General features: G+C 71.3%; 106 protein-coding genes (1 of these 106 running past the window's edge). 52 read left to right on the forward strand and 54 right to left on the reverse strand.

Annotated features, from left to right (window positions below; translation table 11 throughout):
* Positions 1 to 133: 133 nt before the first annotated feature.
* Together sucD and sucC are read right to left on the reverse strand one after the other, a co-directional pair.
* A complete protein-coding gene (gene sucD / locus IEZ27_RS39845) occupies positions 134 to 1,009 on the reverse strand; it encodes a succinate--CoA ligase subunit alpha (protein ID WP_189652018.1) in 876 nt (291 codons plus the stop codon).
* 3 nt (positions 1,010 to 1,012) lie between these two features.
* Entirely contained in the window at positions 1,013 to 2,194 is a 1,182-nt protein-coding gene (gene sucC, locus IEZ27_RS39850) for an ADP-forming succinate--CoA ligase subunit beta (RefSeq protein WP_125644470.1), read from the reverse strand.
* Between the two features lie 276 nt (positions 2,195 to 2,470).
* On the opposite strand from sucC, the gene IEZ27_RS39855 reads away from it, so the two are divergent.
* Genes IEZ27_RS39855 through IEZ27_RS39865 form a run of 3 tightly spaced genes read left to right on the forward strand, consistent with a single transcriptional unit; the run spans position 2,471 to position 5,036 of the window.
* Positions 2,471 to 3,286, forward strand: coding sequence for a hypothetical protein (locus IEZ27_RS39855; protein ID WP_189652019.1), 816 nt, complete (start codon positions 2,471 to 2,473; stop codon positions 3,284 to 3,286).
* A 35-nt stretch (positions 3,287 to 3,321) separates the two neighbouring features.
* The gene (locus tag IEZ27_RS39860; RefSeq protein WP_189652020.1) at positions 3,322 to 4,101 is read left to right on the forward strand and encodes a hypothetical protein; all 780 of its coding nucleotides are present in this window, start codon (positions 3,322 to 3,324) and stop codon (positions 4,099 to 4,101) included.
* A gap of 47 nt (positions 4,102 to 4,148) precedes the next feature.
* Positions 4,149 to 5,036 carry a hypothetical protein gene (locus IEZ27_RS39865; protein WP_189652021.1) on the forward strand — a complete coding sequence of 296 codons (888 nt, stop codon included), beginning with the start codon at positions 4,149 to 4,151 and terminating at the stop codon, positions 5,034 to 5,036.
* A 103-nt stretch (positions 5,037 to 5,139) separates the two neighbouring features.
* Here IEZ27_RS39865 and galE read toward each other — a convergent pair whose 3' ends face one another.
* Positions 5,140 to 6,117: a UDP-glucose 4-epimerase GalE gene (galE, locus tag IEZ27_RS39870; RefSeq protein WP_189652022.1), complete on the reverse strand. Its 978-nt coding sequence runs from the start codon at positions 6,115 to 6,117 to the stop codon at positions 5,140 to 5,142.
* Positions 6,118 to 6,263: 146 nt separating this feature from the next.
* On the opposite strand from galE, the gene IEZ27_RS39875 reads away from it, so the two are divergent.
* The 6 genes from IEZ27_RS39875 (at position 6,264) to IEZ27_RS39900 (ending at position 10,176) form a co-directional block, all read left to right on the forward strand.
* Positions 6,264 to 7,664 (forward strand): glutamate--cysteine ligase, encoded by a 1,401-nt coding sequence (locus IEZ27_RS39875; protein WP_229824771.1) that lies wholly within the window; start codon positions 6,264 to 6,266, stop codon positions 7,662 to 7,664.
* A complete protein-coding gene (locus tag IEZ27_RS39880) occupies positions 7,661 to 8,308 on the forward strand; it encodes a neutral zinc metallopeptidase (protein ID WP_229824772.1) in 648 nt (215 codons plus the stop codon). Before IEZ27_RS39875 ends, IEZ27_RS39880 begins: the two co-directional genes overlap by 4 nt.
* 66 nt (positions 8,309 to 8,374) lie before the next feature.
* On the forward strand, positions 8,375 to 8,632 hold the full coding sequence (locus IEZ27_RS39885) for a WhiB family transcriptional regulator (protein WP_189652024.1): 258 nt from the start codon (positions 8,375 to 8,377) through the stop codon (positions 8,630 to 8,632).
* Between the two features lie 19 nt (positions 8,633 to 8,651).
* Positions 8,652 to 9,332: a CPBP family intramembrane glutamic endopeptidase gene (locus IEZ27_RS39890; RefSeq protein WP_189652025.1), complete on the forward strand. Its 681-nt coding sequence runs from the start codon at positions 8,652 to 8,654 to the stop codon at positions 9,330 to 9,332.
* A gap of 218 nt (positions 9,333 to 9,550) precedes the next feature.
* Positions 9,551 to 9,751, forward strand: coding sequence for a type II toxin-antitoxin system VapB family antitoxin (locus IEZ27_RS39895; protein WP_125644486.1), 201 nt, complete (start codon positions 9,551 to 9,553; stop codon positions 9,749 to 9,751).
* Complete coding sequence (locus tag IEZ27_RS39900) at positions 9,745 to 10,176, forward strand: PIN domain nuclease (RefSeq protein WP_125644488.1); 432 nt, start codon at positions 9,745 to 9,747, stop codon at positions 10,174 to 10,176. The genes IEZ27_RS39895 and IEZ27_RS39900 overlap by 7 nt, the downstream gene beginning before the upstream one ends.
* 40 nt (positions 10,177 to 10,216) lie before the next feature.
* Here IEZ27_RS39900 and IEZ27_RS39905 read toward each other — a convergent pair whose 3' ends face one another.
* Positions 10,217 to 10,936: a PIG-L deacetylase family protein gene (locus tag IEZ27_RS39905; RefSeq protein ID WP_189652026.1), complete on the reverse strand. Its 720-nt coding sequence runs from the start codon at positions 10,934 to 10,936 to the stop codon at positions 10,217 to 10,219.
* Between the two features lie 95 nt (positions 10,937 to 11,031).
* Between IEZ27_RS39905 and pcrA the strand changes: the two genes are divergently transcribed.
* Entirely contained in the window at positions 11,032 to 13,284 is a 2,253-nt protein-coding gene (pcrA, locus tag IEZ27_RS39910) for a DNA helicase PcrA (RefSeq protein WP_446686190.1), read from the forward strand.
* Positions 13,285 to 13,478: 194 nt separating this feature from the next.
* On the opposite strand, the gene IEZ27_RS39915 is transcribed toward pcrA, so the two are convergent.
* The 3 genes from IEZ27_RS39915 to IEZ27_RS39925 form a co-directional block, all read right to left on the reverse strand.
* Complete coding sequence (locus tag IEZ27_RS39915; protein WP_189652027.1) at positions 13,479 to 14,453, reverse strand: L,D-transpeptidase; 975 nt, start codon at positions 14,451 to 14,453, stop codon at positions 13,479 to 13,481.
* A gap of 116 nt (positions 14,454 to 14,569) precedes the next feature.
* Positions 14,570 to 15,202, reverse strand: a complete 633-nt coding sequence (locus tag IEZ27_RS39920) for a response regulator (protein ID WP_189652028.1) — start codon at positions 15,200 to 15,202, stop codon at positions 14,570 to 14,572.
* A complete protein-coding gene (locus IEZ27_RS39925) occupies positions 15,199 to 16,407 on the reverse strand; it encodes an ATP-binding protein (protein WP_189652029.1) in 1,209 nt (402 codons plus the stop codon). The genes IEZ27_RS39920 and IEZ27_RS39925 overlap by 4 nt, the downstream gene beginning before the upstream one ends.
* Before the next feature lie 114 nt (positions 16,408 to 16,521).
* Here IEZ27_RS39925 and IEZ27_RS39930 point away from each other — a divergent pair, with 114 nt between their 5' ends.
* The 8 genes from IEZ27_RS39930 (at position 16,522) to IEZ27_RS39965 (ending at position 26,874) form a co-directional block, all read left to right on the forward strand.
* Positions 16,522 to 18,243, forward strand: a complete 1,722-nt coding sequence (locus tag IEZ27_RS39930; RefSeq protein ID WP_189652030.1) for a PspC domain-containing protein — start codon at positions 16,522 to 16,524, stop codon at positions 18,241 to 18,243.
* On the forward strand, positions 18,233 to 18,436 hold the full coding sequence (locus tag IEZ27_RS39935) for a hypothetical protein (protein ID WP_125644500.1): 204 nt from the start codon (positions 18,233 to 18,235) through the stop codon (positions 18,434 to 18,436). Before IEZ27_RS39930 ends, IEZ27_RS39935 begins: the two co-directional genes overlap by 11 nt.
* A 72-nt stretch (positions 18,437 to 18,508) precedes the next feature.
* Positions 18,509 to 18,991 (forward strand): (2Fe-2S)-binding protein, encoded by a 483-nt coding sequence (locus tag IEZ27_RS39940; RefSeq protein WP_125644501.1) that lies wholly within the window; start codon positions 18,509 to 18,511, stop codon positions 18,989 to 18,991.
* 107 nt (positions 18,992 to 19,098) lie between these two features.
* On the forward strand, positions 19,099 to 21,447 hold the full coding sequence (locus IEZ27_RS39945) for a xanthine dehydrogenase family protein molybdopterin-binding subunit (protein ID WP_229824777.1): 2,349 nt from the start codon (positions 19,099 to 19,101) through the stop codon (positions 21,445 to 21,447).
* Complete coding sequence (locus IEZ27_RS39950) at positions 21,444 to 22,298, forward strand: FAD binding domain-containing protein (protein ID WP_189652032.1); 855 nt, start codon at positions 21,444 to 21,446, stop codon at positions 22,296 to 22,298. Before IEZ27_RS39945 ends, IEZ27_RS39950 begins: the two co-directional genes overlap by 4 nt.
* Before the next feature lie 76 nt (positions 22,299 to 22,374).
* Positions 22,375 to 23,094, forward strand: a complete 720-nt coding sequence (locus IEZ27_RS39955; protein ID WP_189652033.1) for an SRPBCC family protein — start codon at positions 22,375 to 22,377, stop codon at positions 23,092 to 23,094.
* An 88-nt stretch (positions 23,095 to 23,182) separates the two neighbouring features.
* Positions 23,183 to 25,816, forward strand: a complete 2,634-nt coding sequence (locus IEZ27_RS39960) for a bifunctional glycosyltransferase/CDP-glycerol:glycerophosphate glycerophosphotransferase (RefSeq protein WP_189652034.1) — start codon at positions 23,183 to 23,185, stop codon at positions 25,814 to 25,816.
* The gene (locus IEZ27_RS39965) at positions 25,813 to 26,874 is read left to right on the forward strand and encodes a glycosyltransferase (protein WP_189652035.1); all 1,062 of its coding nucleotides are present in this window, start codon (positions 25,813 to 25,815) and stop codon (positions 26,872 to 26,874) included. The genes IEZ27_RS39960 and IEZ27_RS39965 overlap by 4 nt, the downstream gene beginning before the upstream one ends.
* On the opposite strand, the gene IEZ27_RS39970 is transcribed toward IEZ27_RS39965, so the two are convergent.
* The 3 genes from IEZ27_RS39970 to IEZ27_RS39980 are packed head-to-tail and all read right to left on the reverse strand — an operon-like array spanning position 26,871 to position 30,286.
* On the reverse strand, positions 26,871 to 27,902 hold the full coding sequence (locus tag IEZ27_RS39970; protein ID WP_125644511.1) for a sulfotransferase family protein: 1,032 nt from the start codon (positions 27,900 to 27,902) through the stop codon (positions 26,871 to 26,873). The two genes, IEZ27_RS39965 and IEZ27_RS39970, sit on opposite strands and share 4 nt — an antisense overlap.
* A 21-nt stretch (positions 27,903 to 27,923) precedes the next feature.
* Positions 27,924 to 28,781, reverse strand: a complete 858-nt coding sequence (locus IEZ27_RS39975) for a CDP-alcohol phosphatidyltransferase family protein (RefSeq protein WP_189652036.1) — start codon at positions 28,779 to 28,781, stop codon at positions 27,924 to 27,926.
* A gap of 47 nt (positions 28,782 to 28,828) precedes the next feature.
* Positions 28,829 to 30,286, reverse strand: coding sequence for a glycosyltransferase family 2 protein (locus tag IEZ27_RS39980; protein WP_189652037.1), 1,458 nt, complete (start codon positions 30,284 to 30,286; stop codon positions 28,829 to 28,831).
* Between the two features lie 154 nt (positions 30,287 to 30,440).
* Here IEZ27_RS39980 and IEZ27_RS39985 point away from each other — a divergent pair, with 154 nt between their 5' ends.
* Together IEZ27_RS39985 and pseI are read left to right on the forward strand one after the other, a co-directional pair.
* Complete coding sequence (locus tag IEZ27_RS39985) at positions 30,441 to 30,935, forward strand: GNAT family N-acetyltransferase (RefSeq protein ID WP_189652038.1); 495 nt, start codon at positions 30,441 to 30,443, stop codon at positions 30,933 to 30,935.
* Positions 30,932 to 31,975: a pseudaminic acid synthase gene (pseI, locus tag IEZ27_RS39990; protein ID WP_189652039.1), complete on the forward strand. Its 1,044-nt coding sequence runs from the start codon at positions 30,932 to 30,934 to the stop codon at positions 31,973 to 31,975. Before IEZ27_RS39985 ends, pseI begins: the two co-directional genes overlap by 4 nt.
* Here the strand turns inward: pseI and IEZ27_RS39995 are convergent.
* A complete protein-coding gene (locus tag IEZ27_RS39995) occupies positions 31,968 to 32,942 on the reverse strand; it encodes a PseG/SpsG family protein (protein ID WP_125644518.1) in 975 nt (324 codons plus the stop codon). The two genes, pseI and IEZ27_RS39995, sit on opposite strands and share 8 nt — an antisense overlap.
* Positions 32,939 to 33,667 carry a cytidylyltransferase domain-containing protein gene (locus tag IEZ27_RS40000; RefSeq protein ID WP_229824773.1) on the reverse strand — a complete coding sequence of 243 codons (729 nt, stop codon included), beginning with the start codon at positions 33,665 to 33,667 and terminating at the stop codon, positions 32,939 to 32,941. Before IEZ27_RS40000 ends, IEZ27_RS39995 begins: the two co-directional genes overlap by 4 nt.
* A 104-nt stretch (positions 33,668 to 33,771) precedes the next feature.
* Between IEZ27_RS40000 and pseB the strand changes: the two genes are divergently transcribed.
* Both pseB and IEZ27_RS40010 read left to right on the forward strand, forming a co-directional pair.
* Positions 33,772 to 34,749: a UDP-N-acetylglucosamine 4,6-dehydratase (inverting) gene (gene pseB / locus IEZ27_RS40005; protein WP_189652041.1), complete on the forward strand. Its 978-nt coding sequence runs from the start codon at positions 33,772 to 33,774 to the stop codon at positions 34,747 to 34,749.
* Positions 34,749 to 35,873, forward strand: a complete 1,125-nt coding sequence (locus tag IEZ27_RS40010; RefSeq protein ID WP_189652042.1) for a DegT/DnrJ/EryC1/StrS family aminotransferase — start codon at positions 34,749 to 34,751, stop codon at positions 35,871 to 35,873. The genes pseB and IEZ27_RS40010 overlap by 1 nt, the downstream gene beginning before the upstream one ends.
* Before the next feature lie 10 nt (positions 35,874 to 35,883).
* Here the strand turns inward: IEZ27_RS40010 and IEZ27_RS40015 are convergent, their stop codons facing one another.
* Genes IEZ27_RS40015 through IEZ27_RS40025 form a run of 3 tightly spaced genes read right to left on the reverse strand, consistent with a single transcriptional unit; the run spans position 35,884 to position 40,441 of the window.
* Positions 35,884 to 37,764 carry a glycosyltransferase family 2 protein gene (locus tag IEZ27_RS40015; protein ID WP_189652043.1) on the reverse strand — a complete coding sequence of 627 codons (1,881 nt, stop codon included), beginning with the start codon at positions 37,762 to 37,764 and terminating at the stop codon, positions 35,884 to 35,886.
* 29 nt (positions 37,765 to 37,793) lie between these two features.
* On the reverse strand, positions 37,794 to 39,509 hold the full coding sequence (locus tag IEZ27_RS40020; protein WP_189652044.1) for a methyltransferase domain-containing protein: 1,716 nt from the start codon (positions 39,507 to 39,509) through the stop codon (positions 37,794 to 37,796).
* Positions 39,506 to 40,441: a hypothetical protein gene (locus IEZ27_RS40025; RefSeq protein WP_229824774.1), complete on the reverse strand. Its 936-nt coding sequence runs from the start codon at positions 40,439 to 40,441 to the stop codon at positions 39,506 to 39,508. The genes IEZ27_RS40020 and IEZ27_RS40025 overlap by 4 nt, the downstream gene beginning before the upstream one ends.
* A gap of 162 nt (positions 40,442 to 40,603) precedes the next feature.
* On the opposite strand from IEZ27_RS40025, the gene IEZ27_RS40030 reads away from it, so the two are divergent.
* The 10 genes from IEZ27_RS40030 (at position 40,604) to IEZ27_RS40075 (ending at position 51,800) form a co-directional block, all read left to right on the forward strand.
* Positions 40,604 to 40,852, forward strand: a complete 249-nt coding sequence (locus IEZ27_RS40030) for an acyl carrier protein (RefSeq protein ID WP_125644530.1) — start codon at positions 40,604 to 40,606, stop codon at positions 40,850 to 40,852.
* On the forward strand, positions 40,827 to 41,585 hold the full coding sequence (locus IEZ27_RS40035; RefSeq protein WP_189652045.1) for an SDR family NAD(P)-dependent oxidoreductase: 759 nt from the start codon (positions 40,827 to 40,829) through the stop codon (positions 41,583 to 41,585). Before IEZ27_RS40030 ends, IEZ27_RS40035 begins: the two co-directional genes overlap by 26 nt.
* A complete protein-coding gene (locus IEZ27_RS40040) occupies positions 41,585 to 42,901 on the forward strand; it encodes an AMP-binding protein (RefSeq protein ID WP_189652046.1) in 1,317 nt (438 codons plus the stop codon). Before IEZ27_RS40035 ends, IEZ27_RS40040 begins: the two co-directional genes overlap by 1 nt.
* Positions 42,901 to 43,932: a LuxE/PaaK family acyltransferase gene (locus IEZ27_RS40045; RefSeq protein WP_189652047.1), complete on the forward strand. Its 1,032-nt coding sequence runs from the start codon at positions 42,901 to 42,903 to the stop codon at positions 43,930 to 43,932. The genes IEZ27_RS40040 and IEZ27_RS40045 overlap by 1 nt, the downstream gene beginning before the upstream one ends.
* A complete protein-coding gene (locus IEZ27_RS40050) occupies positions 43,929 to 45,197 on the forward strand; it encodes an acyl-CoA reductase (protein WP_189652048.1) in 1,269 nt (422 codons plus the stop codon). Before IEZ27_RS40045 ends, IEZ27_RS40050 begins: the two co-directional genes overlap by 4 nt.
* Positions 45,198 to 45,320: 123 nt before the next feature.
* A complete protein-coding gene (locus IEZ27_RS40055) occupies positions 45,321 to 47,492 on the forward strand; it encodes a hypothetical protein (RefSeq protein WP_189652049.1) in 2,172 nt (723 codons plus the stop codon).
* A gap of 106 nt (positions 47,493 to 47,598) precedes the next feature.
* The gene (locus IEZ27_RS40060; protein WP_189652050.1) at positions 47,599 to 48,831 is read left to right on the forward strand and encodes a glycosyltransferase; all 1,233 of its coding nucleotides are present in this window, start codon (positions 47,599 to 47,601) and stop codon (positions 48,829 to 48,831) included.
* Positions 48,832 to 48,836: 5 nt separating this feature from the next.
* Complete coding sequence (locus IEZ27_RS40065; protein WP_189652051.1) at positions 48,837 to 49,535, forward strand: class I SAM-dependent methyltransferase; 699 nt, start codon at positions 48,837 to 48,839, stop codon at positions 49,533 to 49,535.
* A gap of 86 nt (positions 49,536 to 49,621) precedes the next feature.
* Positions 49,622 to 50,311, forward strand: coding sequence for a polysaccharide deacetylase family protein (locus IEZ27_RS40070; protein ID WP_189652052.1), 690 nt, complete (start codon positions 49,622 to 49,624; stop codon positions 50,309 to 50,311).
* A 28-nt stretch (positions 50,312 to 50,339) separates the two neighbouring features.
* The gene (locus IEZ27_RS40075) at positions 50,340 to 51,800 is read left to right on the forward strand and encodes a hypothetical protein (RefSeq protein WP_189652053.1); all 1,461 of its coding nucleotides are present in this window, start codon (positions 50,340 to 50,342) and stop codon (positions 51,798 to 51,800) included.
* Here IEZ27_RS40075 and IEZ27_RS40080 read toward each other — a convergent pair.
* The 4 genes from IEZ27_RS40080 to guaA all read right to left on the reverse strand — a co-directional run bounded on the left by IEZ27_RS40080 (position 51,797) and on the right by guaA (position 56,869).
* On the reverse strand, positions 51,797 to 52,261 hold the full coding sequence (locus IEZ27_RS40080; protein WP_125644550.1) for a response regulator: 465 nt from the start codon (positions 52,259 to 52,261) through the stop codon (positions 51,797 to 51,799). The two genes, IEZ27_RS40075 and IEZ27_RS40080, sit on opposite strands and share 4 nt — an antisense overlap.
* The gene (locus IEZ27_RS40085; protein ID WP_229824775.1) at positions 52,258 to 53,862 is read right to left on the reverse strand and encodes a sensor histidine kinase; all 1,605 of its coding nucleotides are present in this window, start codon (positions 53,860 to 53,862) and stop codon (positions 52,258 to 52,260) included. Before IEZ27_RS40085 ends, IEZ27_RS40080 begins: the two co-directional genes overlap by 4 nt.
* The gene (locus IEZ27_RS40090; protein ID WP_189652054.1) at positions 53,859 to 55,034 is read right to left on the reverse strand and encodes a PP2C family protein-serine/threonine phosphatase; all 1,176 of its coding nucleotides are present in this window, start codon (positions 55,032 to 55,034) and stop codon (positions 53,859 to 53,861) included. The genes IEZ27_RS40085 and IEZ27_RS40090 overlap by 4 nt, the downstream gene beginning before the upstream one ends.
* Positions 55,035 to 55,321: 287 nt before the next feature.
* On the reverse strand, positions 55,322 to 56,869 hold the full coding sequence (gene guaA, locus IEZ27_RS40095; protein ID WP_125644554.1) for a glutamine-hydrolyzing GMP synthase: 1,548 nt from the start codon (positions 56,867 to 56,869) through the stop codon (positions 55,322 to 55,324).
* Positions 56,870 to 56,966: 97 nt separating this feature from the next.
* Between guaA and IEZ27_RS40100 the strand changes: the two genes are divergently transcribed.
* Positions 56,967 to 57,920: a hypothetical protein gene (locus tag IEZ27_RS40100; RefSeq protein WP_189652055.1), complete on the forward strand. Its 954-nt coding sequence runs from the start codon at positions 56,967 to 56,969 to the stop codon at positions 57,918 to 57,920.
* Here IEZ27_RS40100 and IEZ27_RS40105 read toward each other — a convergent pair.
* The 4 genes from IEZ27_RS40105 to IEZ27_RS40120 form a co-directional block, all read right to left on the reverse strand.
* Positions 57,865 to 58,749, reverse strand: a complete 885-nt coding sequence (locus tag IEZ27_RS40105; RefSeq protein WP_189652056.1) for an SDR family NAD(P)-dependent oxidoreductase — start codon at positions 58,747 to 58,749, stop codon at positions 57,865 to 57,867. The two genes, IEZ27_RS40100 and IEZ27_RS40105, sit on opposite strands and share 56 nt — an antisense overlap.
* A 39-nt stretch (positions 58,750 to 58,788) precedes the next feature.
* Positions 58,789 to 60,279, reverse strand: a complete 1,491-nt coding sequence (locus IEZ27_RS40110; protein ID WP_189652057.1) for a DUF885 family protein — start codon at positions 60,277 to 60,279, stop codon at positions 58,789 to 58,791.
* A gap of 10 nt (positions 60,280 to 60,289) precedes the next feature.
* Positions 60,290 to 61,531, reverse strand: coding sequence for an MFS transporter (locus IEZ27_RS40115; protein ID WP_189652058.1), 1,242 nt, complete (start codon positions 61,529 to 61,531; stop codon positions 60,290 to 60,292).
* Positions 61,532 to 61,648: 117 nt separating this feature from the next.
* A complete protein-coding gene (locus IEZ27_RS40120; protein WP_189652059.1) occupies positions 61,649 to 62,647 on the reverse strand; it encodes a LacI family DNA-binding transcriptional regulator in 999 nt (332 codons plus the stop codon).
* A 50-nt stretch (positions 62,648 to 62,697) separates the two neighbouring features.
* On the opposite strand from IEZ27_RS40120, the gene IEZ27_RS40125 reads away from it, so the two are divergent.
* Positions 62,698 to 63,411, forward strand: a complete 714-nt coding sequence (locus IEZ27_RS40125; protein ID WP_189652060.1) for an alpha/beta fold hydrolase — start codon at positions 62,698 to 62,700, stop codon at positions 63,409 to 63,411.
* Here IEZ27_RS40125 and IEZ27_RS40130 read toward each other — a convergent pair.
* Genes IEZ27_RS40130 through IEZ27_RS40150 form a run of 5 tightly spaced genes read right to left on the reverse strand, consistent with a single transcriptional unit; the run spans position 63,386 to position 68,754 of the window.
* Entirely contained in the window at positions 63,386 to 64,216 is an 831-nt protein-coding gene (locus IEZ27_RS40130) for a pyridoxal-phosphate dependent enzyme (protein WP_189652061.1), read from the reverse strand. The genes IEZ27_RS40125 and IEZ27_RS40130 overlap by 26 nt on opposite strands.
* A 23-nt stretch (positions 64,217 to 64,239) precedes the next feature.
* Complete coding sequence (locus tag IEZ27_RS40135) at positions 64,240 to 64,980, reverse strand: MBL fold metallo-hydrolase (RefSeq protein ID WP_125644568.1); 741 nt, start codon at positions 64,978 to 64,980, stop codon at positions 64,240 to 64,242.
* 5 nt (positions 64,981 to 64,985) lie between these two features.
* Positions 64,986 to 65,591 (reverse strand): TetR/AcrR family transcriptional regulator, encoded by a 606-nt coding sequence (locus IEZ27_RS40140; protein WP_189652062.1) that lies wholly within the window; start codon positions 65,589 to 65,591, stop codon positions 64,986 to 64,988.
* A gap of 2 nt (positions 65,592 to 65,593) precedes the next feature.
* A complete protein-coding gene (locus tag IEZ27_RS40145; protein ID WP_189652063.1) occupies positions 65,594 to 67,252 on the reverse strand; it encodes a GMC oxidoreductase in 1,659 nt (552 codons plus the stop codon).
* Complete coding sequence (locus tag IEZ27_RS40150) at positions 67,249 to 68,754, reverse strand: succinic semialdehyde dehydrogenase (RefSeq protein WP_189652064.1); 1,506 nt, start codon at positions 68,752 to 68,754, stop codon at positions 67,249 to 67,251. The genes IEZ27_RS40145 and IEZ27_RS40150 overlap by 4 nt, the downstream gene beginning before the upstream one ends.
* A 73-nt stretch (positions 68,755 to 68,827) precedes the next feature.
* Between IEZ27_RS40150 and IEZ27_RS40155 the strand changes: the two genes are divergently transcribed.
* Both IEZ27_RS40155 and IEZ27_RS40160 read left to right on the forward strand, forming a co-directional pair.
* Complete coding sequence (locus IEZ27_RS40155; RefSeq protein ID WP_189652065.1) at positions 68,828 to 71,050, forward strand: serine/threonine protein kinase; 2,223 nt, start codon at positions 68,828 to 68,830, stop codon at positions 71,048 to 71,050.
* Positions 71,051 to 71,082: 32 nt separating this feature from the next.
* The gene (locus tag IEZ27_RS40160) at positions 71,083 to 73,098 is read left to right on the forward strand and encodes a beta-propeller domain-containing protein (RefSeq protein ID WP_189652066.1); all 2,016 of its coding nucleotides are present in this window, start codon (positions 71,083 to 71,085) and stop codon (positions 73,096 to 73,098) included.
* A gap of 39 nt (positions 73,099 to 73,137) precedes the next feature.
* Here the strand turns inward: IEZ27_RS40160 and IEZ27_RS40165 are convergent, their stop codons facing one another.
* Positions 73,138 to 74,874, reverse strand: coding sequence for a glycerol-3-phosphate dehydrogenase/oxidase (locus tag IEZ27_RS40165; protein ID WP_189652067.1), 1,737 nt, complete (start codon positions 74,872 to 74,874; stop codon positions 73,138 to 73,140).
* A 68-nt stretch (positions 74,875 to 74,942) separates the two neighbouring features.
* Complete coding sequence (locus IEZ27_RS40170; RefSeq protein WP_189652068.1) at positions 74,943 to 75,713, reverse strand: DeoR/GlpR family DNA-binding transcription regulator; 771 nt, start codon at positions 75,711 to 75,713, stop codon at positions 74,943 to 74,945.
* A 130-nt stretch (positions 75,714 to 75,843) separates the two neighbouring features.
* Here IEZ27_RS40170 and IEZ27_RS40175 point away from each other — a divergent pair, with 130 nt between their 5' ends.
* Genes IEZ27_RS40175 through IEZ27_RS40190 form a run of 4 tightly spaced genes read left to right on the forward strand, consistent with a single transcriptional unit; the run spans position 75,844 to position 79,583 of the window.
* Entirely contained in the window at positions 75,844 to 76,716 is an 873-nt protein-coding gene (locus IEZ27_RS40175) for an SIS domain-containing protein (protein WP_189652069.1), read from the forward strand.
* A complete protein-coding gene (gene nagA / locus IEZ27_RS40180) occupies positions 76,713 to 77,846 on the forward strand; it encodes an N-acetylglucosamine-6-phosphate deacetylase (protein WP_189652070.1) in 1,134 nt (377 codons plus the stop codon). Before IEZ27_RS40175 ends, nagA begins: the two co-directional genes overlap by 4 nt.
* A complete protein-coding gene (locus IEZ27_RS40185; RefSeq protein ID WP_189652071.1) occupies positions 77,846 to 78,748 on the forward strand; it encodes a 1-phosphofructokinase family hexose kinase in 903 nt (300 codons plus the stop codon). The genes nagA and IEZ27_RS40185 overlap by 1 nt, the downstream gene beginning before the upstream one ends.
* 10 nt (positions 78,749 to 78,758) lie before the next feature.
* Positions 78,759 to 79,583 (forward strand): class II fructose-bisphosphate aldolase, encoded by an 825-nt coding sequence (locus tag IEZ27_RS40190; protein ID WP_189652072.1) that lies wholly within the window; start codon positions 78,759 to 78,761, stop codon positions 79,581 to 79,583.
* On the opposite strand, the gene IEZ27_RS40195 is transcribed toward IEZ27_RS40190, so the two are convergent.
* Together IEZ27_RS40195 and IEZ27_RS40200 are read right to left on the reverse strand one after the other, a co-directional pair.
* Positions 79,573 to 80,007, reverse strand: coding sequence for a GNAT family N-acetyltransferase (locus IEZ27_RS40195; RefSeq protein ID WP_125644592.1), 435 nt, complete (start codon positions 80,005 to 80,007; stop codon positions 79,573 to 79,575). The genes IEZ27_RS40190 and IEZ27_RS40195 overlap by 11 nt on opposite strands.
* Before the next feature lie 69 nt (positions 80,008 to 80,076).
* Positions 80,077 to 80,649, reverse strand: coding sequence for a TetR/AcrR family transcriptional regulator (locus IEZ27_RS40200; RefSeq protein WP_125644594.1), 573 nt, complete (start codon positions 80,647 to 80,649; stop codon positions 80,077 to 80,079).
* A gap of 70 nt (positions 80,650 to 80,719) precedes the next feature.
* Between IEZ27_RS40200 and IEZ27_RS40205 the strand changes: the two genes are divergently transcribed.
* On the forward strand, positions 80,720 to 81,286 hold the full coding sequence (locus IEZ27_RS40205; RefSeq protein WP_189652073.1) for a dihydrofolate reductase family protein: 567 nt from the start codon (positions 80,720 to 80,722) through the stop codon (positions 81,284 to 81,286).
* Positions 81,287 to 81,332: 46 nt separating this feature from the next.
* On the opposite strand, the gene IEZ27_RS40210 is transcribed toward IEZ27_RS40205, so the two are convergent.
* The 4 genes from IEZ27_RS40210 to guaB all read right to left on the reverse strand — a co-directional run bounded on the left by IEZ27_RS40210 (position 81,333) and on the right by guaB (position 85,953).
* Positions 81,333 to 82,025 (reverse strand): SDR family oxidoreductase, encoded by a 693-nt coding sequence (locus IEZ27_RS40210; RefSeq protein ID WP_189652074.1) that lies wholly within the window; start codon positions 82,023 to 82,025, stop codon positions 81,333 to 81,335.
* On the reverse strand, positions 82,022 to 83,236 hold the full coding sequence (locus IEZ27_RS40215; RefSeq protein WP_189652075.1) for an RNA polymerase sigma factor: 1,215 nt from the start codon (positions 83,234 to 83,236) through the stop codon (positions 82,022 to 82,024). The genes IEZ27_RS40210 and IEZ27_RS40215 overlap by 4 nt, the downstream gene beginning before the upstream one ends.
* Positions 83,237 to 83,345: 109 nt before the next feature.
* Positions 83,346 to 84,467 carry a GuaB3 family IMP dehydrogenase-related protein gene (locus IEZ27_RS40220; RefSeq protein ID WP_185845133.1) on the reverse strand — a complete coding sequence of 374 codons (1,122 nt, stop codon included), beginning with the start codon at positions 84,465 to 84,467 and terminating at the stop codon, positions 83,346 to 83,348.
* Positions 84,468 to 84,471: 4 nt separating this feature from the next.
* On the reverse strand, positions 84,472 to 85,953 hold the full coding sequence (gene guaB / locus IEZ27_RS40225; RefSeq protein ID WP_189652076.1) for an IMP dehydrogenase: 1,482 nt from the start codon (positions 85,951 to 85,953) through the stop codon (positions 84,472 to 84,474).
* A gap of 449 nt (positions 85,954 to 86,402) precedes the next feature.
* Here guaB and IEZ27_RS40230 point away from each other — a divergent pair, with 449 nt between their 5' ends.
* Both IEZ27_RS40230 and IEZ27_RS40235 read left to right on the forward strand, forming a co-directional pair.
* The gene (locus IEZ27_RS40230; protein WP_189652077.1) at positions 86,403 to 87,413 is read left to right on the forward strand and encodes a helix-turn-helix transcriptional regulator; all 1,011 of its coding nucleotides are present in this window, start codon (positions 86,403 to 86,405) and stop codon (positions 87,411 to 87,413) included.
* 39 nt (positions 87,414 to 87,452) lie between these two features.
* A complete protein-coding gene (locus IEZ27_RS40235; RefSeq protein WP_090930411.1) occupies positions 87,453 to 87,830 on the forward strand; it encodes a DUF5319 domain-containing protein in 378 nt (125 codons plus the stop codon).
* Positions 87,831 to 87,990: 160 nt separating this feature from the next.
* Here IEZ27_RS40235 and IEZ27_RS40240 read toward each other — a convergent pair whose 3' ends face one another.
* The 4 genes from IEZ27_RS40240 to IEZ27_RS40255 form a co-directional block, all read right to left on the reverse strand.
* The gene (locus IEZ27_RS40240) at positions 87,991 to 88,626 is read right to left on the reverse strand and encodes a sigma-70 family RNA polymerase sigma factor (protein ID WP_090930520.1); all 636 of its coding nucleotides are present in this window, start codon (positions 88,624 to 88,626) and stop codon (positions 87,991 to 87,993) included.
* Positions 88,627 to 89,203: 577 nt separating this feature from the next.
* Positions 89,204 to 90,823: a chaperonin GroEL gene (gene groL / locus IEZ27_RS40245; protein ID WP_189652078.1), complete on the reverse strand. Its 1,620-nt coding sequence runs from the start codon at positions 90,821 to 90,823 to the stop codon at positions 89,204 to 89,206.
* Positions 90,824 to 90,898: 75 nt separating this feature from the next.
* Positions 90,899 to 91,210, reverse strand: a complete 312-nt coding sequence (gene groES, locus IEZ27_RS40250) for a co-chaperone GroES (protein WP_043623565.1) — start codon at positions 91,208 to 91,210, stop codon at positions 90,899 to 90,901.
* 174 nt (positions 91,211 to 91,384) lie between these two features.
* Positions 91,385 to 92,239 carry an NAD-dependent epimerase/dehydratase family protein gene (locus tag IEZ27_RS40255; RefSeq protein ID WP_189652079.1) on the reverse strand — a complete coding sequence of 285 codons (855 nt, stop codon included), beginning with the start codon at positions 92,237 to 92,239 and terminating at the stop codon, positions 91,385 to 91,387.
* 104 nt (positions 92,240 to 92,343) lie between these two features.
* On the opposite strand from IEZ27_RS40255, the gene IEZ27_RS40260 reads away from it, so the two are divergent.
* The 3 genes from IEZ27_RS40260 to IEZ27_RS40270 all read left to right on the forward strand — a co-directional run bounded on the left by IEZ27_RS40260 (position 92,344) and on the right by IEZ27_RS40270 (position 95,887).
* The gene (locus IEZ27_RS40260; RefSeq protein WP_229824776.1) at positions 92,344 to 92,841 is read left to right on the forward strand and encodes a MarR family winged helix-turn-helix transcriptional regulator; all 498 of its coding nucleotides are present in this window, start codon (positions 92,344 to 92,346) and stop codon (positions 92,839 to 92,841) included.
* 13 nt (positions 92,842 to 92,854) lie between these two features.
* Positions 92,855 to 94,021 (forward strand): class I SAM-dependent methyltransferase, encoded by a 1,167-nt coding sequence (locus tag IEZ27_RS40265; RefSeq protein ID WP_189652080.1) that lies wholly within the window; start codon positions 92,855 to 92,857, stop codon positions 94,019 to 94,021.
* A gap of 195 nt (positions 94,022 to 94,216) precedes the next feature.
* On the forward strand, positions 94,217 to 95,887 hold the full coding sequence (locus tag IEZ27_RS40270; protein WP_189652081.1) for a hypothetical protein: 1,671 nt from the start codon (positions 94,217 to 94,219) through the stop codon (positions 95,885 to 95,887).
* Between the two features lie 39 nt (positions 95,888 to 95,926).
* Here IEZ27_RS40270 and tsaD read toward each other — a convergent pair whose 3' ends face one another.
* The 12 genes from tsaD to IEZ27_RS40330 form a co-directional block, all read right to left on the reverse strand.
* Entirely contained in the window at positions 95,927 to 96,958 is a 1,032-nt protein-coding gene (gene tsaD, locus IEZ27_RS40275; protein ID WP_125644610.1) for a tRNA (adenosine(37)-N6)-threonylcarbamoyltransferase complex transferase subunit TsaD, read from the reverse strand.
* Positions 96,951 to 97,382, reverse strand: coding sequence for a ribosomal protein S18-alanine N-acetyltransferase (gene rimI / locus IEZ27_RS40280; RefSeq protein ID WP_125644612.1), 432 nt, complete (start codon positions 97,380 to 97,382; stop codon positions 96,951 to 96,953). Before rimI ends, tsaD begins: the two co-directional genes overlap by 8 nt.
* An 11-nt stretch (positions 97,383 to 97,393) precedes the next feature.
* Positions 97,394 to 98,038, reverse strand: coding sequence for a tRNA (adenosine(37)-N6)-threonylcarbamoyltransferase complex dimerization subunit type 1 TsaB (tsaB, locus tag IEZ27_RS40285; protein WP_189652082.1), 645 nt, complete (start codon positions 98,036 to 98,038; stop codon positions 97,394 to 97,396).
* Positions 98,039 to 98,065: 27 nt separating this feature from the next.
* Entirely contained in the window at positions 98,066 to 98,995 is a 930-nt protein-coding gene (locus IEZ27_RS40290; RefSeq protein WP_189652083.1) for a phosphotransferase, read from the reverse strand.
* Between the two features lie 13 nt (positions 98,996 to 99,008).
* Positions 99,009 to 99,545, reverse strand: a complete 537-nt coding sequence (locus tag IEZ27_RS40295; RefSeq protein WP_189652084.1) for a class F sortase — start codon at positions 99,543 to 99,545, stop codon at positions 99,009 to 99,011.
* Positions 99,546 to 99,548: 3 nt separating this feature from the next.
* On the reverse strand, positions 99,549 to 100,223 hold the full coding sequence (locus IEZ27_RS40300) for a hypothetical protein (protein WP_189652085.1): 675 nt from the start codon (positions 100,221 to 100,223) through the stop codon (positions 99,549 to 99,551).
* 166 nt (positions 100,224 to 100,389) lie between these two features.
* Positions 100,390 to 100,848, reverse strand: coding sequence for a tRNA (adenosine(37)-N6)-threonylcarbamoyltransferase complex ATPase subunit type 1 TsaE (gene tsaE / locus IEZ27_RS40305; protein WP_268246115.1), 459 nt, complete (start codon positions 100,846 to 100,848; stop codon positions 100,390 to 100,392).
* Entirely contained in the window at positions 100,848 to 101,897 is a 1,050-nt protein-coding gene (locus tag IEZ27_RS40310) for an alpha/beta fold hydrolase (protein ID WP_189652086.1), read from the reverse strand. The genes tsaE and IEZ27_RS40310 overlap by 1 nt, the downstream gene beginning before the upstream one ends.
* Before the next feature lie 19 nt (positions 101,898 to 101,916).
* On the reverse strand, positions 101,917 to 103,065 hold the full coding sequence (gene alr, locus IEZ27_RS40315; RefSeq protein ID WP_189652116.1) for an alanine racemase: 1,149 nt from the start codon (positions 103,063 to 103,065) through the stop codon (positions 101,917 to 101,919).
* Between the two features lie 61 nt (positions 103,066 to 103,126).
* Entirely contained in the window at positions 103,127 to 104,581 is a 1,455-nt protein-coding gene (locus IEZ27_RS40320) for an NAD(P)H-hydrate dehydratase (RefSeq protein WP_189652087.1), read from the reverse strand.
* Between the two features lie 44 nt (positions 104,582 to 104,625).
* The gene (locus IEZ27_RS40325) at positions 104,626 to 104,976 is read right to left on the reverse strand and encodes a holo-ACP synthase (protein WP_125644622.1); all 351 of its coding nucleotides are present in this window, start codon (positions 104,974 to 104,976) and stop codon (positions 104,626 to 104,628) included.
* Positions 104,977 to 104,989: 13 nt separating this feature from the next.
* Positions 104,990 to 106,399, reverse strand: a complete 1,410-nt coding sequence (locus IEZ27_RS40330; protein ID WP_189652088.1) for an alkaline phosphatase PhoX — start codon at positions 106,397 to 106,399, stop codon at positions 104,990 to 104,992.
* 206 nt (positions 106,400 to 106,605) lie between these two features.
* Here IEZ27_RS40330 and coaA point away from each other — a divergent pair, with 206 nt between their 5' ends.
* A complete protein-coding gene (gene coaA, locus IEZ27_RS40335; RefSeq protein WP_189652117.1) occupies positions 106,606 to 107,508 on the forward strand; it encodes a type I pantothenate kinase in 903 nt (300 codons plus the stop codon).
* Here coaA and IEZ27_RS55155 read toward each other — a convergent pair.
* Complete coding sequence (locus IEZ27_RS55155; RefSeq protein WP_260478245.1) at positions 107,480 to 107,614, reverse strand: hypothetical protein; 135 nt, start codon at positions 107,612 to 107,614, stop codon at positions 107,480 to 107,482. The two genes, coaA and IEZ27_RS55155, sit on opposite strands and share 29 nt — an antisense overlap.
* A gap of 63 nt (positions 107,615 to 107,677) precedes the next feature.
* On the opposite strand from IEZ27_RS55155, the gene IEZ27_RS40340 reads away from it, so the two are divergent.
* Genes IEZ27_RS40340 through IEZ27_RS40360 form a run of 5 tightly spaced genes read left to right on the forward strand, consistent with a single transcriptional unit; the run spans position 107,678 to position 112,028 of the window.
* On the forward strand, positions 107,678 to 108,604 hold the full coding sequence (locus IEZ27_RS40340; protein ID WP_125644628.1) for a DUF389 domain-containing protein: 927 nt from the start codon (positions 107,678 to 107,680) through the stop codon (positions 108,602 to 108,604).
* Between the two features lie 40 nt (positions 108,605 to 108,644).
* A complete protein-coding gene (locus IEZ27_RS40345) occupies positions 108,645 to 109,553 on the forward strand; it encodes an ABC transporter ATP-binding protein (RefSeq protein ID WP_189652089.1) in 909 nt (302 codons plus the stop codon).
* Positions 109,546 to 110,400, forward strand: a complete 855-nt coding sequence (locus IEZ27_RS40350) for an ABC transporter permease (protein ID WP_125644631.1) — start codon at positions 109,546 to 109,548, stop codon at positions 110,398 to 110,400. The genes IEZ27_RS40345 and IEZ27_RS40350 overlap by 8 nt, the downstream gene beginning before the upstream one ends.
* The gene (locus tag IEZ27_RS40355; protein ID WP_189652090.1) at positions 110,397 to 111,311 is read left to right on the forward strand and encodes an ABC transporter ATP-binding protein; all 915 of its coding nucleotides are present in this window, start codon (positions 110,397 to 110,399) and stop codon (positions 111,309 to 111,311) included. Before IEZ27_RS40350 ends, IEZ27_RS40355 begins: the two co-directional genes overlap by 4 nt.
* A complete protein-coding gene (locus IEZ27_RS40360) occupies positions 111,312 to 112,028 on the forward strand; it encodes an ABC transporter permease (protein ID WP_189652091.1) in 717 nt (238 codons plus the stop codon).
* 56 nt (positions 112,029 to 112,084) lie between these two features.
* Here IEZ27_RS40360 and glmM read toward each other — a convergent pair whose 3' ends face one another.
* Positions 112,085 to 112,946, reverse strand: the 3' portion of a protein-coding gene (gene glmM, locus IEZ27_RS40365; RefSeq protein WP_189652092.1) for a phosphoglucosamine mutase. The gene runs 488 nt beyond the window's last position; 862 of the gene's 1,350 nt are visible here — the last part of the coding sequence; its start codon lies off the right edge, out of view — the gene reads right to left on this strand; the stop codon is at positions 112,085 to 112,087.

Consider the following 112,946-nt stretch of genomic DNA (forward strand, 5'->3'; position numbering starts at 1 on the left):
CGGCCCGGAGCTTCTTCGGCCCCTGCGCCTTGCGCACCTTGCGGATCTCGAAGTCCATCGCATCCCCAGAGCTGGGGTGTTGCAACGAACCCTAGAACCCAAGCGGCGGCCAGGCGGGGCTTTTCCGGCATGACTAGCGGGACTGCATGGTCTCGCGCATCAGGCGGGCCGTCTCGGAGGGGGTCTTGCCGACGCGGACGCCGACCTTCTCCAGGGCCTCCTTCTTGGCCTGGGCGGTGCCGGCCGAGCCGGAGACGATGGCGCCGGCGTGGCCCATCGTCTTGCCCTCGGGGGCGGTGAAGCCCGCGACGTAGGCCACGACCGGCTTGGTGACGTGCTGCTCGATGTAGGCCGCGGCCCGCTCCTCGGCGTCGCCGCCGATCTCACCGATCATCACGATGGCGTCGGTGTCGGGGTCGTCCTGGAACGCCTGGAGCGCGTCGATGTGCGTGGTGCCGATGACCGGGTCGCCGCCGATGCCGACCGCGGTGGAGAAACCGAAGTCGCGCAGCTCGTACATGAGCTGGTAGGTCAGCGTGCCGGACTTCGAGACCAGGCCGATGCGGCCGGCGGTGGTGATGTCGGCGGGGATGATGCCGGCGTTGGAGGCGCCGGGCGAGGCGATGCCGGGGCAGTTGGGGCCGATGATGCGGGTCTTGTTGCCCTTGGCCACCGCGTACGCCCAGAACTCGGTCGAGTCGTGGACCGGGATGCCCTCGGTGATCACGACGCAGAGCGGGATCTCGGCGTCGACGGCCTCCTTGACGGCGGCCTTGGTGTGGGCCGGCGGCACGAAGACGACCGACACGTCGGCGCCCGTCTGCTCCATGGCCTCCTTGACCGTGCCGAACACGGGCAGGCCCTCGTGCGTGATGCCCGCCTTGCGGGCGTTGACGCCGCCGACGACCTTCGCGCCGGAGGCGAGCATGCGGCGGGTGTGCTTGGTGCCCTCACCGCCGGTCATGCCCTGAACGATGATCTTGCTGTTCTCGGTCAGCCAGATAGCCATGACTCACGCACCTACCGCAGCGAGCTCGGCGGCCCGCTTGGCCGCGTCGTCCATCGTGTCAACCAGCTCGACCCGCGGGAGCGCGGCGTCGGCCAGGATCTGCCGCCCGAGCAGGGCGTTGTTGCCGTCGAGGCGGACCACCAGCGGGTGGGTCACGGCCTCGCCGCGGCTCTCCAGCAGCTTGAACGCCGAGACGATGCCGTTGGCGACGGCGTCGCAGGCGGTGATGCCGCCGAAGACGTTCACGAAGATCGACTTCACGCTGGGGTCGGAGAGGATGATCTCCAGGCCCGCGGCCATGACCTCGGCCGAGGCGCCGCCGCCGATGTCGAGGAAGTTCGCGGGGGACGGCTTGCCGGGGAACGCCTCGCCGGCGTAGGCCACCACGTCGAGGGTGGACATGACCAGGCCCGCGCCGTTGCCGATGATGCCGACGTTGCCGTCGAGCTTGACGTAGTTGAGGTCCTTCTCCTTGGCCTTGGCCTCGAGCGGGTCCTCGGCGGCCTTGTCGGCCAGCGCCTCGTGGTCGGCCTGGCGGAAGCCGGCGTTCTCGTCGAGGGTGACCTTGCCGTCGAGCGCCTTCACCTGGCCGTCGGCCGACAGGATCATCGGGTTGACCTCGACCAGCGTGGCGTCCTCGTCGACGAAGCAGCACCAGAGCTTCTCGATGAGCTCGGCGGCGCCGTCGAGGGCCTTCTCGGGCAGGCCGCCGGCGACCGCGATCTCGCGGGCCGTGGCGCGGTCGATGCCGTCGAGCGCCGAGACCGGCACCTTGGCGACCTTCTCGGGCGTGCTGTGGGCGACCTCTTCGATGTCCATGCCGCCGGCGGCGGAGCAGATCGCGAGGAAGGTGCGGTTGGCGCGGTCGAGCAGGAAGGAGAAGTAGTACTCCTCCGCGATCGCGCTGGCCTCCTCCACGAGCACCTTGTGGACCGTGTGGCCCTTGATGTCCATGCCGAGGATGGCGGTGGCCTTCTCGACGGCGTCGGCGGCGTCGTCGGCCACCTTCACGCCGCCGGCCTTGCCGCGGCCGCCGGTCTTGACCTGGGCCTTGACGACAACGCGGCCGGTCAGCTCCTCAGCCGCCGCCCGCACCTCCTCCACGGTGTTGGCGACGATGCCGCGTGGCACCGGGATGCCGTAGTCAGCGAAGAGCTCCTTCGCCTGATGTTCGAACAGGTCCACGAGGGTCCGTCCTTGCTTATCCGACTGATGTTCGACGGCCCGGGCAACCCCGTGCGTGCCGGGCGTTTCCGCCAGTGAAGCCTAGCCCCAAGCTTGACCTGCCCAGGTCATCGGGGCATGGTTCTTCCGCTATGTGACGGTGATCTCACTTCGCCATGTCCCGTTCTGCACCGAAATTGCACCGATTCGCAGCCTTAAGCGGTGTCGGTCGATATATGGTCGTGATCTTCAATTGGCAGGATTCCTGCTCCCCTCGATTTGATCTGAAGGAAACACATGAAGCGAATTATCGCGGGTCTGGCCCTGGCCTCCGCGGCGGCGCTCGTGACCGCGGCTCCCGCCCAGGCCGCGCCCGTGGACCCGGCGAAGGCGCTGAAGAAGCAGTACGTCGCCGGGCACGGCGTTCGGTTCGCCGAGACGTCCCGTACCTCGGTGGACGGCAAGAGCACCGGCACCGCGAAGTCGTCCGGCGTTCTTGAGTTCGGCAAGTCCGGAATCGTCGCCTCGGACGTGAGAAATCGCACCGCGGGCAAGAACGCCGACATGTTCGCGTCACTGATGCCGACCCGGATGATCACCGTGGGCAAGCACGTCTACGCGCAGGGCGGTATTTACAGCGACGGCCTGCCCGAGGGCAAGAAGTGGGTCCGCTACCCCGACACCGGCATGCGGATGAGCAACTCCAGCCAGTTGCTCGACGTCTTCGAGCCCAAGGTGCTCAAGATCCTCGTCTCCCACGCCAAGAGCACCAAGGGCGGCGTCTACCGGGGCTCGGTCACGGTCAAGGAGCTCGGCAAGATCTACGACCAGCCGGTCGACAAGAAGGTCGCCAAGATCAAGGTGTCGTACCTGCTCGCGCTGAACTCCGCGGGCCTGGTCACCAGGGTCGTCAGCGACTGGACGCTCGACTTCGGCGTCCTCGGCGAGAGCCGCAGCACCACCGAGACCCGCTTCACCGGCTGGGGCGCGAAGGTCAAGGTCAAGGCCCCGCCGGCCGACGACGTGATCGACGTCGCCGACCTCACCGACGGCAGCGCGGTCCCGCAGGACATCCCGGACGGCTCGCTCAACTCCCTGGGCGGCGTCAAGTAGCCCCGCCTTCTCAGCCTTCCCAGCCGAGGAAACTCATGAAGCGATTGCTCGCGGCCGCGGTGACGGCCGCGGCCCTCGTACAGGCCGCCCCCGCACAGGCGGCCGCCGATCCGGCCACGGCGCTGAAGCGGCAGCTCGTCCCGGGCCACGGGGTCACGATCTCCGAGACCATGCGGATCACCTCGGACCACCCCGACGACGCCGAGGTCGTCCGCATCACCGGCTCCGTGGAGTTCGGCACGTCCGGGCCCGTCGCCTCCGACGTCGTGTTCAGGATGACCGACGGGACGAAGACCAGCCGGCTCCGCTGCCTCAGCGTCGGCGGCCGGTACTACCTCCGGACCACCGAGCTGTCCGGCACGCTGCCCATGGGCAAGACATGGGTGCTCATGGACGGCTTGGAGGGCGCCCCGATCGTCTCGGACCAGCCGGTCGACGTCCTGGCCCCCAAGGTGATCAGGACCCTGCTCGCGCACGCCTCCCTCAAGAACGGCCTCCACCGGGGATCGCTCACGATGGCGCAGGCGCGGACGATCGGCGGCACCGGGGCGTTCGGCTACCGGCTGGGGCTGAACTCCGCGGCACTGCCCGTCCGCGTCGACAGCGAGCAGAAGATCACGGCCGACAGGTACTGGATACGGTCCGTCGTCGAGACCCGGCTCTCGGGCTGGGGCGCGAAGGTCAGCGTCAAGGAGCCCCCGGCCGACGAGGTGATCTCCCTCAGCGAGCTGGCGGACGAGGAAGTCGCCAAGCTCGACCAGCTCTTCAAGGACATTCCCGACGGTTCCACCAGCTCGCTCGGCCAGTTCCGTTAGCCGGCGAGCTGTCGTCACTCCCCCTCACAACAAGGAACACATTCGCAATGAAGCGAACCCTCACCGGCCTCGCGCTGGCGACGACCGCCGCCCTCGTGGCCGCGACCCCTGCGCTGCTGGCGACCCCCGCCCAGGCCGCGGCGCCCAAGAACCCCGTGACCGCCGTCAAGAAGCAGCTCGTGCCCGGCAAGGGCCTGAAGTTCAGCGAGCGCATCATCCTCACCGCGGGCGACCGCGAGGACGTCTTCGTCCGGCGCACGGGGACCCTCCAGTTCGGCAAGTCCGGCATCGCCGCCTCGGACATCACCGGCAAGTTCGCCATCACCCTGTCCGACCTGGGCGGCGACGAGGCGCCGGAGGAGCTCAAGGCGCTGGCCAAGCCCGAGCGCACGATCCGGATCGGCACCACGTCGTACCTGTCCGGCGGCCTGTGGAGCTCGCTGCTGCCGGAGGGCGAGACCTGGTTCAAGGCCCCGCACGGCCCGACCGGCGGCCTCACCGGCACGTTCGGCCAGCCGGTGAACGTCGCCGAGCAGGGCACGCTCAAGACGCTGCTCAAGACGGCCAAGCCGGTGAGCGGCGGCTACGCGGGCACGATCACCGTCGGTGCCCTGCGGAAGGTCTCGCCCTGGTACCGGGCGAGCTCGATCGACACCGACCTGCCGGCGAAGGCGCTGAAGAGCGTCATCACCTGGAAGCTCACCGTGAACGCGGCCGGGCTGCCCGTCCGTCTGGTGTCGACGTTCCCGCAGACCGCGATCACGGGGTCCGGCTCCAAGAAGGACGGTTTGCGCGTCGACACCCGGTTCACCGGTTGGGGCGATGCCGTGTCGATCAAGGCTCCGACGGCTGAGGACGTCTCCAGCGAGTTCGAGAACGGCAAGGACGACCTCTCCTCGCTCGACCTGCCGTTCGGCGTCAGCGTCGCCAAGTAGTCGATGAACAGTCGCCATGTGGGACAGCCCGCATGACGTGAGCCCGCGTCTCCCCCGCCGCCGCTTGGCGGGGAGGGACGCGGGCCGCTCGTGGGGCCGTACGTCAGGCGAGGCGCGAATCGCGCAGGGCCGCCCAGTCCAGCGAGTGCCTGATGCCCTGCTCGACCGTGTACCGGGTCTCCCAGCCCAGCAGCCGGCGCGCCCGGTCGCTGCGTGTGTAGGCCCCGGCCACGTCGCCCGGCCGGGCGGGCGCCTCGACCACGTCGATCGGCCGGTCGGCCACCCGGTTGAACGCCTCGGCCAGTTCGCGGACCGTCGTGCCCGCGCCGGTGCCGAGGTTGATCACGTCGGCGTCCAGGGAGTCGAACCGCCACAACGCCGCCACGTGCGCGGCGGCCAGGTCCCAGACGTGCACGTAGTCGCGGATGCCGGTGCCGTCGCTCGTCGGGTAGTCGGTGCCGGTGATCCGGAACGGCACACCCTCCTCGTACGCCTCGATCATCTTGCCCAGGGCGTGGCTCGGGCGGCGCAGTTGCAGGCCCGTACGCATAGCGGGGTCGGCGCCGATCGGGTTGAAGTAGCGCAGGGACAGGATCCGGATCGGGCGGGTCGCGGCGACGTCGGCGAACATGGCCTCGCAGACCGCCTTGGTCCGCGCGTACGGGCTCTGCGGCGCGAGCGGTGAGTCCTCGTCCACGGTGTGGTCGGCGCCCGCCTGGTAGATCGACGCGGACGAGCTGAAGATCATCCGCTGGCAGCCGTTGCGCAGCAGGTGGTCGACGAACTCCAGACTCTTGGTGACGTTCGCGCGGTAGTAGCCGACCGGGTCGGCGACGGAGTCGGGTACGACGATCAGGGCCGCGCAGTGGACGACGGCCTCGATGCCGGGGTTCTCGGCGAAGATCTTGTCGATCAGCGGGCCGTCGGAGATGTCCCCTTCGTAGAAGACCCGTCCCTCGGCGAACTCCCTGCGGCCCGTCACGAGGTTGTCGAGGATCATGGGCTCGATCCCGGCGTCGAGGCACGCGGACGCGACCGTGCTGCCGATGTAGCCCGCCCCACCTGTAATCAATACGCGCATCCCCGAACCCTATGGCGATCACCGGAACCGCCGTGCCGATCTCCTGCTGGTCATGTCGGCCTCGGCGTGCGACATTTCCTGTTATGGGCAGGGACGTACCAGTCGTCGTGTTCAGCCGGGACGATCGCCGGAAATATCGGGAAAAGGTGCGTCGATGTCTCGACGTCTTCGCCCAGATGTTGCGCGAGTCCCGCTTCGAGTTCGAACGCCCTCGCGCCGGCCTGGAGATCGAGCTCAACATCGTGGACGCCCGCGGCGAGGCCGCCATGCGCAACGCCCAGGTGCTGGCCGCGATCGAACAGCCGGACTGGGCCACCGAGCTGGGCCAGTTCAACATCGAGATCAACGTCGAGCCACGCGAGCTGAGCGGCGACGGCCCACTCCACCTGGAGGAGGACGTACGAAGGCGGCTCAACCACGCCGAGGAGCGCGCCCGCTCCCAGGACGGGCACCTGATGCTGATCGGCATCCTGCCCACACTGCGCGAACAGGACATCGGCGAGGGCACCCTGTCGGCGAACCCCCGCTACCGCCTGCTCAACGAGCAGATCTTCGCCGCCCGCGGCGAAGATCTGCACCTGTGCATCGAAGGCGTCGAACGCCTCGACACCCACGCCGACAGCGTCGCGCCCGAGGCCGCGTGCACCAGCGTCCAGCTGCACCTCCAGGTCAGCCCGGAGGCGTTCGCGCCGCACTGGAACGCCGCCCAGGTCATCGCGGGCCCCCAGGTCGCGCTCGCGGCCAACTCCCCCTACCTGTTCGGCAAGGAACTGCACCGCGAGACCAGGATCGCGCTGTTCGAGCAGGCCACCGACACCCGCCCGGCCGAGCTGAAGACGCAGGGCGTGCGTCCCCGGGTGTGGTTCGGGGAACGCTGGATCACCAGCGTCTTCGACCTGTTCGAGGAGAACGTCAGCTACTACCCGGCACTGCTGCCCCTGTGCGAGGAGGAGGACCCGCGCGCCGAGCTCGACCAGGGACGCATCCCCCACCTGCACGAGCTGACCCTGCACAACGGCACCGTCTACCGCTGGAACCGGCCCGTCTACGCGGTCGTGGACGGCGTACCGCACCTGCGTGTGGAGAACCGCGTGCTGCCCGCCGGGCCCACGGTGGCCGACATCGCCGCGAACGCCGCCTTCTACTACGGCCTGATGCGCGTACTCCCATCGGCCGAGCGGCCGATCTGGAGCCAGATGTCCTTCCGCACCGCCGAGGACAACCTTGCCGCCGCGGCCCGCCACGGCCTGGACGCCCGGCTGTACTGGCCGGGCCTGGGCGAGGTGCCGGCCGCCGAGCTGATCCTGCGCAGGCTGCTGCCCATGGCACGCGAGGGCCTGGCCGAGTGGGGTGTGAACGCGCCGGTCGCCGACCGGCTGCTCGGCATCGTCGAGGGCCGCTGCCTGACGGGCCGTACGGGGGCGACGTGGCAGGTGGAACGGGTGCGCGCGCAGGGCGGCGACCGGCACGAGGCGCTACGGAGAATGACGTTGGACTACATAGAGCGCATGCACGGCAACGATCCGGTGCACACTTGGGACGTGTGAACATCGTGCGCACCGGCGTCCTCGCCATGGCCCTCGCCCTGCTGCTCGCCTCGTGCGGCCTGACCAGGCCCGCGTCGAGGGACGTCCAGGGGGCCGACACGTTCGAGGACGACCTGCGGACCGCGCGCACGCTCACCGAGTCCTTCTGGACGGATTTCTTCGACCAGCAGGGGATGACTTATCGCCCGATAGTCGATTTCATCCCCTATTCCGGGAAGTCCGGCCCTGTCTGCGGCGGCGAGCCTTCCGTACCGAACAACGCCTTCTACTGCCCCGAGGGCCACTTCATCGCCTACGACCGGTCGTGGATGGAGTCCCTGTGGAACGACATGGGCGACGGCGCGGTCTACGTGATCATCCCGCACGAGTTCGGCCACGCCGTCCAGTCCCAGCTCCGGACCGGTTTCGAGCTGAACGTCCAGGCCGAGCTCCAGGCCGACTGCTACGCCGGCGGCACGCTGTCGGCGCTGGTCCGCTCGGGTTCCCTGCGCGCCGACCCGGGTGACGAGGACGAACTGTTGCTCAGCCTGGAGGCCGCCGGCGACCCCACGGACGACTGGCTGAACCCCGCCGCCCACGGCACCGCCGAGCAACGCCAGTCCGCCTTCGCCGACGGCTACGACGACGGCGTGCCCGCCTGCTGAGGGAGTACACCCGGGTCAACCCAGAGGATGATGTGTGCGATCATGACCTCCCTCTACGGTGGAGACATGCCACAGGAGGAGATCCGCTGGCTGCGCAAAGGCGCGTGCAGATCCAGCGACCCTGACCTCTTCTTCCCCCTCGCGCCCTCACCGTTGCAGGAGGCCAGGGCGAAGGCGGTCTGCGCCCGCTGCCCGGTCATGGCCGAGTGCCGGTCCTACGCCTTACGCGCCGGCGAGACGGAGGGCATCTGGGGCGGCCTCACCCCGCAGGAACGCCGCCGCGCCCGCTTCCCCGCCGGCTGGCGCGACTCCGCCGCCTCCTGAGGCGACGTAGCCTGCAAGGGTGCTGCTGCGCTCGATCGCCGTCCTCACCGCCGCCAACGTCCTCAACAACAAGATCGCCCCCAGGCTCGCGCCCCTGACGTCCGCCGCCGCCACCGCCGCCCTCGTGGCGATGGCCCGCCGGCACGGCGTGTCCTGGCGGGAGCTCGGGTTCGAGCACGGGCGCCGGGGCGCGGCCGTCGGCGGCGCGCTGGCGGCGGCCGTCGCCGCGGTCTACACCGTGGGCGTCGCCGTCCCCCGCACCAGGCCGCTCTTCCACGACGAGCGCGCCCTGTCGCTCTCGCGCGCCCGCGCCCTGGAGGAGGCCCTGCTCCAGGTCCCCTTGGGCACGGTGTTGCTGGAGGAGGTCGGGTTCCGCGGCGCGCTGCACGCCATGCTGGCCAAGCGCCACGGCACGATCTCCGCGACGGCGGTCTCCTCGGCGCTGTTCGGCCTGTGGCACATCCTCCCGGCGATCGACATGGCCCGCGCCAACCCGGCGCTCGGGGCGCTGACGGCGGGCGAGTCGCCGGCCCACCTCGACGTCGCGCGGGTGGTGGCCGGCAGCGTGGTGTCCACGGCGGGGGCAGGTGTGCTCTTCTGCGAGCTGCGGCGGCGCGGCGGGCTGCTGGCGCCGTCCATGCTGCATCTGGCCACGAACTCGCTCGGCTACCTCTTCGCCAGGCTCTCCCCGAAACGCTGACCCACCCCGCCGGGTGGAGACTTTCCCCCGGGCCGGGATGAGGATTCCACCTCGGAAGATGAGGATCCTCCACCTCTCTTTGGAACGCTCCACGCGACCCGCCCTCGATGCTCTAGCGTCTGCGCCAAGCGCCCTCCCCGGAAGCGCACCACTCTGGGGAGCGCGTATATCAAGATCACGCATTCTGATATACGCCGGAGGTACGGAGGTGTTGTTGTATGCGGACGGTAGTCGACATCGACAAGCGACTTCTGGAGCTGGCCCAGCGGGAGTTGGGAACTTCGACCATGAAAGACACGGTCAACGCGGCCCTGGAGGAGATCGCCGAAAGAGCCAGACGGCGCGAAGCCTTCGAATACTGGCGTACCCGGGACAATACCGATCTCCTGGGTCAGGAGCGCCCGAACCATGCGTGGTGACCACGGGAGTGGTCTACCTCGTCGACAAGAGCGCGCTGGCCCGCATGCCGCACCCTGCGGTCCACCAGGCACTCCAGCCGCTCATGCTCGACAAGGCGCTGGCCGTCTGCGAGGTCACGCAACTGGAGGTGCTCTACAGCGCCCGTGACCAGCAGGGCTACGAGAGGGACGCCCACTACCTGCGGGAGAGCTTCCGGCTCCTGTCCATCACCCACAAGGAGGTCGGCCCCCGGGTGCTGGAGATGCAGGCGATGCTCGCCGGAAGGCCGCACCACCGGGCGGTCGGGCCGGGCGATCTGCTGATCGCCGCCTGTGCCGAGGCGCATCAGGCGACGATCCTGCACTACGACCGGGACTTCGACGTCATCTCCCAGGTCACCGGGCAACCCGCGCTCTGGGTGGTGCCGCCGGGCTCCGTTCCCTGAGCCCGTCTCAGCCCGTCTCGGCCCGTGGCGGGGAGGGCGGTCAGGCCGTGGGTACGACCTGGAAGCCCTCCGCGTAGTGGCCCTCGCCGAAGCCGGCCTGCTCGGCCCAGGCGGCGAACCGGCTCCGGACGAAGTCGACGAAGCCTTCGACGTGGGCGACCTGGCTGACATGCGACTGCAAGGCCGCGAGCTTGCGGTCCATGACCTCGGTCACGTCCACCCAGTGGTTGGGGGTCGGGCCGCCGTTCAGCCAGACCTCCCTGACCGTCCACGCCTCCAGGCCCTCCTCGCGCAGCAGCTCGGGGAAGGCGTAGGGGTTGCGGGCGTCGGGGTAGACCGCGTCGAGCGCGGCGCCGCCCACGGCCCGGTGGTCGGGGTGGCTGGGGGCGACGAACTGGTAGTTGCGGTCGGGGTGGTGGGTGACGACCAGGTCGGGGCGTACCTGGCGGATCACTCGGGCGATGTCGCGCCGCAGGTCGAGCGAGGGCACCACCCGGCCGTCGGAGTGGCCGAGGAAGCGTACGTCCGTCACGCCCACGGCCTTGGCGGCGGCGAGCTGCTCGGTCCTGCGGAGCTCGGCCATGCCGGAGTTGTCCAGAGTGCGCTCGTTGCCGCCGGCGTCACCGTCCGTGACCAGCAGGTACGTGACCTCCACGCCCCGCCCGACGAACAGCGCCACGCTTCCCGCCGCCGCAAAGTCGACGTCGTCGGGGTGTGCGGTCACGACAAGTACCCGGTTGATCTCGGCTTCCGGCAGCATGGCTTCCCTTCCTGGACCCTGTACGGAGGACAACCGGCACCCCGTCGAAGGCATTCCGGGCGCCGTTTGTCGGTGGCGCGTCTTAACCTAGGTGGGTGCCGACCCAAGTCTCTGTTGACCACCCCTTGCTCGACGGCCTCAACCCCCAGCAGCGCGAGGCCGTGATCCATCATGGCAGCCCGCTGCTCATCGTGGCGGGCGCGGGGTCGGGGAAGACGCGGGTGCTCACGCACCGCATCGCCTACCTGCTGGCCGAGCGCGACGCGCATCCGGGCGAGATCCTGGCCATCACCTTCACCAACAAGGCCGCCCGCGAGATGAAGGAGCGCATCGACAAGCTCGTCGGGCCGCGTTCCAAGGCGATGTGGGTGATGACCTTCCACAGCGCCTGCATGCGCATCCTGCGGCGCGAGGCCAAGCGGCTGGGGTTCCCGTCGAGCTTCTCGATCTACGACCAGGCCGACTCGCAGCGGCTGATGGCGATGGTCTGCAGGGAGATGGAGCTCGATCCGAAGCGCTACCCGCCGCGCTCGTTCTCGGCGCAGGTGAGCAACTTCAAGAACGAGCTGGTCGACTACGAGACCGCGCTGGACAAGGCGGGCTCGCACCTGGAGAAGACGCTCGCCCAGGCGTACAAGGCCTATCAGCTCAAGCTGACCGAGGCCGGGGCGATGGACTTCGACGACATCATCATGAACACGGTGACGTTGTTCCAGCTCTTCCCCGAGGTGGCCGAGCACTACCGGATGCGGTTCAGGCACGTGCTGGTCGACGAGTACCAGGACACCAACCACGCCCAGTACATCCTGATCCGTGAGCTGGTGGGCCACCCCGAGCTGCGCACCGCCGACGGTGACGTGGTGCGTTCGGGCAGCGACATGTCCGAGTTGTGCGTGGTGGGCGACGCCGACCAGTCGATCTACGCCTTCCGCGGCGCGACGATCCGCAACATCCTGGAGTTCGAGCGCGACTATCCCGACGCGCGCACGATCCTGCTGGAGCAGAACTACCGCTCCACCCAGAACATCCTGGCCGCGGCCAACGCCGTGATCGCCCGCAACGAGGGCCGCAAGCCGAAGAACCTCTGGTCCGACCAGGGCGACGGCCCCAAGATCGTGGGCTACGTCGCCGACAACGAGCACGACGAGGCCATGTTCGTGGCTCAAGAGGTCGACCGGCTGAGCGACGAGGACGACGTCAAACCGAGCGAGGTCGCGGTCTTCTACCGGACCAACGCCGCCTCCCGTGTGTTCGAGGAGATCTTCATCCGCACGGGGCTGCCCTACAAGGTGGTCGGGGGGGTGCGCTTCTACGAGCGCAAGGAGGTCAAGGACCTGCTGGCCTACCTGCGGGTGCTGGCCAACCCGGCCGACGTGGTGTCGATGCGGCGCATCCTCAACGTGCCCAAGCGCGGCATCGGCGACCGGGCCGAGGCGATGATCGAGGCGCTGTCCTCGCGCGAGCGCATCTCGTTCTGGGACGCGCTGCGCCGGGCCGACGAGGCGTACGGCATGGCGACGCGCTCGCTCAACGCGGTGCGCGAGTTCGTGGCGATGATCGAGGAGCTGATCGCCAAGGCCGAGGGCGTCCCGCCGTCGACGCTGGCGGAGGAGATCCTGGTCGCGACCGGCTACCGCGCCGAGCTGGAGGCCTCGGAGGATCCTCAGGACGAGTCCCGCCTGGAAAACCTCAACGAGCTCGTCTCGGTGGCCTCGGAGTTCGAGGAGGCCAACCCCGAGGGCACGCTGGTGGAGTTCCTGGAGCAGGTGTCGCTGGTGGCCGACGCCGACCAGATCCCCGAGGCCGACGGCGGGCAGGGGGTCGTCACGCTGATGACCCTGCACACCGCCAAGGGGCTGGAGTTCCCGGTCGTCTTCCTGACCGCGATGGAGGACGGCGTGTTCCCCCACATCCGGTCGCTCGGCGAGCCGAAGGAGCTGGAGGAGGAGCGGCGGCTGGCCTACGTGGGCATCACCCGGGCGCAGAAGCGGCTCTACCTCACGCGGGCGGCGGTGCGCAGCTCGTGGGGGGCGCCGTCGTTCAACCCGGCGTCGCGGTTCGTGAACGAGGTGCCGGGGCAGCTCATCGACTGGCGTACCGATCCGGAGAAGTCCGCCTGGAGCGCGGCGACGCGGCGGGAGCCCGCGGCGCGGCCGGCGCCCAAGAGCGGGGGGTCACGACAGGTGCCGTCGCTGGCGCCCGGCGACCGGGTCACCCACGACAAGTGGGGGCTCGGCACGGTGGTGTCCGTGGACGGGGTGGCGGAGAAGACCAAGGTCAAGATCGACTTCGGCGCCGACGGGGAGAAGACGCTGCTGCTGACGTACGCGCCCATAGAGAAGCTCTGACCTGCGCGACCGGGTGACCATCCGCCCGGGGCCCGGAACCGACCGTTTGCCCGCCCGGGGCCCGGAACCGACCGTTTGCCCGCCCGGGGCCCAGAACCGACCGTTGGAGGGCTCGAGCCCTGCCGGGCGGCAGGGCTCCGGGGTGGGAGCCCTGCCGGACGGGTGGGTCGTGGGCTTGAGGTGAGGCCAGGGGGTCAGGGCTTGAGGGCGCTGCCGGCCTTCCACTGGGTCCAGTTGAGCTGCCAGTAGCTCCAGCCGTTGCGCCAGTCGAGCTTGCGCTTGGTGCCGGTGATCTTGACGACGTCACCGCGCTGGGCGATGCCGTAGAACCACTTGGCGCCCTCGGGGGTGGCGCGCACGCAGCCGTGGCTCTGGTTGGAACGGCCGAGGTACTGGTAGTAGCCGGCGCTCTGGTGCACGTACTCGCCGCTGTCGGAGATGCGCACCGCCCAGGGGATCTCCTCCTTGTAGTAGCGCGGGTCCTTGGGGTCGGTCACCCCCATCCAGGACGACGTCATCGTCTCGACGGACTTCTTGCCCATGGTGAGGTGCACGCCGCTGGTGGTGAGGTAGACGTCCACGCCGTTGCGCAGCAGGCCGCCGCGGCCGGCGCTGATCGCGATCTTCTTGGCGATCTTGCCGTCCCGGTAGACCTTCATCTGGTGCTTGCGGGTGTCGACGACCGAGATGTTCGCGGTGCCGACGGCGAAGCGGCGGGTGACGTCCTCGGCCTTGTTGCCGGGGAGCTGGCTGAGGCGCGCGGTGAACAACACCTTCTGGTGCGGCTTCCAGTACGTCTTCGTCCGGTAGATGACCTTACGGGCCGACACCCAGCGCCAGGCGCCATCGACCGGTTTGTCGGCCTGGACCTCCAGCAGCGCCTCGACGGCGGCCTTGTCCTTCACGTCCCGGTCGAACGTGACGATGATCGGGAAACCTACGCCGACCTTCTCCGACGTCTCCGCCATGGGCGTGATGTCGGCGATGTCGAGCTTGACCTTCTTGGCCGGGGCCGCCTTGGCCGGAGCGGCGATGTGAGCGGTCGCGGCGGCTCCCGCGGCGGCGGTCGTCCGGACCGCCGAGGCCTGCAGGGCTGGTACGCCTTCTGCCGAACAGGCCGCAGCGGAGACCAGTGCGACCATGGCAAGCAACCGGGGGACGCGATTCAAGGGGATTACTCCTGGATTATGTGCTTCTCCTTCCATGTGTGACTGCTGAGGCGCACGATTCGTCTACGAATCGCCGTAACGACCTTGTAACGGTCCAGAGAGTAGACGTCCGGGGGTCAGACGAGGCGGCGCGCGGTGGCCCAGCGGGACAGCTCGTGCCGGTTGGAGAGCTGGAGCTTGCGCAACACGGACGAGACGTGGGTCTCCACGGTCTTCACCGAGATGAACAGCTCCTTGGCGATCTCCTTGTACGCGTAACCACGCGCGATCAGGCGCAGCACCTCGCGCTCGCGCTGGGTGAGCGAGTCGAGCTCCGGATCGATGGAGGGCGCCTCGGAGGAGGCGAACGCGTCGAGGACGAACCCGGCCAGCCGGGGCGAGAAGACCGCGTCGCCGTCGGCCACCCGGCGGATGGCGTCGGTGAGCTCCTTGCCGCTGATGTTCTTGGTCACGTAACCGCGGGCGCCGCCCCTGATGACGCCGATGACGTCCTCGGCGGCGTCGGAGACCGACAGGGCGAGGAAGCGTACCTGCGAGCCCGTGCTGAGGACGCGGCGCAGCACCTCCTGGCCGCCGCCGCCGGGCATGTGCACGTCGAGCAGGACCACGTCGGGCTGGTGCTCGGCGATGGCCTTGACCGCCGACTCGACGTCCTCGGCCTCGCCCACGACCTCGATCGACTCGCCCAGCTCCGCGCGTACGCCCGATCTGAACAGCCGGTGGTCATCGACGATCAACACGCGTGTCATTGCTTGTCCACCTTCATCGTCAGCATCACTTCCGTGCCCTCGCCGGGCTCGGTGCGGACCCTGGCCGTGCCGCCGTGACGTTCCATTCTCCCGATGATGGACTCCCTGATACCCATCCTGTCGAGTGGCACCGCCTCAAGGTCGAAGCCCTTGCCGCGGTCCTTGACGAAGATGGTCACCTCCGAGCCCTCCACCTCCGCGTACACGGAGATGGCCGGGCTCTCAGAATATTTGGCCGCGTTGACCATCGCCTGCCTGGACGCCTTGAGCATCGCGGCCAGCTTGCCCTGCGGGTCGAGGTCGAGGTCGCCGACGCACACGACCTCGATGGGCACGCCGTGGGAGTCCTCCTCCTCGGCCGCGATCCTGCGTACGGCGGCGGCCACGGTGGCGTCGGCGTCCTGGGCGGGCTGGTAGAGCCAGTTGCGCAGCTCGCGCTCCTGGGAACGGGCCAGCCTGGTGACCTCGCGGGGGTCGTGGGAGACACGCTGGATGAGGGTGAGCGTGTGCAGCACCGAGTCGTGCACCATGGCGGCCACCTCGGCGCGTTCCTCCTGCCGGATGCGCTCGCGGCGTTCGAGCTGGAGTTCCTTCCACAGCCCGGCCAGCCAGGGCGTGGCGATGACCGCGATGCCGCCGACCACGACGACCGTGAACATCAGGCCGGGTCTGGCCCTGGCCAGTTCGCCCTGGGCGTACAGGAAGCCGGCCGCGCCGACGACGACCAGCGCCACGCCGAGCAGCGTGCGCACGCGGTTGGTACGGATGCTCTTGGTGGCCCCGCTGACCCAGCTCTTACGGCGGTCGGGATCGGCCTGCTGCCACAGGATGAGCGCGCCGATCCCGCCGACGGCGAACGGCAACATGCCGATCCCGCCCTTCGAGGCCCCCGTCAGCCAGCCGAACGCGGCCAGCGCCACGCCGATCGCGCTGAACGCGGCGAGCTGGCTCCAGTCGCGCTGGGGCGGCGGCCCCTCGTACGGCTCCCGCGGAGTGATCATCCACAGCACGGCGTACGCCACCATGCCGACCCCGTCCACGACGCTGAGCAGCACGAACATCAGCCTGATCACGATGGGATCGAGGGAGAGCTGCGCCGCCAGCCCCTGGGCCACGCCGCCGAGCAGGCGGCCCTCCATGGGGCGGAGCATTCGGCGATAGGGTCGATCGCCGGCAGGCTCGGCAAGTGTCTTCTGGTCTGCCATAACATCGCCATCGTCACATGTCGGAGGCACTTCGGGCATCAGGGAACAACCCCCAGGGTCGAGTCAGGGGTCTCCCGGATGCGGGCACCGTACCCGACGGTCCACGATGGTCGTATGACAGAAGCTCCGCCCCGGGAACCCGCCGCCCCGCCCCGCGGGCTGCGTCGCAGCAGCGAAGGGCGCTTCCTCATGGGCGTCTGCGCCGGTCTCGGGCGGCACACCGGCATCGACCCCGTGGTGTTCCGCGTGGCGTTCGCCGTGCTCCTGCTCGGCTCCGGCATCGGGATCTTCCTCTACATCGCGGCGTTCCTGCTGATGAAGGAGCCCAACGGCGGGCCGGGGATCATCGAACAGTGGACCCGGCGCGACTTCGACGCCGAGGCGGTGATGGCGCTGCTCACGGCGGTGCTCGGGTTCGGCCTCGCGCTCAACCTCGCCACCGTGTGGCTCGACACCGGCACGCTGGTGGTCGGCGTGCTGCTGGCCGTCTCGCTGCTCGCGGCCCACGCCAGCGGTGTGGACCTGCTGGGGCTCGCCCGGTCGATGCCCGAGCGGCTCAGCCGCCGGCGTTCCCCCGACGCGGAGACGCCCCCGCCGTCGTACGCGCCGCCTGAGCCCGCTCCTCCGGTACGTCCGGCCGAGCCCACATGGTCGGGCCTCGGCGGCACCGCGACGGCCCACCCGGAGTCCGCGCCCCCGGCCGCTCCCCCGGCTCCGGCCCCGACGCCCAGGACGACGGCCGCCGCCCACGCCGAGGCCGTGGCCGCGCGGTTGCGGGCGATGTCGGCCTCACGGCAGCCCGACGCGGCCCGTACGGACGAGAACGAACCGCCACGGGACGACGCCGACCGGCCCGAGATGACCCGGATCGAGGCCGCGCAGGCGATGGAGGCCGCCTCGAAGGTGACGGCCCAGCACGAGATCCCCGAGGACGCCACCCGGCAGGCGCAGACCCCGCAGGCCCCGCAGGGCCCGCAGCCTGAGGCCCCGCGCACCGATGCTTCGCGGGCGGAGGCGACCGCTCGGCAGGCGGCGTCGCGGCAGGAGCCGCCCGCCTACCGCCCCCAGCCCAGGACGGCGGTCGACTACAGCGGCTACGGCGAGCCCTTCGCCCCGAAGGGCCCCTACCGCCCGCTCGACCCGGCCAGGCGGGGCGGCTACTCGCCCTACGACCCCGCGCTGTACGGCCGCCCGGTCCCCGGTCACACACCGCCGAAGCGACGCCCGAAGTCGTTCATCGGCGCCATCACCATCTTGCTCGCGATCATAGTTGGAGGGATCGTCGTGGCGGTCCAGGCCAGGTCGGCCGCGGGAGTGAGCCCGACCATCGTCGGCGGCGCCGTGCTCATCACCATCGGCGCCGGGCTGCTCATCGCCGCCTGGTGGGGCCGCGGCGCCGGTCTCGTCGCCCTCGGCACCACCGTCGCGCTGATGATCGGCGCGGGACTGATGCTGGGCGGCCTGCCGCGCAACATCGGCGACTCCACCTGGTACCTGACCACGCCCGCCGAGGCGAGCAAGGTCTACGACGTCGGCCTCGGCGACGGGAGACTCGACCTGACGGAGCTGAAGATGCAGCCGGGGACGAGACTGACGTTCGACGCCAGGGTCTCGGTGGGCGAGCTGACGGTGATCGTGCCGCCGACGGCCAGGGTCGAGGTGCACGCCGTGAACAAGATCGGCGACATCAAGATCGACCAGTCGACCAGGGGCGGCGTGGACATCAGGTTCGACAAGGTGCTGGAGCCCGAGATCAGGCCCGACGGCGAGGCGGCCACGATCGTGCTGAACCTGCGCGGCGGGCTCGGCGACATGGAGGTGCGGCGTGGCGCGTGACGTCGAGCGTGTACGGCGCCTGCACAGGACTGACTGGATGGCCCTGCTCAGCGGCACGTTGTTCGTGGTGCTCGGCATCCTCGTCGTGACACGCGGGATCACGGATGCGCTGGTCCTGATCGGGTTGACCGTGGTAGGGCTGGCCTTCGCGGGGATGGTGGCGATCATCGCGCGGGCGATCCGCGGCAAGTAACCCTTGACCGGGAAAAACCCCGGCGTAGGTTCGGGTGTGTCCGCCTTTCCCCCTGCTCCTGAGGGAGGACGTATGCCCCGAGTCACCGTCACCGTCGACGGGATCAAGTACGAGGAGGACGTCGAGCCGCGGCTCCTCCTCGTCCATCTACTACGAGAGCGGCTGGGCCGGACCGGCACCCCGGTCGGCTGCGACACCAGCAACTGCGGCGCGTGCACGGTCATGCTCGACGGCAAGAGCGTGAAGAGCTGCTCCGTGCTCGCCGTACAGGCCGACGGCTGCGACGTCGTCACCATCGAGGGCCTGAGCGCGAACGGGTCGATGCACCCGATGCAGCGGGCCTTCCACGAAGAACACGCGCTGCAGTGCGGCTACTGCACCCCCGGCATGGTCATGGCGGCGATCGACCTGCTCCGGGACGACCCCGACCCGTCGGAGGAGTCGATCAGGCACGGGCTGGAGGGCAACCTGTGCCGCTGCACCGGCTACTGCAACATCGTGCGCGCGGTGAAGCGCGGCGCGCAGGAGATGGGCCAGGCGGTGAGGACGCAGTGAGCGAGCCGAGCACCGAGGCCGTCGCCGAGCCGATCGCTGAGCCGATCACCGAGCCGATCACCGAGCCGATCACCGGGAGCGACCAGGCCGGCGACCCGACGGGCGACCTGACGGGCGACCAGGCCGGCGGGCACGAGGTGGGCCGGCCGCGCCGGCGGAAGGAGGACGCCAGGCTGCTGACGGGGCGTACGCGGTGGACCGACAACCTCTCCCGGCCCGGCGCGCTGCACGTGATGTTCCTGCGCAGCCCGATGGCCCACGCCCGGATCACCCGGGTGGACGTGTCGGCGGCCCGCGACCTGCCGGGCGTGGTGGCGGCGTTCAGCGGCCAGGACTTCGACGGCGAGCAGGGCAGCCTGCCGTGCGCGTGGCCGGTGACCGACGACATCGTCATCCCCGACCACCCGCCCATGGCGACCTCCGAGGTCCGGTACGTCGGCGAGGCCGTGGCCTGCGTGGTCGCGACCGACCGGTACCGGGCCGCCGACGCGCTGGACGCGATCGAGGTCGACTACGAGCCGCTGCCCGCGGTGCTGGACATGAACCAGGCGTTGTCGCCGGACAGCCCGAAGGTGCACGAGGCGGGCAACCAGGCGTTCTCCGTGAAGATCACCACCGGTGACCTCGACGCGGCGTTCGACGGCGCCGCCGTCGTCATCGACCGGACGTACGTGCAGCAGCGGCTCATCCCGACGGCGATGGAGCCGCGGGCGGTGCTGGCCGACACCGACGGCGAGTCGTTCACGATCTACACCTCCACCCAGATCCCGCACATCCTGCGCGTCATGCTGGCGGTGGTGACCGGCATCCCCGAGCACGACCTGCGGGTGATCGCGCCCGACGTGGGCGGCGGGTTCGGCTCCAAGTTGCAGGTCACCGCGGAAGAGGTGCTCTGCCTGCTGATGGCCCGCAAGCTGGGCAAGCCGGTCAAGTGGACGGAGTCCCGTTCCGAGGGCAACCTGACCGTGCACCACGGCCGCGACCAGATCCAGCACATCCGGCTCGCCGCCGACGCCGACGGGCGGATCCGGGGGCTCCAGGTGGACCTGCTGGCCGACATGGGCGCGTACCTGATGCTGGTGACGCCGGGGGTGCCGATGCTCGGGGCGTCGATGTTCAACGCGATCTACAAGATGGACGCGTACGAGTTCGGCTGCACGGGCGTGTTCACCACCAAGATGCCCACGGACGCCTACCGGGGCGCGGGCCGGCCGGAGGCGACGTTCGGCATCGAGCGGACGATGGACGAACTGGCCGCCGAGCTGGGCCTGGACCCGCTGGAGGTACGCCGGCGCAACTGGATCAGGCACGAGGAGTTCCCGTTCACCACGATCTCGGGGCTCACCTACGACTCGGGCAACTACGAGGCGGCCACGGACCGGGCGCTGTCGTTGTTCGGCTACGACAAGCTGCGGGCCGAACAGGCCGACCGGCGGGACCGGGGCGACCCGGTGCAGCTCGGGATCGGCGTCAGCACGTACACGGAGATGTGCGGGCTGGCCCCGTCGCGGCTGCTCGGGGCGGCCAACTACGGGGCGGGCGGCTGGGAGCACGGCTCGGTGCGCATGCTGCCGACGGGCAAGGTCGAGGTCATCACCGGCACGTCCCCGCACGGCCAGGGGCACGTGACGGCGTGGAGCCAGATCGTGGCCGACGCGCTCGGCGTGCCGTTCGAGGACGTACGGGTGCTGCACGGCGACACGGCGATCGCGCACAAGGGCATGGACACCTACGGCTCGCGCTCGCTGGTCGTGGGCGGCATGGCGGTGTTGCGGGCGTGCGAGAAGGTCAGGGAGAAGGCCCGTACGCTGGCCGCCCACATGCTGGAATGCTCGCCGGACGACCTGGAGTTCGGCGGCGGGGCGTTCACGGTGCGCGGCACCGGTTCGAGCAGGACGATCCAGGAGCTGGCCTACGCCGCGTTCGTGGCGCACGACCTGCCCGACGGCGTGGAGGCGCGGCTCGACTCCGAGGCCACGTTCGACCCGGACAACTACTCCTTCCCGCACGGCACCCACCTGTGCGCGATGGAGGTGGACACCGAGACGGGCATGACCCGGATCCGCTCGTACGTGGCCGTGGACGACGTCGGCAAGGTGATCAACCCGCTGATCGTCGAGGGCCAGGTGCACGGCGGCATCGCGCAGGGCGTGGCGCAGGCGCTGTACGAGGAGGCCGTGTACGACCCCGAGGGCAACCTGCTGACCACGACCATGGCCGACTACCTGCTGCCGTCGGCGGCGGACCTGCCCACGTTCACGACCGACCGGACCGAGACCCCCTCGACGGGCAACCCGCTGGGCGTCAAGGGCGTCGGCGAGGCCGGGACGATCGCCTCGACCCCGGCGGTCGTGAACGCGATCGTGGACGCGCTGCGGCCGTTCGGCATCCAGGACGTCCGGATGCCGTGCACGCCCGAGCGTGTCTGGCGAGCGCTGGAAGGAGCGCGGCGATGATCCCCGCCCAGTTCGACTACGTGCGTCCCGAGTCCCTGGCCGACGCCTGCCGGGAGCTCGCCTCGGACGAGGACGCCAAGGCCCTGGCCGGTGGGCAGTCGCTGCTCCCGCTGCTGCGGTTGCGGCTGGCGTACCCGTCCAAGCTGGTGGATCTCGGCCGGCTGCCCGGCCTCTCCGGCGTGCACGACCGGGGCGACCACGTCTTCATCGGCGCGCTGACCACGCACGACGAGGTCATGCGCGCGCCGGTGGTGACCTCCGGGGCCCCGCTGGTGGCGCTGGCCACGGCCACGGTGGCCGATCCGGCGATCAGGCACCGGGGCACGTTCGGCGGCTCGCTGGCGCACGCCGACCCGGCGGGCGACCTGCCGGCCGCGATCCTGGCGCTGGACGGCGTGATCGTGGCCGCGTCGGCGCAGGGCGAGCGGGAGATCCCGGCCGCCGAGTTCTTCGTCGACTACCTGGAGACGTCGTTGCGCGCCGGGGAGATCCTGGTCGGGGTGAAGATCCCGAAGCTGGGCGAGGGCTGGGGCTTCCACTACGAGAAGTTCCACCGGACCGCCCAGTCGTGGGCGATCGTCGGCGTGGCGGCCGCGGTCAGGCGTTCCAACGGCGCGATCGCCGAGGCCAGGATCGCGCTGACGAACATGGGCCCGACCCCGGTGCGCGCCCGCGCGACCGAGACCGCGTTGCAGGGCGTCGAGCTCGGCGACCAGGTACGGCAGGCGTGCGAGGAGGCCGCGGCCGGCGCCTCGCCCCCGGCCGACCTGCACGCCCAGCCCGACTACCGCCGCCACCTGGCCAGGGTCCTGACCCACCGGGCGGTGCGCACGGCGGCCGGGTCGCCCTGAGTACGGCGGGGGCGCCCCTTCCGGGGTGCCCCCGCCCCGACGTAGGGTCGCAACCAACCTGGGAAGGAGCGGATCAATGGCGATGCGGTTCGAGCACGAGTTCACTGTCCCGGTTCCGGTCGAGCAGGCGTGGGCGGTGCTGCTCGACGTCGAGCGGGTCGCGCCCTGCCTGCCCGGTGCGACGCTCGACATCTTCGAGGGCGACGAGTTCACCGGCCGGATGAAGGTCAAGGTCGGCCCGATCACGGTCACCTACCGCGGCTCGGCCAGGTTCGAGGACATGGACAAGGACGCTCACACGCTCACGATCCAGGCGTCGGGCAAGGAGGCCAGGGGCTCCGGCACGGCCTCGGCCACGGTCAGGGCGCGCATGACGCCGGCCGACGGCGGCACGTCGGTGGCCGTGGAGACGACGTTCAACGTGACCGGGCGGCCGGCGCAGTTCGGGCGCGGGGTCATGGCCGAGGTCGGGGCCAAGCTGATCGACCGGTTCGCCGGCAACCTCGCCCAGCTCCTGTCCGAGCCCATGGTGGAGCCGGTCGTCCCGCAGGTCGAGCAGCCGCAGGAGCAACCACAAGAGCAGCCGCAGGAGGAGCGGCGGCTGAGCGCGGTGCCCGCGCCCGAGCAGGACGTACGCCCGGCGGGCACGCTGCGGACCAGCCGCACGCCCGACGAGGAGGCGCTCGACCTGCTGGAGATCGCCGGGCAGCCGCTGATCAAACGGCTGGCGCCGATCGCGGGCGGCCTCGTGGTGCTCGCGCTGTTGATCTGGGTGGTTCGTCGCCTTATGCGCTGATTTTTAGCAAAATCCATATCAAGTCCGGACACTTCCCGCTCGTTGGGGGAAGTGCCATTCCCGCAGGTCATTACTGGGGGGACGTGGGATGCCGGACTGCACCGTTGTCGTGATCTCCTACAACGACGCGGCCCGCCTGCCCAGGGCCGTGCGTTCCGTGTTGCGGCAGTCGCTGCGCGACCTGGAGGTGATCATCTCCGACGACGCCAGCACGGACGGCACGCCCGAGGTGGCCGCCCGGCTCATGGCCGGCGACCCGCGGGTGCGCTACCTGCGCAGGGAGCGCAACAGCGGCGGCTGCGGGGCGCCGCGCAACGACGGGATCGACGCCGCGACCGCGCCGTACGTCATGTTCCTCGACAGCGACGACGAGCTGCCCAGACACGCGTGCAAGAGCCTGCTCGCCGAGATCGAGCGCACCGGGGCCGACTTCGTCTCCGGGCAGATCTCCCGGCTGTTCGAGCGGGACGGACGGCTGCGCCCGTACTATCCGTCGTTGTTCGCCCGGCGGCGGGTGGTCGAGGGCATCCGCGCCGAGCCCGAGCTGTTCCTCGACTCCTTCAGCACCAACAAGCTCTACAACCTCGCCTGGCTGCGCCACAACGTGCTGCGGTTCCCCGAGGACATCCACTACGAGGACCACGTCTTCGCCACCGAGCTGTACGCGCTGACCCGCCGGTTCGCGATCGTGCCGTGGGTGGTCTACCACTGGCACCGGGCCTGCTCGAACGAGTCCATCTCGCTCAGCATCGACGAGCTGGACAACGTACGGCAGCGGGTGATCGCGGCCCGGCTGAGCGACGACATCCTGCGCGGCTACGGCGCCGAGGACCTGGTGCCCCTCCGGCAGTACCGGTTCCTGCGGCAGGACCTGCGGGTCTACCTCAATCCGCTGCCGGCCCGCGACCTGGTGTGGGTGAAGGAGTTCGCCTCGATCGTGCGGCCGTACCTGGAGGAGATCCCGGACGAGGTGTTCCAGCGGATCGAGCCGATGGACCGGGTCTGCTGCCGGCTCATCCTGGACGACCGGATCGAGGACCTGCGCCTGGCGGCCGGCTCGCTGACCGGGCCGGGGGCCGCGCCGCGGGCGGCCGTCCAGGCGGACGGGCGCACGTACTGGGGCACGACGGTCGCGCCGGGGCTGGACATCACCGAACTGCGCCTGGCCGAGCTGCCCTACACCGACTCCCGGCTGCGGCACGAGGTGACCGCCCTGGCGACGAGCGGCGAACGGGTGCGGATGACCGTGCGCACGTACGACCCGTTCGGCGTGCTGCCGGCGGAATGGGAGGCGTTCCTCCAGGCGGGCCAGGAACGTGTGCCGATCGAGCCGGTCCCCGCGGGCGACGGCGGGTACGTCAGCGACGTCGTCTTCGCCCCCTGCGGCCGGAGCGACCCGCGCGTCGGCTTCCGGCGCCGCTCCGACGGGCACGTCACCACCGACCGGCTGATCGTCGACCCGAACCTCGAACCGATCGAGTTGTCCGGCTGCACGCTGAAGGCCGAGGGCTACGCCGCCTATCTGTCCGTGCGCACACACTCGCGCGCCCGCGCGGTGCTGCGTCGGGTCAAGCGGCTGCTGCTGCGGAAGCTCAACACGCCGGGCAACAAGCTGCGCGCGTACAAGCTGCTGATCAGGGTGGTGCCGCGCCGCGACGACCTCGCCCTGTTCGAGTCGGACGTCGGCAAGGGCTGCAACGGCAGCCCGCGGGCCATCTACGAGGAGGTGCGGCGGCGCGGACTGCCGATCGAGGTGGTCTGGTCGGTCGCCAAGGACCGCAAGAACTTCCCCCGGGACGCCCGGCTGGTCCGCCGGGGAAGCTGGCGCTACCTGTGGACGATGGCCCGCGCCGGGATCTGGGTGGACAGCCACGGCTTCCCGCTGGACTACCCGAAGCCGCCGGGCACCCGCTACCTGCAGACCTGGCACGGGCAGGGCATCAAGTCGATCGGCTTCGACGCCCCCGACCTGCGCGGCGACTTCGACCGGCCGCGCGCGCAGTGGCGGGCCGCCGTCGCCAGGTGGGACGCGCTGGTCTCGCCGAGCGCGGAGTTCTCCCGGTTGTTCCTGCCCTCCAACGGCTACGACGGCAAGGTCTACCGGTACGGCACGCCGCGCTGCGACGCGCTGGTGAAGGCGGAGCCTGCGGGCGACGTACGGGCCCGGCTGGAGATCCCGCCCGGACGGAAGGTGTTGCTCTACGCCCCCACCTACCGCGACCTGGACAGGACGAGCGGCCGCTCGGTACGGGCCGACCTGGAGCTCATGGCCCGGGAGCTGGCCGGCGACTGGGTGGTGGTCCTGCGTACGCATCCGGTGGAGAAGTACGACCCGCCCGAGCGTCTGAGGCACTTCGTCAGGCCGGCCTCGTCCTATCCGGAGATCAACGACCTCATGCTGGCCTCGGACGCGCTGCTGACCGACTACTCCTCGGTGATGTGCGACTACGCGCTGACCGGCAAGCCGATGGTGTTCCTCATCGACGACTGGGACGACTACCGGCTCACCGAGCGCGGCGTGTACCACGACCTGCCCGCCATCGCGCCGGGCCCCTGCGTGACGACCACGAGGGAGCTGGTGAACGTGCTGCGGGACCTTCCCGGTGCGCACGCCGCCTTCGCCGCCAGGTACGCCGCCTTCCGCGACCTGTGGTGCTCCGACGAACACGGGAACGCCTCCGCCCGGATCGTGGACGACTTCTTCGAGGGGCGTGCCCGATGACCGTCGTCTTCACCTGCCTGGACGCCGACACGCTCGGCGGCATCCAGCAGGTCACCCACACCCTGGCCCAGGGCCTGGCCGAACGCGGCCACGAGGTGCACGTCGTCGGCCTCTACCGCGCCGCCACGCCCTTCCGCTACGTCGAGCGTCCCCGCTACCGGCAACACGTGGTCGGCGGGCCGGCCGGCAGGGAGGGCGCGCTGACCAGGCGCCTGGCCGACCGCAGGATGAAGGACCTGCTCGGCGCGGTCGGGTCCGGCTACGCGGTGATGACCTCGCCGTCGGTGGTGATCAGGCTGTCGGGGCTGCTGCCCGCCGGATTCCGTTCGATCGGGCAGTACCACGGCTCCTACGACCACGCCCGCGGATCCTGGCACCTCGGCTCGATCAAGAAGCACTACCCCGACCTCGACCAGGCGCTCTTCCTCAGCGAGGACGACGCCTGGTCCTTCTCCGAGCACGCGCTGCTGCCCAACGCCTGCACGGTGCCCAACCCTCTGGGCGCCTGGCCGGAGGAGACGTCGGCGCTCGACGTGCCGCGCGTGCTGGGCGTGGGCCGGCTGGAGGGCGTCAAGCGGTTCGACCGGCTGATCAGCGCGTTCGCCCGTGCCGACGCGCCGCCGTCCTGGGAGCTGCACCTGATCGGCGACGGCCTCGAACGCGAGCGGCTGCGGGCGCACGCGGCGCGGGAGGGCGTCGCGGACCGGGTGGTCTTCCGGGGCCTGGTGCCCGCTCATCTGATGCGCGAGGAGTATCTGAACGCCTCGCTGGTGGCGCTGACCAGCGAGCACGAGGGATTGCCGGTCGTGCTGCTGGAGGCGTCCGCGCACGGGGTGCCGTCGGTGGCGTTCGACGTGTCGGGCGGCGTGCGCTCGGCGGGACCGGTACGTGTGCCACCTGGGGACGTGGACGCGTTCGCCGCCGAGTTGTCCGTACTGATGGGGTCGGCGCGGGAACGGCGGCGGCTGGGGGCCGCCGCGCGGGCACGGGCCGAGGCGTTCCGCCTCGACCACGTGCTGGACCGCTGGGAGAGCCTGTTCGCGCACATCGAGCGCTAGACGGTCACCTCAGGCCGCTGCTGCGGGATGCCGGCCAGCGACTGCTGCGTGGTGGTCAGCAGGGCGCCGACCGGGCTCGGTTCGCGCAGCCGGTTGAAGCGGTCGCGCATGGCCTTGCGGGAACGGCTGGCCTTGCGCTTCTGCATGGTCTTCTGGCAGGCCGTCACGTGCTCCTTGGCCGGCCTGGGCGCGCCGGTCAGCTCGTAGCCGTTGGCCAGGAGGCGCTCGCCGAGCACGTGCTCGCACAGCGCGATCTCCCACTCGTCCAGGCGGTTGGCCCAGCTTCCGACCCGGCTGCGGGTGACCTCGCGGTGGGTGTTGCTGTGCCAGACCTTGTGCTGCGGGACGGCCTGGCTGGCCGCCTCGCGGGGGGAGATCATCGACGGGGCGAAGTCCTCCTCCAGGAAATGGCAGAGCTTCTTCATCTCGGTCATCGGGTCGTCGGTGAGGTCTTCGTAGCGCAGCTCGTAGTAGGTGTCGTCGGGCAGCGTGCGCCGCAGCCGGTCGCCCGCGTCGATGGCCTCGGCCCAGGTGGAGACCGCGTGGAAGGAGTCCAGCGTGTACCAGGGCATCTCCTTCAGGGAGGCCACGCAGTCGCGGCCGTCCCTGATCAGGTGGATGAACTGGGCGTCGGGGAAGAGGCGCAGCAGCAGGTCGGTCTGCTTGACGTAGCTGGGCCTCTTGTCGCCCCAGCGGGCCTTGTCGAAGCGGTCGGCGTACATGCGGAAGGCCGTGCCGATGACCGAGCCGAGCGAGCCCGGCCCCTCCACGGCCTGCCGGATGAACTCGTCCTTGTCGATCTTGAGCTCGCGGAACTTCGTGCTGCGGTCGGTCGCGATCCACTGCGCCAGTGCCTTGCGCCGCTGGGGAACCCGCAGGTCACCCCATGTGCGGCGCCGGTAATAAGCGGGAACGAGGAAGCGCGTCTCCGGTGGCACCGCCATGCGCGGGTGCGAGTGGAGCATGAGCTGGAGCATCGTGGTGCCGGACCGCGGGCATCCAATGACGAAGACTGGCCGGTCGGACATTTCGTACTAACCCCCGAAAAACTAGACGAGAACGTGCTCTCGGCTCTCCTGGGAGGGCACGCTGTGCCTGCGCGTGAAGAGCCACATGCGGTAGACAAGGAAGATCTCGTTGGCGAGGAGCAGGACACCGGCCGTCACCGAGAGCGGGATCAGCGCCCATGCCCCGGCCAGCGGCGCGATCACGAAGACCGCCGCATGGAACTCGATGCCGCTGATCAGGTGCGAACGCACCCGGTGCCTGGCCAGGAACCTGTTGAGCCGCCTGAAGAAGGAAGGCAGCCGCCGCCCGCGACCGGCAGTGCGCGGCCCGTGGTCCGCGGGGATGCGCGGCCCGAGATCCACAGGAGCCCGGTCCAGGGGGACGGTGTCCTCGCCGGGCAACTCCGGCTCGCCCCGCTCCTCCCTGACCGCCTCGCGCACCCGCTTCATCTGCGGCGCGTTGACGTACCTGAACAGGTCCAGCACGGCCACCGACGCGCCGAGCAGCACGTAGCGGACATCCTCCGTCAGGATGTACTGCCCGTACGCCAGCCCCCCGGCGCACAGGACCACCCTGACCCGGTCCCCCACGTAGTCCAGCCAGAGTCCGAAGGGCGTCCCCGTGCCCTTGAGCCTGGCGATCTTGCCGTCCACGCAGTCGACCATGAAGCTCAGGTAGAACATCAGGGCGCCTGCGACAAGGTGGTCCAGCGCGAAACAGGTTGCCGACACCATGCCGAGGACCAGCGAGAACACCGTGAGCCCATTGGGGGTCATACGGGTGCGGTTGGCGACGGGAAGGGCGACCCGGCAGGCGACCGGATCCACGAAATACACGGTCCACCAGGAGTCTCTCCGCTTGCGTGTCTCGTAGACGTCATCCAGCGAATAGGTCCTCATGGATCCAGGATGGCCACGGAAGGCCGTCCGGCGATTACTGTCTGGAACTACTGGGGGATGTCCATGCCGCTTCTTGACCAACCCGGCACGGAAAACCGCCACGGCGCGTACGCGTCACCGTCCCGGAACCAGCCCTTGAGCACCAGTCCACGGGTCTCGGCCTTGACCTGGAGCCGCCAGTTCGGGCCGCCGCCTTCGAGCACCCGGGGGTCGATGCCGGCCACCACGCCGTGCCGGCCGACACGCCGCGCCTCCAGGGGCACCCGGCGGCGGCCGTCGCTCAGCCACACGCTCACCTTGCCGACCTTGCGCTCGACCCGGTGGATGGCCACCTGGCCCCGTACGCGGTACTCGGTGCCCGTCCAGGCGCAGTCGTCCACCTTGGCGATCAGCTTGAGCTCCTCGCGGGCGTCGTAGACCTCGTCGGGGATGCCGAGCCGGCGGCGGTCGCGGAAGTAGGGGTAGTCGCCGTACCAGTTGACGTTGCGGAAGCCGCGCGGGCGCACCCGCGTGCCGTCCGCGCGGCTGCGGCGGAAGTCGCGCACCGAGCGCAGTTCCCCGATCAGGCCGCGTCTGAGCAGGTGCAGCTCCAGGCGGCGCAGCGAGGGCGCGGTGGTCAGCGCCCGGGGGCTGAGCTCGTCCAGCCAGGCGTCGGACAGCGCCAGCAGCGGCACCAGGTCCTCGCCCGCCTCCTGCGCCGCCTCCAGCGCCTGGAACAGGAAGACGATGTCCTTCTCCAGCACCAGCGCGTCGAACTCGGGCAGCAGCTCGGGCGCGCCGTCCTCCAGGAAGGCGCGCACCGAGCGGATGGCGGCCAGGCGCTCGTGCAGGTTGGGCAGCTCGGAACGGCGCTGCGTGATCGAGGTCTCCCCCTCCTCGCGCCTGCGCCAGTGGTAGACGACGTCGTCGACCATGTCCACGCCCGTGGCCAGGACGTGGGCCTGCATGGCGACCGGCACGTCCTCGTAGATGCCGGCCGGGAACCGCAGCCCGTGCCGCCGCCAGAAGTCGGCGCGGTAGACCTTGTTCCACACCGTACGATCCCTGACCAGGACCTTCTTGTCGGTGATGTGGGTGCACAGCTGGGGTCGCCGGAAGACCCGCTCGTGCAGGATCGACTCCTCCAGCTCGCCGTCCACCAGGCGCAGGACCGCGCCGCACGCCAGGTCGGAGCCGGTCTCCCCCAGCTTGGCGATCAGCACCTCGTACGCGTGCGGCGGCACGACGTCGTCGCTGTCGGCGAAGGCGAGAAAGGTGCCCCTGGCCCGCCCGAGCCCCTCGTTGCGGGCCGGCCCCGGTCCCATGTTCTGCTGTTCGACCAGCCTGAAGCGGGAGTCGCGGGCCATGAAGTCCTCGGCGATCCGGCGGCTCCCGTCGATCGAGCCGTCGTCGACCAGGATGACCTCGAAGTCCTCCATGGTCTGCGCGGCCAGCGATTCCAGGCACTCCGACAGGTACGGCTCCACGTTGTGGACCGGTACCACGACACTGAGCAGGGGGATCATGACGCTCCTCGGCTTTCTTGGATGGCGTTCGAGGGCAGCATGCCGTGACCGCCCGTCCGGTTCCGCGCCCGATGCCCGTCCCTGATGAGCTCTTTACCCGGCACGGAATCCGCTACGTTGTGCAATGCATTAAGCACGAACAGTAGGGGGAGCGGTGCTGAGAGGCGTCCAGGACGATGATCTGCCCGTTATGCGCCGCTGGCGCAACCACCCGCGGGTGCGTGCCGCCAGCTTCACCGGCCACGAGATCGCCGAGGACGAGCACACCCGCTGGTGGACGACCGTCCGGGCGGACACGGCCAAGCGGGTGCTGATCTACGACCACGACGGGGTGGGCGCCGGGGTGGTGACGTACTCGGGGCTGGGTGGCGGGAGCGGCTACTGGGGCTTCTACCTCGACCTCGACGGCCTCGAACGCTCCGGGGCGCTGCTGCGGGCATGGGTGGGCCTGGAACGGGTCGCCATCGACCACGCCTTCGGCCCCCTCGGCCTGACGACCCTGCGCGGCGAGGTCCTGGCCGACAACGAGCCGGTACGGCGGCTGCACAAGCGGTTCGGGTTCGCCGAGATCGGCCTCTACCGGCGTCCGGTCGACGGGGTGCCGCGCGCGGTCGTGGTCACCGAGCTGAACAAGGAGGAACGAGCATGATCTCCATCGGAGGGCGGACGATCGGGGCCGAACGGCCGCCGTTCGTGATCGCCGAGATGTCCGGCAACCACAACGGGAGCCTGGAGCGGGCCCTCGCCATCGTCGACGCGGCGGCGGCCGGCGGGGCGCACGCGCTGAAGTTGCAGACCTACCGGCCCGACACGATCACCATCGACGCCGACGGCCCCGCCTTCCGCGTGGGCGACGGGCACGAGCTGTGGGGCGGAGCCAACCTCTACCGGCTGTTCGAACGTGCCCACACCCCCTGGGAGTGGCACGAGCCGATCTTCGACCGGGCCCGCGAGCACGGGCTCCTGGCCTTCTCCGCGCCCTTCGACCCGACCGCCGTCGAGCTGCTGGAGAAGCTCGACGCGCCGGCGTACAAGATCGCTTCGTCGGAGATCGTGGACCTGCCGCTGATCAGGCTGGCCGCCTCCACCGGCAAGCCGCTGATCATCTCCACCGGCATGGCCACGGCCGGCGAGATCGAGGCCGCGGTGACGGCCGCCCGCCAGGCCGGCTGCACGCAGCTCGCCGTACTGTCCTGCACCGCCTCGTACCCGGCCTCGCCGGCCGAGAGCAACCTGCGCTCGCTGCCGCTGCTGGCCGCGCTCACCGGCGCCGAGGTCGGCGTCTCCGACCACACCCCCGGCATCGGGGCCGCGCTGGCGGCGGTCGCGCTGGGCGCGTGCCTGATCGAGAAGCACGTGACCCTGTCGCGGGCCGACGGCGGCGTCGACGCCGCCTTCTCGCTGGAGCCGCCCGAGCTGGCGGCGCTGGTGGAGGAGAGCGAGCGGGCCTGGCAGTCGCTGGGCAGCCCGGTGCTCGGGCCGCGCGAGTCCGAGCGCGAGGGCCTGCGTTTCCGCCGATCCCTCTACGTGGTCCGCGACGTACGGGCGGGCGAGGCGGTGACCAGGGACAACGTCCGGTCGATCCGCCCCGCCGGCGGCCTGCTCCCCGACGCCATCGACGAGGTCGTCGGCCGCCGGTTCACCCGCGACGCGATGCTTGGCACGCCGCTGACCTGGGACCTCATCTGATCCACAGGTCGAGGAAGGCGTCGGCGACGCGCTCCCGGCCCTTGCCGTCGACCAGCCCGCCGCCCCGCCTGCCGTGCTCCTCGCGCAGCGCGGGGTCGGCGAGCAGGCGGGCGAGCACGCCGACGGCCTCGGCGTCGGCCGCCCGGCCCAGCCCGGCGGCCACGCCCCGGCCCACCAGCGCCCGGTAGCCGATGAGCTGGTTGTCGGCGACCCAGCTCAGCGCCGTGGGCACCCCGAGGTGGAGCAGCTCCCAGATGGCCGAGCCCGCGGCGGTGACCACGAGGTCGGCGGCGGCCATCAGCTCGGGCAGGCGGTCGGTGGGCGGGATGACCGTGATGTCCTCGCCCGCCTCGAACGGCTCCGGGCTGACCACGGTGGCCCGGAACGGCACCCGCGTGAACGTGAGCGCCTCGGCCCAGGCGGGGCCGACGCGGGCGCTGTCGGTGCCGCCGAAGAAGCACAACACCCGCGGCTCCGGCCTCGGCACCCGTACCCGCCGCCGCCCGCGGACGCTGTCGCGCAGCAGCGCGTACCGGGTGCCGGCGAGCCGCCAGGCGTCGCGGGGCAGCGGGAAGGGCCGGTCCTCGGCGCCGAGGTTCTGGTCGAGGTAGAGGTCGGCCTCCTGGCCGAGCGGGTCGCCGTCGACGATCGCCAGCACGGGGAAGCCCGCCGCCCTGAGCGCCGCGCCCGTGCCCTCCGGCAGCTCGTACGAGTCCAGCACCACCGCGTCGAGCCGCAGCTCACAGGCCAGCGCGGCCAGCCGGTCGGGCCCCGCCGGGGCGGTCACCAGCGGCAGGCCACGGCTGCTGAGCTGGGCCAGGGCCCATTCGGAGCCGGAGACCGTGCCGAGGAAGACCACCTCCACGCCCCGCGCGCCCAGCTCCTCGGCCAGCGCCACGCACCGCACCAGATGACCGGCCCCGCTCCCCGCCGCGGCGTCGCAGCGCACGCCCACCCGCCCGCTCATGCGTCCTGCAGCTCCTTCTGGCGTACGTGGGCGTTGAGCTCGCAGACCTCCGGCCGGGCCCGCAACCAGCTCACCAGCGTACGGACCGGGACGCAGCCGTCGCCCAGCTCCTCGACCACCCGCGTGATGAGCCGCCAGTCGTCCTCGGTGTCGAGCGTGACCCGCAGGTCGTCGGCGGCGGGCGGGTGGGCGAGGCCGAGCAGCCGCGACTCGCCCGGGTGGGCGTAGACGTAGGAGGTCACGTGGGTGCGGTGGTAGCCGGTGGCCTCGGCGTCCGCGCGCGCCAGGGCCGCCGCGCCCACGATCTCCACGTCGAGCCCGCGCGGCAACGTCCGGGCCAGGCTCGTGCTGAGGTAGTCGAGCTCGGGGAGCGCGCGGAAGACCAGCACCGACTCCCTGATCACGACGGGGTCGAGCAGGGGGCAGTCGGCCGTGAAGCGCATGACCGCGTCGGCGTCACGGCCGGCCAGCGCCTGTATGAACCGGGTGAGCACGTCGTCGACGGGCCCCCGGTGACAGGCCACGCCGAGCCGGTCGCACTCGGCCGCCACCGCGTCGTCGGCGGCAAGCGTCGTCGTGGCCACCACGAGGTCGTCGAGCGCCCGCGACTCGCGCGCGGCGCGGACGACCCAGCCCAGGACCGAACGCCCGCCGAGATCGCGCAGCACCTTCCCGGGCAGCCGCGTGGAGCCCATCCGAGCCTGGATGATTCCGACAATACGCATCAAAACCACATTCCCCTGTGTGACCATACGTGGTTGACTGATCGCGCTATGCTACCGGCCAGCTTGAACGACCATGGTTCGTCAGCGCGATTTCAGGGGGCCGCGTGAGCATTCTCAGTGGATCGTCCATTCTGATCACCGGGGGAACGGGGTCCTTCGGAAAGGCGTTCGTCCGCCACGCGCTCGACTCGCTCGGGGTGCGCCGCCTGGTGGTCTTCTCCCGCGACGAGCTCAAGCAGTACGAGCTCAAGCAGCTCTTCGGCGACGACGAGCGCCTGCGCTGGTTCATCGGCGACGTACGCGACCGCGACCGGCTCACCCGCGCCATGCACGGCGTCGAGCACGTCGTCCACGCCGCCGCGCTCAAGCAGGTCGACACCGCCGAGTACAACCCGTTCGAGTACGTCCGCACCAACGTCGCCGGCTCCCAGAACGTGGTCGAGGCGGCCATCGACAGCGGCGTGCGCAAGGTCGTCGCCCTGTCCACCGACAAGGCCAGCAGCCCGATCAACCTCTACGGCGCCACCAAGCTGGTCGCCGACAAGCTGTTCGTCTCGGCCAACCACTACGCCGCCGCCCACAAGACCCGCTTCGCCGTCGTCCGCTACGGCAACGTCGTCGGCAGCAGGGGCTCGGTGGTGCCGTTCTTCCTGCGCCTGGCCGAGCAGGGCGGCAGCCTGCCGATCACCGACAAGCGCATGACCCGGTTCTGGATCACCCTCGACCAGGCCGTGCGGTTCGTGGTCGACTCCTTCGACCTCATGCAGGGCGGCGAGCTCTACGTCCCGCGCATCCCCAGCATGCGCATCACCGACCTGGCCGAGGCGCTGGCCCCCGACAGCCCGGTCTACGAGATCGGCATCAGGCCCGGCGAGAAGCTGCACGAGGAGATGATCGGCCCCGACGACGGCCGCAGGACCCTGCGCCTGACCGACCGCTACGTCGTCCAGCCCACGATCGCGACCTGGGGCTACGAGGCGCCGCAGACCGGCGAGCTGCTGCCCGAGGGCTTCTCCTACCGCTCCGACACCAACGACCGCTGGCTGTCCGTACACGACCTGCGCGACATGGTGGCCGGCTGATGCTGCCCTACGGACGGCAGTCCATCATCGAGTCCGACATCGAGGCGGTTGTTGAGGTGCTGCGCGGCGACTGGCTGACCACGGGGCCCGCGGTCAGGCTGTTCGAGGACGAGCTGGCCCAGTGGACCGGCGGCGTGCCCTGCGTGTCGGTCACCTCGGGCACGGCCGCGTTGCACGTCGCCTACGCGGCGGCCGGCGTCGGCCACGGTGACGAGGTGATCACCTCGCCGCTCACGTTCGTCGCCACGGCCGCCACGGCCGTGCTGGGCGGCGCGCGGGTGGCCTTCGCCGACGTGCAGCCCGACACCGGCAACATCGACCCCGACTCGGCCGCCGCCCTGGTCACGCCGCGGACGCGGGCGATCACGGGCGTCGACTACGCGGGCCATCCCGCCGACTACGACGAGCTGCGCACGCTCGCCGACCGGGCCGGCGCGGTGCTGGTGGCCGACGCGGCGCACTCGATCGGGGCGTCGTACAAGGAGCGGCCGGTGGGCTCGGTGGCCGACCTGACGACGTTCTCGTTCTTCCCGACCAAGACCGTGACCACCGCCGAGGGCGGCGCGGTGGCCGCGGCCGACCCCGCCCACCTCGAACGGGCCACCCGGTTCCGCAACCACGGCCTGGTCAGGGACCCGGCCGAGCAGCGCGACCCCGGTCACGGCGGCTGGCACCAGGAGGTGCACGAGTTCGGGCTCAACTACCGGCTGCCCGACGTGCTGTGCGCGCTCGGCGTCAGCCAGCTCCGCCGCCTCGAACGCTTCCGCGCCCGCCGCGCGGCGCTGGTCGCCCGCTACAACACGCTGCTCGCCGACGTGCCCGGCCTCACGCTGCCCGCGCAGCGGGCCTACGTCACGCCGAGCTGGCACCTCTACCCGGTCAGGGTGCGCGACGGGCGCCGGCGGGAGGTCTACGAACGTATGCGGGCCGCGGGCATCGGGGTGCAGGTCAACTACATCCCGGCATATTGGCACCCGGTGTTCGAGGACCTCGGCTACCGGCGTGGGCTGTGCCCGCGGGCCGAGGCGTACTACGCCGAGGAGTTGTCACTACCGCTGTTCGCCGACCTGACCCACGACGAGCAGGACCGCGTCGTCGAGACGCTCGCGGGCATCCTCGGCTGAACGGCGGCGGTCAGCGTTCGGCCAGCAGCAGGCAGCCGTCCTCGCTGCGGTCGATGAGGAAGCGCCGGTCGTCGACGGTGGCGACCTGGCGCTCGGCCCGCCGCATGAGCGGCCGGATGAGCCGGCCCTGGTCGAGGACGACCTCCCACCACGACTCGCGGCCGACGCACTCGTCGATCCCGGCCAGCGGCACCCGCGCGGAGAAGTCCTGGCCGGCCAGCGCGACCGGGAAGTACATCTCCTCGCCGTCGCTCTTGCGCCGCAGCCGCACGACCGGCTCGCCGTCGCCGAGGTCGTTGATCCGGCCCGAGAAGACCAGGTCGCCGTCGTCCACCCGGCACTCGCCGATGACCGCCTGGGCATGCCGCAGCCGCAGCCCCCAGGCGCCCTTGGAACTGCGCGCCGGCACCAGCCACACGCCCGACCTGCGGCGCGGCGCGGGCACCGGCGGCGGCAACCAGCGCGGCCCGGCCACCTTCGCGTCGAGCTTCAGCCCGTGGCCCTTGAGCTGCACGTACAGGTTCCAGTGGCCGCGCCGGGCGAGCTGGGCCGGCGTGAACGCGGCGGGGTCGAAGGCGAAGGCGAAGGGGAAGGCGTGCTCGGGCGCCGTGACGCCCTCCTCCAGCTCGGCGTTCTCCCAGGCGGGGACGCTCTCCTCGTCCGACAGGCGGATGATCTCGCCGGTTGCGCGTTCGGCCAGCCAGGCCGACAGGCGCACCCGGCGCAGCGCGCCCGCGTCGAAGCGGCCGAGCGCCGCCCGGCCGACGCCGGTCAGCACGCCGTCACGCCACTCCAGCGACACCAGGCGGGCGGTCAGGGTCAGCTCGGCGGAGACCTCCGACAGGTGGCCGGGCATCGCCGGGTGGCGGCCGTACCAGCGTCGGCGCAGGAGACCGGACGGGTTGATGCGCGGTTGCAACCGCCCGTCGCGGGCCTGCTCGAACACCTCGGCCAGCTCCGCCAGCCGCCGCCGGTGCAGCAGGTGGACCTGGAGGCGGTGCTCGAACGGCGCGCTCAGCCAGGACTCGCGGGACACGCCGTCGAGGTAGCGCACCATCAGGTCGAGCAGCTCGGGCCCGACGTCCTTCGTCGCGGCCGCCTCGACGGCCACGGTCAGGTCGATGTCGAGCGTGTCGCAGTCGAAGTCGTGCCTGAGCTTCGGCGCCTCGCGGGCGAGCAGGTCGGCGGTCTGGAGCACCGACAGGAACCGGTCGCGCAGGTTGCCCGGCTCCAGACGGCGCTGGGTGATCGAGGAGCCGGGCTCGTCACGCTGCCGCCAGTGGTAGACGACCTTGGACAGCACGTCGACCGAGCGGGCCCCCACATGGGCGGCCATGGCGACGGGCTGGTCCTCGTACATGCGCTCGGGGAAGCTCAGGCCGAGCCGGTCCCAGAAGGCGCGGCGGTAGACCTTGTTCCACAACATGCGGTCGCGGATCAGCAGCGGGTGGCGGGTGATGTGGGTACGCCTGACCGGCGTCGCGAACGCCTCCCGGTGCGCCCAGGAGGGGATGAGCAGGTTGCGGTAGAGCCGCATGACGTTCCCGCAGGCCAGGTCGGAGCCCGTGGACTCCAGCGAGGACACCAGCCGCTTGAACGCCTCCCGCGGCACGGTGTCGTCGCCGTCCACGAAGGCCAGGTAGCGGCCGGTCGCCTGGACCAGGCCGACGTTGCGGGCGCGTCCGACGCCCTGGTTGGGCTGCCTGATGAGACGGATCCGGGGATCGGCCGCCTGCCTGGCCTCGACCTCGGTGTACCCGTCGTCGCGGCTGCCGTCGTCGACGCAGATGACCTCCAGGTCGGACAGCGTCTGCTCGGAGATGGAGTCCAGACAGGGACCGATGTACTTCTCGACGTTGTGGAAAGGGACGATCACCGAAATAACCGGCACATGCACTCCTCAGCGTTGTCGTCGGCTCGTCAACCGGACAGCATTCGGATGACCCTGCGGGCGACCCTGCGCGGGCGGGCCAGACGCCGGGAGAGGCGGTACCCGAGCGTGCGCCGGACGGCGGCGGCCTTGCGCTGAGTCTTTCTCACCTTGGACTTGGCCCTGACCAGCTCGCGTTCGCGGTAGGAGAGCTTGGTCTCCAGGCGCGAGATCCTGGCCAGGGCCGCGGTGAGCTGGTCGGCCAGGCGGTCGCGGGCGCCGAGCAGGTCACGGTAGGTGGGCGTGTCGGCCTGCTCGGCGGGGTGGCCCAGCTCGGCGTCGTACTTGCGGGCCAGGTCGAGGTCGCCGGGGTCGCAGGGGCGGCCGGCCATGCCGCAGAGGGTGAGCGTGAGCTGGTCGGCTTCGAGCGGCCACGGCCAGGGGTGGTGGTGCCCGGCGGCCAGCAGGCGTACGGCGAAGCGCCACAGGACGCGGCACAACACCACGCGCGGCTCGGGCGGGACGGCCGGGGTGGCGGTCTGCGCGATGGCCGCGAACCGCTCGCCGTCGTAGACGAGGCTGTCGGCGGCCACGCACGGCCCGCCGTCGAACTCCAGCCAGTCGGCCAGCGCCGCCAGCAGCTCGCGCACGGCCTTGGTGTCCTCGCGGGCGCACGCCTCGACCAGGATCTCCTCGACCACGCGTCCCGCCGGGGCCGGGTGCTCCTCGCCGTCGGGCAGCCGCCGCAGGCCGCTCCTGGTCAGCTCATGGACGGCCGCGCCCTCCTCGATCAGCCCGAGCGGCAACGCGACCCCCTCCCACTCCTCCGGGCCCGTGTCGAACTCGCCGCAGGGTTCGTCGGCCGCGACGTCGTCGTACGGCGAGAGCCGGGACGCGGGGGCGGGCGGCGCGGACGCCGGGCCGGGAGGCGCCGGGGGACGCGTGGCGACGGCGAGCCACAGCGGGGCCAGCTCCTCCCCCAGCCGGTGGCGGAACACCAGCCGGGTCAGCCGCAACGGGTCGGCCACCAGCGTCCGGTCACCGCCCCTGGCGCTCAGCGGGAACGTGATCGACTCCGGCAGGTCGAAGGCGAGCGCCTCGCGCGCGAGCAGCGCCCGGGGCGCCTGGCGAGCGGGATAGGCCGCGTAACAGCGTTCGACGCTCAGACCCGCGCCCTCCAGAGCGCCGTCGAGCGCGCCCGGCCCGCTCGGGTAGCTCGGGTCGAACCCGTGGGGCGCCCACTGGTCGTCGCCGCCCTCCCGGTCGGCGGTCCTGGCCTCGATGAACCGGTCGACGCCCAGGTCGTTGCGCACGCCCAGCACCAGCCGCCCGCCGGGCGCCACGAGCGCCGACAGCGCGCGCAGCGACTCGGTCCAGGCCGTCGCGGGCGCCTCGGCCGAGTGCGTGCGCAGCAGCCCGTCGAGCGCCAGCACCAGCTCGTACGGCTCCTCCGCGTCGAACACGTCGAGCCGCCCGCAGTGGACGGCGAGCTCGGGGTGCCGTTCGCCGAGGGCGCAGGCGTCGGGGTAGGAGCGCAGCAGCACGGCCGTCTCGCCCGCGCGGCTCACCACGTCGTCGACCAGGACCTGCGAATGCGGCCCGACCAGCAGCACCCGGCCGGTCCCCGGGATCATCCGCCTGACCAGCTCCAGGGCCGCGCCGCGCCAGTCGGTGACGCCGGCCATGTGGGACATGTCCGACCACAGCAGCATCTCGCCGCCGATCAGCCGGACGTTGCCGGGCGCCTCGTTCACGCGCTCGCTCATGACCGCGCCCCCCGGAGCGGGCCCGGCCGCCCGGAGGCGGTCACCCTGCCCGAGGGCTCGGGCCGCCTCGCCCCCGCCGCGCCTCCTCCTGCCGGCGCTCCCCCGGGCACCCGCTTCCATCCGAACATTCGCCGTAGCTCCTCCGGTGTCGCCTGATATTCGAATCCCAGCTCCTGCCGCGCCACTTCGGCGGCCAGCCCGGGATCGACGTGCGTGCCGTGCAGCTCGGGCCAGAGCCGCATGCGGCGTGCCGTGCCCCCGTACTCGGGGCGCTCGTCCTCGTACTGCATCGGGTCCCCGTACACGGCCACCTCGCAGCCGACCGACGCGCCGTAGAACAGCGCGCTGCCGAGCCGGTTGGAGGCCACCCTGCGGTGGCGCCGCAACTGGATCAGCTGCCGGCGCAGGAAGTCGCGCCCCTTGCTCTCCCACCGGGAGCCGCGCTCGCCGTGACAGATGACCTTGAATCCCCTCGATTCGTACGCCCGCCGGATGTCCGGATTTGCATATTCCAGCCAATAAAGGCAGACAGTTACCGGTTCGGTCTCGACATTTCGGATTTCGTCGGCGAGGCGGGCGTGGTCCCCGTTCACGGAGGACTTTTCCCAGCCATGAAAGGGATACCAGATCGTACCCTTCCGCTCGGAGGTCACGCCGAGCTCGGACTCCAGGTAAAGGAGGTAGATCCAGGGCGCGCCGATGAGATAGTGGCCGCGTCGTCCCATCGACCAGCCTCGGCGTCGAAGCACGTCGGACCAGATGAAACGAGGATATCCCGGGCTGCACCAATGGTCGTTCGGGGGAAATCCGTGGAGATAGTTCCATCCGTGCTGAAGGAAACCCTGGATTCGTTTTGGCGTCTCGTCCGGCAGGTCGCAGTACCTGCCCAGAATGCGCGAGTGCCCGTACCAGTGATTGGATTCGTCCATCATTCCCCCTGTAGCGGTTGGCGCGCCCCTTGGGACATTCCCAGCCCCGAACGACGACCACGCGCCGTTATACGCTTCCATTACTCACGTCGGGGGCTTGGTTTCTCCTGTCAACACAATCCCCGCTACACTGCGTCGTGGCTTGAGGACAGAGAGTGAGACATCATGAGTCATCTCGACCGCCTGCGGGCCGTCTTCCGCACGGCGCTCAATCTGTCGGCCGACGCCCACGTCGACCGCCTCGAATACCGCGGCATCCCCCAGTGGGACTCCCTGGCCCACATGGCGTTGATCGCGGCGATGGAGGACGAGTTCTCCATCATGATCGACACCGACGACATGATCGACATGAGCTCGTTCGCCAAGGCGGGCGAGCTGCTGGAGAAGCATGGAATCGGCGCAGCCGCGGTCTGAGGCCCCCGTCGCCCTGGTCACGGGGTCGACGAGGGGCATCGGCCGCGCCATCGCCACCACCCTGTCCGCCGCGGGCTACACCGTCGTCCTGCACGGCCGCGACGCCGAGCGCGCGGAGAAGGCCGCCGCGGAGGTCGCCGCGCAGACCGGCGGCCCGACGGGCTGCGTCCACGGCGACGTGGCCGACCGGAGCGTGGTCGCCGGCCACATGCGCGAGATCACCCGCTGCCACGGGCGGCTCGACGCCCTGGTGGTCAACGCCGGGGTGCACGCCTCCGGCCCGCTGGCCATGGCGCGCGCCGAGACCATCGACGAGCTCTACCGCACCAACGCGGTGGCCCCGGCCCACACGCTGCAACTGGCGTTCCGGCCGCTGCTGCGGGGGCAGGGCCGCGCCGTCGTGCTGGTCTCCTCGGTCATGGGCCGCGCCGGCGGCGCCTACCAGGCGGCCTACTCCGCGACCAAGGCGTCCGTCATCGGCCTCACCCTCGCCGCCGCCAAGGAGCTGGGCCCGGCGGGCATCAGGGTCAACGCCGTCGCCCCCGGCTACGTCGAGACCGACATGCTGGAGACGCTCCAGCCGGGAGCCCGCGAGGCGGCGGTGACGGCGACCCCGCTCCGGCGCCTCGGCAGGCCCGACGACGTCGCCAGGTCGGTCGCGTTCCTGCTCTCGCCCGCCGCGTCGTTCATCACCGGCCAGGTGCTCGGGGTCGACGGCGGGCTGGTGCCGTGATGTTCCCGTCCCCGCAGGCCCGGCTCGTCGCCGCCGGTGACCAGGAGGCCCTGGCCGGCGACGAGCTGACCCGGCGCGTCAACCGCGTGGCCGAGGCGCTGTCCAGGCTGCGTCCCGGGCCGCTGTTCTGCGGCATGCGCAACAACCCGGCCTCCGTGCTGCGCTACCTCGCCGCCTGGCAGACCGGCCGGCCGATCGCGCTGCTCGACCCCGACCTGTCGGCCGCGCCCCTGGCCGACCTGGTGAGCCGGTTCCGTCCCGTGGCGCTGGTGGGGTTCACCCACGTGGCCGACGGCCCGCCGGCCGGCCGCGGCCCGGCCCCCGACCCGCATCCCGACCTGGCGGTGCTCCTCGCCACGTCCGGCTCGACGGGCAACCCCAAGCTGGTGCGCCTGTCCCGCGAGGCCGTCTCGGCCAACGCCGCCGCCATCGCCTCGGCGCTGTCGATCATGCCCGGCGAGATCGCGCCCACGAGCCTGCCGCTCCACTACAGCTACGGCCTGTCCGTGCTCAACAGCCACCTGGCCGCCGGCGCGACGGTCGTCCTGACCGAGGCCGGGCTGCTCGAACGGTCCTTCTGGACACACCTCGACGAGCACAAGTGCACCTCGCTCGCGGCCGTCCCCTACCAGTACGAGATGCTGCGCCGGCTCCGCTTCGACCGCGCCGAGCATCCCACGATCAGCACGCTCACCCAGGCGGGCGGCCGGCTCAATCCCGAGCTGGTGCCCCTGTTCGCCGCCCAGGCCGACCGCTTCTTCGTCATGTACGGCCAGACCGAGGCAACGGCCCGCATCACCGTCCTGCCGCCCGACCGGCTCGCCGACAAACCGGGCTCGGCCGGGCAGGCCGTCCCCGGCGGGCGGCTGACGATCGACGAGGGCGAGGTCGTCTTCCACGGGCCCAGCGTGATGATGGGCTACGCCGACAGCGCCGCCGACCTGGCCAGGGGCGACGACCTGGGCGGGGTGCTGCGTACCGGCGACCTCGGCCGGCTCGACGACGAGGGCTTCCTGTACATCACCGGCCGGCTCAAGCGCATCGCCAAGATCTTCGGCGTACGGATCAACCTCGACGACGTCGAGCTCCTGCTGCGCGACACCGTGCCCGTCGCGGCGACCAGCGGCGACGACCGGGTGACGGTGTGGGCCGAGGGGCTCGACATCGCCGCGTGCCGCAACCTCGCCCGGCGGCTGGGCGCCGAGCTGCGGCTGCACTGGAGCGGCTTCGACGTCCGCCCCGTCGAACGGCTGCCGCTGCTGCCCACCGGCAAGATCGACTACCGCACCCTGGAGTCCCGCACGGAGGCGGGTTGATGAGTGTGTTCACGCTCGATTCGGTCGCGCGGGAGGTGGCGCTGGCCGGGGAGCTGGCGGCGCTGACCGAGCGGCACCGGCGGGCGTGCGCGCCCTACCGGCGGATCCTCGACGCGATCGGCTCACATCCGCCGTACGAGCGGGTGGTGGACCTGCCGTGGCTGCCGGTGCGGTTGTTCAAGACCCACGAGCTGCGCAGCGTACCGTCCGAGCAGGTGTTCCGGGTGCTGACCTCCAGCGGCACCACCGGGCAGCGGCCGAGCCGGGTCTACCTCGACCGGGAGGCCGCAGCCGCGCAGCCGCGCATGCTGGCCGCGACGTTGCGGGCGGTGCTGGGCGAGCGGCGGCTGCCGATGCTGATCGTCGACGGCCGGTCGGTCGTGCGCGACCCGACCCTGAGCGCCCGGGGAGCCGGCGTGCTCGGGATGATGAACTTCGGCAGAGACCACACTTTCGTCCTCGACGAGCGGGGCGAGGTCGACGCGGAGGCCGTCAAGGCGTTCCTGGCCCGCCACGGCGGTGAGCCGTTCCTGATCTTCGGGTTCACGTTCATGGTCTGGCTCTTCCTGCTCGGCCTGGGGGCCGACCTGTCGCAGGGGGTGCTGATCCACTCCGGCGGCTGGAAACGACTGGCCGAGCAGGCCGTCGACAACGACGGTTTCCGCCGGCGCCTGGCGGCCGAGTGCGGCCTGACCAGGGTGCACAACTTCTACGGCATGGTCGAGCAGATCGGCACCGTCTTCCTGGAGGGCCCCGACGGCGACGGCCTCTACTGCCCCGACTTCGCCGACGTCGTGATCCGCGACCCCGACACCTGGCGGGAGCTCCCGCCAGGTGTGCCGGGCCTGATCGAGGTGGTCAGCACGCTGCCCACCTCCTACCCCGGCCACGCGCTGCTGACGGAGGACCTGGGCATGGTGCACGGCGTCGACGACGGCCACTGGCCGGGCAAGCGGTTCAGCGTGCTGGGCAGGCTGCCGCGGGCCGAGGCACGCGGTTGCAGCGACACGTTCGGGCAGGGCGGCCGATGACCGATCAATCGATCACCGCCCGGATCCCGCGGGTGGGCGGCGGCGCCGAGATCGTGGTGCGCTTCCCGGCCGGCGACTCGCCCGTCCGCGTCGAGGACCTGGTCGCCGGGATGCGGCAGGGGGTGCCCCTTGAGGTGGGCGACGAGCGGGTGCGCGGGTTCCTGACGGCGTTCGGCAGGCGGTTGTTGCGGCCCGCGCTGGCCCGCCGCCATCCCGAGCTGGGCTCGCTGGGGTTCTTCCTGCGGCCGAGCGAGCTGGCCCGCACCCTGGAAGGGCTGCGCACCCATCACGTACGCGTGCCGCGCGGCCTGGTCTTCCACCTCCCGCCCGCGAACGTCGACACCGTCTTCGTCTACTCCTGGGCCCTGTCGGCCCTGATGGGCAACCGCAACGTCGTCCGGCTGTCGCCGCGCGCGGGCGCGGTCGCCACGGTCATCGTCGACACGCTGCGCGAGGCGCTGGCCGACGCCGATCCGGTGGTGGCGGCGACGCAGCGGATCGTGTCCTACGACCGCCGCGCGCAGGCGGTCACCGCGGGCCTGTCCGCCGCCTGCGACCTGCGGGTCGTCTGGGGCGGCGACGACACCGTGCGCGAGGTGCGCCGCCATCCGCTCGCGCCGCACGCCCGTGAGCTGACCTTTCCCGATCGTTCGTCGTTCGCGGTGGTGAACGCGGCGGCCTGGTTGTGCGCGCCGCGAGTGGCCAGGGTGGCGGCGGCGGAGGGGTTCGTCAACGACGCCTACTGGTTCGACCAGGCCGCCTGCTCCTCGCCCCGCACGGTCTTCTGGGTGGGGGCCGACGACGACTGCGATTCGGCGCGGGAGGACTTCACCGAGCAGGTGTCGCGGGTGCTGGCCGGGCGCGGGTGGGGTGTCGACGCGGCGATGGCGGTGGAGAAGCGGGTGTCGGTCTACGGGCTGGCCGCCGACGGGCTGGTGGACATGATCGAGTTCCGGGGCAACGCGCTGGCCAACGTGACGCTGGCCGCGGCGGCCGCGATGCCGCGGCGGTGGCTGGGAGCCGGGACGTTCGCGCATGCGCGGGTGCGGGCGCTGGCCGAGCTGATCCCGCTGGTCGAGCGTAAGGACCAGACGATGACCCACTTCGGGTTCGCGCCGGACGAGCTGGAGGAGCTGGCCAGGGGGCTCGGGGGGCGTGGGGTCGATCGAATGGTGCCGGTGGGGAGCGCGTTGAGCTTCGACCGGGTGTGGGACGGGGTCGATCTGCCGGGCGAGTTCACCCGGCTGGTGACCGTGGTCAGATGAGCCCGCGCCGGGCTGACCGGCCGCGGTCGGGGCCGGCGTCCCGATGACGACCGTCCCGCCGATCCGGGGGCTGAGTTCGGTGGGCGCGGGTGGAGTGGTCGTTGTCGGGGGGTTTGGTGGGGGATGACGGTTGCGGCGGTTGAGGAGGTCGTACGGCTCGGCGGGCGGCCTTGGTGGCGGCTTGCCGGGTCGGGGTGGGTGCCGGCGGGGGTGGTGCTGGCCGCGGCCGTGGTGGTGCTGCTGTGGTGCGGGGTGCCGGTCCGTGATCTGGTGGCGTTCGGGGGCTGTGTCGGGCTCGGGGTGGCGCTGCCGGGGACGTTGTTGTGGCGGGCCTGTACGGGCGGCGGCCGGTCGCTGCCCGAGGACCTGGCCGCCGGACTGGCTCTCGGGTACGCGTTCGAGGTGCTGCTCTACATCCCCGCGCGGGCGGCGGGCCTGCCGCTGCTCGTGGCGGCATGGCCGGTCGCGGTGGCCGGGACGTTCCTCGCGGTGCCCGGGTTGCGGCGTCACTGGCGGGGCCGGGCCGGGCGGGAGCGGATGCCCTGGTGGTGCGCGTGGTCGCTGGCGGGGGTCGCCGGTTACCTGCTGGCCTTCTGCGCCCGCTCGCTCTACCGGGTACCGATCACGGACGCGTACGTCGACATGCCCTACCACCTGGCCCTGCTGGGCGAGGTCAGGAACCACGTGCCGCCCACGCTGCCGTCGGTGCTGGGCGAGCGGCTGTCCTACCACTGGTTCGTCTACGCCGAGATGGCGGCCACGAGCTGGGTCACCGGGATCGAGCCGCTGACGCTGGTCTACCGGCTGTCCACGTTGCCGATGATGTTCGCGATGGTCGTGCTCGTGGCGGTGCTCGGGCGGCGGCTCGGCGGCCGGTGGGGTGCGGGGGTCGCGGCGGTCGGCGTCACGTACTTCCTGTTCGCCCCGGCCTTGCGGGAGGGTGTGGTGTTCACCTCGCGGTCGATGTTCACCGTGTGGGCCAGCCCGACGCAGACGTTCGGCGCGTTGTTGTTCGCGCCGGTGGTGCTGGTGCTCACGGCGAGGCGGCCGAGGGGGTGGACGGCGGCGGCCGTGTTGCTGCTCGCGCTCACCGGGGCGAAGGCCACGTTCCTGCCGCTGTTGCTGACCGGGCTGGTGTTCGTGCTGGTCGTACGGTTGCCGGTGGAGCGGCGGCTGCGTCTGGAGTGGGTCGTGCCGGCGGCGATCACGTTCGGCTGCCTGCTGATCGCGCAGTTCGTGGTGTTCGGGCGCGGGGCGCAGGGCACGGTGGTGGCGCCGTTCGCCACGATGCGCACGCTGTGGGGGGTGGTCGCGGACGTCGCGCCGCCCGCGCTGGCCGCAGAGCCGTGGGGGCCGGTGCTGGTGTTCGTCGGTCTTCACCTGTTCTGCCTGGTCTGCGTGTGGGGTGGCGTGGCGGCGTTGGGGGGCCGGCTGCTGGATCCCGAGGTGTTGTTGCCGGTCGGGATCGGGCTGGCGGGCATCGGTGCGATCCTGGTGCTCGGCCATCCGTCCGACGCGCAGCTCTACTTCCTCGAAGGGGTGCGGCCGTACCTGTCGATCGCGGCGGTGTGCGGGGTGGTGGCGGCGCTGGAGCGGCGGCGGGTGCCGTGGGCGGTGGTCGCGGGGGCGGCGGGGCTGGGGGTCGCGGTGGCCGTCGTGGCCGCGCGGCTGGAGCCGCCGGGTGGGGTGCTGGTCCGGGTGCTGGTCCCGTACCTGGTGCTCGCGGGGGTGGCGGCGGGGGTGCTGGCGTTCCGGCGCAGGGGGTTCGCGCTGGCGGTGGTGGCGCTGCTGGCCGGGTACACCGGCCCGACCTCGCTGCGGGAGACCGTCGTGCACGTCGCGCCCGAGTCCTGGAAGCGCGAGCGGCTGATCCCCACCGGGGCGCTGGAGGCCGGACGGTGGCTGCGCGACCATTCCTCGCCCGGCGACGTGGTGGCCACCGACCTGCACTGCCGCAACCCGGTCCCACGCCGTACGTGCGACAGCAGGCACTTCTGGGTGTCGGGGTTCACCGAGCGCCGGGTGCTGGTCGAGGGCTGGGGGTACGCCGAGAGCACGCTGTCGCGCGCCGAGTTGTTCGTGACCCCCTACCTTCATGTGCCGTTCGCCGACCAGGCGCGGCTGGCCGACAACGACGCGGCCTTCCGGGAGCCGTCGGCCCGCAACGTCCACCGACTGGCCCAGAAATACGGCGTCAAATGGCTATTTACCGGCATAAATCCGGCGTTGGGGAAATACGCCAAGCTCCGCTTCCAGAACGCCGACTCCTCCGTGTACGAGCTCACGACCGGGTAAAGATTGCCCTCGTTCATGGCATGGTGAACAGAAACGGCACGCGCCCCTCTGGACGTCCCCAGCACCATTTCCGTGGACCTACCGCCACAAGCGATCAGGGAACTCTATGGACACGCGTGCTGCCATGGACCCGAGCACCGACGTACTCGACACCTCGGCCGGTCTGGCGACCGTCGACATCGTCATCCCCGTGCTCAACGAGGAGCGCGCCCTGCCGGGCTGCGTGCGCACGCTGACCGGGTTCCTGGAGGACAACTTCCCGCTGCCGTGGCGCATCACGGTCGTGGACAACGGCAGCACCGACGCCACCTGGCCCATCGCCACCGGTCTGGCCGCCGAGCACGACCGCGTGCACGCCCGCAGGCTCGACATCCGCGGCCGGGGAGCGGCGCTCAAGGCGGCCTGGCGGGAGAGCCCGGCCGACATCGTCGCGTACATGGACGTCGATCTGTCCACCGACCTCGGCGCGCTGTTCCCGCTGGTCGCGGCAGTGGCGAGCGGGCATTCCGAGATCGCCATCGGCACCCGGCTGGCCCACAGTGCCCGCACCCTGCGCTCGGTCCGCCGCGAGGTGGTCTCGCGCAGCTACAACGCGCTGCTCAGGTACGGGTTCGGGGTCAGGTTCAGCGACGCGCAGTGCGGCTTCAAGGCGGCCAGGACCGGCGTCGTCAGGCCGCTCATGGACAAGATCGAGGACGACGCCTGGTTCTTCGACACCGAGTTGCTGCTGCTGGCCGAGCACAACGGCCTGCGCGTGCACGAGGTGCCGGTCGACTGGATCGAGGACACCGACTCACGCGTCCGCGTGGTCAGGACGGCGATCGACGACCTCAAGGGCCTGGCCAGGGTCGCCTGGTCGATGTCGACGGGCCGGGCCGAGGTCGAGGTGGCGCGTTCGGAGCTGACGCCGACGCATCCCGACGCCGTGGTCGCCCGGCCGCGGGCGGTGACGCTGGCGAAGTTCACCTCGTTCGCCGCGATCGGCGTGTTCTCCGTCCTGCTGTACGCGCTCATCTACCTGCCGTTGCGCGGGGTCTGGTCGCCCGCCCCGGCCAACCTGGGCGCGCTCGTGCTCACCGGGTTCGTCAACACCGAGGCGAACCGGCGGTGGACGTTCAATCGGCTGGGCGGGCGGCGTACCGCGATGCATCTGCGGGCGGCGCTGCTCTTCCTGGTCAACTACCTGCTGACCACCTCGGCCGTGCTCGGGCTGCGCGGCATGTCGCCGGGGGCCGGGCGGCTGATGGAGATGAGCGCGGTGGTCGCCACCTATGGTCTGCTCACCTTGATCCGTTTCACCGCACTCGACCGCTGGGTCTTCTCCCGTACGAGGAAATAAGCCTTATGGACACCACTGAAATCCGCCGGCTGGTCGCGCTTGAGGACGCCCACTGGTGGTACCGGGAACGCCGCGCGATCCTCCGCAGGGAGTTGCGCGGGCTGGGCCGTCCCGGGCGGGCCCTGGACGTCGGCGCGGCCGGCGGCGGGAACACGCGGGTGCTGGTCGAGGCCGGATGGGACGCCACCGCGACGGACTACTGCGAGAGCGCCGTGGAGATCGCCAGGGAGCGCGGGCTCAGATCCGTACGCGCCGACGCGCGGGCGTTGCCGTTCGAGTCGTCGAGCATGGACCTGGTGACCGCCTTCGACGTGCTCGAACACATCCACGAGGACCATCTGGTCACCGAGGAGATCGCCCGGGTGCTGGCCCCCGGCGGGCACACGCTGATCGCCGTCCCGTGCGACATGGCGCTGTGGTCGGCGCACGACGACGCCGTGGGCCACGTACGCCGCTACGACCGCGACACCCTGACCGACGTGGTGGAGAAGGCCGGGCTGACGGTCGAACGCCTGTGGAGCTGGAACGTGCTGCTGCGGCCGCTGGTGGCCCGGCACCGGCGGCGCTCGACAGGCAGCGACCTGCAGAAGACGCCCGCGCTGGTCAACGCCGGCCTGTCGCTGGTCGTACGCGCCGAACGCCATCTCCCGGTCAGGTCGCTGAAGGGTGTGACGCTGTTCCTGCGGGCCAGGCCGGCCCGGTAGGGCCGCGAACCTGTCGGAGGGCGGGACAGGTCTCAAGTCGATGACCGCGCGCGCGGGCGGGCTTCGATGGTCCTAGGCTGTCGCCTGTGGTGATTCACGCCTTGCTCGCGGCCACTCTGGCCCTGACCGCGGCCCCTGCCGCCCCCGCTGCCGCTGCCGCCGCCCCGAAGGTCGACTGCGCCCGTCTCAAGTGCCTGGCGCTGACGTTCGACGACGGTCCGAGCGAGCACACGCCCACGCTGCTGAAGGTGCTCAGGAAGGAGGGGGCCAAGGCCACCTTCTTCCTCGTCGGCAAGCAGGTCGAGCGGCGCGCGGCGCTGGCCCGGCAGGAGTCCGAGGAGGGGCACGCGATCGGCGACCACACCTACTCGCACCCTTCGCTGCCGACGCTCAACGACAACGCCATCCTTGAGGAGCTGCGTACCACGCAGGCTCTGATCGAGGAGGCCACGGGTCGCCGGCCGACGATGTTCCGGCCGCCCTACGGCCACACCGACGACCGCGTGCTCCGCATGGCCGACCAGCAGGACCTCGCCGAGATCCTGTGGACGGGCACCACGCTCGACTGGAAGCTGCGCGACGCCAAGAAGATCAAGGCGACCGTGCTCAAGCTGGCCAAGCGCGACGGCGTCATCCTCATGCACGACACGGTCCCGCAGACCGTCAAGGCGATGCCTGAGATCATCAAGGAGCTCAAGAAGCAGGGCTACACGCTCGTCACCGTCCCGACGCTGCTGCGCGGCAAGGGGCCGGAGTCCGGAGTGAGCTACTTCTGAGCACGTCTCCCTCCGAAGTCCTGGAACCATGGAGAGTGTCAGCACCGCCGTCGCACGGCCGAGGCCGTGGGTCGCCCTCGCGACCTTCCTGATCATTCAGGCGGTGCTCGCCTGCTGGTGGGCAGCCTTCTACCCCGGGCTGTTCAGCCGCGACTCGGTGCTCTACCTCAGCCACACGATCGTCGGGCCCTGGGTGAGCGATCATTCGGTGGCCTACGACGCGCTGCTGTGGCTCAGCTTCACCAAGACCGGTGACCTCGGGGCGGTCACGTTCGCGCAGACCACGGCGATGGCGGGGGCGCTGACGTACCTGGCGCGGTCGCTCGGGGCGTTGGGGGCGCCGCGGCGGACCACGACGCTGGTGGCGATGCTGGCGCCGCTGACGCCGACGGTGGGGGCGTTCACGGTCACGTTGTGGAAGGACGTGCCGTTCACGATCTGCGCGATCATGATCGCGGGAGTCTGCGCGCGCATGGCCGCGCGCCGGCGCGTGTCCCTGGCCGGGCTCGGCGTGCTCATGACGTTGCTCGGGCTCTTCCGCGCGAACGGCTTCCTCGTCGTGGGCATCGCCGTCGCCGTCCTGCTGGTGATCGTGGCCACGCGGCGGGTCCGCCTCGCGCTCGTCGGGGCGGTGGCGGCCGCCGTTCCGCTGCTGCTCACGAACCTGCTGTTCCCGCGGCTCGGCATCGCGGCCCCGTCGAAGACGTACGTCTACCACACGGCCTTCGCCGACGTCGCGGTGGCGTTCAGGGAGCGGCCAGAGCTGTTCACCCAGCAGGACAAGGAACTGATGGCCTCGGTCGCGCCGCTCAGCAGGTGGTGGGAGGGCGGCACCTGCGCCACGGTCAACCTGCTCATCTGGCGGCGGGACTTCAGCTGGCAGGCCGCCGACGCCCGCGCGAGCGAGTTGCTGGGCGTGTGGCAACGGCTGCTGACCGGCGATCCCGGCCTGATCATCGGCACCCGTCTGTGCCGGGGGGCGATCGCCTGGAGCCCGGTGCAGGATCCGTACGTGGTCGGCGGGACGACGTACCGGTTCTCGCGGCGGCCCACGGCGGACACGTACGTGGGGCCGTACAAGGTGCCGGACTTCGCCGGGCGGGGGGTGTTCTCGCTCCGGCCGCTGTCGGCGGAGCTGAACCTGGTCGCCGAGCCGTGGCTGACGGGGGCGCTGGCCCCCGAATGGGACTGGGTGTGGTGGCGGGGGGCCTCGTGGGCCTACCTGTCGTACGCGGCGGTGGCGCTCGGGGCGCTGGCCCTGCGCAACCGGTACGTCCTGGGGGTGGCGGCGGTCGTGGCCGGGCAGCAGCTCGCCGTGCTGGCCAACATCTCGGCGCAGGACTTCCGGTACATGGCCGCGCCGATCTTCGTCGGGCTGCTGCTGACGCCGTTGCTCGTGGCGAGCGTGGGACGGCTGCTGCTCGCCGCCGCCCGGTCGGCGTGGCGCACGCTGCGGCGTCCGGCCCCGCCCCCGGAGGCGGCCGACTAGGCCAGGCCCTGGCCGTCGGGCAGCCGGGTACGGCCCGGCAGCCGCACCACGGTGACGAAGAACTCGTCGATCTGCCGGATGACGGCCATGAACTGCTCAAGGTCGACGGGCTTGGTGACGTACGCGTTGGCGAACAGCTTGTAGCTGCGCAGGATGTCCTCCTCGGCCGAGGAGGTGGTCAGGACGACGACCGGGATCGCCCGCAGCTCCGGATCGCCCTTGATCTTCTCCAGCACCTGCCGCCCGTCGTACTTCGGCAGGTTGAGGTCGAGCAGGACCAGGTCGGGCCGGGGCGCCTCGGTGTAGGCCCCGCGCTGGTAGATGAAGTCGAGCGCCTCCAGGCCGTCGCGTACGACGTGGAGGTTGTTGCGGATCTTGTTGTCCTCGAACGCCTCGCGGGTGATGAGCTCGTCGCCGGGATCGTCCTCGACCAGGAGCACTTCGATGGGCTGGACGGTCATGCGGGTGCTCCTTCGTCGGTGACGGCGGGCAGGGTGAAGCTGATCCGGGCGCCCTCGGTGTAGCCGGTGTCGAGCCAGATCGTCCCGCCGTGGTTCTCCACGATCTTCTTGCACATCGCCAGGCCGATGCCGGTGCCGGTGTACGCCTCGCGGCTGTGCAGGCGCTGGAAGATGATGAAGATCTTATCGGCGAACTCCGCGTCCACGCCGATGCCGTTGTCGCTGACCGCGAACAGCCAGTCGTTCTCCCGCTGCTCGCAGGTGATCGTGACGCGGGGCACGCGGTCGGGGGCACGGAACTTCAGCGCGTTGCCGACGAGGTTCTGCCAGAGCATGCCGAGCATCGTGGGGTCGCCGATCACGCGAGGCAGCGGGTCGGGCCGCTCGATCTGCGCGCCGTTCTCCTCGATGACGGCCGACAGGTCCACGAGCGCCTTCTCCAGCGCCTCTTCCAGCTCGACGGGCTTGCGGTCGTCGTACAGGCGGCCGACGCGGGAGAAGGTGAGCAGGTCGTTGATCAGGACCTGCATACGGGTGGCGCCGTCGACGGCGAAGTGGATGTACTGGAGGCCGCGTTCGTCGAGCACGTCGCCGTAGCGCTTCTGGAGGAGCTGGCAGAAGGTGGCGATCTTGCGAAGCGGCTCCTGGAGGTCGTGGGAGGCGACGTAGGCGAACTGCTCCAGCTCGGCGTTCGACCGCCGCAGCTCCTCGGCCTGGGCGTCGAGGCCCGCCGCCTGCTCGCGCAGCAGGACGTGCTGCTGACGGGACTCGCCGAGGGCTTCGACGATCTTCGTACGCATCGACTCCACGTCGCGGGCGACCTCTCGGATGTCGGCCGGCCCGCTGACCGGGATGGCGCGGTCGAAGTCGCCGGCGGCGATGTCGCGGGCGGCCTCGCGCAGCTCGTCGAGCGGCCGGCCGATCGCCCGCCGCAGCAGGACGGCCATCGCGACGCCGGCCATCAGGAACAGGATCAGCATGACGACGAAGGCCAGGTTGCGGACCCGTTCGACCTGTTCCAGCTCCTCCTGGGCGAGCCGGCGGGCCTTGGCCAGCCGGTCGTCCTGCCGGTCGAGCAGCGTCCTGATCTGGTCGAACGCGTGCTTGCCGCTCTCGATCCGGCCGGCGGGGATGGCGCCGTCGGCCCGGCGGTCGGCGGTGAGCGGTTCGGCGTAGTCACGCCGCCAGGCGGCCGCCGCGTCGCGGACGGCGTTCAGCTCGCCGACCAGCTCGGGCCGGTCGCCGATGAGCGCGGCGATACGTTCGCGGCTGCGCCGCTCGGCCTCGATCCCGGCGGTGTACGGCTCCAGGAGGTCGTCGTTGCCGGTCAGCAGGAAACCGCGCACGCCGGTCTCCTGGTCGATCAGCGTGCTGCGGAGCTGGGCGGCCTCGATCCTGGCCGGCGAGATGCGCAGGATCACCTGGTCCGACAGCCGGGCGGTGCGGTCGAGCATGACCGTGGCGATCACGACGCAGGCGACCACCAGGACCGAGACGGCCGCGATCATCACCACGAACCAGCCGTGCACGGTCAGCCGCCGCAACCCCCGGTCGGCCCCTGGCTTGACGGAAACCTGGCGCACGGGTGCCTGTCCGCTCACGATTCGTCTTTCCAGCGCAGGTGCACGACGGCGACGTCGTCGGCCGTCGCGTCGGGGACGGAGGCCGACTCGACATCGGCCAGGATCGCGTCGAGCAGCTCCTCGCTGCCGAGCCCCGTCCACCGGTGGGAGAGCTCCAGCAGGCCCTCCTCGCCCAGCCACCGGGGTGTGTCCCCCGGGAGCCGGCGCTCGAAGAGGCCGTCGGTGTAGAGCGTCACGCCGCCGCCCTCGGGCAGCTCCAGCAGGTCCGCCTCCCAGTCCGCCTCGATGGGCAGGCCGAGCGCGGGCCCCTGCCGAGGGTCGGCGAGGAGTACCGAATCGGGTGTGTGCAGCAGCAGGCCGGGATGCCCTGCGCGCCACAGGCGCATGGTGTGCCGGTCGGGCTCCAGGACGAGCATGGACATCGTCACGAAGATCTCCGAACTGGCGCGCTCGGCCTTGAGTATGCGTTCGAGCTGGCGCAGCAGGGGGACGCCGGTCATGCCGCTGAGCACCAGCGCCCGCCAGGCGATGCGCAGGCAGACGCCGAGCGCGGCCTCGTCGGGGCCGTGGCCGCACACGTCGCCGATCACCGCATGCACGAGCTTGTCGTCGGACTCGACGACGTCGAAGAAGTCGCCGCCGAGCGTGGCCGAGCGGCTGGCCCGGTAGCGCGAGGCGACCTCCAGCGGCACGCGCTGCAGCAGCGGCGTCGGCAGCAGGCCGCGTTCCAGGCGGGCGTTCTCCTTGGCGCGCAGGCGTGCGGTGTGCAGCGCGACGGCGGCCTGCTCGGCCTGCTTGCGTTGTATGGCGTAACGCAGGGTGCGGCCCAGCCATTCGGCCTCGACACGGCCCTTGACCAGGTAGTCCTGGGCTCCGGCGGTCACCGCGGCGAGGCCGGCGCCCTCTTCGGCCAGGCCGGTCAGCACCACGACCGCGGCGTCGCCGGCCGACTCCAGCACCGATGACAGCGCCGAGAACTCGTAGGAGTCGGGCAGGCCGAGGTCGAGCAGCACGCACTGCGGGCGCAGCCAGGCCAGCGCCCGCCGCGCCTCGTCGACCGAGCGCGCCCACTCCAGCCGTACGGCAAGGCCGCTGTCCTCCAGCAGCTCCTGGACGATCAGCGCATCCTGCGGATCGTCCTCCACGAGCAACACCAACGGCTGCCGGACACCCTCACTCGCATGGGCCATGTTGGCAATTGCACCCTTCGTCACCGGCACCGAGCTCTAGCGGATCGACGCCTCAGGTGCCCCACTGCCCACTACGGCCAAGAAATGGCCCAAACTAACGCACTTTTCCCAAGAAACTTTCCGGTATGCGTCCATAGGCTGAGCAATCGTAACGGGCCACGATCCGGCGGGCACGACGAATCGACCTACTTCCACCCTAGCCAATGGTCTGACCTGCATTAACCGCTCTCAGCCGGACATGCGAACGGCCCGGGCCGACATCGGTCCCGGGCCGTTCACATGTGGCGCTACTCCCACTCGATGGTGCCCGGGGGCTTGCTCGTGACGTCGACGACCACCCGGTTGACCTCGCTCACCTCGTTGGTGATGCGGGTGGAGATGCGCGACAGGACGTCGTAGGGCACCCGCGCCCAGTCGGCCGTCATCGCGTCCTCGGACGTCACCGGCCGGAGCACGACCGGGTGACCGTAGGTGCGGCCGTCGCCCTGCACGCCCACCGAGCGGACGTCGGCCAGGAGCACCACCGGGCACTGCCAGATCTGCCGGTCGAGGCCGGCGCGGGACAACTCTTCGCGGGCGATGGCGTCGGCCTCGCGCAGCAGCGCCAGGCGGTCGCGGGTGACCTCGCCGACGATGCGGATGCCGAGCCCCGGACCGGGGAACGGCTGCCGCCAGACCATGGCGGGCGGCAGGCCGAGCTCCTCGCCGGCCCTGCGGACCTCGTCCTTGAACAGCGCGCGCAGCGGCTCGACCAGCTTGAACTGGAGGTCTTCGGGCAGGCCGCCGACGTTGTGGTGGGACTTGATGTTGGCGGTGCCCGTGCCGCCGCCGGACTCGACGACGTCGGGGTAGAGGGTGCCCTGGACCAGGAAGTCGACCGGGCCGTCGGCCATGATGGCGCGCTGCTCGTCCTCGAAGACGCGGATGAACTCGCGGCCGATGATCTTCCGCTTCTCCTCCGGGTCGGTGACGCCCTCCAGCGCCTTCAGGAAGCGGTCGGCGGCGTCGACGACCCGCAGCTTGACGCCCGTCACGGCCACGAAGTCGCGCTCGACCTGCTCGGCCTCGCCCTTGCGCAGCAGGCCGTGGTCGACGAAGACGCAGGTCAGCCGGTCGCCGATGGCCCGCTGGACGATCGCGGCGGCCACCGCGGAGTCGACGCCGCCCGACAGCGCGCAGATGGCGCGGCCCTCGCCGACCTGGCGGCGCACGGCCTCGACGGAGTCTTCGACGATGTTGAGCATGGTCCAGGAGGGACGGCAGCCGGCCGCGTCGAGGAAGTGCTTGAGCACCGCCTGACCGTGCTCGGAGTGGAGCACCTCGGGATGGAACTGCACGCCGTAGAGGCCGCGCTCGGGGTGCTCGAAGGCGGCGACCGGGGTCTCGTTCGTGGAGGCGGTGACCGCGAAGCCCTCGGGGGCCGCGGCCACGCTGTCGCCGTGGGACATCCACACCGTCTGGGTGGCGGGCAGCCCCTGGAAGATGACGCCCTCGTTGAGCACTTCGAGCGCCGTGCCGCCGTACTCGGCGATGCCCGTGCGGGCGACCTCGCCGCCGAGCGCCTGGGCCATGGCCTGGAAGCCGTAGCAGATGCCGAACGTGGGCACGCCGGTCGAGAACAGGCCGTGAGGCACGGGCGGCGCGCCTTCGGCGTAGACCGAGGACGGGCCGCCGGACAGGATGATCGCCTTGGGCTTCTTGGCCATCATCTCCTCGACGGACATCGTCGAAGGCACGATCTCGGAGTAGACGTGGCACTCGCGCACCCGCCTGGCGATGAGCTGCGCGTACTGAGCGCCGAAGTCGACCACCAGCACTGTGTCGAATTCAGACACCGTGAGAACCCCCCAAAGGCGAAATGCGGTGCCCTCAGTGTATCGGCCTCGGGTATTACGCCTGGCCTCACACCGTCACTCGTGCTAACACAGAACGGTGGATCTTGTCTGGCCGGCCTCGGCGTGGGCCCTGTGGTTCGCCGCGCTGGCCGCCGCGTTCGGGTTGACGACTCGCCGGGCCGCCGCGGCCCCGGCGGCCCCTGCTGCCCCGGCGCCGCCCGCCGTCGTCGAGCTCTTACGCGGGCTGCGGGCCGGCGAGCTCTTCCACGCGACGGTGTTCGAGCTGGCCAGGCGCGAATGGGTGACGATCCGGGGTGATCGGCTTTCGCTCTCGGCGCAAGGCGAGGGGCGGGTGTGGCCGTACGAGCAGTGGGTGCTCGACCGGGTGGCCGCCCGGCTGGCGGGGGCGCCGCAGGCACCGGTCGTCGCCCTGATGCCGGACAGCGGCGACCTCGACGCCGAGTTCGTGCCCCTGGTACGCCAGAGCGCCATCGACCTCGGTCTCGCGCGGCGGCGCTGGCAGAGCATGCTCGTGCCGCTGCTGCTCGCCGCCGCCCTCGTCGTGCCCTGGTACGTCACCATCTCCCACGCGGGTGTGTCCTGGCCCGGCTGGATCGCCACGGCGGGGGCGTTCGTGGCCGGGGTCGCGCTGCTGCTGGGCGGGCGCGGGTTCCTGCTGACGCCGCTCGGCCGCGAGGCCGCCGGGCCCGAGCCCGCGCCCGTGGACGCCCGGCAGGAGTGGATCTTCACCGGCGACGGGTGGCGCGGCGTCCTGGTCGAGCCCGCTCCCCGCGACGCCGGCGCGCCCAAGCGGCAGGAGGTCGAGGGACGGGTGGTCAAACGCTGGATCGTGGCCGGGCACGGCGACGACCTGTCCTCCTCGCGCACCTGTTACGTGGCCCTGCACGACGGCGTCTCGGAGCGGGCGGCGGCGTACCGGGCCAAGGAGCGGTTCTACCAGGACGTGTTGCCGGGCGACCACGTCCGGCTGCTGGTCAATCCCCGGCGCGGGAGCGTGGTGAGCGTGCTGGCCCACGAGCGCCGCTGGTAGCGCCGGGCAGGTCGCCGGCCAGCAGGAGCTCGGTCTGCCTGCGCAGGCGGCCGGCGAACTCGGGATGGGTGAGGACGAGGAACCGTTCCTCGTGGATGGCCCGGACGACCAGGTCGGCGACCTCGGCGGGCTCGACCCCGCGGGCCATGGACGCGTCGACGGCCTCGCGGGCGGCCAGTTCGTCGTCGGTCGGGGTGGCGACCAGGTCGGCCGGGCGGGAGCGGCCGGAGTCGTTGATCCGCGTCCTGACCGCGCCGGGGCAGAGCGCGGTCACGCGGAGCTTGGAGCCGACGGTGGCGAGGTCCTGGGCGAGCGACTGCGAGGCGGCCAGGGCGGCGTACTTGGTGATGGCGTAGCCGCCCGCGCGCGGCGCGGCGAACAGCCCGGCCACGGACACGGTGTTGACGATGTGCCCCTCGGTGTCCTGCGCCATCATGCGCGGCACGAACGCGTGCACGCCGTGCAGCACGCCCCACAGGTTCACGCCGAGCAGCCAGGCGAAGTCCTCGGGGGTCCGGGTCCACAGGTGGCCGCCCTGGTAGACGCCGGCGTTGTTGCACAGCACGTGCACCGCGCCGAGCTCGCCGAAGCTGCGGTCGGCCAGGTGCCGTACGGCCGCCGCGTCGGAGACGTCGGTGACCTGCGTGAGCACCTCGCCCGGCCCGGCGAGCGCCTTCTCGGCCAGCGCGGCCGTCTCGGCCAGGCCGCCGGGGTCGACGTCGGCCAGCATCAACGACATGCCCTCGGCGGCGAACCGTAAGGCCAGGGCCCTGCCGATGCCACTGGCCGCGCCCGTCACCACCGCGGCCCTGCCGGACAGTTCACGCACGGCCTGAACCTCCCTAGCGCTCGCTCGGCACCACCGACGCTACAGGATCGCGCCGAGCAAACCCAGGGGCGGCGAGCCGAGGTCGAACAGCGCCTTGTGGAAACGCTGGACCGAGAAGCCCGCCCCCCACTGCTGGCGTGCCTGCTCACGCAGGTCGAGGATGAGCAGCTTGCCCCAGGTGTAGCGGCCGTACGTCGGGTCGAAGGAGGCGCGGCGGGCCTCCGACAACGCCGCCGGACCGGCCAGGTGGGTGTCGGACTCGAAGCGCCTGGCGCCCTCCTCGACCGTCATCTGCCCGGTGTGCACGCCGATCGCGCAGGCCAGCCGGGTGACCCGGATCAGGGCCTCCACCCAGACGCCGATCTCGAAACGCGGGTCGTCGGGCGCGTAGCCCTCCTCGACGCACAGTTCCTCGGCGTAGTGCGCCCACCCTTCGACGAACGACATCGACTGCAGCTGCCGCCGTACGTCCGAGGGGGCCCGGCGCAGCGCGCGGGCGTGCGAGAAGTGCCCCGGAGCGACCTCGTGCACGTTGATCGCGGGCAGCGTGGTGCTGCTGAAGACCTCCAGCCACTCCTCCTGCTCCCGCTCGTCCCAGGACGGGTCGGGCGGGGTGATGTGGTACCAGGACGGGCCCTCGGGCTCGCCCGGCGAGTTCCACGCCATCATGGCCATGGCCCAGCGGCGCGACTCCGGCGCCAGCCCGACCAGGCACTCGCCGTCGTGGTAGGGCACGAGGTCCTTCTCGCGGGTGAACGCGATGGCCCGTTCGGTGCCGATCCTGGCCGCCTCGATCACGCCGTCGGCGTCGGGGTGGTCCTTGACCAGCTCGCGTACGACGTCGAGGGGCCGCCCGTCCCGTCCGAGCTTGGCGCAGGACTCGGCGAGCAGGTCCATGAGCCGGTCACGTTCGGCGTCGGCGCGCTCGGCCAGCCGGCCCAGGTCGACCGGCAGGCCCTCGGCGGTGCTCATCAGCTTGACCAGGGCCGGGCCGCCGAGCGCGGCGTCGGGGTCGCCCTCGGCGGCGGCGTGCGCGACGTGGGCCACGAGCCTGCCGTGGGCTTCGAGCGCGGCCTCGTCGGTGATGCCCGCCGACAGGCCGCGCACCGCGCCCAGCAGGGACGTGGCGACCGGGGCCGGGACCTGGTCGAGCGCGGCGATCGCGGCGTCCACGGCCTGCGGCCAGAGCGCGAGGTGGGCGGCCTTGGCGGCGGCGCGCTCGGCCTCGGGGCCGTAGTCGCGGTCGTAGCAGGCCAGGTCGAGGTTGGACAGGTGGATCAGCGGGTTCTTGCGGTGCAGCTCCAGCTCGCCGAGCTGGGTGCGCATGGCCGCCTCGAAGATCTGCAGGTGCTCGGCGTCGTGCGGGTCGTCCGGCGCGTCGCCCTCGCCGAGGCGGGCCAGACCGGCCCGTACGCCCTCGGGTGACAGGTCCTGGATCTGGCCGTCGTACTCGTGCCTGCCGCCCCCCTCGCGCGCCTCGGACACCATCAAATCGGTGATGGCACGCAATCTGGGGTCAAGTTCCGTCATGCCGCCGACGCTAGCGCACACCCCTGATCTTGAGGACCCCGACGGAGCCGACCAGCGAGATCACGATGCCCACGACGAACAGCGCCGGGTAGCCGCCCGTCCCCACGACGACGGCGGCGAGGGCGGGCGCCAGGATCTGCGGCCCGGCGTTGGCGATGTTGATGACGCCCATGTCCTTGCCCGCGTCGCCGGGGTCCGGCAGCACCTTCGTCACCAGGGCCATGTCCACGGCCAGGTAGACGCCGAACGCGATGCCGTGCGCGACGTTGTAGACGATCATGCCCTGGAACGTCGGCATCACCAGCGGGATGCCCAGGAACACCGCCGAGGACAACCCGGCGACGAGCGCGAACATCCGGAAGCGGCCGAGGCGGTCGGAGATCGGGCCGATCACGAGCACCGCGAGCAGCGTGGCGGCCTGGCCGATGAGCATCAGCAGGCCCATCGTGGCGATCACCTCGCCCTTGGGGATCTTGATGAAGTCCTCAAGGAGGAAGAGGTTGAAGGTGAAGATGACGAGATATCCGAGCATGACGCCGAAGCGGGACACGAAGGCCCAGGCGAAGTCCGGGCTCTTCAGCGGCCGTACGAACCCGGCCAGGAACGCCCTCAGACTGAACGGCTCGCGCGCCATCCCCACCGAGGACGTGTCCGGCGTCACGACCACGACCAGCACCGCCGCGACCAGCAGCAACACCATCGCCACGTAGTACGCCCCGCCGGCGGCCAGCTGCGGGAACACGATGAACATGATCGACGCCGCGATGGTGGCCAGCGGCGTGCCGAGTCCGAACAGGCCGGAGTAGGTGCCGTACCGGGTCGGCGGGACCCGGTCGGGCAGGATCGCGGTCATGGCGGCCTGGTAGCCGTTCATGATGGTCTGCACGCCCGCCCAGCTGATGCCGAGCATGAGCACGCTGCCCGCGTTGGCCTGCGCGAACAGGGCGAGCACGCCGAGCAGGACGCAGCCGAGTATCCACGGCGAACGGCGGCCGAAGCGCGACCTGGTCCGGTCGGAGATCTGGCCGAAGACGGGGTTGGCGAGGGTGGCCATGAGCGGGCCGATCGAGTTGGCCAGGCCCAGCACGGCCACGTCGTTGACACCGGTGATGCGCTGCACGTGCACGGGCAGGACGAACGCGCCCACGCTCAGCCACAGGAACATGACGGCGACGTTGGCCAGCGGAAGCGTCAGGTAGAGCGGCCCGAGACGCCGGGTGTCCCTGAGCGCGCCGCTCAGAACTTCAGCCATGGGGGGACCTTTCCGGGCAGTGATGATACGTATCACCGACGATTGCTCTGGACTGTAGGTCGCACGGGAAGGGCTGACAAGACGCGCGTCCAACTCGTTACGCGCCCGGCGGCGGCCTCAGGCGCTGGCCCTGATCACCAGCCGGGGCTCGAACCGGGCGACGACCTCGCCGCCCACGGACGGCCGCTCTCCTCGGACGATCCCGTCGATCTCGCCCGCCAGGTCGGCCGGGCTCGCGGTGGCGTCGAAGTGCACGCTGGTCAGCCGGGGCCGCATGAGCGTGCAGATCGGCAGGTCGTCGGCGCCGACGACGGCGACGTCCTCCGGGACCCGCAGACCGGCGTCCTTCAACGCGCTGATCAGCAACATCGCGTACTCGTCGTTGTAGGCGAAGACGCCGTCGGGCAGGTCGCCCGCGCGGACGATCCGCCCCGCCTCCTCCTCGGAGAAGGCCAGGTCGATGCGCGCGGCCCCGGGAACGACCTCCCGCACCCCCGCCAGCCGGGCCCGTCCCATGGCGTCGAGGCCCTCCTCCCGGGGCACGACGGCCGCCAGCCGCCGGCTCCCCCGTTCGACCAGGTGGCGGGCGGCCGCGGCGCCGAGGGCCCGGTGGTCGAACACCACGGCCGGCACCAGGGGCGAGGGCTGGTCGGACAGGCCGATGACGGCCCGGACGCCCGAGGCGTGCAGCAGGTCCACGGCGGGCCTGGTCAGCCGCGCGGCCTCGACGAGGACGGCCGAGGGCCGCAGGGCGAGCCAGCTCCTTGCCGCGGCCACGCCCTTGAGGGTGCGCTCGCCGTACTGGACGAGGGTGTAGCCGCGGGTCCTGAACTCCTCCTCCAGCTCGTCGAACACCTGCTGCGCCAGCCGGCCCACCCTGGCCCGCGAGAGCGGCATGAGCACGATGCCGCTGCGGCCCGTACGCAGCGTGCGGGCGGCGGCGTCGGGCACGTAACCCAGCCGGGCGGCGGCGTCGCGGACCCGTCTGCGGGTCTCCTCGCTCACGCGGGCGTGGGGGTTGTCGGTGAGCACGTACGAGACCGTGGCCTGTGAGACTCCCGCGGCCCTGGCCACGTCGACGCTGGTCGGCGGGCGGTCCCCCCTTGTCGTGTTCACGGGGTGGATGGTATCAACTGCTTATACGTATAATCAGGAGAGGCTGCCGCATGAAGCTGCACACTCGTGAATGGGGTTCGGGCGATCGCCTGGCCGTCCTCGTCCACGGCATCATGGCCGACTCGCGATGCTGGTGGCGGGTGGGCCCCGAACTGGCCGCGCGCGGCTACCGGGTCATCGCCGTCGATCTCCCCGGCCACGGCGAGAGCCCCCGCGCCGACGCCTACCCGCCCGAGCTGTTCGCCTCGTCGCTGGCGGAGTCGGTGCCCGCGCACCCCGAGCTGGCCATCGGGCACTCGCTCGGCGGCCTCACGCTCGGCCTCGCCGTCGAACGGCTCATGCCCGGACGGGCGATCTACTCCGATCCGGCCTTCCGCCTGCCGACGCTGGAGAGCGCCGCCCTGGAGTCGATGGCGGACTTCACCGACGAGACCGGCGAGCTGATCGCCGCCATGCACCCCGGTTTCTCGGCCGAGGAGGTGGCGGTCGAGGTCGAGATGCTCGCGCGCTGGGACCGCCGGTCGGCGCTGTCGCTCGTCGAGGCGTCGGGCATGGACTTCACGCCCGCGCCCGTCGTGCCGTCGCTGGTGCAGGTGGCCGACCCGAGTTTCCTGGTGTCGCCGGCGTTCCAGGAGGAACTGCGGGGCAAGGGGTTCGAGGTGCGCGTGGTCACGGGGGCCGAGCACACGATCCACCGCCACCTGTTCGAGGACTTCCTGGCGGGGCTGGAGGGCTGGATCAGACCCGCTGCCGCAGCTCGGTGAGGCGGCCGGCGACGTCGAGGCCCTTGCCGGCGGCCCAGGCGTCGTCGTGGTACGTCGCCAGGTGCCGCTCGGCCGCGTCGCCCACCAGCGAGACGACCGTGCCGCTCTCCCCTCTGGCCCGCATGCGCTCGACCAGCTCCAGCGCGGCCCACAGCGCGGTGCCGGACGAGCCGCCCACGGGCAGCCCGGTGACCTCCCTGAGGTGCCTGGCCGCCGCCACGCTCGCCGCGTCGGGCACCGGCACCACCAGGTCGACCAGGTCGGGCCGGAATCCCGGCTCCACGCGAGGACGGCCGATGCCCTCGATCCGCGAGGGCATGCCGGTGGCGTAGTCGGGCACGTCGAGCGTCCAGCCCGGGAAGTAGGCGGAGTCGTGCGGCGCGGCCCGCCCGAACTGGTCGAGGAAGTGGCCCTCGATGCTCCTGGCCGCGTCGTAGATGGCCAGGGGCGGCGTCACGAACCGGCACTCGCCGCCCAGCGCCTCCACCGCGCGGGCCCGCGCCTGGTCGCGCCTGCCCGGCATGACCACGATGTAGGGAAGGCCGAGCCGCCGGGCGAACCACGCCTGCGCGACCGCCGCGTTGCCGCCGGTCGCCTCGACCACGGTGGTGCCCTCGGTGACCAGCCCGTCGAGCACCGCCTGCCGGAACAGCGCCCTGGCGTGCCGGTGGCGCAGGCTGCCCGTCGGCTGGCCGGACTCGTCCTTCAGCAGCAGGCGGACGCCGGGCGCCCGGACGGGGAAGTCGATCAACCTGGTCGGCGGCCCGGCGGCCAGCGTGTCGAGCGCGCGTGTGCTCCAGCTCACCGGACCACCCTGTCAGGACGAGATCAGGAAAGCTCCACCCGTTCGCCAGGAGCGAGCAGGACGAACCGCTCGCCGAACCCGGCGAACGCCTTCTCCAGCGTCTCCCTGCCCTGGGTGAAGTGCCCCCACTGCTCGAAGTGCAGCGGTACGACGTGCCGCGCGCCCAGGATCTCGGCGGCGGTGGCGGCGTCCTCGCTGGTCAGCGTCAGGAACCCGTCGACCAGCGGCGTACGTGCACCGCCCGCGAACAGCAGCGCCACGTCGATGCTCGGGAACCTGTCGGCCACGGCCCGTACGACGTCGAGCGAGGCGTTGTCGCCGCTCACGTAGACCGTGGGCAGCCCTTCGCCGCTGAGCACGAACCCGGTGACCTCACCCGTCAGGTGCTCGGTCCCGTCGGGGCCGTGCTGGGCGGGCACGCCGGTCACCCGTACCGGGCCGACCTGGGTCTCGCTCCAGTTGGGCAGGGCTCGTACCGGCTCGCCCACGCGCTCGGCCGCCGACTTCGTGGACAACACCAGCGGCACTTCGGCGAGGAACGCCCGGCCCGCGTTGTCGAGGTTGTCGGGGTGCTGGTCGTGGGAGAGCAGCACGGCGTCCACGGGGCCCACCTCGTCGAGGCCGAAGGCGGGGCCGGCGGTCTTGGTCAGCACCCTGGCGCCGACCGGGTGCTCACCGGCCGGGTCGAACGTGGGGTCCACCAGCAGCCGAACGCCGCCCAGCTCGATGACGGCGGTCGGACCACCGGCGTAACGAATATCCATGTTCGTCAACGACACGGCGGAGTGAGGGGTTTATTCCGCACCCCGTTGAACACCCGGCTCACCGTACGGTGGCACAGGGCGCGGAAGTCGGGCTCGGCCATGCTCATCCGGCCGCTCAGGTACTGCTGGACCAGGCCCTGCGTGCTCGCCGTGACGGCCAGGGCGGTCTCCAGCGGATCGTCCTCGCGCAGCAGGCCCGCCCGCATGCCCTCCTCGACCAGCGCCACGACCACGCTGAACGGCGGGCCCTGGCCGTCGCGGAAGTCGTCGGGGAAGCGGCGGGCCCGCGCCCAGGCGTCGGAGGTCAGGAAGTGGTACAGATGCGGGCTGCCGAGCGCGAAGTCGAGGAAGTCGTCGAGCGCCGCCGCGAACCGTTCCTCCAGACCGCCCGCGTCGGGCCGGCGGGTCCACGCCTCGGCCAGTTCGCGCGCGCTCGCGTCGGCGACCGCGCGCAGCAGGGCCTCCCTGTTGGGATAGTGCCGGTAGATGGCCATGGCGGTGACGCCCACGGCCTCGCCGACGCGCCGCATGCTGACGGCGTCGGCGCCCTCCTCCACGAGGATGCGCCGGGCCACGCTCGCGATGCGCGCGGCCGTTCCCTGCTCACTCATGTTTACAGTGTATACAGGCGGAGTGCTCCCGGAGCGTGGGCGGGTACCGCCGGGTCGCGTGGCGCCACCGGGGACAGTCGGACGTACGGCGAGCCGGGGGCGGGCCTCGGGTCGGGGTCGCCGGCGTTGGGCCAGAGGGACAACGCGCGCTCGGCCTGCGCGGTGATGGTGAGCGACGGGTTGACCCCGAGGTTGGCCGACACGGCCGAGCCGTCCACGACGTGCAGCCCCTCGTACCCGTAGAGGCGGTGGTAGGCGTCGATCACGCCGGTCTCGGGCGAGTCGCCGATCACGCAGCCGCCGAGGAAGTGGGCCGTGGTCGGGATGTCGAACAGGTCGAGCCAGGTGCCGCCGGCCAGCCCGCCGATCTCGGCCGCCGCGTGCCGTACGGCCTCGTGCCCGGCCGGGATCCAGGTCGGGTTGGGCTCGCCGTGCCCGCGCGCGGAGCGAAGGCCCCAGCGGGTGCGCCGGATGGTGATCGAGTTGTCCTTGGCCTGCATGACCAGCGCGATGACGGTCCGTTCCGACCAGCGGCGCAGGTCGAGCAGCCGTAGCGCCTGCAGGGGCCGCGCGGCGATCTCGCGGGCCAGCGCCCGCAACCGGGGTTGCCCGCCGTCCACGAGCAGGGTGCGGAGCAGGCCCATGGCGTTGGAGCCGTCGCCGTATCGCACGGGCTCGATGTGGGTCTCGGCGTCGGGGTGGATGGAGGAGGTGATGGCCACGCCTTTGTTGAGCTTCTCGCCGCCGGCCGACGGGCGCTCGAAGCCGAGCAGGGCCTCGGAGTTGGTCCTGGTCAGCGTGCCGAGCCGGGGCGACACGCGGGGCAGGTCGCCGGTGGCGCGCAGCTTGTGCAGCAGGCGCTGGGTGCCGTACGTCCCGGCCGCGAAGATCACCTGCTTGGCCGTGAACGAACGGCGGCGCACCGCCGAGCCGGTCTTGCGCACGACCACCCGGTAGCCGCCGGAGGGCAGGGGACGTACCGAGGTGACCGTGCACTCGGCGTAGACCCGGGCGCCCGCGCGCTCGGCGAGGTAGAGGTAGTTCTTGATCAACATGTTCTTGGCGCCGTGGCGGCAGCCGGTCATGCACTGCCCGCACTCGACGCAACCCCGCCGCCGCGGCCCGGCGCCGCCGAAGTACGGGTCGACGCCGTCCTCGCCGAAGTAGACGCCGACCGGGGCCAGGTGGAAGGTGTCGCCGACGCCCATCTTCTCGGCGACCCTGCGCATGATGTCGTCGGCGCGGGTGAAGGTGGGGTTGGTGACCGCGCCGAGCATACGTTTGGCCTGGTCGTAGTGGGGGGCCAGCTCCGACTTCCAGTCGGTGATGCCGGCCCACTGCGGATCGCGGAAGAACGGGTCGAGCGGCTCGTAGAGGGTGTTGGCGTAGACCAGCGAGCCGCCGCCGACCCCCGCTCCGGCCAGCACCATCACGCCGGTGCCGCGCTCGCCGCGCAACACGTGGATGCGCTGGATGCCCTTCATGCCGAGCCAGGGCGCCCACAGGAAGTCGCGCAGCTTCCAGGACGTGACCGGCAGCGTGGACTCGTCGAAGCGGCGACCGGCCTCCAGCACCCCGACCTTGTAGCCCTTCTCGGCCAGCCGCAGCGCCGAGACGCTGCCGCCGAACCCCGACCCGATGACGAGGACGTCGAACGTCACTTGATCCGCAGCCTTCGCATCGTCTTGAGCGTGCCGGCCAGGACGTTCGCCCACGTCTCGTACGTCAGGTCGAAGGGCGGCTCGAAGCCCAGCCAGGACGCCTGCGAGGCCACCGTCTTGGACTCGGTGTAACGCAGCAGGCCCTCCGCGCCGTGCCGGCGGCCGAGGCCGGAGGACTTCATGCCGCCCATGGGCGCGTCGTAGGAGGCGTAGGCCGAGCCGTACCCCTCGTTGATGTTGACCGTGCCGGCCTTGACGCGGGTGGCCAGGGCACGGCCGCGGGCCAGGTCGGTGGTCCAGATGGAGGCGTTCAGGCCGTAGATGGTGTCGTTGGCCAGCTCGACCGCCTCCTCCTCGGAGGTGAACGGGTAGAGGGCCACCACCGGGCCGAACGTCTCGTTGCGGCACAGGTCCATGTCGTCGCGTACGCCGGTGAGCACGGTCGGCTCGTAGAACAGCGGGCCGAGGTCGGGCCTGGCCCGGCCGCCGGTCAGCACCGTCGCGCCCTTGGCCACGGCGTCGTCGACGTGCGCGCCGACCGCGTCGAGCTGGCGTTGCGAGGTGAGCGAGCCCATCTGGACCGACCAGTCGCGGCCCGCGCCGAGCTTGAGGTTCCTGACCTGCTTGACCAGGCGCGCGGCGAAGTCGTCGAACACGGACTCGTGCACGTACAGACGCTCGATGGACAGGCAGAGCTGGCCGGCGTTGGTGAAGCAGGCCCGGATCGCCCCCTGGACGGCGTGCGCCAGATCGGCGTCGTCGAGCACCACCATCGGGTTCTTGCCGCCGAGCTCCAGCGAGCAGCCGATGAGCCGCTTGGCCGCCTCCTCGGCGATCTTCCTGCCGCCCCTGGTCGACCCCGTGAACGCCACGTAGTCGGCGTCGTCGAGCAGCGCGTCGCCGATCTCGGCGGGCTCGCCCAGCACGACCTGCCAGATCTCGCGCGGCATGCCCAGCTCGGCCAGCAGGTCGATGGTCCACAACGTGGACATGGCGGTCTGGGTGTCCGGCTTGTGCACCAGCGCGTTGCCGGCCAGCAGCGCGGGCACCGCGTCGGTGACGCCGAGCGAGAGCGGGTAGTTCCACGGCGAGATCAGCGCGACGACGCCCTTGGGCTGGCGCAGCTCGGCCACGCGGGTGGCGGCGGGGAAGATGCCCTTGCGCCCGCGCGGCGCGAGCAGGCCGGGGGCGCGCCTGGCGTAGTAGAGGCTGCAGCCGGCGACGTCGAGCACCTCCTCGAAGGCGTGCTTGCGGGCCTTGCCGGTCTCGTCCTGGACGATGTCGAGGATCTCGTCCCTGCGGTCGAGGATCGCGTCGTGCAGCAGCAGGAACGGTCTCGCCCGCGCCGCGGCGGGCCTGGCCGCCCACTCGGCCTGGGCGGCCCTGGCTCGCTCGTAGGCCAGGCGTACGTCGTCGGCCGTGGAAATGGGCAGCTCGGCGAGTGGCTCGCCGGTGAAGGGCGCGGTGATCTGCCGGGTCTTGCCGCTGGACGTGACGTGCATGCCAGAAGGATATTCCGCCCGGCTACCCGCGGGTAGTTTTTGCGGATTCGCGGCCTGGGGCCAGAATCCTCTTATGCCATCGTTCGCTCCGCTACGCCCCGGAGATCCACCGAGTCTGGCCGGGCTGGATCTCCTCGGCAGGCTTGGCGAGGGCGGCCAGGGCGTCGTCTACCTCGCGAAAGATCATTCCGGCACGCACGTCGCCGTCAAATGGCTGCGGCCCGACCTGTCCGGCGACGAGGTGAGCGTCGAGCGGTTCCTGCGCGAGGTCCAGGTGGCCCAGCAGGTGGCGCCGTTCTGCACCGCGACCGTCCTCGGCACCGGTGTGGAGCAGGACCGGCCGTTCATCGTCAGCGAGTTCATCGAGGGGCCCTCGCTCCAGCGGGTGGTGCAGGAGGAGGGGCCGCGCACCGGGTCCACGCTCCACCGGCTGGCCATCGGCACCGCGACCGCCCTGGCCGCCATCCACCAGGCGGGCATCGTCCACCGCGACTTCAAGCCCGCCAACGTCATCCTGGGCGCGGACGGCCCGCGGGTGATCGACTTCGGCATCGCGCGGGCGCTCAACGCGACCTCGACGATCAGCAGCATGGTCGTGGGCACGCCGTCGTACATGCCGCCCGAGCAGATCATGGGGCACACCGTCGGGCCCGCGGCCGACATGTTCTCGTGGGCGAGCGCGATGGTCTACGCCGCGTCGGGGCGGGCGCCGTTCGGCAGCGACACCATGCCCGCGGTGATCAACCGGGTGCTCAACCAGCAGCCCGACCTGGGCGTGCTCGACGGCGCGCTGCGCGACGTGGTGGCCGCGTGCCTGGCCAAGGACCCGGCGCAGCGGCCGACGGCGGAGCAGGTGATCATGCGCCTGCTCCAGCACCCGATGCCGGCGAACTCGGCCATCCTGGCCGCGGCCGCCGCCGAGGCCGTCCCCGCGCGTCCGCCGTCCCCCGGCCCGATGACGGGTCCCCCCGGCCCGCCGCCGCCCGGCCCGATGACGGGTCCGCCCGGCCCGATGACCGGGCCCGTGCCCGGGGCGGCGCCCAACCCGATGACCGGGCCGGTGCCGGGTCAGCCGCCGTACCCGCCGCGGCAGCAGCAGTGGCACCCGCCCTCGCCGTACGCGCAGCCCACCCACCCGGGCGTGCACCACCAGCCGCCCGGCAGGAAGAGCAGGGCGCCGCTGATCATCGGGGTCACGCTGGGCGTCGCGTTATTGGTGCTGGCCGGGCTCGTCGTGCTCATCAGCGCCGAGCGCACGCCCCTGGCCGGCGACGGCGGCACCACGACCCCGCCGGCCACCCAGCCGGCCGACCGGAGCACCCCGCCCGCCACGCCGCCCGCCACTCCGCCTGCCACGCCGCCGGTCACGGAGGTCTCCGTACCGAAGGAGGGCCCGCGCAAGGCCCTGCCCGGCGCGGCCATCAGCCTGTACGAGAACCCCGCCGACGCGATCGTCCTGACCTCCTACGAGATCATGGACAAGAAGAAGAACGACTGGGTCGACCACGCCAGGGACTCGCTGCGCGGCCCGTTCCGCAAGTACGCCGGCAACTGGGAGTCGAGCGTCTCGCCCGGCGGCCAATACCTGGCCACCCGCGGCCGGAAGTACTCCGACGACAACTACGACTACATCATCGTCAGCGACCGCCGGTCGGGCGAACGCAGCACGATCAAGACCGTCCGCAGCCCGCTGATCGCCAGCATCCGCGGCTGGTCGCAGGACGCCTCGAAGATCCTGCTCAACATCGAGCGCAAGTCCGGCGACACGTGGACGTACCCGGGCTTCGTCATCGTGGACGTGGCCACGATGAAGGCCCGGATCGTCACGGTCGACGACGCCGCCGTCCGCAAGACCGCCTTCGGCTGGGACGGCAAGGACGAGGGCGTGGTCAACATCTTCGGCCCGGAGAAGAACCGCGGCCTGCGCTTCTTCGACGCCCAGGGCAAGGCCACCCGCGACGTGCGCTCGATCGGCACGCTGCCGGCCGGCACCCAGGACATCTTCTCCCCCTCCGGCGAGTCGTTCCTGTCCGACTGCCCCAACGGCAGCGACGGCGACACCTGCGTGTGGGACGTCAAGTCCGGCGACCGGACACACAAGTTCTCCTCCGACTGCGACAAGGTGCTCGGCTGGTACGACGACACCCGCCTCTACTGCTGGGAGCAGGACAACAACACCAAGGACGAGATCCAGGTCGTCGACTTCAAGGGCACGCTGCTGCGCAAGATCGTGGACGTGCCGGACGACGTGGACTTCAGCCCGGTCTTCACCGTCAACCCCGACAAGGGTTCCTGAACCATCCGGCCCGCGCAGCCGTCAAGGAGGTCATGAAGACGCTGATCCGTACGGCCGTGACCGCCGCGGCCCTCGCCACGGTCACGGCGGCCTGCACCTCGGCGGCGACGGGCCAGGCGCCCGTGCCGAAGGTCACGCTCGACGCCGTCCGCCTGGTCGCCTACGACAGTTGCGACGACATGCTGGCGGGCCTGCGGGAACACGCCGCGGAGAACGTCGGCCCCTGGGGCTTCGGCGGCCCGCAGATCATGTACATGGAGGACACCGCCAGCACCGCGAGGGCGAAGACCACCTCCAACACCCCGGAGCACTCCACCACGAACGTGCACGAGGCCGGCGTGGACGAGCCCGACCTGGTCAAGACCGACGGCGACCGGGTCATCACGGTCGTGGACGGCACCCTGCGGATCATCGACACGGCGACGAAGAAGGTCACCGCGTCCATCAAGCTCACCAAGAAGGACGAGCCCACCTTCACCCCGGCCGACCTGCTGGTCTCCGGCGACCGCGCGCTGGTGCTCTTCCGCGGCGGCGACATCATGGTCAAGTCGTTCGCGCCGCCCGGCGAGACCCGCTACGTCGTGGTCGACCTGGCCGGGCAGCCGAAGGTGCTCAGCACGATCAGGGCACAGGGTTCGTACGTGGACGCCAGGATGATCGGCTCCACCGTCCGGCTCGTCACGCGCAGCCAGCCCGACATCACCTTCCCCGAGCCCAAGAGCCCCGACGCCACCGAGGCCGACCGCAAGAAGGCCAACCAGGCCGTCGTACGGCAGGCGCCGCTCACCGCCTGGCAGCCCACGGTCGAGATCACCAGCGCGTCCGGCACGGTCAAGAAGGACACGGTCAAGTGCGAGCGGGTCAGCCACCCGGCCGACTACACCGGCACCTCGCTGCTGACCGTGCACACCATCGACCTGACCCAGGACGTCGCCGCGACCGGCACCGAGCCCATCAGCCTCGCCGCCGACGGCGACACCGTCTACGGCAGCGGCAAGAGCCTGTACGTCGCCAGCAACCCCCGCTGGTGGTTCCCGGTGGTCACCGAGCCGATGCCCGTCGAGCCCGTGCCGACGGCCACCGACGGGGCGGCCCCGGCCGTCGAGCCCACCCCGAGCGACCCGGCCGTGACGACCGGCGCGCCGACCGCGTCGGCCAGTGCCCCGGTCGAGTCCACGTCGGCGCCCGCGCCCGACCCCACTCCGACGGCGCCGCCCGAGGAGACCGAGGTCCACAGGTTCGACATCAGCGCCCCCGGCGCCCCCGCCTACGTCGCCTCCGGCAAGGTCCCCGGCCGCCTGCTGAACCAGTACTCGTTGTCGGAGTACGAGGGCAACCTCCGCGTCGCCACCACCCTCACCTCCACCGACGGCAGGACCAGCGAGAGCAGCGTGTACGTGCTCGCCGCCGACACCATGGCCAAGGTCGGCGAGGTCGGCGGCCTCGGCAAGGGCGAGCGCATCTACTCGGTCAGGTTCATCGGCCCGGTGGGCTACTGCGTCACGTTCAAGCAGGTGGACCCGCTCTACACCCTCGACCTGCGCGACCCGGCCGCCCCCAAGGTGACCGGCGAGCTGAAGATCACCGGCTACTCGGCGTACCTGCACCCCGGCGCGGACGGCAGGCTGATCGGCATCGGCCAGGAGGCCAGCGACAAGGGCAGGACGCTCGGCACGCAGGTCTCGCTGTTCGACGTCAGCGACCCGGCCAACCCGCGCAGGCTGTCGCAGCTCTTCCAGAAGGAGGCGGGCTCCGAGGCCGAGTGGGACCCGCACGCGTTCCTGTACTGGCCGAAGACCGGCCTGTCGGTGATCCCGCTGATGACCCCCAAGGAGTCGGGCGCGGTCGTGCTGAAGATCGACGACTCGGCCGTGACCAAGCTCGGCATGATCAAGCACCCGACCCACCAGGACAAGGACTACGCCTACCAGCCCGGCATCACCCGCTCGATGGTGATCGGCGACGCCGTGTGGACGTTGTCGTGGGACGGCCTCCAGGTCAACGACGCCACGACGCTGGCCCGGCAGGCGTGGATCCCGCTGCGCTGACCCGGCCCGCGGAGACGGGTGACCGTTCCTACGGGACGGTCACCCGCGTTCCGGCGCGACGACGGGGACGATCTCGGGGGCGCCCAGCCGGATCGCGTCGGCCTCCTGGTCGGAGTCCTGCTCCTGGGAGCGGCGTTCGGCCTCGACCCGCTTGGTGAAGTACTCCACCTCCCGTTTCACCTGCTCGGCGTCCCAGTCGAGCGGCCCGGCGAGCAGTTCGGCGGCCTCCTGCGCCACGGCAAGGCCGCGGTGGAAGGTCTCGATGGAGATGTGCGTCCGCCTGGTGAGCACGTCGTTGAGATGCCGGGCGCCCTCGTGGGTGGCGGCGTAGACGATCTCGGCCCGCAGGTAGTCGTCGGCCCCCGACAGCGGGCGGCCGAGCGACGGATCGTCCTCGACCAGTTCCAGCACCTCGTCGATGAGCGAGCCGTAGCGCTGGAGCAGGTGCTCGATCCGGGCGACGTGCAGGCCCGAGGTGTGGGCGAGGCGGTAACGGGAGTTCCACAGCGCCTGGTAGCCCTCGGCCCCGACCAGCGGGACGCGGTCGGTGCACGAACGCGGCACCCGCTGGTCGAGCCCGTGCGCCACCGCGTCCACCGCGTCGCGCGCCATCACCCGGTACGTCGTGTACTTCCCGCCCGCGATCATCACCAGCCCCGGCACCGGATGCGCCACGACGTGCTCACGGGACAACTGGGACGTCTGGTCGGACTCCCCCGACAGCAGCGGGCGCAGGCCCGCGTAGACGCCCTCGACGTCGTCGCGGGTCAGCGGCACCGACAACACGGCGTTGACGTGGTCGAGCAGGTAGTCGATGTCGGTGCGGGAGGCCGCCGGGTGGCCCTTGTCCAGCGTCCACTCGGTGTCGGTGGTGCCGATGATCCAGTGGCGGCCCCACGGGATCACGAACAACACCGACTTCTCCGTACGCAGGATGATGCCGGTGCGGGAGTGGATGCGGTCGCGCGGCACCAGGAGGTGGATGCCCTTGGAGGCCCGTACGTGGATCTGGCCGCGTCCGCCGACCAGTTCCTGGATGTCGTCGGTCCACACGCCCGTGGCGTTGACGACCTGCTGGGCGTGCACGTCGAACTCCGTGCCCGACTCCAGGTCGCGGGCCCGTACGCCGGTGACCCGCTCGCCCTCGCGCAGGAACCCGACCACCTGGGCGCGCGGCGCGATCTGGGCGCCGTACGTGGCGGCGGTGCGCAACATGGTCATCACGTAGCGGGCGTCGTCGACCTGGGCGTCCCAGTACTGGACGGCCCCCGTGAACGCGCTCTTCTTCAGCGCCGGGGCCAGCCGCAATGCCCGTGACCTGGACAGATGCCGGTGTCCTGGCACCCCGCGGGTCAGGCCGGAGGCGAAGCCGAGCGTGTCGTAGAGCGCGACCCCGGCTCCCACGTAGGGGCGTTCCCAGCCGAAATGGGTCATCGGGAACAGGAACGGCACGGGCCGTACGAGGTGCGGCGCCAGGCGCTGGAGCAGCAGCGCCCGCTCCTGGAGCGCCTCGCGTACCAGCTCGAAGTTGAGCTGCTCCAGATAGCGCAGGCCGCCGTGGATGAGCTTGGACGAACGCGAGGAAGTGCCCGAGGCGAAGTCGCGCGCCTCCAGCAGGGCCACGTCGAGCCCACGGGTGGCGGCGTCGAGCGCGATGCCGGCCCCCACCACGCCGCCGCCGACCACGACCACGTCGAACTCCCTGGCCGACATCTCCGCCAGCGCCGCCGCACGTTCGGCCGGCCCGAGCCGGGACACGCTCCTACCCGCCGTCATCATCCCCCCTGGGGTCGCCTGCGGTACTACCTACCCGTTTGTCCGGTGACATGTAACGCGGCACGACCTCAGGCGCGTACGACTTTGACCCCCGCGTCGGTGAGCCGGCCGGCGAGCTCGTCGGAGAGCTGGGCGTCGGTGACCAGCGTGTCGATCTGGTCGATGGGGCAGATGCGGGAGAAGGCCCGCCGGCCCACCTTGGAGGAGTCGGCCACCACGACGACCTGGGCGGCACGGCTGATCAGCAGGTTGTTCACGCTGGCCTCGCCCTCGTGATGGGCCGAGGCCCCCAGCTCGACGTCGATCGCGTCGACGCCCAGGAAGGCCACGTCGAGGGTGACCTGTTCCAGCACGCCCGAGGCCAGCGGCCCGATCAGCTCGTACGACTGCTGCCTGGCCACCCCGCCGGTGACCACGATCTTGACGTGCTGCCGTACGGTCAGCTCGGCGGCGATGTTCAGGGCGTTGGTGACGATCGTGAACCCGCTCTCCAGCGTGGAGACCGTGGCCAGGGTGCGGGCCAGCTCGGAGGTCGTGGTGCCGCCGTTGAGCCCGATCACGGCGCCCGCGCTCACCAGGCCGGCCGCGGCGGCGGCGATGCGGTGTTTCTCGTCGGCGTGCCTGGCCGTCTTGTAGCGCAGCGGCAGGTCGTAGCTGACACTCTGGGCCACGGCTCCGCCGCGGGTGCGCATGAGCATCTGCTGCTGGGCGAGCTGGTCGAAATCCCGCCGGATCGTGGCGGTGGAGACGTCGAGCGCCTGGGCGGCCTCCTCCACCGACAGCCTGCCCTCCTGGGCGAGCAGCTCCAGGATGGCGTTCCAGCGATCGTAGCGGGACACGAAGCCTCCCCAGTGAGATCCGGACAGGTGCAAGCGTGGCACAACCGGAGAGCTCAGAGCGAACAGTGCACAAAGATGCGCTTTTACTGTATAAAAAGGGCAGAAACAAACAACAACGGGGAGGAACGCGGTGACCACCCATACCGAAGCCGAGATCGAGTCCCAGCCGTCCTGCTGGCGCCGTGCCGTGGCCGCAGTGCCCGCCGGCGCGCTGCCCCAGCCCGGCGAGCGGGTGGCCGTCGTCGGCTGCGGCACGTCATGGTTCATCGCGATGGCCTACGCCACGCTGCGCGAGCAGGCCGGGCAGGGCGAGACCGACGCGTTCGCCGCCTCCGAGGCGCCGATCGGCCGCTCGTACGACCGGGTGCTCGCGCTGACCCGCTCCGGCACCACGACCGAGGTCCTGGAGCTGCTGTCCAGGACGAACGCCCGCAGCACGGCCATCACCGCCGACCCGAAGACGCCGGTCATGACGGCCGCCGACGAGGTCATCGTGCTCGACTACGCCGACGAGAGCTCGGTCGTGCAGACCCGCTTCGCCACCACGCAGCTCGCCATGCTCCGCGCCAGCCTCGGCGAGGACCTCACGGCGGCGATCGCCGACGCCGAACGGGCCGTGGCCGAGCCGCTGCCCGCCGAGCTGATCGAGGCCGAGCAGTTCAGCTTCCTCGGCAGCGGCTGGTCGGTCGGCCTGGCCCAGGAGGCCGCGCTCAAGATGCGCGAGGCGTCGCGGTCGTGGACCGAGGCGTACCCGGCGATGGAGTACCGGCACGGCCCGATCAGCATCGCCGGCCCCGGCCGCGTCACGTGGATGCTCGGCACCGCCCCCGAGGGCCTGCGCGAGCAGGTCGAGGCGACCGGCGGCACGTTCGTCGAGAGCGGCCTCGACCCCATGGCCGAGCTGGTACGCGCCCAGCGCGTGGCGGTCGCGCGCGCCTTCGCCCGTGGGCTGAACCCCGACGAGCCCATGCACCTCACGCGATCTGTGATCCTTTCTTCATGAGCCTTACTCTCGCCGACGCCAGGATCGTGACCCCCGAAGGGGTGCACGAAGGGTGGCTGACCATCGAAGACGGCCGCATCACGCATGTCGGCCACGGATCGGCCCCCAGCCCCGGCCTGAGCCTCGGGGGGCGGCACGTCGTCCCCGGGTTCGTCGACATCCACAACCACGGCGGCGCGGGCGGGTCCTTCCCCACCGGCGAGCAGGACAAGGCGCGCGACGCCGTGGCCCTCCACCGGCGTCACGGCACGACGACGATGATGGCCAGCCTGGTCACCGACACGCTCGACGGGCTGTCCAGGGCCGCCTCCTCGCTCTCGGAGCTGTGCGAGGAGGGGCTGTTCGCGGGCATCCACTTCGAGGGGCCGTACATCGCGAAGGCGCGTTGCGGGGCGCACAACCCCGCGCTGCTGCGCGAGCCGTCCCCGCAGGAGTTGTCCGGGCTGGTCAAGGCCGCGCGCGGGCACGCGCGCATGGTCACTGTCGCGGCCGAGCTGCCCGGCGGCCTCGACACCATCCGCACGGCCGTCGGCGAGGGCCTGCTCGCGGCGCTCGGCCACAGCGACGCCGACTACGACCAGGCGATCGCGGCCATCGAGGCGGGCGCGACCGTCGCCACCCACCTCTACAACGCGATGCCGCAGCTCGGCCACCGTGCCCCCGGCCCGATCGCCGCGCTGCTGGAGGACGAGCGGGTGACGGTCGAGCTGGTCAACGACGGCGTCCACGTGCACCCGGCGATGTTGCGCCTGGCCTACGAGGTGGCCGGCCCCGGCCGGACCGCGCTGATCACCGACGCGATGGCCGCCACCGGCCTCGGCGACGGCGACTACGTGCTCGGGCCCATGCGGGTCCACGTGACCGACGGCGTGGCCAGGCTGGTCGAGGGCGGTTCCATCGCCGGCTCCACCCTCACCATGGACGCCGCCTTCCGCCGCGGCGTGCGCGAGCTGGGCATGTCGCTGCCCGACGCGGTCCAGGTGGCCTCGCTGACCCCCGCCAGGGTGCTCGGCCTGGCCGAGGAGATCGGCTCGATCGCCGTCGGCAAGGCCGCCGACCTGGTGGTGCTCTCCGCCGAACTGGAGGTCGACGGCGTGATGAAGAACGGCGACTGGATCACGGAGCCCTGATGATCATCACCGTGACGCTCAACGCCGCGCTCGACGTGACGTACGAGGTCCCGTCCGTCGACTGGCACGGTGTCAACCGGGTCGGCGGCGTCCATCGGCGCGCCGGCGGCAAGGGCGTCAACGTGGCCCGCGTACTGGCGGCCCTCGGCCAGGAGGTCCTGGTCACGGGGCTGGCGGGCGGGCCCACCGGCCAGGCGATCGAGCACGACCTGCGGGCCGCCGGGCTGCCCGCCGCGCTCACCGGGGTCGCCGCCGACTCCCGTACGACGCTGGTGGTCTCCGAGGCGCGCGGGGCCACGCTGTTCAACGAACCCGGCCCCGAGGTCACGGCGGCCGAGCTGGCGGCGTTCACGGAGCAGTACACGTCGCTGCTGGCCGACGCCGACGCCGTGGTCATCTCCGGCAGCCTGCCCCGCGGCGTGCCGGCCGACGTCTACGCGACCCTGGCCTCCCTCGCGGCCGGCGCGGGCGTGCCGGCGATCGTGGACGCCGACGGCGACCCGCTGCGCCACGCGCCGGCGGGCCGGCCGGCCGTCGTCAAGCCCAACGCCGAGGAGCTGGCCAGGGCGGTCCCCGGCGGCACCCCGGCCGAGGGCGCCCAGGCGCTGCGCGCGCGAGGGGCCGAGGCCGTGGTCGTCTCCATGGGTGCCGACGGGCTGCTCGCGGTGACGGGCGAGGGAACCTTCCGGGCGCGGATGCCGTACACGGTCGAGGGCAACCCGACCGGGGCGGGCGACTCTCTGGTCGCGGGGCTGGCGCTGGGCCTGGTCGAGGGCTCCCCGTGGCCCGACCGGCTGCGGCGGGCCGCGGCGCTCGGCGCGGCGGCCGTGGCCGCGCCGGTCGCCGGCGACTTCGACGGCGACGTCTACGCCGACATACACCCCCAGATCATCATCACGTAAGGAGCTCGTCATGGCCCTCGCCGGAATCGGTGACATCGTCCGGGAGTCCCCCGCAGGGGTGGGCGCGTTCAACGTGATCCAGCTGGAGCACGCCACGGCCATCGTGGCCGGCGCGGAGGCCCTCGGCCTGCCGGTCGTGTTGCAGATCAGCGAGAACTGCGTGCGCTACCACGGCGCGCTGGAGCCCGTCGCGCTGGCGGCGCTGGCGGTCGCGCGCCGGGCGGACGTGCCGGTCGCGGTCCACCTCGACCACGCCACCGACCGCGCGCTGGTGGAGGAGGCGGTGGCGCTGGGCCTCGGCTCGGTCATGTACGACGCCTCCGCCCTGCCCGACGAGGAGAACGTGGCGGCCACGGCCGAGGTGGCGGCCTGGTGCCACGAGCGCGGCGTGTGGGTGGAGGCCGAGCTGGGCGAGGTCGGCGGCAAGGACGGCGTGCACGCCCCCGGCGCCCGCACCAAGCCCCACGAGGCGGTCGACTACGTCGCCAGGACCGGCGTGGACGCCCTGGCCGTGGCCGTGGGCACCTCGCACGCCATGACCACCAAGGACGCCGTGCTCGACCTGGAGCTCATCGCCGAGCTGCGGGCGGCGGTGCCGGTGCCGCTGGTGCTGCACGGTTCGTCCGGGGTGCCCGACGACGTGCTGCGCGAGGCCGTGGCCAGCGGCATGAAGAAGATCAACATCGCCACCCACCTGAACAAGGCGTTCACCCGGGCCGTACGCGACTACTTGGCCCACGACGAGCGGGTGGTCGACTCCCGCAAGTACCTCAACGCCGGCCGCGACGCCGTGGCCCGCGAGGTGAGTCACCTGCTGGGCGTGCTCACCGGCTGAGCTCCTTGCGCATCTGCACGGCCGACCGGCCTTCGAGGTCGACGCGGCCGATCTCGACGTAGCCGAGCGAGGTGTACAGGGCGATGTTCGTGGTCATCTTGACGTTGGTGTAGAGACGCAGGGCGGGCAGGCCGAGCCGGGCGGCCTCCTGCTCGGCGTAGGCCAGCAGGCCGCGGCCGATGCCCCTGCCGTGCAGCCCGGGACGCACCGCGACGTTGTCGACCAGCAGCACGCCCTCCTCGGGGACCAGCACGACGATCCCTTCGAGGCCGTCGGTGACGTGCACGCGGCCCGCGGCGATGAGGGCCGCGTAGTCGGCCTCCATGGGCAGCGGCCGCGTGCCGATGATCTCCGCCCACGGCTGGTAGGCGTCGTGGACGAGTTGCTCGACGGCGGCCCTGTCGGCCTCCTGCGCCAGTCTCATGCGTCCAATGTTCGCAGCCCCCTCCCGGCCTGAACGACCGAGGGTGCCGGGCGGATCACCCGGGGCCCGCTACGGCAGGATGCGCTCCACCGTCCGGGTCACGAGATCCTTGACCTGGTCCTCGCCGAACACGTCGGGCAGCGTGAGCCGTTCGACCACCAGCCAGTTCATGGCCAGGTAGAGCACCACCACGGTGGTGGCGTCGCCGGGCAGCCCCGACTCCAGGTGATAGTCGATGTTGGCCTGCACGTCGGCGCGGATGCGCTCGGTCAGCACGGCCCGCAACTCCGGCCGCCTGGTCGCCTCCAGCCGCAGTTCCAGCAGCGCGAGATAGCCCGACCTGAACGCCGAGATCCGGTCCACCAGCTCGATCATGAGCTGCACCACGCGCTCGCGGTCGCGGGGCCCGGCCAGGCTGGCCGCGATGGTCTGCGCGTCCGGCTGGAGCCGCTCATAGATCCGGCCGCCGGCCTGGGTGAGCAGGTCGTCCCTGCTGGCGAAGTAGTTGGACGCGGTGCCCGTGGGCACCTCGGCCCGCGCGTCGACCGCCCGGAAGGTCAGGCCGCGCGCCCCCTCCACGGCCAGCACCTCGATCGCGGCGTCGATGAGCGCCGCCCTCCTCGCCAGGTTCTGCCGGACCATGTTGACACCACTCCATTCGTAGTACTACGGTGAAACCACTTCAAACATAGTACTTCAAACGGAGTTATTTATGCGAAAGCTTGTGTACTACGTCGGCATCTCCATCGACGGCTACATCGCCGGCCCCGGCGGCGAGTGGGACTTCTACCCGGTGAGCGACGCCCTGGCCGCCTACATCAACGGTGAGATGTCCGAGGCCGTCCCCACGCACGTCAGGCAGCAGGTCGGCCTCGACGCGCCGAACCGGCGCTTCGACACCCTGGTGATGGGCCGCGGCACGTACGAGCCCGCCCTTGAGGCCGGCATCACCAGCCCGTACGCCCACCTGCGCCAGTACGTCGTGTCCAGCACGATCGGGAGCATCGACGCCCCCGGCGTCGAGCTGGTCAAGGAGGACCCGCTCGGCCTGGTGCGCCGCCTGAAGCAGGAGGACGGCCTCGACATCTGGCTCTGCGGCGGCGGCAAGCTGGCCGCGTCCGTGTTGCCCGAGATCGACGAGCTGATCGTCAAGGCCTACCCGGTGGTGGCCGGGACGGGGATCGCCGCGTTCGACGGCGCGTTCCAGCCGACCACGTTCACGCTGACCGGCACGCGTACGTTCGAGGGCGGGGTGGTCCTCATGACATACACCCGCTGACCGCCGTCGTGGCGCCCGTCCCGCACCACGGAAATCCTCCCGTGGATCACCATGGCAACGGTTGCCCGTCGCGGAAGAACCCGCCGGTCGGCCCGCTGTCGGGCAGGTCCGCCGCCCACAACACGCTGCGCGCCCCCTCGGCGACCGGCCGCCCTCCCGGGCCGCCCATGTCGGTCGCCACCCAGCCGGGGCAGACGGCGTTGACCAGGATGCCGTCCCCGCGCAGCTCGGCGGCGAGCATCCTGGTCAGCGCGTTCAGCGCCGTCTTCGACACCGCGTACGCGGGCGTGCCACCCTCCATGGAGGCCAGCGAGCCCAGCTCGCTGGAGACGTTCACGATCCGCCCGTGCGCGCCGCGGCGCAGCAGCGGCAGCAGGGCGAGCGTGACCCGCCAGGCGCCCAGCAGGTTCGTCTCCAGCGCCTCCGACACCACGCCCAGGTCCGCGTCACCGGCCCGCTGCCAGGTGTCGTAGTGGATGGCGGCGTTGTTGACCAGCACATCGACCCGCCCGTGGCTCTCCTCCAGCTCCCGCGCCAATTCGGCCGCCGACCGCTCGTCGGCCACGTCGAGCCGCCGCGCGAGCACGTCGCCGCCGATCCCGGCCGCGGCCTTGGCCGCCTTGTCCTCGTCCCTGGCGGTCAGCACGACGGTGTCGCCGGCCGCCGCGAGCTGCCTGACCACCTCCAGCCCGATCCCCCGATTGGCTCCCGTGACCACGCAGATCCGGTCCACCCTCACGTCCCCCTCAACGTCTCACGCCGGCGGCGCAGGAACTCCCGCTCGACGTCGTTGCCCGCGCGGGAGATCGCCTCGTCGTACGCCCGCGCCGCCTCCCCGTCGCGTCCCAGCCGCCGCAGCAGGTCGGCCCGTACGGCGTGGAACAGGTAATAGCCTGTCACCTCCAGTCCCTCGACCAGCGCAAGCCCCGCCCCCGCGCCGTCCACCTCGGCCACCGCCACCGCGCGGTGCAGCGCCACGACCGGCCCCGGCGTCAACGCCAGCAGCAGGTCGTAGAGCTGCACGATCTGCCCCCAGTCGGTCTCCCCCGCGCTCGCCGCGTCGCCGTGCACGGCGTTGATCGCCGCCTGCACCTGGTAGGGCCCCGGCTGCCCGCGCCGCAGGCACCGCCGTACGATCGCCTGCCCCTCCTCGACCAGCGCCCGGTCCCAGAGCGTACGGTCCTGCTCGGCCAGCGGCACCAGCTCACCGCCGTCGCCCCTGGTCCTGGCCGCCCGGCGCGAGTCGATGAGCAACATCAGCGCCAGCAGCCCCCACACCTCGGCCTCGTCCGGCATCAGCTCGGCCAGCAGCCGTCCGAGCCGGACGGCCTCCGCGCACAGGTCCTCCCGGACCAGCCGCTCACCCGAACTGGCCGTGTAGCCCTCGTTGAAGATCAGGTAGACCACGGCCAGCACCGCGCGCAGCCGGTCCGGCAGGTCGGCCGCCTCCGGCACCCGGTACGGGATCCCCACCTGCCGGATCTTGTCCTTGGCCCTGACCAGCCGCTGGGCCAACGTGGCCGTCGGAACCAGGAAGGCGTGCGCGATCTCGGCCGTCGTCAGCCCGCCGAGCAGCCGCAACGTGAGCGCCACCCGCGCGGGCGCGGCGAGCGCCGGATGGCAGCAGGTGAAGATCAACCGCAGCCGCTCGTCCCGTACGGCCCCCTCCTCGGCGGGCTCGTCCTGGGCGTGCAGCAGCGCCGCCTGCACGTGCTTGCCGTGGCGGCCCGACTCCCTGCGCAGCCGGTCGACGGCCCGGTTCCGGGCGGTCGTGATGATCCACCCGGCCGGGCTCGGCGGCGTCCCCTGCTCCGGCCACAGCCGGACCGCGACCGCGAACGCCTCCTGCACCGCCTCCTCGGCGACGTCGATGTCCCCGAACACGCGGACGAGCACCGCCACCGCGCGGCCGTACTCCTCCCGGAAGACCCGTTCGACCTGCTCAGACACCCTTGCCCTCCCCTGCGCCCGGCACGGACGGGGAAGCCCCGGCGGGCCGCCCCCGGACAGCGAACGGCTCCCGGGGGCGGCAACCCCCGGGAGCCGTCACGCGGGCCGGTCAGCGCTGGATCGGCGCGACCACGACCTCGACGCGCTGGAACTCCTTGATGTCGGAGTAGCCGGTGGAGGCCATCGTCCGCTTGAGCGCGCCCATCAGGTTCATCGAGCCGTCGGCCACGCTGGAGGGCCCGTGGAGGATCTGCTCCAGGGTGCCGACCGTGCCGAACTCCACGCGACGGCCGCGCGGCAGGTCGGGGTGGTGGGCCTCGGAGCCCCAGTGGAAGCCGTGGCCGGGGGCCTCGGCGGCCCTGGCCAGCGGCGAGCCCACCATGACGGCGTCGGCGCCGCAGGCGATGGCCTTGGCGATGTCGCCCGAGGTGCCCATGCCGCCGTCGGCGATCACGTGCACGTACCGGCCGCCGGACTCGTCCATGTAGTCGCGCCGCGCCGCCGCCACGTCGGAGATCGCGGTCGCCATCGGCACCGCCACGCCCAGCACGTTGCGGGTGGTGTGGGAGGCGCCGCCGCCGAAGCCCACCAGCACGCCCGCGGCGCCCGTGCGCATCAGGTGCAGCGCCGCGGTGTACGTGGCGCAGCCGCCCACGATGACCGGCACGTCGAGCTCGTAGATGAACTGCTTGAGGTTGAGCGGCTCGGCGCGGCCCGAGACGTGCTCGGCCGACACCGTCGTGCCGCGGATGACGAAGATGTCCACCCCGGCGTCGATCACGGCCTTGTGGTACTGGACCGTGCGCTGCGGCGACAGGCGGACGGCCGTCGTCACCCCGGACGCCCGGATCTCCTCGATCCTGCGCCCGATCAGCTCTTCCTTGATCGGCGCGTCGTAGATCTCCTGGAGCCGCCTGGTCGCGGCCGCGGCGTCGAGCTCGGCGCACTCCTCCAGCAGCGGCGACGGGTCCTCGTAGCGCGTCCAGAGACCTTCGAGGTCGAGCGGCGCGAGGCCGCCGAGCCGGCCGATCTCGATCGCGGTGGCGGGCGAGACCACGCTGTCCATGGGGGCGACGACAACGGGCAGCTCGAACCGGTAGGCGTCGATCTGCCAGGCGATCGAGACCTCTTCCGGGTCACGGGTGCGGCGCGAGGGCACGAGCCCGATCTCGTCGAGCGCGTACGCCCTCCGCCCGGTCTTGCCCCGCCCGATCTCCACCTGCTGAGTCATGAACTTACCTTCTGTGATAGTTCGGAGCTTCCACGGTCATCTGGATGTCGTGGGGGTGGCTCTCCTTGAGCCCCGCTGCCGTGATCGGCATGAGCTCGCAGTCGGTGTGCATCTGCCCGATCGTGCGGCACCCCGCGTACCACATGCCCTGGCGCAGCCCGCCGATGAGCTGGTGGGCGACGGCCGCGACCGGCCCGCGGTAGGGCACCTGACCCTCGATGCCCTCGGGGATGTACTTGTCGTCGCCGCCGACGTCGGCCTGCGCGTAGCGGTCCTTGCTGAAGGAGGTGCCGCCGCGCTCGCGGTTGCGCACCGCGCCGAGCGACCCCATGCCCCGGTACGACTTGAACTGCTTGCCGTTGATGAAGATCAGCTCACCCGGCGACTCCTCGCACCCGGCGAGCAGCGAGCCCAGCATGACCGTGTCGGCGCCGGCCGCGATGGCCTTGACGATGTCGCCCGAGTACTGGAGGCCGCCGTCGCCGATCACCGGCACCCTGGCCGGCGCGCATGCCTTGGACGCCTCGTGGATCGCGGTCACCTGCGGCGCGCCCACTCCGGCCACCACGCGGGTGGTGCAGATCGAGCCCGGCCCGACGCCCACCTTGACCGCGTCGGCGCCCGCGTCGACCAGCATCTGCGCACCCACCCTGGTCGCGATGTTGCCGCCGATGACCTGGACCTTGCTGTTGGCCTTGAGCTTGGCGATCATGTCGGCCAGGCCCTTGGAGTGGCCGTGGGCCACGTCCACCACGACGACGTCGACGCCGGCCTCGATCAGCGCCTTGGCGCGCAGCTCGGCGTCGCCGCCCACGCCCACCGCCGCGCCGACCAGCAGGCGGCCGTCGGCGTCCTTGGTGGACAGCGGGTATTGCTCGCTCTTGGTGAAGTCCTTGACCGTGATGAGGCCGCGCAGCCTGCCGTCGGGGTCGACGAGGGGCAGCTTCTCGATCTTGTTCTGCCGCAGGAGCGCGAACGCCTCGTCACGCGACACCCCCACCGGGGCGGTGACCAGCGGCATCTTGGTCATGACCTCGCGTACGGGGCGGGTCTGGTCGCTCTCGAAGCGCATGTCGCGGTTGGTCACGATGCCGACCAGCGTGCCCGACACGTCCGTCACCGGCACCCCGGAGATCCGGTACGTCGCGCAAAGCCGTTCGACGTCGGCGAGCGTGTCGTCGGGGCTGCAGGTCACCGGGTTGGTCACCATCCCGGCCTCGGACCGCTTGACCAGATCGACCTGCTGGGCCTGCTCCTCGACCGACAGGTTGCGGTGGAGGATGCCGATGCCGCCCTGGCGGGCCATGGCGACCGCCATGCGGGCCTCGGTCACGGTGTCCATGGCCGCGGAGACCAGCGGGATGGACAGCGTGATCTCCCGTGACAGGCGGGACCCGGTGTCGGCCTCCCCTGGTTGCAGGTCGGAATAGCCGGGCACCAGCAGCACGTCATCGAAGGTCAAACCCATCTCGGTGAACTTGGACATGCCTCGGCCCCCTCCTGACCTCTGCGCTGATTGGAACAAGTCTAGGGCCTGCCTCCAAAACGCGACGAAGCCGGGAGTGCCAAGGCCCCCAGGCCCCTCGCACTCCCGGCTCCGCCGCCCCGGGACGCACCCCGGAACGTAAAGAAGTGCCGGGGGACGGGACGTTCGGTGATCCGTCCCGTCCCCCGGCCACCGGCACCCAGGCCGGGCAGCGCGTTTCACGCCACCGAACCCCCCTCCGCGTCCTGATGGCGGCTGCTGCCCAGCCCCGCTTCAGGGTGCCGACGCTAGGTAAAGCCTGCGTTACTCACCGGCACAACGCAATGTGAAAACGTGCAATTGCACGAAGTTGCACGCGGCGCCGCCGATTCCCGGCAAGCCCCGGACACGAACGCGCTCTGGAGTTATCCTCGCGGCACGCCCGTGTCCCCCCGACGGAGCCGCCCATAATGCATAACCAGCCCCGGCGCGTTGCAGAGCCGTTCGAGACGCTGGGCCTCGACCCGGCGCAGTCCGCCCTGTACACAGCGGTGCTGCGCCTGCACAAGGCCACGCGGACCGACCTCGCGCAGGCCATGGACGGCCCCGTGGAGAAGGTGGGGCGTCAGCTCGACGACCTGGTCAGGCTGGGCGTGGTCGACGAGCAGTCCGGCGAGTACCTGGCCAGGCATCCGGCCGCGGCGCTCGGCCGGGTCATCGCCGAGCGGCTCGACCGGCTGGCCGAGGAGAGCCGCAGGATCGACTCGGCGCTCGGCTCCATCCGCGGCCTGATCCGCGACTACGACGCCGGCCGCAATTATCAGAGCGGGACATTCCCCGTGGAGATGGCGAACGGCGCGGACGTCCTCTACGAGAGCGTCGTCGGCATAGCACTGCAATCACCGCCGATGGAGTTGTTGACCGCGATCCCCGACGAGCGCACAATGGCAGATTTTGTTCGCAAATTTGCGGACCCATGGATTGATGCGCAGAAACGACAACTGCTCAGCGTCGAAGTGATCGTCCCGGTCTCCACTCTGGGCCTGCCGGGCGTACGCCATCAGCTCACCCGGCTCCTGGACACGGGCGGCAAGGTGCGCACCCTCGACCGGGTGCCGAGCTGGTTCATGACGGCCGGGCCCGAGGTCGCCGGCCTGCCCGCCCTGTGGGGCGGCAACCTGCCCGACCACGCCTACAACTTCTATCTCGTACGCACCCCGATCGTCGTCGGCATGCTGCGCACGCTGTTCCAGGAGTTGTGGGGCCGGGCCGTGTCCCTCCCCTGGGGCCACCGGGGCGACGGGATGGTCCAGGTGTTGCGCCTGGCCGCGCAGGGTGTGTGCGACGACTCCATCGCCCGCCAGCTCGGCGTCTCGGTCCGCACCGTACGCGCGAGGTTCGCCGACGCCATGGCCGAGCTGGGCGCCCAGTCGCGCTTCCACGCCGGCGTGGAAGCCGCCAGGCGGGGATGGCTCGGCTAATACTCTACGCCGGGGCCGCTTCGGTCATATGGTGGGAAGGTGCTGGAAGACGTCCCCCGCGACCCGTTCGCGGACGACCCGAACGACCCGTCCTCGGCGATGGGCGCTCTCGACGACGCCGAGCCACTCACCGCGGCCGAGCGCGACGAGGCCATCACCGACCTGGCAGACGTCGAGGTCTTTCGCTCCCTGCTCGAACCGCAGGGCGTGCTCGGCCTCGTGCTCGACTGCCCCGAGTGCGGCGAGCAGCACTTCTTCGACTGGGAGCTGCTGCGCGGCAACCTTCGCCAGATGATCGAGAAAGGCCAGCCGCAGGTGCACGAGCCGGCCTTCCATCCCGATCCCGCCGACTATGTCAGCTGGGAGTACGCCCGAGGCTACGTCGACGGCGTCATCGACACCGAGGAGCGCCGCTGATCGACCTCCGGGACGACCTCTGATTCTGAGACGTCGTCCAGCAGCGCGCCCAGCAACCTCACCGCAGGGTCGGACGAGTCCCGCGCCCGGCCCCGTGCGACCGCGTCGAGCAACGCGTCGGTCTGGAGCAGGTCAAGCGCATGGAGCTCGTCCTCCGGCGTCAAGCCGACTCCAGCTCGGCCATCTGCCGCAACCTGGCCAGCGCCCGATGCTGGGCGACGCGGACCGCTCCTGGTGACATACCGAGTACATTACCGGTCTCCTCGGCGGACAGCCCCGAGACCACCCGCAACAGCAGCAACTCCCGCTGGTTGTCGGGCAGCCTGGCCAGCAGCCTGCGTGCGTGCTCGACCTCGATGTAGCGGACCACCGTCTCCTCGGGCCCAGGGCCGTCGTCGGGCCCGTCGGGCAGATCCTGGGTGGGCACGGCCGAGCGCACCGAACTGCGCAGCGCGTCGGCCACCTTGTGCGAGGCGATCCCGAACACGAAGGACGCGAAAGGCCGCCCCATGTCCCGGTATCGCGGCAACGCGGACAACACCGCGATGCACACCTCCTGGGCTACGTCATCGGCAATGTGATATTGCCCAGAAACCCTGCCCAGCCTGGCGCGGCAATACCGCACCACCATGGGACGCAACTCCCCGAGCAAGGATTCGATCGCACTGCGATCTCCCTGCACGGCGAGGCTCGTCAGTTCCCTTAGGTCGGAGTCATCCGTCCGTGCCGGAAGTCTCGACGCGAGCCTTACCCCAATTTTGGCGTCGGCGACGCTTCCCTCGCTCACGATAGGCATGATGCCCGCACTGATCCGGCCTGTCGTCATGGCGAACGGCTACGGATTGGTCACATTGAAGCGACGATAACCAACAGTAATCAAACGACCACACTAAGCCTTAAGAGCTGACATAATGTTTCACTCCATAACCCATAATGCGCGACAATTGCCAGCACCTGACGCTTAACCGTCACTCCCGGTTTACTCCGATATTCCACCTTTTCCCCCCACTTTTCCACGCCCCCGCCCCCTCTGCCCCCACCCGTCCCACGGGGCATTTCCCCCCTCAGAAACCACTCAGGAGCGCACCCAGACCAGCGGAACCACTGAGGCCGTCCGGGCGCGGGGCGCGGGGCGAACCCGTCCAAGGGGGCCGGGAGCGCCGCCGACCCACACCAGAGCGAGCCAGTGCGGGCTGTACGCGGCGCTGCGGCAAACCCGCCCCACAGGGCCGGGAACGCCGACGGCCCGCACCGGAGGGAACCAGTACGGGCCGTACGGGGCGCGGGGCGACCCGCTCAAGACCCCGGGAACGCCGACGGCCCGCGCCGGGGGGAACCGGTGCGGGCCGTACAGGCGCGGGGGAAGAGGCGGGTCAGTGACCGTGGCCGTGGCCGTGGCCCTGGCCGCCGGCCGGAGCCTCATCCTCAGGCTTGTCCACGACGAGCGCCTCGGTCGTCAGGAGCATGCCCGCGATCGAAGCGGCGTTCTGCACCGCGGAGCGCGTGACCTTGACCGGGTCGATGACGCCCTGGGCGATCAGGTCGACGTACTCGCCGGTCGCGGCGTTGAGACCCTGGCCGGCGGGCAGCTCGGCGACCTTGTGGGTCACCACGTAGCCCTCCAGGCCGGCGTTCTCGGCGATCCAGCGGGCCGGCTCGACCAGCGCGCGGCGCACGACGCCGACGCCGGTGGCCTCGTCGCCCGTCAGGCCGAGGTCGTCGAGCTCCTTGCCCACGTGGATCAGGGCCGAGCCACCGCCGGAGACGATGCCCTCCTCGATCGCGGCGCGGGTCGCGGAGATCGCGTCCTCGAGACGGTGCTTCTTCTCCTTCAGCTCCACCTCGGTGGCGGCGCCGACACGCAGCACGCACACACCGCCGGCGAGCTTGGCCAGGCGCTCCTGCAGCTTCTCGCGGTCCCAGTCGGAGTCGGACTGCTCGATGGCAATCTTGATCTCCTTGACGCGGTCCTCGATGGCCTGCTGGTCACCGGCGCCGTCGACGATGGTCGTGGCGTCCTTGGTGACGACGACGCGGCGGGCCGTGCCGAGCACCTCGAGGCCGACGTGCTCCAGCTTGAGCCCGACTTCCTCGCTGACGACCTGGCCGCCGGTGAGGATGGCCATGTCCTGGAGCATCGCCTTGCGGCGGTCACCGAAGCCCGGGGCCTTGACGGCCACGGAGGTGAAGGTGCCGCGGATCTTGTTGGTGACCAGGACGGCCAGGGCCTCGCCCTCGACGTCCTCGGCGACCACGAGCAGCGGCTTCTTGGTCTGGGCGACCTTCTCCAGCAGCGGCAGGAAGTCGGCGATGGAGGAGATCTTGCCCTGGGTGAGCAGGATGTACGCGTCCTCGAGGACGGACTCCATGCGCTCGGGGTCGGTCACCATGTACGCCGACAGGTAGCCCTTGTCGAACTGCATGCCCTCGGTGAACTCGAGCTCCATGCCCATGGCGTTGGACTCTTCGACGGTGAGGACACCGTCCTTGCCCACCTTGTCGAACGCCTCGGCGATCAGCTCGCCGATCTTGGCGTCCTGGGCGGAGATGGTGGCGACGTTGGCGATCTCCTTCTTGTCGCCCACCTCGCGCGCGCTGGCCAGCAGCCGGTCGCTGATCTCCTTGGCGGCCTTGTCGATGCCACGCTTGAGCGACAGCGGCGAGGCGCCGGCGGCCACGTTGCGCAGGCCCTCGCGGACCATCGCCTGGGCCAGCACGGTGGCGGTGGTGGTGCCGTCACCCGCGATGTCGTTGGTCTTGGTGGCAACTTCCTTGGCGAGCTGGGCGCCGAGGTTCTCGTAGCGCTCCTCCAGCTCGATCTCACGAGCGATGGTCACACCGTCGTTCGTGATCGTCGGCGCACCGAACTTCTTGTCGATGACGACGTTGCGGCCACGCGGGCCGAGGGTTACCTTCACGGCGTCCGCGAGGGCGTTGACACCGCGCTCAAGCGCGCGGCGGGCGTCCTCGTTGAACTCCAGGATCTTCGCCATTGCTGAAAGTCCTCTCCTGGCGTCGAAAGCCCCGGCCGCCCTCAAGAGCGCCCGGGGCCCGACACAACCGGCCTACTACTTCTCGATGATCGCGAGAACGTCGCGGGCGGAGAGCACGAGGTACTCCTCGCCGCCGTACTTGACCTCGGTGCCGCCGTACTTGCTGTAGAGGACGATGTCGCCCTCGGAGACGTCAAGCGGAATCCGCTTGTCGCCGTCCTCATCCCAGTTGCCCGGGCCCACCGCGAGGACCTTGCCCTCCTGCGGCTTCTCCTTGGCGGTGTCCGGGATGACCAGTCCGGAAGCGGTGGTCTGCTCTGCCTCAAGCGGCTGAACCACAATGCGGTCGCCGAGCGGCTTAACGGGAACCTTGGTGGCGGTCGTCACGATCGGACCTCCCCTTCAGATTTGAATGATCTAGAAGAGGCGACCAGCTGGGCCTGCCGTCGCGGGTGTCAGACCTGCCTCGTCGCACGTTGGCACTCTCAAGGTGAGAGTGCCAACAGGAAACATATGCAAGAGGGGCTTGACAGTCAACACGAACTCGTCTGCTCAGAGCGATCAGACGTAGGAGCCTTCGACCAGATCGGCCACCACACCGGGGCGGGAGGGGTTCCAGCCGAGCTCCGCGCGCGTGCGTGTCGCGCTGATGCGCTGGCTGAGCGCCAGGGCCTCGGCGAAGCCCGTTCCCAGCGTCTGGGCGGCCTCGGCCAGCGGCCAGGGCTCTGCCTGCGGCTTTACGCCGGCGGACCGGGCCGCCGCCTCGGCCACGGACGCGACCTGCACGGCCTCTTCGCTGATGCCGTGGTAGACCCGCGCCCCGCCCTTCTCCAGGACGGCGACGACGAGGTCGGCCAGGTCCTCGACGTGCACGAACGTCCAGGTGGGCGACTCGCCGTCGGCGGTGACGTACACGCCGGTGCCGCGCTCGGCGGCCTGGGCGCGCAGCAGGGCCGGGATGCCCGCGCCGCGCCCGTGGACGACGCCGGGCCGGATCACCGAGCCGCCGCCGTCGAGGATCAGCCGCTCCAGCTCGTGCCGGTACGCCACGAGCGGAATCGGGTCGGCCGGGCTGTCCTCGTGCCCGTCCACGGTGGCGCCCAGCACCCACACGCCGCTGGTGAAGACGACCTTCCTGCCCGACGCCGCGAGCACGCCGGCCGCGGCGAGGTCGGTCTCCCGGTCGCCGCTGAGGTTGGCGGCGACCACGACCGCGTCGATGTCCGGGGTGATCGCTGCGGCCAGGGCCGCGGCGTCGGCCAGGTCCCCGTGGCGCTCGTCGGCCACGCCGGGCACCCGCTTGGCGCCGTCGGCGGCGGGCCGCACCAGGACGGCCACCTCGTGTCCCTGCTCGGCCAGCCGCTCGACGACCGCGCCGCCGATGTACCCCGTCGCGCCCAGCACTAGCACCTTCATGACGATCCCACCTTGAAAATTTCTACGTTGAACATTTCGACGTCGTGGACAGTACCGTACGACCTCCAACATTTCAACGTCGAAGCTTTGGTAGGCTGAACCACGTGGATGACGCGGTCGACGAGATACTCGGACAGTGGGCACGGACACGGCCCGACGTCGACGTGTCCCCGATGGGCGTGATCGGCCGGGTCTCGCGCGCCTCCCGCCTGCTGGAGCGCGGCGTGAAGGACTTCTTCGCCGAGCACGGGCTGGAGGCGTGGGAGTTCGACATGCTGGCCACGCTCCTGCGCAGCGGCGCCGACGCCACGATGTGCATGAAGGACCTGTCCTCCTCCGCCATGGTCAGCCCGGGCGCGCTCACCAACCGGATGGACCACCTGGTCAAGCGCGGCCTGGTCGACCGCTGGCCCGCGCCGAACAACCGCCGTATGACATTGGTCGCCCTCACCGAGGAGGGCAGGAGGGTCGCCGACGAGATGCTCGTCCTGCACGCCGCCAACGAGGAACGGCTGCTCGCCGGCCTGCCGGAGGAGGAGCGCGAGGCCCTGGCCGGGCTGCTGCGCAAGCTTCTGGTGTCCCTCGGCGACACCTCTTTGTGAGCGGAGCGCGTACATGGATCTCGACGCGTTCGGCGAGCTGCTGACCCCGCGCGGGCAGCGGGCACTGGCGGAGGCCGCGGAGCTGGCCGGGGCCGACCCGGTCGCCGCGGCGACCCGGCTGCGCCGCACCTACGACGCGGCGCTCACCTCCGCCGCGCTCACGCAGGCGGCGCTGCGGGAACGCGCCAGGGCGAAGTTCGGCGCCGACGCCGAGGCGATGTACTTCACACCGCACGGCCTGGAACAGTCCACCCGCAAGGAGGTCGCCGCCCACCGCGCCCGGCGCATGGGCGGCGGCGCGCGGGTGATCGACGCGTGCTGCGGCGTCGGCGGCGACCTCCTGGCGCTCGCCCGCGCCGGTTGCGACGTCGACGCCGTCGACCTCGACCCGCTGACCGTCGCCGTGGCCAGGGCCAACGCCGACGCGCTCGGGCTGGCCGACCGGGTGCGGGTCTCCGTGGGCGACGCGGCGCAGGTCCGGCCCGAGGAGTACGACGCGCTGTTCGCCGACCCGGCCCGGCGCAGCGGCAAGGGCCGCACGTTCGACCCCATGGCCTACTCGCCGCCCTGGCCGGTCGTGCTCGACCTGGTCGCGCGGGCCCCGCGGGCGTGCCTGAAGGTCGCCCCCGGCATCCCGTACGAGTTCATCCCCGAGGACGCCGAGGCCGAGTGGGTGTCGTACAAGGGCGAGGTCAAGGAGGCCACCCTGTGGACCGGCCCCGGCATCGGGGTCGCCCGCCGTGCCACCCTGCTGCCCACCGGCCACACCCTGGCCGCCACGGGGGTCGAGGCCCCCGTCGGCCCGATGGGACGTTACGTCTACGAGCCCGACGGCGCGGCGATCCGGGCCCATCTCGTGGGCGAGGTGGCTGAAATGATCAACGGCCGCCTGGCCGACCCCATGATCGCCTACATCACCGCCGACGAGCCGGCCGACACCCCTTGGGCCACCGGATACGAGGTGGACGAGGTCATGCCGTTCTCGCTGAAAAGGCTCCGCGCGGCTCTCCGCGAACGCCGGATCGGGAACGTCACCATCAAGAAGCGCGCCTCCGCGATCGACATCGAGCGCCTGCGGACCGACCTCCGACTTTCCGGCGACAAATCCGGCATCGTCATTCTGACCCGCATTCTTGATAAACCTTCGGTTCTCATCTGCAACCCCATCTCACCTGCTTGAACAATCCAAAGCGGTCATTCTTCCGCTAAATACGATCTTTCACTTCGGCCCTGCCGGACGTTGATCGAAAGGCTAAGGTTGACGGGCGGGAGTTCTCCCCCTTATGCGGTAACCCGCGTACTCGCCCTTTCATCTGCAAACCGGACCTATCCCACCGCTGCGCGGCAGACCGTCGGCGAGCGAAGGAGCCTTTCGGTGGACCATTCCAACCACACCACCCTTCTTCAGGCGGGCGGCCAGTCCGCCATCTCCGAGAGGATGCGAGACCTCCTCGCGCGTGCCGCCCAGGACCACGTCTACGAGCAGCGCACCCAGGGAGCCGTCCTCGACGAGATCCGCCAGCGCCTTGAAGGCATGGAGTGGCTGCTGCGCGAGGTGCGCGAACGCGAGCTGGGCGGCCTGAGCGGCACCCTCGAATCGGTGAGCGGGCGGCTCGACGAGATCACCGCCAAGCCGCCGATGTGGGCCGAGGGCCTGGCCCAGCACGTCGAGGCCGTACGCGACCACGTGGACGCCGTCGGGGAGAAGATCGGCCACGTCGACGCCCGGGTCGCGCCGGTGGCCGAGCTGCCGAGCCTGTGGGCGGACCTGGGCACCGTGGGCGAGGCCGTGGACGAGGCGCTCAAACGCCTCCAGTCCGTGCTCGACACCACCGACGGCATCACCCAGGGCATGTCCGACTTCGCCACCAAGCTGACGCAGCTCAACTCCAGCATGGAGGCCGCGGCCAGCCGCTTCACCCGGCTCGACAAGTCGGTCGCCGACCTGTCGGGCCGTACCGAACGGGTCGAGAGCGCGGTCGGCGGGCTGACCGAGAGCGTCGCCGCCGCGGCCGAACAGGCGGCGGTCAGGATCGACGCGGCCGAGCAGCGCCTGACCGCCCGGCTCGACGACGCCGACCTGCATCTCGCCGCCCGTCTCGACGAGGCCGACAAGCGCCTGGCGGGCCGCCTCGACGAGACCGACGAACGCCTGACCGCGCGGCTCGACCGCGCCGACGAGCGCGCCGCCGCCAGGCTCGACGAGGCCGACCAGCGGCTCACGGTCCGGCTGACCGACGTCGAGCAGCGGCTCACCGTCCGTCTCGACGAGTCCGACCGGCACCTCGCCGTGCAGCTCGGGGAGAGCGAGCAGCGGCTCACCGGGCGGCTCGACGGCGTCGACGCCCGGCTCGACCGGGTCGAGGGCCGGCTCAAGGGGCTCGACACCCGGCTCACCGGCTTCGACAGCAGGCTGGAGTCGGCCGACGAGTGCCTGGCCGACATCGACACCAGGCTCGACGGCCTCGACGGCCGCCTGGGCTCGCTCGACGAGCACGTGTCGGCCACCGACCAGCACCTCACCGAGACCGCCACCCGCAGCGAGGGCCGCTTCAACAAGCTCGACAACCAGATGGAGTCGATCGACGAGCGGCTGGTCGAGGCCGAGGAGCACCTGATCACCCGGTTCGACACCCTCGACGGCCAGTTCAGCGGCCTCGACAGCCGCTTCAACGGCCTCGGCACCCACCTCAACGGCCTGGCCACGCGGGCCGAGCAGGCCAGCGAGCACCTGGAGTCGGTCGACGACCGCGTCAAGGCCATGAACCAGCACGTCAGCCAGCTCCCCGCCGCCCTGGCCATCCCAGAGCGGGTGGGCGAGCTGATCCAGTCACAGGCCGGCGCCCAGGCCGACCGCCTGTCGGCCGCCGCCGACGCGCTGACCGAGCTGGTACGTTCCCGCCCCGACCGCGACGAGCTGAGCGAGACGGTCAGCGGCATCGTGCAGCCTGCCACCGACGACCTCACCAAGCGGCTGGCCGCGCTGGAGGAGACCATGCTGGCGCTGGCCGAGGCCCTGCTCCGGCCCACCAGGACGAAGGACTGAGCACCGCCCGGCGGCGGGGGAACGCCCCGCCGCCAGGGCTCAGACGTGGACCGTCGTGATCGGCAACGACGAGTCGGCCGGGATCTCCAGGGTCGAGGGCGTCACACCCGCCGCCACCAGGTCGGACCCCAGGGCGGCGACCATCGCGCCGTTGTCGGTGCACAACCCCGGCCGCGGCACCCGCAGCCGTACGCCCGCCGCGTCGCAACGTTCCTGGGCCAGCGCCCGCAGCCGCGAGTTGGCCGCCACGCCGCCGCCGATCAGCAGGTCGTGCACGTCGTACTTCTTGCACGCCTGCAACGCCTTGCGGGTCAGCACGTCGACCACGGCTTCCTGGAAGGAGGCGGCCACGTCGGGCACGTGGATGGACTGCCCGGACGCCTCGCGCGCCTCGACCCAGCGGGCCACGGCGGTCTTGAGGCCGGAGAAGGAGAAGTCGAGCGTGCCGTCGTCGATCTTGCCCCGGGGGAAGGCGACGGCGGTGCCCGAGCCCTCGCGGGCGGCCCGGTCGATGTGCGGGCCGCCGGGGAAGGGCAGGCCGAGCACCCGGGCCACCTTGTCGAACGCCTCGCCGGCCGCGTCGTCGACGGTCGAGCCGAGCGAGATCACGTCGTCGGCCACGTCGGGCACCAGCAGCAGCGAGGAGTGGCCGCCGGAGACCAGCATGGCGATGCACGGCTTGGGCAGCGGCCCGTGTTCGAGCTGGTCGACCGCCACGTGGGCGGCCAGGTGATTGACGCCGTAGAGCGGGACGCCGAGGCCCAGCGCGTACGACTTGGCGGCGGCCACGCCCACCAGCAGCGCCCCGGCCAGGCCCGGCCCGGCGGTGACGGCGATGGCGTCGATGTCGGAGAACTTGAGCCCGGCCTCGGCCAGCGCCGCTTCCACGGTCGGGGTCATGGCCTCCAGGTGCGCGCGGGAGGCGACCTCGGGCACCACGCCGCCGTACCTGGCGTGCTCGTCCATGCTGGAGGCGATGGTGTTGGCGAGGAGCGTGTGGCCTCTGACGATGCCGATGCCGGTCTCGTCGCAGGACGTCTCGATGCCCAGGACCAGGGGTGCGTCAGCCATCCAGCTTCCTTCTCATCATGATCGCGTCGGTGCCGTCGTCGTAGTAGCGGCGGCGGGTGCCGATCTCCTCGAACTCGAAATGCCGGTAGACGGCCTGGGCGCGCGGGTTGTCGGCGCGTACCTCCAGGAAGATCTCGCGCGCTCCCCTGCGCCCCGCCTCGGCCAGCAGCTCGGTCAGCATCGCGCTGCCGATGCCGGTGCCCTGGTGTTTCTCCAGCACGGCGATGGTCTGCACGTCGGCCTGGTCGGCCGCGGTGGCGATGCCGGCGTAGGCGACGATCTCGTCGTCGACCAGGGCCACCAGGTAGTGGCGCGAGCGTGGCATGTCGGCCAGCTCGCCGCGCATCATGCCCTCGCTCCAGGCGTCGAGCGGGAACATGGCGCGTTCGATCGCCATGACCGCGGGTAGGTCGGCCTCGGTCATCGGCCGAAGTCTCACGCCGTCACCCGCTTGGGCGCGCCGGGCACCACCGCGTCGGGCCGGCGCAGGTAGATGGGCCGCGGCGGGTCGAGAGGGGTGCCCTCGGCCAGCCGCTCGGCGGCCAGCGCGGCCAGCGCGCCCGCGTAGGGGTAGGGCGGGGCGTCGTGGTCGCCCAGGACGTCGGGGTAGAGCGCGGCGCCGGCGCCGACGACCGGCAGGCCCTCGACGGGCACGTCGGCCGGCCGGTCGACGAACGGCCCGTCGGCGCGGGTGCGCATGTCCTGGTAACGCGCCCAGAACACCTCCTTGCGCCGGGCGTCGGTGGCGACGAGGAACGGCTCGCCGAGCCCGCTGCCGTAGGCGACCGCGTCGAGGGTGCAGATGCCGTACGCGGGGACGGCGAGCGTCGTCGCGAGCCCCTGGGCGGTCATCAGACCGACGCGCAGACCGGTGTACGGCCCCGGGCCGCTGCCCGCGACGATGGCCGTCACGTCACGCAGGGCGGCGCCGGAGTCGGCCAGCACACGTTCGATGGTGGGGACGAGCAGCTCGCCGTGGCGGCGGGCGTCGATCGTCGTGGACTCGGCGAGCACCCGCTCGCCGTCGTGGAGGGCGGCGGTGACGGCGGGCGTCGCGGTATCAAAGGCCAGGACCAGCACGACTGTTTAGCCTACCCGCCGCACGGGTCACACCCAGCCGGTACGCCGTTTCAGCCACTCCAGCGCGACCACGCCCTGCGCCCGCTGGAACGCCCTGAGCGTGGGCAGCCCAGGCGGGTCGGCCTGGCGGCCCTGCCGGACGAAGTAGCCGGTGATCGCCGCGAGCACCGCGGTGACCGCCGGGTCGGGATCGTCGAACAGCTCGTGCGGGGCGGGGCCGCCCTGCATGGCGACCGACGGCAACATGGCGACCCGGTCGTACCAGGGCGCGGCCAGGCAGGCCCAGGGCCAGTCGACGACGTAGACGCGGTCGGACGTGAGCAGGATGTTGTCGGCCCGCAGGTCGGCGTGGACCAGCGTGTCGCCGGCCGCCGCGGCGGCCCAGCCGGACTCCAGCGCGGCCAGCTCGGTCAGGTTGCGCAGCGCCCACGGGTCGAGCCCCGAAGTGTCCTCGTCGAGGAGGCTGCGCCAGCCCTGGAACGAGTCGCCCATGACCTCGCCGACCGTGGGAGCCGCGATCGGCGACGGGCTGAGCGCGGCCGACATCTCCTTCAGCGCCAGGAGCACCCGGTCGAGCTCGTCGCGCCGCCAGGGCATCGCGGGGTGGACGGCCTCGACGTCCTCGAAGACCAGCGTCACCCAGCCCTCCAGCTCGAAGCCGGTCAGCAGCTTCGGTGCGGGGACCGACTCGGGCAGCGCGGCGGCGTTCCTGAGTTCGGACCGGTAGATGGCGACGCTGTCGGGATTGGGCTCGGGACCGACGGCCTTGACGAACGCGCGCCGACCCGCCGCGGTCCGCAGACGCACCGCGGCGGCCGGGGAGAAGCCTCCCTGCTGGGTGACGGCCTCGACGATCGGGCCGCCGAGGAAGGCTTCGACCGCCTCGCGCACCAGCGGGTGGACGTCCTCCCAGGGCACGCGGGCACCGGACGCGGGCGGGTTGGTGTCTGTGCTCATAGCTCCGTCTGGGTCAGGCTTTGGAGGCGTAGACGATGATGTTGTCGACGTACTCGCCTTTGGAGTAGTCGAACTTACCGCCACAGGTCACCAGTTTCAGCCCGTCGTCCACATACACCCGCCTTGCCGGGAAGTGGTCCTTGGAGACCTGCTCGATGGCGTCCACCTTGAAGCTGACGACCTTGCCGTCGCTGCGTTCCACCTTGACGGTCTCGCCCTTGCGTAACTGCCTGAGCTTGTAGAACACGGCGGGGGCGGTCTTGGTGTCGACGTGGCCGATGATCACCGAGGCGCCCTTCTCGCCGGGCACCGCGCTGCCGCTGAACCAGCCGGCCATCTTCGGCTTCTCGTACGGCGGCAGCTCGACCTCGCCGTCCTTGCTCAGCCCGAGCTTCATCAGCGGGGCCTCGACGTCGATCGACGGGATGTCGATGCTCTTGGGCACCACCGCCGCCGCGGGCGTGGAGGAGCTCTGCATGCTCTTGCCGAACGCGACCAGCAGCAGGCCCGTGGCGGCGCCCGCGAGCACCACCCGTCCTGGACGTGCCATCGACTACGCCCGGCTGCGCCGCTTGACCGCCACGACCGCGCCTCCGACGAGCGCCAGGGCGATCAGCGCGCCTGCGGGGCCGAGCGGGAAGGAGGACTCGTCGTCGACGTCCTGGCCGAAGGTGCCGCCGCCGCCCGCCCTGGGCGCCTTGGTGGGCACGCCGGTCGGCTCGGCCTCGGCCCTGGCCACCTTGAGCGTGGCCTTGCCGACGTCATTGGTGCCCTCGCACTTGACGTCGACGGTGTACGAGCCGCGCTTGACCGTGCCGGAGACCGTCGCCTCGCCGCGTACCCAGGGTGAGCCGTTGGCCGGGCTGCTGGTCGCGGTGGGCGTGGCCGACGCCGCCGGTACGGGGTTGAGCGGGACGCCGTTGATGAACGCCCGCGAGGTCGCGGTGCCCGTGTGGGCCGGACCGCCGGACGGCAGCGGGCAGTTGGCCAGGATCCACACCTTGGACGTCTCACCCGCCGTGACCCGGTCGGGGTTGAGCTGGACCGCGATGTTCGGCCTCTTGGTGGCCGGTGGAGCGGTCGTGGTGGCGGTCGCGTCGGCCGTGGCGGACGTCGTCGCCGCGCCTGTCGGTGTCTCCGTCGGTGTGGTCTCGGCCGAGGCCGCACAACCGGTCAGCCCGACCACCATGATGGCACCCGCGTACGCGACTCGCCTGACCCTGAGCACCGCCGCACCCCACTTTGCCGTCCTGCACCCAGCATCCACCAAATATGCGGATGTCGCCCCTCCTGATACCCAGAAATTCTGGGCAAATCCCTGACCAACGATCATGATTTATGTCATCGGCCGGGTACGTCAAGGGTGCCAGTTTTGCCAGGGATTGACGGAGGTTTTAGCCTTCCGCCGGATCAGACGGCGTGTCGGCCCACCGCGCCCCCACCCCGCGCATGGTCACCAGGCGGGCGTCGTCGCCGGTCTCCCGGTCGATGTGGATCTCCAGCCGGTCCTCGGCCAGCCCCTCGACCAGGCCCTCACCCCACTCGACCACGGTGACCGACTCCTCCAGCGAGGCGTCGAGGTCGAGGTCGTCGACCTCCAGGTCGCCGCCCAGCCGGTAGGCGTCGGCGTGCACCAGGGGCGGGCCCTGGTGCAGCGACGGGTGCACTCTGGCGATCACGAAGGTGGGCGAGGTGATCGGCCCGCGTACTTTGAGACCCTCGGCGATGCCCTGGACCAGCGTGGTCTTGCCGGCGCCGAGCGGGCCGGACAACACGACCAGGTCTCCGGGGCGCAGGTGGGCCGCCAGGCGCGTGCCGTAGGCCCGCATGTCCTCCGCTGTCGCCAGTCGCACTACAACTCCACTCGCTTGATCAGGTCGCGCAGCGCGTCGTTGACGATCCCGGGACGCTCCAGCTGGACCAGGTGGGAGGTGTCGGGGATCTCGGCGAGCTGCGCCTTGGGCAGCGCGGCCGCGATGGCCCTGCTGTGGTCGGGCGGGGTCAGCCAGTCGCGATCGCCGAAGACGATGGCGGTCGGGACCGGGTCGAGCACGTGCAGCGCGGACAGCTTGTCGTGGTTCATCAGGGCCGGGTAGAAGGCGGCGAACACCTCGGTGGGGGTCTGCCTGATCATCGACTCGGCGAAGTCGACCACGGTCGGGCTGACGTTGGAGGAATCGCCGAAGCCCATGTGGCGGGTGATCAGGAAGGCGATGTCGCTGCCCGCGGAGCGGGTCTTGTCGATCAGCGAGCCCTTCCTGCCGAGCAGCGACACGGTGGACGGCGCGATCTTGTGCACGGCCTTCGACACCATCGCCGGCAGCCCGAGCGTCAGCTCGGCCAGCTTGCCCGCCGAGGTCGCGATGAGCGCGACCGCCCGGATCTTCTCGCCGAACAGCTCAGGGCGGCTGTCGGCCAGCGCCATGATCGTCATGCCGCCCATGGAGTGGCCGACCACCACGCACGGACCGGGCACGAACTCCTCGATCACCTCGGCCAGGTCCTGCCCGAGCCGGTCGATCGTGCTGTCGTCGGCCGTGCCGCGCTGCGAACGGCCGTGGGAGCGGATGTCCCACAACACGAGGCGGTAGTTCTCGCGCAGGTCCTTGCGCTGGTAGTGCCACGATTCGAGGTTGAGGCAGTAGCCGTGGCACAACACGATCGTCAGCGGCGCGTCTTCGGGGCCGTCGATCTCCACGTGCAGCGCCACGCCGTCGGAGGTGACGAGCGTGTGCTCCCTGCCGCGCAGCTCGCCGAACGGCTCGCTGGCCTCCTCGTCGTGCCGCAGCCTGATCCGGCCGACCGCGATGCGCTTGGCCAGAGCGGCCGCCGCGACGCCGGCCGAGGCCGCTCCGACGATCGCGCCGGCGATCCCGACCCTGCGCCGTGTTGTCGTCGTCATGTCCCCGATCCTTCTCCGCTCATGGCCGCTCCGGAGTGTCCGTGGTCACATGCTGGTGGACCCGTGGCACCCGGGAACCGATCCTGGTCACGATCTCATGAGTGATCGTGCCGAGGGTATCCGCCCATTCCTGAACGGTCGGCTCTCCCCCGTCACCCGGGCCGAACAGCACGACCTCGTCACCGGGCGACAAGGGGTCGTCGCCCACGTCGATCACGAACTGGTCCATGCACACCCGGCCCGCCACCTTCCGGCGGCGCCCGCCCGCCAGCACCTCGGCTCTTCCCGTCGCGTGCCGGAGTATGCCGTCGGCGTAGCCGAGCGGGACGAGGCCGAGGGTGGTCTCGCGGTCGGTGACGTAGAGGTGCCCGTAGGACACGCCCGACTCCTCCGGGACCCGCTTGGTCAGGGCGATCCTGGCCGTCAGCGTCATGGCGGGACGCAGCCCGAAGTCGCCCAGCTCGGGGACGGGGCTCAGGCCGTACATGGCGATGCCTGGCCGGACCAGGTCGAAGCGGGCGGCGGGCAGGGTCAGGACGGCCGCCGAGTTGGACACGTGCCTGATCACGGAGGACCCGGCGGCGCCCGCCTGCTCGGCCTGCTTCAGCGCGCTCTCGTACGCCTCCAGCTGCTGCCCGACCGAGGGATGACCGGGGACGTCGGCGCAGGCGAAGTGGGACCACACGCCGACGATCTCGACGACGCCCTCCGCCCGCAGCTCCAGCGCCTTGCTCAGCAGGCCCGGCCAGGCGGCCAGCGGCGCGCCGCCCCTGCCCATGCCGGTGTCGGCCTCCAGGTGGAGCCGCGCCGGGCGGCCCGCGCGGCGGGCGGCGGCGGCGATCTCGACGAGCAGGCCCTCGTGGGCCGCCGACAGCTCGATGTCCTCTTCGACGGCCCGGTCGAGGGGCTCGCCCGGGGTGATCAGCCAGGCCAGGACGGGCGCGGTGACCCCGCCGGCGCGCAGCGCGAGCGCCTCGCCGACGAACGCCGTGCCCAGCCGGGACGCGCCGCCCTCCAGCACCGCCTTGGCCGAGGGGACGAGCCCGTGGCCGTAGGCGTCGGCCTTGACGGCCCCCATCAACTCGGCGCCGCCCGCGCGCTCCTTCAGCAGGGCGACGTTGCGCCGGATGGCGGCCAGGTCGACCCGCGCCTCGGCGGGGGTGGCCATCGAGGAGTACATCTCTCCAGTGTGGCAGCTCAGACGGGTGGTCGAGCGCGGTTCGCGCCGCTCAGGGGCGGGGTTCGCCGTGGACGGAGCGGATGGCCTCGGGGACGGCCGTCGCCACCCCGGCGGAGGTGAGCGGGGCGCCGCGGGCGGCCAGCCGGCCGGCCAGCCCGTGCAGGTACGCGCCGACGGAGGCCGCGTCGTAACAGCCCAACCCTTGGGCCAGCAGCGCGCCCGCCACGCCTGACAACACGTCGCCGGTGCCGCCGGTGGCCAGCCACGACGTGCCCGTCCCGTTGACCCGCACCGGCCTCGCCTCCTCGGCCACCACCGTGGTCGAGCCCTTGAGCAGCACGGTCACGCCCAGCTCGGCCGCGGCCCGCCGGACGTGCTCCAGCCGGGCGGCCTCGATGTCGTCGCGGCTCACGCCGATCAGCCGCGACAACTCGCCCGCGTGCGGCGTGATCAGCACGGGCGCGCGCCTGCGCAGCAACGACCGGTCGCGGGCCACCAGCGTCAGCCCGTCGGCGTCGATCAGCACGGGGACGTCCGAGGCCAGCACGCGCGCCGCCAGCTCGTGCGCCCAGTCGCCGGTGCCGAGCCCGGGGCCGAGCAGCCAGGCCTGGACACGGCCGACGTGCTCGATCGACGGCCGGTCGAGCGGGGTGATCACCGCTTCGGGCCAGTGGGCGCGTACCTGCTGGACGGGCTCGTGCGTGCCGGCGTAGCGGACCAGACCCGCGCCGGCCCGCAGCGCGCCGCCGACGGCCAGCACGGCCGCGCCGGTGTACAGGTCGCTGCCCGCGGCGACCCCGAGCACGCCCCTGCGGTATTTGTCGGACTCGTTGCCGGGCCGCGGCAGCAGGTCCTCCACGTCCGCGCGGGTCAGCGCCGCGACGTCGGGGTCGGGCAGGAAGGGGCCGAGCCCGATGTCGACCAGCTCGACGGTGCCCGTGTGCGCGGCCCCCGGATCGACGAGCAACCCCGTCTTGTACGCCCCCATCGTCACCGTCACCCGCGCCCGCACCGCCGCGCCCGCGACCTGCCCGGTGCTCGCGTCGACGCCGCTCGGCACGTCCACGGCGACGACCGTGCCGTGGGCCGTGTTCGCCTCCTCCGCCAGCCGCGCGTACGGCTCGCGCAGCGCGCCCGAGACCCCGATGCCGACCAGCCCGTCGACGATCAGGTCGGCCTCGCCGACGGCCGCCTGCTCGGCGACCCGGCCGCCGGCGTCCAGGAAGGCGCGCAGGCCGGCCTCGTGCGTCTTGGAGCCGGCCAGGACCGCTTCCACGCGGGCTCCCCGGCGGGCCAGGCGTTCGCCGGCGTAGAGGGCGTCACCGCCGTTGTCGCCGCTGCCGACCAGGAGGACGACCCGTCTGCCGTACACGCGGCCGAGCAGGTCGGCGCAGGCGGCGGCGAGGCCGTGGGCGGCCCGCTGCATGAGGGTGCCCTCGGGCAGGCGCGCCATCAGCGTGCGCTCGGCGTGCCGGATCTGGTCGGCGGTGTAGGCGGTCTTCATGGCCTCACTCCGTTCGGCTGCTCCGTCGCGCGCATGATCCGAAGCTATCCCTCCGCGATCACGTAGGCCACGGCGACGCCCCCGTCGTGGCTGAGCGACAGGTGCCAGCGCTTGACCCCGAGGCCGTACGCGACGTCGGCGACCTTGCCCGAGACGTGCAGCTCCGGCTTGCCGAGTTCGTCGCAGCGCACCTCGGCCTCCAGGTGCCCGAGGCCCTTGGGCGCGCCGAGCGCCTTGGCCACGGCCTCCTTGGCGGCGAAGCGGGCGGCCAGCGAGTGCGTCGGCAGCGGCCGTTCCCCCTCGGTGAACAGCCGCTCCCGCAACCGCGGCGTACGTTCGAGAGCCGCCTCGAAGCGGGCGATGTCGACGAGGTCCACTCCGATACCCAGGATCATCTCCCCAGGCTACTCAGAACAGGCCGCGCTCCCACGGCCCCCAGATGGCGAACGAGCGCCCGCGCTTGGCCTGGACGTTGACGTACAGCGTGTGCCCGCCCGGCCCGAACGTCGAGCCCGCAAACTCCGCGCCCGGATCGTCCGGGATCGGCTGGAGGCGGCAGAAGTCGAAGATCTGGCCCGTCCTGGTCAGGCCGCGCAGGTAGTTGTCGCCGTCGCCGTCCTCGCAGAGCACCAGCGTGCCGCGGCGGCTGACGGTCACGTTGTCGGGCAGGTCGAGCGCCGACGAGCGCGGGGACTCGTAGACGAGCCTGAGCCGCCCGCTCCACGTCTCGTACGCCCACACCTGCCCCCGCCCCTCGCCGAACCCGGGGGGCGGCGTGTCGCCCGGCGCGGTCGCCCCGCCCTGGGTGGAGACGAAGTACACGACGCCCTGGTGGAACACCGCGCCCTCCAGCCTGGCGAAGATCGCCGCGCCGCCCGCCCGTCCCTGGCGGCCCACCGCCTGGACGGCCTCCTCGTTGGACGGCCTGCCGGTGAAGGCGGGGTCGGGGTCGTCGATGTCCACCCACGCGGTGGCGTACGAGGCGCCCGCCGGCTGCCCGCGCGACAGGTCGGCGCGCGCCCTGCCCTTGACGGCGAGCATCTGCAACCGGCCGCCGTCGAGCAGCCGGCCGGCCTGCACCGGGTGCTTGGGCGGCAGGTAGCGGTAGAAGCCGGAGGGGAAGGAGAAGTTGTCCTCGGTGAGGTAGAGGGCTCCGGTGGAGGGGTCGAAGGCGGCCGACTCGTGCGGGAAGCGGCCGGCCGATCTGATCGGGCGCGCGCTCGCGGCCCGATCGACGGGCACCTCGAACAGGTAGCCGTGCCCGCGCGTGAGCCTGCTGTTGTCGCCGCCGGAGGAGTCGTCGCCCACGTCGGGGCCGTTGACCGTCTCCTCGCAGCTCACCCAGGCCCGCCAGGGCATGGGACCGCCGGAGCAGTTCATCATGGTGCCGTTGAGCGAGGGGCCGCTCCTGATCACCTCGCCGTGGCGGGTGACGTGCAGGGTCGAGGTGCCGCCGCCGGCCGCGGGGTCGTAGGCGGCGCTCTCGTCGCCGAACGCGCCGACCGGGCCGTTGACTTCGTGGTTGCGTACGAGGATCGTGCTGTCCTTCGGGCCGGCGAAGGCCGCCATGCCGTCGTGCCTGCCGGGCACGGTGGTCCCGTCGGAGAACTTCTCGCCCGCGGCGCTGAAGGAGCGGTACCTGAACCCGTCGGGCAGGTGCAGGCGTACCTTGCCGTCACGCAGGTCGGCGACCGGCTTGAGACGGCCGTACCCCGGCGCCGGAGCCGGCCGGGCGCCGCCCTGGGCCGCGGCGCAGGCGGCCCCGGTGAAGGGCCCGGCGGCGGCGACCACGTTGGCGATGAAGCGGCGACGATGCACAAGACCCTCCCGGGAGGCCACGTCCGGAACAGTAGCCGCCCGCCGCCTCCGGTACGCCCGGATCGTCAGGACCGGTCTTCCTTCCCAGAATCATCCTTTGGTAATCCCACGTTTTTATCCACAGGCTGTGGATTATCGTCGGCCCACACCCGCCCATGATCGCATTTGTCCTACATCGCTACGCTGCCTAGGTGAACAACGGCTACGTGGAACTGAGCAGGGAGCAGTGGAGCGAACTCCGCAAGAACACGCCCTTGACTCTCACCGCAAACGAGCTGGAAGACCTGCGCGGCGTCGATGATCCCATCGACCTCACCGAGGTCACCGACATCTACCTCCCCCTGACCCGGCTGCTGAACCTGCACTTCACCGGGTCCAAGCAGCGCAGCACCGTGCTCGGCGCCTTCCTCGGGCATCCAGGGGCGCGGGTGCCGTACATCCTGGGCATCGCCGGCAGCGTCGCGGTCGGCAAGTCGACGACGGCGCGGCTCCTGCACACCCTGCTGGCCCGCTGGCCCGAGCACCCGCACGTCGAGCTGATCACCACCGACAGTTTCCTCTACCCCAACGCGGTGCTGGAGGCCAAGGGCATCATGCACCGCAAGGGTTTCCCGGAGAGCTACGACCGGCGCGCGCTGGTCAGGTTCGTGGCGGAGGTCAAGGCGGGCGTCCCCGAGGCGTACGCGCCCGTCTACAGCCATCTGGAGTACGACATCGTCCCCGGCGCCCGCCAGGTCGTGAAAAATCCAGACATCTTGATCATCGAGGGCCTCAACGTCCTGCAGCCCGCCCCGCCCACGTCCCTCGCGGTCAACGACTACTTCGACTTCTCCATCTACGTGGACGCGAAGGTCGAGGACATCCGCACCTGGTACGTCGAACGGTTCCACAAGCTCCGCCGCACCGCCTTCGAGGACCCGAAGTCCTACTTCAAGTACATCGCCGAGCTGACGTACGAGGAGGCCACGGAGTTCGCGGTCAACGTCTGGCGCGACATCAACGAGCGCAACCTGGTCGAGAACATCGCCCCCACCAGAGGCCGCGCCGACCTCGTCCTGAAGAAGGGCGCCGACCACGCGGTCAGGCGGGTACGGCTTCGCCGGACCTGAACACCTCGTCGAAGACGTAGACGGCGAACCTGCCCGCGCACTCCTGGTCGTCGATGTCGGCGAACCAGCAGTCCTCACCATGATCGTGGCATCTGAAGCGAGTCATGTGAGGCAGCCTCGCGTACGGCGGTCAACACGACGTCAACGTCCGATGGACAAGAATGGCGGGGTGCTGCATCTGCGACTGATCGTCCCCGCCGGGCGCAGCGACGAGGCCGTCGCGGTGCTGGAAGAGTGCACGGGCGTCACCAACATCGTCGTCCTGCCCGGCGCCGCCCGCGAGCCGGCGGGCGACGTCGTCCTCTGCGACGCCGCCCGCGAGGCGGCCAACGTGGTGATCAGCCGGCTCAAATGGCTGGAGGACGTCGGCTCGATCGCCATCGAGCAGGTGGACCTGTCGCTGTCCAGGGCCGCCACGGCGGCGGTCGAGGAGGCGCCCGGCGACCCCGACGACGCGGTGGTCTGGGAGGAGCTGGCCCACAAGGTCTCCAGCGAGTCGCGCATCACCTGGGCGTACCTGGCGTTCCTGGCCATCGCCACGCAGCTCGCGGGCATCGGCGTGCTGCAGAACTCGCCCATCCTGATCGTCGGCGCGATGGTGCTCGGGCCGGAGTTCGGCGCGATCGCGGCCATCTGCTTCGGCCTGCTCGGCCGGCGCGGACGCCTGATCACCACCGCCCTCAGGACGCTGGTCATCGGCTTCACGGTGGCCATCGCCGTCACCTTCGCCTGCGCGCTGGTCTCCAACTGGCTCGGCTGGATCGACATCGGCAACCTCAAGGTGAACGCGGAGGTGCAGTTCATCGTCAAGCCGGACAAGTGGTCGTTCATCGTGGCGCTGCTGGCGGGGGCGGCAGGCGTCCTGTCGGTGACGGCGGGCAAGTCCTCGGCCCTGATCGGCGTGTTCATCTCGGTCACCACGGTCCCGGCGGCCGGCTACCTCGCCGTCGCGCTGGGGCTCGGCGACTGGGCGGAGGTCGCGGGGTCGGTCTCGCAGCTCGCGGTGAACGTGCTCGGCATGATCATCTCAGGCACGGCCACGCTCGCGGTCCAGCGGAAATTCTGGCCTCAAGTAGGACAGCGTTCATCCGTGTGAACGAGGCCACGCCCTCCCTGTGCCAGGTAGGGTCCGCCACATGCACATCCTCGCCACCGAGGGGCTGACCAAACGTTTCCCCACCGTCACGGCGGTCGACGGGCTCACGGTGACCGTGGGATCCGGCGTCACCGGCCTGGTCGGGGCGAACGGCGCGGGCAAGTCGACGCTGATCAAGATCCTGCTCGGCCTGCTGCCGCCCAGCGAGGGCGTCGCGCGGGTGCTCGACCTCGACGTCACCGCCCAGGGCGCCGAGATCCGCAGGCTCGTCGGCTACATGCCCGAGCACGAATGCCTCCCTCCCGACGTCTCCGCGACCGAACTGGTCGTCCACCTCGCCAGGATCTCCGGCCTGCCGCGTACGGCCGCCCGCGAGCGCGCCGCCGACGTGCTGCGCCACGTGGGCCTGGCCGAAGAGCGCTACCGCCCGATCGGCGGCTACTCCACCGGCATGAAGCAGCGGGTCAAGCTGGCCCAAGCCCTCGTGCACGACCCCAAGCTCGTCTTCCTCGACGAGCCCACCAACGGGCTCGACCCGCGCGGACGCGACGAGATGCTGACGCTGATCCGGCGCATCGGCACCGAGTTCGGCATCAGCGTGCTGGTCACCTCCCACCTGCTGGGCGAGCTCGAACGCATCTGCGACCACGTCATCGTCATCGACGCCGGCCGGCTGCTGCGCTCGTCGGCGATCGCGGACTTCACCCAGGCCACGCAGACGGTCACGGTCGAGGTCGAGGAGGGCCTGGATCCCCTGGCCAGACGCCTGACCGAGACCGGACAGACCGTCTCCCAGCAGGGCCGCATGCTGGTGGTCAAGGTGGCCGGGCCCGAGACGTTCGACGCGATCCGCGACGCCGCCGTCGACCTCGACCTGTGCCTGATCCGCCTCGAACAGGGACGCCACCGCATCGAGGACGTCTTCAGGGAGGAGGTGGCCAGTGTCTGAGATCTACGACATCGGCTACCGGCACTACGACGGCCCCCGCCTGGGCGGCGGCCACGCCACCCGCGCGCTCGCCGTCCACAGCCTGCGCGGCATCTTCGGGCTCGGCCGCCCGGCGCGCAGCAAGATCGTGCCGTTCGCGCTGGTCGTCATCATGTTGCTGCCCATGGTCGTGTCGATCGCGCTGATGGCGCTGGCCCAGCAGCGCGGCATCCCGTACAGCGGGTTCGCGGTCGTCATGCAGGCCGTGGTGGCGATCTTCCTGGCCTCCCAGGCGCCCACGGTCGTCGCGCCCGACCTGCGCCACCGCGTGCTGCCCCTGTACCTGTCCCGTCCGATCTCGGTCTTCCAGTACGTCACCGCCAAGGTCGCCGCGATGACCACCGCGCTGTTCCTGCTGGTCGGCGCGCCGCTGACACTCCTGTGGATCGGCGAGCTGCTCGTGGACATGCCCGGCCCGCCCGCCACCGGCGAATACCTCGGCGCGCTGCTCATGGCGCTGGTGCTGGCGCTGCTGCTGTCGGCGTTCGGCCTGGCCCTCGCCTCGTTCACGCCGCGGCGCGGGCTCGGGGTGGCCTCGGTGATCACCGTCTACCTGCTGTCGTTCGCGTCGGTGCCGGTGATCTACAGCACGTTGGTGTCCACGGGCAACGAGGCCGCGGCCTCTTGGGCCTGGGTGATGGATCCGTTCTGGCTGGTCGACTCCGTGCAGTCGTGGTTGTTCGGCACCCCGACCCACGCCGAGGGCGCCTACCCCAACGGCCCGATCTCGGCCCTGATCCTGGTGGTCCTGATCGGCGTCGGCCTGGCCGCCCTCGCGCTGCGCTACAGGAAGGCGGCCTCGCGATGAGGATCGAGCTCTCCCAGGTCTCCCGCTGGTACGGCAACGTGGTGGCGGTCAACGACGTGACCATGACGATCGGCCCCGGCGTCACCGGCCTGCTCGGCCCCAACGGCGCGGGCAAGTCCACGCTGCTGCACATGATGGCCGGTTTCCTCGCGCCGTCCGGCGGCTCGGTCACCCTGGACGGCACCCAGGTCTGGAAGAACCACAACATCTACCGAAATATCGGCCTAGTCCCGGAACGGGAGGGCGTGTACGGCTTCCTCACCGGCTGGCAGTTCGTCCTGTCCGCCGCCCGCCTCCACGGCCTCCCCGACCCCGTCGAGGCCGCCCGCAAGGCCCTCGCCACGGTCGAGATGGAGGAGCCGAAGGACCGCCGGGTGGAGACGTACTCCAAGGGCATGCGCCAGCGTGTCAAGGTGGCCGCCGCCCTGGTGCACGATCCGGCCGTGCTGCTCCTCGACGAGCCGTTCAACGGCATGGACCCGCGCCAGCGCCTTCACCTGATGGACCTCATCCGCGCCATGGGCACCGCGGGCAAGACGATCCTGTTCAGCTCCCACATCCTGGAGGAGGTCGAGCGGGTCGCCCAGCACATCGAGGTCCTGGTGTCGGGCCGGCACGCGGCTTCGGGCAACTTCCGCGAGATCAGGCGCCTGATGACCGACAGGCCCCACCTGTTCATGATCCGCTCCAGCGACGACAGGAAGCTCGCCGCGGCCCTGATCCGCGACGAGTCGGCCGGCGGCATCACGCTCCGCCCGGACGGCCTGGAGGTCCAGGCGAGCGAGTTCCGGCGCTTCGCCCGGCTGCTCCCCCGCGTCGCCCGGGACGAGGGCGTCCGCCTGCACCAGGTCTCACCGGCCGACGAAGACCTGGAGAGCGTCTTCTCCTACCTGATCAACAGGAGCACCTGAATGAACACCGTGGTCGCGGGCATCACGTACCGCTCCCTGCTCGGGCGCCGCCGCATCATCCTGCTCCTGCTGCTCCCGCTCACCCTGATCGGCCTGGCGGTGCTGCTGCGCCTGCTGGACGGCGCCGATCAGCGCTCGGCCGTGATTCTGATGCAGAAGTTCGCCGTCGGCGCCGTGCTGCCCCTGCTGGGCGTCATCGCGGGCACGGGTGTCATCGCCCCCGAGATCGACGACGGCACGGTCATCCACCTGATGTCCAAGCCCATCTCCCGGCCCGTGATCGTCCAGACCAAGTTCCTGGTGGCGGCCTCGATCATGGCCCTGTTCTCGGTGGTGCCGACCTACCTCGCGGCCTGGATCCTCGTACGCGACGAGGACGGCATCGCGGCCGGCTTCGCCCTGGGCGCCCTCGTGGCGGGGATCGCCTACGCCGCCCTCTTCCTGTTCCTCGGGGTCGTGACCAAGCACGCGGTCACGATCGGCGTCATCTACGCCCTCGTCTGGGAGGTCGTGGTGGGCAACCTCATCCCGGGGGCCCGCAAGTTCTCGATCCAGCAGTGGTCCCAGACGATCGCCGACCAGATCTCCGACTCGCCGTTCCTGAAGACCGACGTCACGCTGGGCTTCGCCGTCCCGGCGCTGGTCATCGTCACCGTCGGCGCGGTCTTCTGGGCCGGACGCAGACTACGGGTGTTCGCGCTCACCGGCGACGAGTAGCGGGGCGCGGACGACGCCGGCGGGCGCGGCACCAGGCCGCACCCGCCGCACGCGGCTCAGGACGCGCAGGCCGTACGGACCACGTCGGCCAGGCGGCCCGCCACCAGGTTGGCGTGCTCCTCCGACGCCGCCTCCACCATCACCCGGATCATGGGCTCGGTGCCGCTCGGCCTGATCAGCACCCGCCCGGTCTCCCCCAGCTCCGCCTCGGCCTCGGCCACGGCGGCGATGAGCTCGGGCACCGACGCCTTGCCCTTGTCGACGTCCTTGACGTTGATCAGGATCTGCGGCAGCGGGGTCATCACGGCGGCCAGCTCCTTCAGCGGGACACCCGACTTGGCCACCACGCCCAGCAGGTGGAGCGAGGTGAGCAGGCCGTCGCCCGTGGTGGCGTGGTCGAGCATGATGACATGACCCGACTGCTCGCCGCCCAGGTTGAACCCGTCGGACTTCATGCGTTCGAGCACGTAACGGTCGCCGACCGCGGTCTCGATCACGGTGATGCCGCTGTCGCGCATCGCCAGTTTGAAGCCCAGGTTGGACATGACGGTCGCGACCACGGTGTCCTTGGCCAGCAGGCCGTCGCCGTGCATGGCAGCGGCGAGCACCGCCATGATCTGGTCGCCGTCGACGATCGTGCCCGTGTGGTCGACCGCGAGGCAGCGGTCGGCGTCGCCGTCGTAGGCCACGCCCATGTCGGCGCCCCTGGACACGACCACCTGGCGGATCTTGTCCAGGTGGGTGGAGCCGTGGCCGGCGTTGATGTTGAGCCCGTCAGGTCTGGCACCGATGGCCTCGACCCGGGCGCCCGCGCGTACCAGCGCCTCGGGCGCGACCATGTGGGCGGCGCCGTGCGCGCAGTCGACGACGATGTGCAGGCCGTCGAGCGCGGCGGTCATAGTGGTCAGGACGTGCGAG

It is taken from the genome of Nonomuraea spiralis (assembly GCF_014648435.1).
GTDB lineage: Bacteria > Actinomycetota > Actinomycetes > Streptosporangiales > Streptosporangiaceae > Nonomuraea > Nonomuraea spiralis.

Bases quoted from the DNA above. Each gene is read 5' to 3' on its own strand.
- IEZ27_RS40075 (WP_189652053.1), top strand. From the start codon at position 50,340: ATGGAGAGTGTCAGCACCGCCGTCGCACGGCCGAGGCCGTGGGTCGCC.
- IEZ27_RS40195 (WP_125644592.1), bottom strand. From the start codon at position 80,007: ATGAGACTGGCGCAGGAGGCCGACAGGGCCGCCGTCGAGCAACTCGTC.
- alr (WP_189652116.1), bottom strand. From the start codon at position 103,065: ATGGCCACCCCCGCCGAGGCGCGGGTCGACCTGGCCGCCATCCGGCGC.
- IEZ27_RS40080 (WP_125644550.1), bottom strand. From the start codon at position 52,261: ATGACCGTCCAGCCCATCGAAGTGCTCCTGGTCGAGGACGATCCCGGC.
- IEZ27_RS55155 (WP_260478245.1), bottom strand. From the start codon at position 107,614: ATGACTCGCTTCAGATGCCACGATCATGGTGAGGACTGCTGGTTCGCC.
- IEZ27_RS39920 (WP_189652028.1), bottom strand. From the start codon at position 15,202: ATGACACGCGTGTTGATCGTCGATGACCACCGGCTGTTCAGATCGGGC.
- IEZ27_RS39955 (WP_189652033.1), top strand. From the start codon at position 22,375: ATGGCGATGCGGTTCGAGCACGAGTTCACTGTCCCGGTTCCGGTCGAG.
- IEZ27_RS39975 (WP_189652036.1), bottom strand. From the start codon at position 28,781: ATGAGGACCTATTCGCTGGATGACGTCTACGAGACACGCAAGCGGAGA.
- IEZ27_RS40090 (WP_189652054.1), bottom strand. From the start codon at position 55,034: ATGGCCCATGCGAGTGAGGGTGTCCGGCAGCCGTTGGTGTTGCTCGTG.
- IEZ27_RS40125 (WP_189652060.1), top strand. From the start codon at position 62,698: ATGAAGCTGCACACTCGTGAATGGGGTTCGGGCGATCGCCTGGCCGTC.
- rimI (WP_125644612.1), bottom strand. From the start codon at position 97,382: ATGACCGAGGCCGACCTACCCGCGGTCATGGCGATCGAACGCGCCATG.
- IEZ27_RS39930 (WP_189652030.1), top strand. From the start codon at position 16,522: ATGACAGAAGCTCCGCCCCGGGAACCCGCCGCCCCGCCCCGCGGGCTG.
- IEZ27_RS39980 (WP_189652037.1), bottom strand. From the start codon at position 30,286: ATGATCCCCCTGCTCAGTGTCGTGGTACCGGTCCACAACGTGGAGCCG.
- IEZ27_RS40160 (WP_189652066.1), top strand. From the start codon at position 71,083: ATGAAGACGCTGATCCGTACGGCCGTGACCGCCGCGGCCCTCGCCACG.
- IEZ27_RS40140 (WP_189652062.1), bottom strand. From the start codon at position 65,591: ATGAGTGAGCAGGGAACGGCCGCGCGCATCGCGAGCGTGGCCCGGCGC.
- IEZ27_RS40255 (WP_189652079.1), bottom strand. From the start codon at position 92,239: ATGAAGGTGCTAGTGCTGGGCGCGACGGGGTACATCGGCGGCGCGGTC.
- IEZ27_RS40110 (WP_189652057.1), bottom strand. From the start codon at position 60,279: ATGACGGAACTTGACCCCAGATTGCGTGCCATCACCGATTTGATGGTG.
- IEZ27_RS39860 (WP_189652020.1), top strand. From the start codon at position 3,322: ATGAAGCGATTGCTCGCGGCCGCGGTGACGGCCGCGGCCCTCGTACAG.
- IEZ27_RS39895 (WP_125644486.1), top strand. From the start codon at position 9,551: ATGCGGACGGTAGTCGACATCGACAAGCGACTTCTGGAGCTGGCCCAG.
- IEZ27_RS39925 (WP_189652029.1), bottom strand. From the start codon at position 16,407: ATGGCAGACCAGAAGACACTTGCCGAGCCTGCCGGCGATCGACCCTAT.
- IEZ27_RS39970 (WP_125644511.1), bottom strand. From the start codon at position 27,902: ATGTCCGACCGGCCAGTCTTCGTCATTGGATGCCCGCGGTCCGGCACC.
- IEZ27_RS40055 (WP_189652049.1), top strand. From the start codon at position 45,321: ATGACGGTTGCGGCGGTTGAGGAGGTCGTACGGCTCGGCGGGCGGCCT.
- IEZ27_RS40205 (WP_189652073.1), top strand. From the start codon at position 80,720: ATGCGAAAGCTTGTGTACTACGTCGGCATCTCCATCGACGGCTACATC.
- IEZ27_RS40190 (WP_189652072.1), top strand. From the start codon at position 78,759: ATGGCCCTCGCCGGAATCGGTGACATCGTCCGGGAGTCCCCCGCAGGG.
- IEZ27_RS39950 (WP_189652032.1), top strand. From the start codon at position 21,444: ATGATCCCCGCCCAGTTCGACTACGTGCGTCCCGAGTCCCTGGCCGAC.
- IEZ27_RS40355 (WP_189652090.1), top strand. From the start codon at position 110,397: ATGAGGATCGAGCTCTCCCAGGTCTCCCGCTGGTACGGCAACGTGGTG.
- IEZ27_RS40295 (WP_189652084.1), bottom strand. From the start codon at position 99,545: ATGGCACGTCCAGGACGGGTGGTGCTCGCGGGCGCCGCCACGGGCCTG.
- IEZ27_RS40265 (WP_189652080.1), top strand. From the start codon at position 92,855: ATGGATCTCGACGCGTTCGGCGAGCTGCTGACCCCGCGCGGGCAGCGG.
- IEZ27_RS40325 (WP_125644622.1), bottom strand. From the start codon at position 104,976: ATGATCCTGGGTATCGGAGTGGACCTCGTCGACATCGCCCGCTTCGAG.
- IEZ27_RS40155 (WP_189652065.1), top strand. From the start codon at position 68,828: ATGCCATCGTTCGCTCCGCTACGCCCCGGAGATCCACCGAGTCTGGCC.
- IEZ27_RS39995 (WP_125644518.1), bottom strand. From the start codon at position 32,942: ATGAGCGGGCGGGTGGGCGTGCGCTGCGACGCCGCGGCGGGGAGCGGG.
- IEZ27_RS40010 (WP_189652042.1), top strand. From the start codon at position 34,749: ATGCTGCCCTACGGACGGCAGTCCATCATCGAGTCCGACATCGAGGCG.
- IEZ27_RS40360 (WP_189652091.1), top strand. From the start codon at position 111,312: ATGAACACCGTGGTCGCGGGCATCACGTACCGCTCCCTGCTCGGGCGC.
- IEZ27_RS39905 (WP_189652026.1), bottom strand. From the start codon at position 10,936: ATGCTGCCGGAAGCCGAGATCAACCGGGTACTTGTCGTGACCGCACAC.
- IEZ27_RS39960 (WP_189652034.1), top strand. From the start codon at position 23,183: ATGCCGGACTGCACCGTTGTCGTGATCTCCTACAACGACGCGGCCCGC.
- IEZ27_RS40050 (WP_189652048.1), top strand. From the start codon at position 43,929: ATGACCGATCAATCGATCACCGCCCGGATCCCGCGGGTGGGCGGCGGC.
- IEZ27_RS40135 (WP_125644568.1), bottom strand. From the start codon at position 64,980: ATGGATATTCGTTACGCCGGTGGTCCGACCGCCGTCATCGAGCTGGGC.
- IEZ27_RS40345 (WP_189652089.1), top strand. From the start codon at position 108,645: ATGCACATCCTCGCCACCGAGGGGCTGACCAAACGTTTCCCCACCGTC.
- IEZ27_RS40230 (WP_189652077.1), top strand. From the start codon at position 86,403: ATGCATAACCAGCCCCGGCGCGTTGCAGAGCCGTTCGAGACGCTGGGC.
- IEZ27_RS40240 (WP_090930520.1), bottom strand. From the start codon at position 88,626: ATGCCTATCGTGAGCGAGGGAAGCGTCGCCGACGCCAAAATTGGGGTA.
- IEZ27_RS40030 (WP_125644530.1), top strand. From the start codon at position 40,604: ATGAGTCATCTCGACCGCCTGCGGGCCGTCTTCCGCACGGCGCTCAAT.
- IEZ27_RS40310 (WP_189652086.1), bottom strand. From the start codon at position 101,897: ATGACGACGACAACACGGCGCAGGGTCGGGATCGCCGGCGCGATCGTC.
- IEZ27_RS40000 (WP_229824773.1), bottom strand. From the start codon at position 33,667: ATGCGTATTGTCGGAATCATCCAGGCTCGGATGGGCTCCACGCGGCTG.
- IEZ27_RS40065 (WP_189652051.1), top strand. From the start codon at position 48,837: ATGGACACCACTGAAATCCGCCGGCTGGTCGCGCTTGAGGACGCCCAC.
- IEZ27_RS40150 (WP_189652064.1), bottom strand. From the start codon at position 68,754: ATGCACGTCACGTCCAGCGGCAAGACCCGGCAGATCACCGCGCCCTTC.
- pseI (WP_189652039.1), top strand. From the start codon at position 30,932: ATGATCTCCATCGGAGGGCGGACGATCGGGGCCGAACGGCCGCCGTTC.
- guaB (WP_189652076.1), bottom strand. From the start codon at position 85,953: ATGTCCAAGTTCACCGAGATGGGTTTGACCTTCGATGACGTGCTGCTG.
- IEZ27_RS39855 (WP_189652019.1), top strand. From the start codon at position 2,471: ATGAAGCGAATTATCGCGGGTCTGGCCCTGGCCTCCGCGGCGGCGCTC.
- IEZ27_RS39940 (WP_125644501.1), top strand. From the start codon at position 18,509: ATGCCCCGAGTCACCGTCACCGTCGACGGGATCAAGTACGAGGAGGAC.
- IEZ27_RS40320 (WP_189652087.1), bottom strand. From the start codon at position 104,581: ATGAAGACCGCCTACACCGCCGACCAGATCCGGCACGCCGAGCGCACG.
- nagA (WP_189652070.1), top strand. From the start codon at position 76,713: ATGAGCCTTACTCTCGCCGACGCCAGGATCGTGACCCCCGAAGGGGTG.
- galE (WP_189652022.1), bottom strand. From the start codon at position 6,117: ATGCGCGTATTGATTACAGGTGGGGCGGGCTACATCGGCAGCACGGTC.
- IEZ27_RS40115 (WP_189652058.1), bottom strand. From the start codon at position 61,531: ATGGCTGAAGTTCTGAGCGGCGCGCTCAGGGACACCCGGCGTCTCGGG.
- IEZ27_RS40060 (WP_189652050.1), top strand. From the start codon at position 47,599: ATGGACACGCGTGCTGCCATGGACCCGAGCACCGACGTACTCGACACC.
- groL (WP_189652078.1), bottom strand. From the start codon at position 90,823: ATGGCGAAGATCCTGGAGTTCAACGAGGACGCCCGCCGCGCGCTTGAG.
- IEZ27_RS40045 (WP_189652047.1), top strand. From the start codon at position 42,901: ATGAGTGTGTTCACGCTCGATTCGGTCGCGCGGGAGGTGGCGCTGGCC.
- sucD (WP_189652018.1), bottom strand. From the start codon at position 1,009: ATGGCTATCTGGCTGACCGAGAACAGCAAGATCATCGTTCAGGGCATG.
- tsaD (WP_125644610.1), bottom strand. From the start codon at position 96,958: ATGGCTGACGCACCCCTGGTCCTGGGCATCGAGACGTCCTGCGACGAG.
- IEZ27_RS40025 (WP_229824774.1), bottom strand. From the start codon at position 40,441: ATGATGGACGAATCCAATCACTGGTACGGGCACTCGCGCATTCTGGGC.
- IEZ27_RS39865 (WP_189652021.1), top strand. From the start codon at position 4,149: ATGAAGCGAACCCTCACCGGCCTCGCGCTGGCGACGACCGCCGCCCTC.
- IEZ27_RS40185 (WP_189652071.1), top strand. From the start codon at position 77,846: ATGATCATCACCGTGACGCTCAACGCCGCGCTCGACGTGACGTACGAG.
- IEZ27_RS39885 (WP_189652024.1), top strand. From the start codon at position 8,375: ATGCCACAGGAGGAGATCCGCTGGCTGCGCAAAGGCGCGTGCAGATCC.
- IEZ27_RS40035 (WP_189652045.1), top strand. From the start codon at position 40,827: ATGGAATCGGCGCAGCCGCGGTCTGAGGCCCCCGTCGCCCTGGTCACG.
- IEZ27_RS40165 (WP_189652067.1), bottom strand. From the start codon at position 74,874: ATGACGGCGGGTAGGAGCGTGTCCCGGCTCGGGCCGGCCGAACGTGCG.
- IEZ27_RS40290 (WP_189652083.1), bottom strand. From the start codon at position 98,995: ATGAGCACAGACACCAACCCGCCCGCGTCCGGTGCCCGCGTGCCCTGG.
- IEZ27_RS39965 (WP_189652035.1), top strand. From the start codon at position 25,813: ATGACCGTCGTCTTCACCTGCCTGGACGCCGACACGCTCGGCGGCATC.
- IEZ27_RS40220 (WP_185845133.1), bottom strand. From the start codon at position 84,467: ATGACTCAGCAGGTGGAGATCGGGCGGGGCAAGACCGGGCGGAGGGCG.
- IEZ27_RS40020 (WP_189652044.1), bottom strand. From the start codon at position 39,509: ATGAGCGAGCGCGTGAACGAGGCGCCCGGCAACGTCCGGCTGATCGGC.
- IEZ27_RS40040 (WP_189652046.1), top strand. From the start codon at position 41,585: ATGTTCCCGTCCCCGCAGGCCCGGCTCGTCGCCGCCGGTGACCAGGAG.
- IEZ27_RS40200 (WP_125644594.1), bottom strand. From the start codon at position 80,649: ATGGTCCGGCAGAACCTGGCGAGGAGGGCGGCGCTCATCGACGCCGCG.